This window comes from Paracoccus kondratievae (assembly GCF_009301415.1).
Taxonomy (GTDB): Bacteria; Pseudomonadota; Alphaproteobacteria; order Rhodobacterales; family Rhodobacteraceae; genus Paracoccus; species Paracoccus kondratievae.
Window position 1 is genome coordinate 111636 of sequence record NZ_CP045073.1, and the last position, 110034, is coordinate 221669.

The 110034-nt window shown below is 62.0% G+C and carries 125 protein-coding genes, 2 tRNA genes, 1 other RNA gene and 2 pseudogenes (2 of these 130 running past the window's edge); 86 read left to right on the forward strand and 44 right to left on the reverse strand.

The genetic code is table 11. From position 1 onward, the window contains the following. The 7 genes from F8A10_RS11800 to F8A10_RS11830 form a co-directional block, all read right to left on the reverse strand. Positions 1–502, reverse strand: partial view of an MFS transporter gene (locus F8A10_RS11800; RefSeq protein WP_010396260.1) — the 5' portion only. The gene continues 695 nt to the left of window position 1, outside the view; only the first 502 of its 1197 coding nucleotides appear in the window; its start codon is at positions 500–502; the stop codon falls past the left edge of the window. A 197-nt stretch (positions 503–699) separates the two neighbouring features. Next, positions 700–1485, reverse strand: coding sequence for a crotonase/enoyl-CoA hydratase family protein (locus F8A10_RS11805; protein ID WP_152367410.1), 786 nt, complete (start codon positions 1483–1485; stop codon positions 700–702). Continuing rightward, the gene (locus F8A10_RS11810; protein WP_152367411.1) at positions 1482–2336 is read right to left on the reverse strand and encodes a hydroxymethylglutaryl-CoA lyase; all 855 of its coding nucleotides are present in this window, start codon (positions 2334–2336) and stop codon (positions 1482–1484) included. Before F8A10_RS11810 ends, F8A10_RS11805 begins: the two co-directional genes overlap by 4 nt. Then, positions 2323–2976: a glutathione S-transferase family protein gene (locus tag F8A10_RS11815; protein WP_152367412.1), complete on the reverse strand. Its 654-nt coding sequence runs from the start codon at positions 2974–2976 to the stop codon at positions 2323–2325. The genes F8A10_RS11810 and F8A10_RS11815 overlap by 14 nt, the downstream gene beginning before the upstream one ends. Next, positions 2973–4901, reverse strand: a complete 1929-nt coding sequence (locus F8A10_RS11820) for an ATP-binding protein (RefSeq protein ID WP_152367413.1) — start codon at positions 4899–4901, stop codon at positions 2973–2975. The genes F8A10_RS11815 and F8A10_RS11820 overlap by 4 nt, the downstream gene beginning before the upstream one ends. A 67-nt stretch (positions 4902–4968) precedes the next feature. Then, positions 4969–5469 carry an O-acetyl-ADP-ribose deacetylase gene (locus tag F8A10_RS11825; protein ID WP_152367414.1) on the reverse strand — a complete coding sequence of 167 codons (501 nt, stop codon included), beginning with the start codon at positions 5467–5469 and terminating at the stop codon, positions 4969–4971. A 4-nt stretch (positions 5470–5473) separates the two neighbouring features. Next, a complete protein-coding gene (locus F8A10_RS11830; protein ID WP_152367415.1) occupies positions 5474–7078 on the reverse strand; it encodes a carboxyl transferase domain-containing protein in 1605 nt (534 codons plus the stop codon). Positions 7079–7220: 142 nt separating this feature from the next. On the opposite strand from F8A10_RS11830, the gene F8A10_RS11835 reads away from it, so the two are divergent. Beyond that, positions 7221–7832 (forward strand): OmpW/AlkL family protein, encoded by a 612-nt coding sequence (locus F8A10_RS11835; protein ID WP_010396271.1) that lies wholly within the window; start codon positions 7221–7223, stop codon positions 7830–7832. A 41-nt stretch (positions 7833–7873) separates the two neighbouring features. Here F8A10_RS11835 and F8A10_RS11840 read toward each other — a convergent pair whose 3' ends face one another. Genes F8A10_RS11840 through F8A10_RS11850 form a run of 3 tightly spaced genes read right to left on the reverse strand, consistent with a single transcriptional unit; the run spans position 7874 to position 10028 of the window. Next, positions 7874–8338, reverse strand: a complete 465-nt coding sequence (locus F8A10_RS11840) for a lysozyme inhibitor LprI family protein (protein ID WP_152367416.1) — start codon at positions 8336–8338, stop codon at positions 7874–7876. Further along, a complete protein-coding gene (locus tag F8A10_RS11845; RefSeq protein ID WP_152367417.1) occupies positions 8335–8868 on the reverse strand; it encodes a lysozyme inhibitor LprI family protein in 534 nt (177 codons plus the stop codon). Before F8A10_RS11845 ends, F8A10_RS11840 begins: the two co-directional genes overlap by 4 nt. Further along, positions 8868–10028, reverse strand: a complete 1161-nt coding sequence (locus F8A10_RS11850) for an isovaleryl-CoA dehydrogenase (RefSeq protein WP_152367418.1) — start codon at positions 10026–10028, stop codon at positions 8868–8870. The genes F8A10_RS11845 and F8A10_RS11850 overlap by 1 nt, the downstream gene beginning before the upstream one ends. A 175-nt stretch (positions 10029–10203) precedes the next feature. Here F8A10_RS11850 and F8A10_RS11855 point away from each other — a divergent pair, with 175 nt between their 5' ends. Both F8A10_RS11855 and cbiB read left to right on the forward strand, forming a co-directional pair. Beyond that, positions 10204–10758 carry a histidine phosphatase family protein gene (locus F8A10_RS11855; RefSeq protein ID WP_152367419.1) on the forward strand — a complete coding sequence of 185 codons (555 nt, stop codon included), beginning with the start codon at positions 10204–10206 and terminating at the stop codon, positions 10756–10758. After that, positions 10755–11696, forward strand: coding sequence for an adenosylcobinamide-phosphate synthase CbiB (cbiB, locus tag F8A10_RS11860; RefSeq protein ID WP_152367420.1), 942 nt, complete (start codon positions 10755–10757; stop codon positions 11694–11696). The genes F8A10_RS11855 and cbiB overlap by 4 nt, the downstream gene beginning before the upstream one ends. Here cbiB and hemC read toward each other — a convergent pair. Continuing rightward, positions 11693–12634 carry a hydroxymethylbilane synthase gene (hemC, locus tag F8A10_RS11865; RefSeq protein WP_152367421.1) on the reverse strand — a complete coding sequence of 314 codons (942 nt, stop codon included), beginning with the start codon at positions 12632–12634 and terminating at the stop codon, positions 11693–11695. The genes cbiB and hemC overlap by 4 nt on opposite strands. Before the next feature lie 77 nt (positions 12635–12711). Here hemC and hemE point away from each other — a divergent pair, with 77 nt between their 5' ends. Together hemE and F8A10_RS11875 are read left to right on the forward strand one after the other, a co-directional pair. Continuing rightward, positions 12712–13740, forward strand: a complete 1029-nt coding sequence (gene hemE, locus F8A10_RS11870) for a uroporphyrinogen decarboxylase (RefSeq protein ID WP_152367422.1) — start codon at positions 12712–12714, stop codon at positions 13738–13740. After that, positions 13740–14618, forward strand: a complete 879-nt coding sequence (locus F8A10_RS11875) for an EamA family transporter (RefSeq protein WP_152367423.1) — start codon at positions 13740–13742, stop codon at positions 14616–14618. The genes hemE and F8A10_RS11875 overlap by 1 nt, the downstream gene beginning before the upstream one ends. Here F8A10_RS11875 and F8A10_RS11880 read toward each other — a convergent pair. Continuing rightward, entirely contained in the window at positions 14605–15198 is a 594-nt protein-coding gene (locus tag F8A10_RS11880) for a LysE family translocator (protein WP_010396291.1), read from the reverse strand. The two genes, F8A10_RS11875 and F8A10_RS11880, sit on opposite strands and share 14 nt — an antisense overlap. Before the next feature lie 70 nt (positions 15199–15268). Here F8A10_RS11880 and F8A10_RS11885 point away from each other — a divergent pair, with 70 nt between their 5' ends. Beyond that, positions 15269–15742 (forward strand): Lrp/AsnC family transcriptional regulator, encoded by a 474-nt coding sequence (locus F8A10_RS11885; RefSeq protein ID WP_010396294.1) that lies wholly within the window; start codon positions 15269–15271, stop codon positions 15740–15742. 82 nt (positions 15743–15824) lie between these two features. After that, positions 15825–17360, forward strand: a complete 1536-nt coding sequence (locus tag F8A10_RS11890; protein ID WP_152367424.1) for an ATP-dependent DNA helicase — start codon at positions 15825–15827, stop codon at positions 17358–17360. A gap of 1 nt (position 17361) precedes the next feature. On the opposite strand, the gene F8A10_RS11895 is transcribed toward F8A10_RS11890, so the two are convergent. Next, positions 17362–18183, reverse strand: coding sequence for an EcsC family protein (locus F8A10_RS11895; RefSeq protein ID WP_152367425.1), 822 nt, complete (start codon positions 18181–18183; stop codon positions 17362–17364). Positions 18184–18314: 131 nt separating this feature from the next. On the opposite strand from F8A10_RS11895, the gene F8A10_RS11900 reads away from it, so the two are divergent. Continuing rightward, complete coding sequence (locus F8A10_RS11900; protein WP_152367426.1) at positions 18315–18842, forward strand: Ivy family c-type lysozyme inhibitor; 528 nt, start codon at positions 18315–18317, stop codon at positions 18840–18842. Here the strand turns inward: F8A10_RS11900 and F8A10_RS11905 are convergent. Next, positions 18830–19360: a GNAT family N-acetyltransferase gene (locus F8A10_RS11905; protein WP_152367427.1), complete on the reverse strand. Its 531-nt coding sequence runs from the start codon at positions 19358–19360 to the stop codon at positions 18830–18832. The genes F8A10_RS11900 and F8A10_RS11905 overlap by 13 nt on opposite strands. 208 nt (positions 19361–19568) lie before the next feature. Here F8A10_RS11905 and F8A10_RS11910 point away from each other — a divergent pair, with 208 nt between their 5' ends. The 6 genes from F8A10_RS11910 to F8A10_RS11935 all read left to right on the forward strand — a co-directional run bounded on the left by F8A10_RS11910 (position 19569) and on the right by F8A10_RS11935 (position 23510). Beyond that, positions 19569–20165, forward strand: coding sequence for a flavin reductase family protein (locus F8A10_RS11910; protein WP_010396303.1), 597 nt, complete (start codon positions 19569–19571; stop codon positions 20163–20165). Continuing rightward, the gene (locus F8A10_RS11915; RefSeq protein ID WP_010396306.1) at positions 20165–20728 is read left to right on the forward strand and encodes an adenine phosphoribosyltransferase; all 564 of its coding nucleotides are present in this window, start codon (positions 20165–20167) and stop codon (positions 20726–20728) included. Before F8A10_RS11910 ends, F8A10_RS11915 begins: the two co-directional genes overlap by 1 nt. Before the next feature lie 39 nt (positions 20729–20767). Then, positions 20768–21718 (forward strand): 4-hydroxy-3-methylbut-2-enyl diphosphate reductase, encoded by a 951-nt coding sequence (ispH, locus tag F8A10_RS11920; protein ID WP_152367428.1) that lies wholly within the window; start codon positions 20768–20770, stop codon positions 21716–21718. 93 nt (positions 21719–21811) lie between these two features. Further along, positions 21812–22417: a glutathione S-transferase family protein gene (locus tag F8A10_RS11925; RefSeq protein ID WP_152367429.1), complete on the forward strand. Its 606-nt coding sequence runs from the start codon at positions 21812–21814 to the stop codon at positions 22415–22417. Beyond that, entirely contained in the window at positions 22414–22881 is a 468-nt protein-coding gene (rnhA, locus tag F8A10_RS11930) for a ribonuclease HI (RefSeq protein ID WP_152367430.1), read from the forward strand. Before F8A10_RS11925 ends, rnhA begins: the two co-directional genes overlap by 4 nt. Further along, positions 22878–23510, forward strand: a complete 633-nt coding sequence (locus tag F8A10_RS11935; protein WP_010396316.1) for a trimeric intracellular cation channel family protein — start codon at positions 22878–22880, stop codon at positions 23508–23510. Before rnhA ends, F8A10_RS11935 begins: the two co-directional genes overlap by 4 nt. Positions 23511–23516: 6 nt before the next feature. Here the strand turns inward: F8A10_RS11935 and F8A10_RS11940 are convergent, their stop codons facing one another. Further along, on the reverse strand, positions 23517–23840 hold the full coding sequence (locus F8A10_RS11940) for a VOC family protein (RefSeq protein WP_152367431.1): 324 nt from the start codon (positions 23838–23840) through the stop codon (positions 23517–23519). 47 nt (positions 23841–23887) lie between these two features. Beyond that, the gene (locus F8A10_RS11945; RefSeq protein ID WP_152367432.1) at positions 23888–24289 is read right to left on the reverse strand and encodes a group III truncated hemoglobin; all 402 of its coding nucleotides are present in this window, start codon (positions 24287–24289) and stop codon (positions 23888–23890) included. 224 nt (positions 24290–24513) lie between these two features. Here F8A10_RS11945 and ileS point away from each other — a divergent pair, with 224 nt between their 5' ends. Then, positions 24514–27444 carry an isoleucine--tRNA ligase gene (ileS, locus tag F8A10_RS11950; protein WP_152367433.1) on the forward strand — a complete coding sequence of 977 codons (2931 nt, stop codon included), beginning with the start codon at positions 24514–24516 and terminating at the stop codon, positions 27442–27444. A 56-nt stretch (positions 27445–27500) separates the two neighbouring features. Here ileS and F8A10_RS11955 read toward each other — a convergent pair whose 3' ends face one another. Then, positions 27501–28853, reverse strand: coding sequence for a hypothetical protein (locus F8A10_RS11955; protein ID WP_010396322.1), 1353 nt, complete (start codon positions 28851–28853; stop codon positions 27501–27503). 487 nt (positions 28854–29340) lie between these two features. Between F8A10_RS11955 and lon the strand changes: the two genes are divergently transcribed. The 3 genes from lon (at position 29341) to F8A10_RS11970 (ending at position 32285) form a co-directional block, all read left to right on the forward strand. Beyond that, complete coding sequence (gene lon / locus F8A10_RS11960; RefSeq protein ID WP_010396324.1) at positions 29341–31758, forward strand: endopeptidase La; 2418 nt, start codon at positions 29341–29343, stop codon at positions 31756–31758. Positions 31759–31831: 73 nt separating this feature from the next. Continuing rightward, positions 31832–32152, forward strand: a complete 321-nt coding sequence (locus F8A10_RS11965) for an HU family DNA-binding protein (protein ID WP_085503041.1) — start codon at positions 31832–31834, stop codon at positions 32150–32152. 58 nt (positions 32153–32210) lie between these two features. Next, positions 32211–32285: transfer RNA gene (locus tag F8A10_RS11970), tRNA-Val, on the forward strand. 96 nt (positions 32286–32381) lie between these two features. Here F8A10_RS11970 and F8A10_RS11975 read toward each other — a convergent pair. The 6 genes from F8A10_RS11975 to F8A10_RS21430 all read right to left on the reverse strand — a co-directional run bounded on the left by F8A10_RS11975 (position 32382) and on the right by F8A10_RS21430 (position 38512). After that, complete coding sequence (locus F8A10_RS11975) at positions 32382–32579, reverse strand: hypothetical protein (RefSeq protein WP_152367434.1); 198 nt, start codon at positions 32577–32579, stop codon at positions 32382–32384. After that, the gene (locus tag F8A10_RS11980) at positions 32579–34786 is read right to left on the reverse strand and encodes a type VI secretion system Vgr family protein (RefSeq protein WP_152367435.1); all 2208 of its coding nucleotides are present in this window, start codon (positions 34784–34786) and stop codon (positions 32579–32581) included. Before F8A10_RS11980 ends, F8A10_RS11975 begins: the two co-directional genes overlap by 1 nt. A gap of 785 nt (positions 34787–35571) precedes the next feature. Further along, a complete protein-coding gene (locus F8A10_RS11985) occupies positions 35572–36378 on the reverse strand; it encodes a DNA adenine methylase (protein WP_152367436.1) in 807 nt (268 codons plus the stop codon). Positions 36379–36425: 47 nt separating this feature from the next. Further along, on the reverse strand, positions 36426–36905 hold the full coding sequence (locus tag F8A10_RS11990) for a hypothetical protein (RefSeq protein ID WP_193668262.1): 480 nt from the start codon (positions 36903–36905) through the stop codon (positions 36426–36428). A 116-nt stretch (positions 36906–37021) separates the two neighbouring features. After that, a complete protein-coding gene (locus F8A10_RS11995) occupies positions 37022–38089 on the reverse strand; it encodes a hypothetical protein (protein ID WP_152367438.1) in 1068 nt (355 codons plus the stop codon). Between the two features lie 3 nt (positions 38090–38092). Further along, positions 38093–38512, reverse strand: coding sequence for a S24 family peptidase (locus F8A10_RS21430; protein WP_227493490.1), 420 nt, complete (start codon positions 38510–38512; stop codon positions 38093–38095). 614 nt (positions 38513–39126) lie between these two features. Between F8A10_RS21430 and F8A10_RS12005 the strand changes: the two genes are divergently transcribed. Beyond that, positions 39127–39588 (forward strand): hypothetical protein, encoded by a 462-nt coding sequence (locus tag F8A10_RS12005; protein WP_152367440.1) that lies wholly within the window; start codon positions 39127–39129, stop codon positions 39586–39588. Between the two features lie 34 nt (positions 39589–39622). Here F8A10_RS12005 and F8A10_RS12010 read toward each other — a convergent pair whose 3' ends face one another. Beyond that, positions 39623–39883, reverse strand: coding sequence for a hypothetical protein (locus F8A10_RS12010; protein WP_152367441.1), 261 nt, complete (start codon positions 39881–39883; stop codon positions 39623–39625). 120 nt (positions 39884–40003) lie between these two features. Between F8A10_RS12010 and F8A10_RS12015 the strand changes: the two genes are divergently transcribed. From F8A10_RS12015 to F8A10_RS12240, 48 genes are all read left to right on the forward strand, one after another. Beyond that, positions 40004–40219: a hypothetical protein gene (locus tag F8A10_RS12015; protein WP_152367442.1), complete on the forward strand. Its 216-nt coding sequence runs from the start codon at positions 40004–40006 to the stop codon at positions 40217–40219. A gap of 1 nt (position 40220) precedes the next feature. Further along, the gene (locus F8A10_RS12020; protein ID WP_152367443.1) at positions 40221–41087 is read left to right on the forward strand and encodes a ParB/RepB/Spo0J family partition protein; all 867 of its coding nucleotides are present in this window, start codon (positions 40221–40223) and stop codon (positions 41085–41087) included. Beyond that, a complete protein-coding gene (locus F8A10_RS12025; protein WP_152367444.1) occupies positions 41084–43210 on the forward strand; it encodes a transposase domain-containing protein in 2127 nt (708 codons plus the stop codon). The genes F8A10_RS12020 and F8A10_RS12025 overlap by 4 nt, the downstream gene beginning before the upstream one ends. Then, positions 43207–44010, forward strand: a complete 804-nt coding sequence (locus F8A10_RS12030) for an AAA family ATPase (RefSeq protein ID WP_227493491.1) — start codon at positions 43207–43209, stop codon at positions 44008–44010. Before F8A10_RS12025 ends, F8A10_RS12030 begins: the two co-directional genes overlap by 4 nt. Beyond that, positions 44007–44585 carry a hypothetical protein gene (locus tag F8A10_RS12035; RefSeq protein ID WP_152367445.1) on the forward strand — a complete coding sequence of 193 codons (579 nt, stop codon included), beginning with the start codon at positions 44007–44009 and terminating at the stop codon, positions 44583–44585. Before F8A10_RS12030 ends, F8A10_RS12035 begins: the two co-directional genes overlap by 4 nt. Then, positions 44582–44950, forward strand: a complete 369-nt coding sequence (locus F8A10_RS12040; protein WP_152367446.1) for a helix-turn-helix domain-containing protein — start codon at positions 44582–44584, stop codon at positions 44948–44950. Before F8A10_RS12035 ends, F8A10_RS12040 begins: the two co-directional genes overlap by 4 nt. Continuing rightward, positions 44947–45225: a hypothetical protein gene (locus tag F8A10_RS12045; protein WP_152367447.1), complete on the forward strand. Its 279-nt coding sequence runs from the start codon at positions 44947–44949 to the stop codon at positions 45223–45225. Before F8A10_RS12040 ends, F8A10_RS12045 begins: the two co-directional genes overlap by 4 nt. A 4-nt stretch (positions 45226–45229) precedes the next feature. Continuing rightward, positions 45230–45511, forward strand: a complete 282-nt coding sequence (locus F8A10_RS21105; protein ID WP_193668264.1) for a hypothetical protein — start codon at positions 45230–45232, stop codon at positions 45509–45511. 1 nt (position 45512) lies between these two features. Further along, on the forward strand, positions 45513–46136 hold the full coding sequence (locus tag F8A10_RS12050) for a DUF3164 family protein (RefSeq protein WP_193668266.1): 624 nt from the start codon (positions 45513–45515) through the stop codon (positions 46134–46136). Between the two features lie 14 nt (positions 46137–46150). Further along, entirely contained in the window at positions 46151–46330 is a 180-nt protein-coding gene (locus F8A10_RS12055) for a hypothetical protein (RefSeq protein ID WP_152367449.1), read from the forward strand. A 26-nt stretch (positions 46331–46356) separates the two neighbouring features. Beyond that, the gene (locus tag F8A10_RS12060; RefSeq protein WP_152367450.1) at positions 46357–46542 is read left to right on the forward strand and encodes a hypothetical protein; all 186 of its coding nucleotides are present in this window, start codon (positions 46357–46359) and stop codon (positions 46540–46542) included. Positions 46543–46574: 32 nt separating this feature from the next. Then, positions 46575–46844 carry an HU family DNA-binding protein gene (locus tag F8A10_RS12065; RefSeq protein ID WP_152367451.1) on the forward strand — a complete coding sequence of 90 codons (270 nt, stop codon included), beginning with the start codon at positions 46575–46577 and terminating at the stop codon, positions 46842–46844. Then, positions 46844–46917, forward strand: an RNA gene (locus F8A10_RS12070) — hammerhead ribozyme type II. Before F8A10_RS12065 ends, F8A10_RS12070 begins: the two co-directional genes overlap by 1 nt. Positions 46918–46924: 7 nt before the next feature. Continuing rightward, a complete protein-coding gene (locus tag F8A10_RS12075; RefSeq protein WP_152367452.1) occupies positions 46925–47149 on the forward strand; it encodes a hypothetical protein in 225 nt (74 codons plus the stop codon). Then, the gene (locus tag F8A10_RS12080) at positions 47146–47619 is read left to right on the forward strand and encodes a gp16 family protein (RefSeq protein ID WP_152367453.1); all 474 of its coding nucleotides are present in this window, start codon (positions 47146–47148) and stop codon (positions 47617–47619) included. Before F8A10_RS12075 ends, F8A10_RS12080 begins: the two co-directional genes overlap by 4 nt. Next, positions 47616–47876 carry a hypothetical protein gene (locus F8A10_RS12085; RefSeq protein WP_193668268.1) on the forward strand — a complete coding sequence of 87 codons (261 nt, stop codon included), beginning with the start codon at positions 47616–47618 and terminating at the stop codon, positions 47874–47876. The genes F8A10_RS12080 and F8A10_RS12085 overlap by 4 nt, the downstream gene beginning before the upstream one ends. Then, positions 47876–48298, forward strand: a complete 423-nt coding sequence (locus F8A10_RS12090; protein WP_152367455.1) for a hypothetical protein — start codon at positions 47876–47878, stop codon at positions 48296–48298. The genes F8A10_RS12085 and F8A10_RS12090 overlap by 1 nt, the downstream gene beginning before the upstream one ends. A 98-nt stretch (positions 48299–48396) precedes the next feature. Further along, positions 48397–49257 carry an N-acetylmuramoyl-L-alanine amidase gene (locus tag F8A10_RS12095; protein ID WP_152367456.1) on the forward strand — a complete coding sequence of 287 codons (861 nt, stop codon included), beginning with the start codon at positions 48397–48399 and terminating at the stop codon, positions 49255–49257. A 10-nt stretch (positions 49258–49267) separates the two neighbouring features. Then, positions 49268–49618 (forward strand): hypothetical protein, encoded by a 351-nt coding sequence (locus F8A10_RS12100; RefSeq protein WP_152367457.1) that lies wholly within the window; start codon positions 49268–49270, stop codon positions 49616–49618. Beyond that, on the forward strand, positions 49615–49968 hold the full coding sequence (locus F8A10_RS12105; protein ID WP_152367458.1) for a DUF2730 family protein: 354 nt from the start codon (positions 49615–49617) through the stop codon (positions 49966–49968). Before F8A10_RS12100 ends, F8A10_RS12105 begins: the two co-directional genes overlap by 4 nt. Further along, a complete protein-coding gene (locus F8A10_RS12110) occupies positions 49965–50273 on the forward strand; it encodes a VpaChn25_0724 family phage protein (protein ID WP_227493492.1) in 309 nt (102 codons plus the stop codon). Before F8A10_RS12105 ends, F8A10_RS12110 begins: the two co-directional genes overlap by 4 nt. A gap of 1 nt (position 50274) precedes the next feature. Next, positions 50275–50814: a phage protein Gp27 family protein gene (locus F8A10_RS12115; RefSeq protein WP_152367460.1), complete on the forward strand. Its 540-nt coding sequence runs from the start codon at positions 50275–50277 to the stop codon at positions 50812–50814. Positions 50815–50819: 5 nt separating this feature from the next. Next, entirely contained in the window at positions 50820–50999 is a 180-nt protein-coding gene (locus F8A10_RS12120; RefSeq protein ID WP_152367461.1) for a hypothetical protein, read from the forward strand. Continuing rightward, positions 50996–52417 carry a terminase large subunit domain-containing protein gene (locus F8A10_RS12125; protein ID WP_152367462.1) on the forward strand — a complete coding sequence of 474 codons (1422 nt, stop codon included), beginning with the start codon at positions 50996–50998 and terminating at the stop codon, positions 52415–52417. Before F8A10_RS12120 ends, F8A10_RS12125 begins: the two co-directional genes overlap by 4 nt. Then, on the forward strand, positions 52417–54000 hold the full coding sequence (locus F8A10_RS12130) for a DUF935 domain-containing protein (RefSeq protein ID WP_152367463.1): 1584 nt from the start codon (positions 52417–52419) through the stop codon (positions 53998–54000). Before F8A10_RS12125 ends, F8A10_RS12130 begins: the two co-directional genes overlap by 1 nt. Positions 54001–54002: 2 nt before the next feature. Then, positions 54003–55313 (forward strand): phage head morphogenesis protein, encoded by a 1311-nt coding sequence (locus F8A10_RS12135; RefSeq protein WP_152367464.1) that lies wholly within the window; start codon positions 54003–54005, stop codon positions 55311–55313. Continuing rightward, positions 55294–55470: a hypothetical protein gene (locus F8A10_RS21110; RefSeq protein ID WP_193668270.1), complete on the forward strand. Its 177-nt coding sequence runs from the start codon at positions 55294–55296 to the stop codon at positions 55468–55470. The genes F8A10_RS12135 and F8A10_RS21110 overlap by 20 nt, the downstream gene beginning before the upstream one ends. 176 nt (positions 55471–55646) lie before the next feature. Then, the gene (locus F8A10_RS12140; RefSeq protein ID WP_152367465.1) at positions 55647–56666 is read left to right on the forward strand and encodes a phage protease; all 1020 of its coding nucleotides are present in this window, start codon (positions 55647–55649) and stop codon (positions 56664–56666) included. Positions 56667–56668: 2 nt separating this feature from the next. Then, complete coding sequence (locus tag F8A10_RS12145; RefSeq protein ID WP_152367466.1) at positions 56669–57058, forward strand: hypothetical protein; 390 nt, start codon at positions 56669–56671, stop codon at positions 57056–57058. Positions 57059–57071: 13 nt separating this feature from the next. Continuing rightward, entirely contained in the window at positions 57072–57971 is a 900-nt protein-coding gene (locus tag F8A10_RS12150) for a Mu-like prophage major head subunit gpT family protein (protein WP_152367467.1), read from the forward strand. Positions 57972–58035: 64 nt separating this feature from the next. Then, complete coding sequence (locus tag F8A10_RS12155; protein ID WP_152367468.1) at positions 58036–58551, forward strand: hypothetical protein; 516 nt, start codon at positions 58036–58038, stop codon at positions 58549–58551. Positions 58552–58554: 3 nt separating this feature from the next. Next, positions 58555–58986 carry a gp436 family protein gene (locus F8A10_RS12160; protein WP_152367469.1) on the forward strand — a complete coding sequence of 144 codons (432 nt, stop codon included), beginning with the start codon at positions 58555–58557 and terminating at the stop codon, positions 58984–58986. Between the two features lies 1 nt (position 58987). Then, entirely contained in the window at positions 58988–59497 is a 510-nt protein-coding gene (locus tag F8A10_RS12165; RefSeq protein ID WP_152367470.1) for a phage virion morphogenesis protein, read from the forward strand. Further along, entirely contained in the window at positions 59497–59943 is a 447-nt protein-coding gene (locus tag F8A10_RS12170) for a phage tail terminator protein (protein WP_152367471.1), read from the forward strand. Before F8A10_RS12165 ends, F8A10_RS12170 begins: the two co-directional genes overlap by 1 nt. Before the next feature lie 11 nt (positions 59944–59954). Further along, positions 59955–60884 carry a phage tail tube protein gene (locus tag F8A10_RS12175; protein WP_152367472.1) on the forward strand — a complete coding sequence of 310 codons (930 nt, stop codon included), beginning with the start codon at positions 59955–59957 and terminating at the stop codon, positions 60882–60884. Positions 60885–60918: 34 nt separating this feature from the next. Continuing rightward, a complete protein-coding gene (locus F8A10_RS12180) occupies positions 60919–61290 on the forward strand; it encodes a hypothetical protein (protein WP_152367473.1) in 372 nt (123 codons plus the stop codon). Positions 61291–61352: 62 nt separating this feature from the next. Further along, the gene (locus tag F8A10_RS12185; RefSeq protein WP_152367474.1) at positions 61353–61655 is read left to right on the forward strand and encodes a hypothetical protein; all 303 of its coding nucleotides are present in this window, start codon (positions 61353–61355) and stop codon (positions 61653–61655) included. Beyond that, positions 61652–65437: a phage tail tip lysozyme gene (locus tag F8A10_RS12190; protein WP_152367475.1), complete on the forward strand. Its 3786-nt coding sequence runs from the start codon at positions 61652–61654 to the stop codon at positions 65435–65437. The genes F8A10_RS12185 and F8A10_RS12190 overlap by 4 nt, the downstream gene beginning before the upstream one ends. Further along, the gene (locus F8A10_RS12195; protein ID WP_152367476.1) at positions 65434–65862 is read left to right on the forward strand and encodes a hypothetical protein; all 429 of its coding nucleotides are present in this window, start codon (positions 65434–65436) and stop codon (positions 65860–65862) included. The genes F8A10_RS12190 and F8A10_RS12195 overlap by 4 nt, the downstream gene beginning before the upstream one ends. Beyond that, positions 65859–66386 carry a hypothetical protein gene (locus F8A10_RS12200; RefSeq protein WP_152367477.1) on the forward strand — a complete coding sequence of 176 codons (528 nt, stop codon included), beginning with the start codon at positions 65859–65861 and terminating at the stop codon, positions 66384–66386. Before F8A10_RS12195 ends, F8A10_RS12200 begins: the two co-directional genes overlap by 4 nt. Continuing rightward, a complete protein-coding gene (locus tag F8A10_RS12205) occupies positions 66383–66583 on the forward strand; it encodes a hypothetical protein (RefSeq protein ID WP_152367478.1) in 201 nt (66 codons plus the stop codon). The genes F8A10_RS12200 and F8A10_RS12205 overlap by 4 nt, the downstream gene beginning before the upstream one ends. Next, complete coding sequence (locus F8A10_RS12210; protein ID WP_152367479.1) at positions 66580–67026, forward strand: C40 family peptidase; 447 nt, start codon at positions 66580–66582, stop codon at positions 67024–67026. Before F8A10_RS12205 ends, F8A10_RS12210 begins: the two co-directional genes overlap by 4 nt. Continuing rightward, on the forward strand, positions 67023–70415 hold the full coding sequence (locus tag F8A10_RS12215) for a host specificity factor TipJ family phage tail protein (RefSeq protein WP_227493493.1): 3393 nt from the start codon (positions 67023–67025) through the stop codon (positions 70413–70415). The genes F8A10_RS12210 and F8A10_RS12215 overlap by 4 nt, the downstream gene beginning before the upstream one ends. Further along, positions 70415–72505 (forward strand): SGNH/GDSL hydrolase family protein, encoded by a 2091-nt coding sequence (locus F8A10_RS12220; RefSeq protein ID WP_152367480.1) that lies wholly within the window; start codon positions 70415–70417, stop codon positions 72503–72505. The genes F8A10_RS12215 and F8A10_RS12220 overlap by 1 nt, the downstream gene beginning before the upstream one ends. A gap of 1 nt (position 72506) precedes the next feature. Beyond that, positions 72507–73223 (forward strand): hypothetical protein, encoded by a 717-nt coding sequence (locus tag F8A10_RS12225; RefSeq protein WP_152367481.1) that lies wholly within the window; start codon positions 72507–72509, stop codon positions 73221–73223. Positions 73224–73577: 354 nt separating this feature from the next. After that, positions 73578–75323, forward strand: coding sequence for a DNA methyltransferase (locus F8A10_RS12230; RefSeq protein ID WP_152367482.1), 1746 nt, complete (start codon positions 73578–73580; stop codon positions 75321–75323). 232 nt (positions 75324–75555) lie between these two features. Beyond that, a complete protein-coding gene (locus F8A10_RS12235; protein ID WP_152367483.1) occupies positions 75556–75825 on the forward strand; it encodes a hypothetical protein in 270 nt (89 codons plus the stop codon). Next, positions 75822–76055 (forward strand): hypothetical protein, encoded by a 234-nt coding sequence (locus F8A10_RS12240; RefSeq protein WP_010400171.1) that lies wholly within the window; start codon positions 75822–75824, stop codon positions 76053–76055. Before F8A10_RS12235 ends, F8A10_RS12240 begins: the two co-directional genes overlap by 4 nt. Positions 76056–76300: 245 nt before the next feature. Here the strand turns inward: F8A10_RS12240 and F8A10_RS12245 are convergent, their stop codons facing one another. From F8A10_RS12245 to F8A10_RS12255, 3 genes are all read right to left on the reverse strand, one after another. Then, positions 76301–77785, reverse strand: a complete 1485-nt coding sequence (locus F8A10_RS12245; protein WP_010400172.1) for an inorganic phosphate transporter — start codon at positions 77783–77785, stop codon at positions 76301–76303. Between the two features lie 336 nt (positions 77786–78121). Next, on the reverse strand, positions 78122–78409 hold the full coding sequence (locus F8A10_RS12250) for a hypothetical protein (RefSeq protein WP_010400173.1): 288 nt from the start codon (positions 78407–78409) through the stop codon (positions 78122–78124). A gap of 155 nt (positions 78410–78564) precedes the next feature. Beyond that, complete coding sequence (locus F8A10_RS12255; RefSeq protein WP_152367484.1) at positions 78565–79242, reverse strand: helix-turn-helix transcriptional regulator; 678 nt, start codon at positions 79240–79242, stop codon at positions 78565–78567. A gap of 93 nt (positions 79243–79335) precedes the next feature. Between F8A10_RS12255 and F8A10_RS12260 the strand changes: the two genes are divergently transcribed. After that, positions 79336–79932: a hypothetical protein gene (locus tag F8A10_RS12260; RefSeq protein WP_152367485.1), complete on the forward strand. Its 597-nt coding sequence runs from the start codon at positions 79336–79338 to the stop codon at positions 79930–79932. A gap of 18 nt (positions 79933–79950) precedes the next feature. On the opposite strand, the gene F8A10_RS12265 is transcribed toward F8A10_RS12260, so the two are convergent. After that, positions 79951–80724: an SDR family oxidoreductase gene (locus F8A10_RS12265; protein ID WP_152367486.1), complete on the reverse strand. Its 774-nt coding sequence runs from the start codon at positions 80722–80724 to the stop codon at positions 79951–79953. A gap of 109 nt (positions 80725–80833) precedes the next feature. On the opposite strand from F8A10_RS12265, the gene F8A10_RS12270 reads away from it, so the two are divergent. The 4 genes from F8A10_RS12270 (at position 80834) to F8A10_RS12285 (ending at position 84511) form a co-directional block, all read left to right on the forward strand. Continuing rightward, positions 80834–81736: a LysR family transcriptional regulator gene (locus F8A10_RS12270; protein WP_152367487.1), complete on the forward strand. Its 903-nt coding sequence runs from the start codon at positions 80834–80836 to the stop codon at positions 81734–81736. A 222-nt stretch (positions 81737–81958) separates the two neighbouring features. Continuing rightward, on the forward strand, positions 81959–82468 hold the full coding sequence (locus tag F8A10_RS12275; protein ID WP_085503195.1) for an ATP-binding cassette domain-containing protein: 510 nt from the start codon (positions 81959–81961) through the stop codon (positions 82466–82468). Continuing rightward, a complete protein-coding gene (locus F8A10_RS12280; protein ID WP_085503197.1) occupies positions 82468–83253 on the forward strand; it encodes a branched-chain amino acid ABC transporter permease in 786 nt (261 codons plus the stop codon). The genes F8A10_RS12275 and F8A10_RS12280 overlap by 1 nt, the downstream gene beginning before the upstream one ends. Positions 83254–83266: 13 nt before the next feature. After that, positions 83267–84511 carry an SfnB family sulfur acquisition oxidoreductase gene (locus F8A10_RS12285; RefSeq protein WP_152367488.1) on the forward strand — a complete coding sequence of 415 codons (1245 nt, stop codon included), beginning with the start codon at positions 83267–83269 and terminating at the stop codon, positions 84509–84511. 43 nt (positions 84512–84554) lie between these two features. On the opposite strand, the gene F8A10_RS12290 is transcribed toward F8A10_RS12285, so the two are convergent. Then, on the reverse strand, positions 84555–84920 hold the full coding sequence (locus F8A10_RS12290; RefSeq protein ID WP_085503013.1) for a YfeK family protein: 366 nt from the start codon (positions 84918–84920) through the stop codon (positions 84555–84557). A 209-nt stretch (positions 84921–85129) separates the two neighbouring features. On the opposite strand from F8A10_RS12290, the gene F8A10_RS12295 reads away from it, so the two are divergent. Then, the gene (locus tag F8A10_RS12295; RefSeq protein WP_010400184.1) at positions 85130–85696 is read left to right on the forward strand and encodes a DoxX family protein; all 567 of its coding nucleotides are present in this window, start codon (positions 85130–85132) and stop codon (positions 85694–85696) included. Between the two features lie 108 nt (positions 85697–85804). Here the strand turns inward: F8A10_RS12295 and F8A10_RS21435 are convergent, their stop codons facing one another. Both F8A10_RS21435 and F8A10_RS12305 read right to left on the reverse strand, forming a co-directional pair. Further along, a complete protein-coding gene (locus F8A10_RS21435; RefSeq protein WP_010400186.1) occupies positions 85805–86602 on the reverse strand; it encodes an acyltransferase in 798 nt (265 codons plus the stop codon). A 556-nt stretch (positions 86603–87158) separates the two neighbouring features. After that, on the reverse strand, positions 87159–88460 hold the full coding sequence (locus F8A10_RS12305; protein WP_010397286.1) for an NCS2 family permease: 1302 nt from the start codon (positions 88458–88460) through the stop codon (positions 87159–87161). Between the two features lie 281 nt (positions 88461–88741). Here F8A10_RS12305 and puuE point away from each other — a divergent pair, with 281 nt between their 5' ends. Next, positions 88742–90154: an allantoinase PuuE gene (gene puuE / locus F8A10_RS12310; RefSeq protein WP_085503011.1), complete on the forward strand. Its 1413-nt coding sequence runs from the start codon at positions 88742–88744 to the stop codon at positions 90152–90154. Between the two features lie 78 nt (positions 90155–90232). Continuing rightward, positions 90233–91060, forward strand: a complete 828-nt coding sequence (locus F8A10_RS12315; RefSeq protein WP_010397290.1) for a bifunctional allantoicase/(S)-ureidoglycine aminohydrolase — start codon at positions 90233–90235, stop codon at positions 91058–91060. Positions 91061–91152: 92 nt separating this feature from the next. Here the strand turns inward: F8A10_RS12315 and alkB are convergent, their stop codons facing one another. Beyond that, a complete protein-coding gene (alkB, locus tag F8A10_RS12320) occupies positions 91153–91785 on the reverse strand; it encodes a DNA oxidative demethylase AlkB (RefSeq protein ID WP_010397291.1) in 633 nt (210 codons plus the stop codon). Between the two features lie 89 nt (positions 91786–91874). On the opposite strand from alkB, the gene F8A10_RS12325 reads away from it, so the two are divergent. Then, positions 91875–92492, forward strand: coding sequence for a DsbA family protein (locus tag F8A10_RS12325; protein ID WP_152367489.1), 618 nt, complete (start codon positions 91875–91877; stop codon positions 92490–92492). A gap of 16 nt (positions 92493–92508) precedes the next feature. On the opposite strand, the gene trpB is transcribed toward F8A10_RS12325, so the two are convergent. From trpB to F8A10_RS12365, 8 genes are all read right to left on the reverse strand, one after another. Further along, entirely contained in the window at positions 92509–93741 is a 1233-nt protein-coding gene (gene trpB, locus F8A10_RS12330) for a tryptophan synthase subunit beta (RefSeq protein ID WP_085503006.1), read from the reverse strand. Between the two features lie 49 nt (positions 93742–93790). After that, the gene (locus F8A10_RS12335) at positions 93791–94243 is read right to left on the reverse strand and encodes a GNAT family N-acetyltransferase (RefSeq protein ID WP_152367490.1); all 453 of its coding nucleotides are present in this window, start codon (positions 94241–94243) and stop codon (positions 93791–93793) included. Next, entirely contained in the window at positions 94240–94887 is a 648-nt protein-coding gene (locus F8A10_RS12340) for a phosphoribosylanthranilate isomerase (protein ID WP_152367491.1), read from the reverse strand. Before F8A10_RS12340 ends, F8A10_RS12335 begins: the two co-directional genes overlap by 4 nt. Before the next feature lie 4 nt (positions 94888–94891). After that, positions 94892–95293 (reverse strand): LapA family protein, encoded by a 402-nt coding sequence (locus F8A10_RS12345; RefSeq protein ID WP_193668274.1) that lies wholly within the window; start codon positions 95291–95293, stop codon positions 94892–94894. Positions 95294–95332: 39 nt separating this feature from the next. Further along, on the reverse strand, positions 95333–95620 hold the full coding sequence (gene ihfB, locus F8A10_RS12350; protein WP_010397307.1) for an integration host factor subunit beta: 288 nt from the start codon (positions 95618–95620) through the stop codon (positions 95333–95335). A gap of 207 nt (positions 95621–95827) precedes the next feature. Next, positions 95828–97507, reverse strand: coding sequence for a 30S ribosomal protein S1 (gene rpsA, locus F8A10_RS12355; RefSeq protein WP_010397309.1), 1680 nt, complete (start codon positions 97505–97507; stop codon positions 95828–95830). A gap of 163 nt (positions 97508–97670) precedes the next feature. Continuing rightward, entirely contained in the window at positions 97671–98750 is a 1080-nt protein-coding gene (locus tag F8A10_RS12360) for an NAD(P)H-dependent flavin oxidoreductase (protein ID WP_152367493.1), read from the reverse strand. Then, on the reverse strand, positions 98747–99331 hold the full coding sequence (locus tag F8A10_RS12365) for a (d)CMP kinase (protein ID WP_152367494.1): 585 nt from the start codon (positions 99329–99331) through the stop codon (positions 98747–98749). Before F8A10_RS12365 ends, F8A10_RS12360 begins: the two co-directional genes overlap by 4 nt. A gap of 847 nt (positions 99332–100178) precedes the next feature. On the opposite strand from F8A10_RS12365, the gene F8A10_RS21440 reads away from it, so the two are divergent. The 6 genes and pseudogenes from F8A10_RS21440 to F8A10_RS22050 all read left to right on the forward strand — a co-directional run bounded on the left by F8A10_RS21440 (position 100179) and on the right by F8A10_RS22050 (position 102966). Continuing rightward, positions 100179–100442: an excinuclease ABC subunit A gene (locus tag F8A10_RS21440; RefSeq protein WP_227493494.1), complete on the forward strand. Its 264-nt coding sequence runs from the start codon at positions 100179–100181 to the stop codon at positions 100440–100442. Positions 100443–100718: 276 nt separating this feature from the next. Then, positions 100719–100964, forward strand: a pseudogene (locus F8A10_RS12375) (transposase); the annotation flags it as partial. A gap of 84 nt (positions 100965–101048) precedes the next feature. Next, positions 101049–101306 carry an IS66 family insertion sequence element accessory protein TnpB gene (gene tnpB / locus F8A10_RS12380; protein ID WP_152367496.1) on the forward strand — a complete coding sequence of 86 codons (258 nt, stop codon included), beginning with the start codon at positions 101049–101051 and terminating at the stop codon, positions 101304–101306. Positions 101307–101424: 118 nt separating this feature from the next. Beyond that, positions 101425–101748: a hypothetical protein gene (locus tag F8A10_RS21710; protein ID WP_264675565.1), complete on the forward strand. Its 324-nt coding sequence runs from the start codon at positions 101425–101427 to the stop codon at positions 101746–101748. A gap of 58 nt (positions 101749–101806) precedes the next feature. Then, a pseudogene (locus F8A10_RS22045) lies at positions 101807–101854 on the forward strand (hypothetical protein); the annotation flags it as partial. A 101-nt stretch (positions 101855–101955) separates the two neighbouring features. After that, positions 101956–102966, forward strand: coding sequence for an IS66 family transposase (locus F8A10_RS22050; protein WP_454557388.1), 1011 nt, complete (start codon positions 101956–101958; stop codon positions 102964–102966). Positions 102967–104259: 1293 nt separating this feature from the next. On the opposite strand, the gene F8A10_RS12390 is transcribed toward F8A10_RS22050, so the two are convergent. Next, positions 104260–104556 carry a hypothetical protein gene (locus F8A10_RS12390; RefSeq protein ID WP_152367497.1) on the reverse strand — a complete coding sequence of 99 codons (297 nt, stop codon included), beginning with the start codon at positions 104554–104556 and terminating at the stop codon, positions 104260–104262. Positions 104557–105011: 455 nt separating this feature from the next. Beyond that, positions 105012–105087 (reverse strand) — tRNA-Thr (locus tag F8A10_RS12395). Between the two features lie 462 nt (positions 105088–105549). On the opposite strand from F8A10_RS12395, the gene rpsB reads away from it, so the two are divergent. Both rpsB and tsf read left to right on the forward strand, forming a co-directional pair. Next, positions 105550–106335, forward strand: a complete 786-nt coding sequence (gene rpsB / locus F8A10_RS12400; RefSeq protein WP_085501895.1) for a 30S ribosomal protein S2 — start codon at positions 105550–105552, stop codon at positions 106333–106335. A gap of 112 nt (positions 106336–106447) precedes the next feature. Then, the gene (gene tsf / locus F8A10_RS12405) at positions 106448–107338 is read left to right on the forward strand and encodes a translation elongation factor Ts (protein WP_085501894.1); all 891 of its coding nucleotides are present in this window, start codon (positions 106448–106450) and stop codon (positions 107336–107338) included. 77 nt (positions 107339–107415) lie between these two features. Here tsf and F8A10_RS12410 read toward each other — a convergent pair whose 3' ends face one another. After that, the gene (locus F8A10_RS12410) at positions 107416–108300 is read right to left on the reverse strand and encodes a helix-turn-helix transcriptional regulator (RefSeq protein WP_085501893.1); all 885 of its coding nucleotides are present in this window, start codon (positions 108298–108300) and stop codon (positions 107416–107418) included. Positions 108301–108594: 294 nt separating this feature from the next. Here F8A10_RS12410 and F8A10_RS12415 point away from each other — a divergent pair, with 294 nt between their 5' ends. Next, positions 108595–109470 (forward strand): hypothetical protein, encoded by an 876-nt coding sequence (locus F8A10_RS12415; RefSeq protein WP_152367498.1) that lies wholly within the window; start codon positions 108595–108597, stop codon positions 109468–109470. A 40-nt stretch (positions 109471–109510) separates the two neighbouring features. Here F8A10_RS12415 and F8A10_RS12420 read toward each other — a convergent pair whose 3' ends face one another. Then, positions 109511–109762, reverse strand: coding sequence for a DUF2312 domain-containing protein (locus F8A10_RS12420; protein WP_010397340.1), 252 nt, complete (start codon positions 109760–109762; stop codon positions 109511–109513). Between the two features lie 93 nt (positions 109763–109855). Between F8A10_RS12420 and F8A10_RS12425 the strand changes: the two genes are divergently transcribed. Further along, positions 109856–110034: the 5' portion of a hypothetical protein gene (locus F8A10_RS12425; RefSeq protein WP_010397343.1), read on the forward strand. It continues 49 nt past the right edge of the window; only the first 179 of its 228 coding nucleotides appear in the window; its start codon is at positions 109856–109858; its stop codon lies off the right edge, out of view.

Below are 110034 nucleotides of genomic sequence, written 5' to 3' on the forward strand. Positions count from 1 at the left end.
GAGCAAAGCCCCAGCGCCAGCCCAGCCCCTGCCCCAGAATCCCGGCCAGCGGCACCCCGGCGATATTGGCGACCGTCAGGCCCAGCAGTACCTGCGTCACGCCTTTGGCCCGCTGTTCGCGCGGCAGAGCATCGGCGGCAAAAAGCATCGCCACGCCCAGAAAGCCACCATGTGGCAGACCGGCAAGGAAACGGGTGATGACCAGCGTGCCATAACCGGGCAGGATCGCCGCCAGCAGGTTCATCACCCCATAGATCGCGATCAGCGCCGCAAGATAGCGCCGTCGCGGCAGCCGCGCCCCAAGGATAGAGGTCACCGGTGCGCCAACGACCACCCCCAGAGCATAGGCCGAAACAACGTGACCCGCCTGCGGCTCAGAAATGGCAAGGTCGCTTGCATACCATGGCAACAGACCCATGGCGGCGAATTCCGAGGTGCCGATAGCAAATGCACCAAGGGCAAGAGAAAGAATCGCAAGTTTCAGGTTTGGCTGCGGCGGCATGACGGCATCTTCCGGGGCTGGCGGATATGGGGGGGATATGTTGATAGCGTTAACAGATGCGACCATATGCCGCCAAGCCGCCAACCGGGAAGTCCTGACATGCAAAGCACGCAAGGCTTACCCCTGCCTTTGCCGGATAGGGTGCTTTTGCCTCCTGCGGGGCCCGTCACGGACCGGCTACAAGGATGGGCCGCGACCTAGCCAACCTGCCAGCTTGGCTTGCGCTTTTCAAAAAAGGCGGCGATGCCTTCCGGTGCCTCGCTGCCCTCCCAGACCGCGACGAGGGCGTCGATGCTTGCCTCGATCTCGGCCTCGCCGATGGCGGGGCCAAGGCGGCGGGCCAGCTGCTTGGCCGCTGCGACCGCGCCGGGGGCGCAGGACAGATAGGGCGCGACCTCGGCCTCGATGGCAGCATCCAGCGTCGCGGCATCGGCAATATCCGCCAGCAGGTTCAGCCGCACCGCCTCATCAGCGCCAAATATCCGCGCCGACATGAAAACCCGACGCGCCTTATCTTCGCCCATTCGTGCCAGAACATAGGGGCCGATGGTGGCGGGGATCAGGCCAAGCCGTGTTTCGGTCAGACCAAAGCGCGCCCCGGGTACGGCAATCGCTACATCGCAGACCGAAATCATGCCGACCCCGCCGCCAAAGGCATTGCCCTGCACCCGCCCGATCAAAGGCTTTGGCAGGCTGTTCAACGCATGTAGCATCATTGCGAGTTCGCGCGCCCCGGCGCGGCGGGTCTGCGCATCGGCCCGCATCTGGTCCTGCATCCAGCCCAGATCGCCACCAGCGCAGAAGCTGCGCCCCTCGGCCGCCAGCACTACGACACGCACAGCGGGATCAGCACCAAGGATGCGCGCAGCCTCGGTCAGTTCGCGAATCATCTGCGCCGACAGGGCGTTATGTTTGTCCGGCCGGGCAAGCCACAGGTGGGTGACGCCCCGCTCGTCGGTGTCGATGCGGATCGTTTCCATCATACCTGTCCTCTCATGCCGCGAGCCATGGTTGCGGCCTGTTCGATCACGGCCATGTCCAGCCCGGTTTCATGGCCCCGCGCGGTCAGATGGGCGGCAACCTTTTCAGTCGCGACATTTCCGGCAGCCCCCGGCGCGTAGGGACAGCCGCCAAGCCCGCCCACAGCGGCGTCAAAGACCCGCAACCCACGTGCAAGGCTTGCGTCGATATTGTCGAGCGCCCGCCCGGCGGTGTCGTGAAAATGACCAGCCAGTCTTTCGGGCGGCAATTCATTCAGGACCGCGCCCAGCATGGCATCAACGGTTTCGGGGCGGCCCTGCCCGATGGTATCGCCAAGGCTGATCTCATAACAGCCCAGATCGCGCAAAGCGGCGGCAACGCGGGCGACATTGGCAGGCGGCACCGGCCCGTCAAATGGACAATCCGTCACCACCGAGACATAGCCGCGCACCGGCACGCCATCTGCTTGCGCCGCCTCGGCCACGGCGGCGAACCGCTCAAGGCTTTCGTCGATGCTGGCGTTCAGATTGGCGCGGGAAAACCCTTCCGAGGCCGAGGCAAAGATTGCCACCTCATCCGCGCCTGCTGCACGCGCCGCCTCATAGCCACGCAGGTTCGGGGTCAGCACCGCGTAGCGGATGCCGGCGTGGCGGGTAATGCCTGCCATGACCTCGGCAGCATCGGCCATCTGCGGCACCCATTTCGGCGGCACAAAGCTTGTCACCTCGATGCGCCGGAAGCCCGCCCCTGACAGAAGATCGACCAGTACAATCTTGTCCGCCGCCGGGATCTGACGTTTTTCGTTTTGCAGCCCGTCGCGGGGACCGACTTCGAAAATCTCAACCTGTGGCATCGGGCACCTCGTAAAAGTCATGATCATAGATCGCATCACCCCCGGCGCGGGCAAGCGCGCGGCGATAGGCAGGCCGTGCCGTCATGCGGTCGCGATAGGCGGCAAGCGCGGGGTAATCCGCGGCCGGCAGAAAGCGGAACACCGCCTCGATGTTGAAACCCTGCATACAATCAGCAGCCGAGAACGCGGAAAGCAGCGTCTGGCGCCCTGTCAGATGCTTATCCAGCGCGCGGGCGGTGACCGCCAACCGTTTGGTATCAAGCCGCATCAGCGGGATCGACCGGGCGCTTTCGGGCCGCAAAAAGATATGATGGATGTTCAGCGCCTGCAGGATACAGGCCTGCGTTTCGGAAAAATGCATCCATTCAAGGAAATCCGCGCGTTCGGGGTCGCCCGGAGGCGGGGCAAGCCTGCCTTCCCGCTCGGTCAGGTATTGCAGGATCGCACCGGATTCAAAGATCGCGCGACCGTCTGTCTCCAGCGCCGGAATACGCCCCGCCGGTGAAAGCGCACGAAACTCGGGGCTGCGCAGGCTTCCGTCGGTCAGGGACCACAGCCGCAGTTCGCAATCGAGCCCCAGTTCCTCGATCAGCCACAACACCCGCAGCGAACGCGAGCCGGGAACGTGGTGCAGGATCATGTCGGGACCTCTTCTTCAAGGCGGATCAGGGCGGCGCCTGCCTCGACCTGATCGCCAGCGCGGGCCAGCACCTCGGCCACCTTGCCGTCGCGGGCGGCGGTCAGCGTATGTTCCATCTTCATCGCCTCAAGGATTGCCAGCGGCGCGCCTGCCGCGACCTCTTGCCCTGCCTCGACGAAGATCGCCTTCACCAGCCCCGGCATCGGCGAAAGGGTCAGCCCGCCACCCGTCTCTTCGCCGCCACGTGCAAGCGGATCGAGCGGGACCAGCGTCAGCGAACGCCCGCCAAAGACGCTGGTGCCTGCTCCATGGTTCACAATGCGGTAGCGGCGGGGGCGGTCATCGACCCACCAGCGCCCGCCCTGCCATGCGATCTGATGCGTATTCCCGTCAAGCGTCACACGGGCCGCGCCGGGGCCCGGCACCTCGATCACCGCCTCACCCCCCTCCCAGGCGATGGTGCGGCGCAGCGGCTGCCACAGGGTGATGCCGCCCCGCCTTTGCGGATCGTCAAGCCCGGCCAGCCCCAGCACAGCCAGCGCCCGGCCGGCAGGATCAGGCTCGGCTGCCTCGATCAGCGGTTGCAGATCGCGGGCGATCAGGCCGGTATCGACCTTACCCTGCGCAAAGCCCTGATGCCGGGTCAGAGCGATCAGAAAGTCCAGGTTCGTGACCGACCCCGCGACCTCGGTATCGGTCAGCGCCGATTCCAGCGCCCGCAGTGCAATCGCGCGGGTTGCGCCATGGGTCACGACCTTGGCGATCATCGGGTCATACCAGGGCGAGATCGTGTCGCCTGCGCGCACCCCGGTTTCGATCCGGGCGTGGTCGGGGAAACGCAGATGCGCAAGCGTGCCGGTGGCGGGCAGAAAGCCTGCCGGGACATCCTCGGCGTAAAGCCGCGCTTCGAAGGCATGGCCGGTAATGCGCAGATCCTCTTGCCGTGCGGGCAAAGGTTCGCCACTGGCAACGCGCAATTGCCATTCAACCAGATCGACGCCGGTAACCGCCTCGGTCACCGGATGTTCGACCTGCAGGCGGGTGTTCATTTCCATGAACCAGAACCCGTCGGGGCGCAGGCCGTTGCTGGCATCGACGATGAATTCGACCGTCCCCGCGCCAGCATAGCCGATTGCCTCGGCGGCCCGGACGGCGGCGGCGCCCATGGCCGCACGCATCTCGGCGGTCATGCCGGGGGCCGGGGCCTCTTCGATCACCTTTTGATGACGACGCTGAAGAGAGCAGTCGCGTTCAAAAAGATGCACTGCCTGCTGACCGTCGCCAAAGACCTGCACCTCGATGTGACGAGGGCGCGAGATATATTTCTCGATCAGCACGGCGGGGTTGCCAAAGGCTGTGGCGGCCTCGCCCTGCGCCGATTGCAGGGCTGCGGGAAAGTCGCCGGCCCGCTCGACCAGCCGCATACCTTTGCCTCCACCACCCGCCACCGCCTTGATCAGTACCGGATAGCCGATGCGGTCCGCCTCGGCTGCAAGATGGGCGGGGTCCTGATTTTCGCCGTGATAGCCGGGGACGACGGGCACGCCTGCCTCGGCCATCAGCGCCTTGGCCGCGTCCTTAAGCCCCATCTTGCGGATCGCCTCGGCCGAGGGGCCGATAAAGACCAGCCCCGCCGCCGTCACTGCATCGACGAAATCGGGGTTTTCGCTGAGAAATCCATAGCCTGGATGGATCGCCTCGGCCCCGGTTTCAAGCGCGGCGCGAATGATCGCATCGCCGCGCAGATAGCTGTCTCGGGGCGCAGGACCACCGATATGGACGGCCTCGTCGGCCATGGCGACATGGCGCGCCTCGCGGTCGGCATCCGACCAGACCGCAACCGTGCGCACCCCCAGGCTGCGTGCGGTGTCGATGACCCGGCAGGCGATCTCGCCCCGGTTGGCAATCAGGATCTTGTGGAACATCCGGCACCTCCTCTTGCGGGCTGAGCTTTGCGCGCCCGGCACCCGGCGCATGGGCAAGACCGGGATTTCATCGACGGGCCTCATCCAAGGCCCGTTGCAGCGTCTCATGAGAGGCAGCGTCAAAACCGATCAGCGTCACTTGCAGATCGTCGCCATGTTCAAGGATGGTTTCCACGGCGATACGCGCGGCGCGTTCGGCGGGAAAGCCATAGACCCCGGTCGAGATTGCCGGAAAGGCGATGCTGACAACACCATGTTGATGCGCAAGGGCAAGGCTGTTGCGATAGGCACTGGCAAGCAGCGCGTCTTCGCCTGCCCCGCCGCCCTGCCAGACCGGACCGACAGTGTGGATCACATATCTTGCGGGCAGGTCATAGCCTTGGGTAATGCGCGCCTCGCCCGTCGGGCAACCACCAAGGCTGCGGCATTCCTCAAGCAATCGCGGGCCGGCTGCGCGGTGGATCGCCCCGTCCACACCTCCGCCGCCCAGCAGCGAGCTGTTGGCAGCGTTGACGATCGCATCGACGGCGAGCCGGGTGATATCGCCTTGCAGGGTCGAAATCGGCATGACCCTACATCCTGAAGATGCCGAAACGGGTCGGCTCGACCGGAGCGTTAAGGCTGGCCCGCAGGCTGAGCGCCAGCACCTCGCGTGTCTTGCGCGGGTCGATGATACCATCGTCCCAAAGCCGCGCCGAGGCGTATAGCGGATGGGACTGGCGTTCGAACATCTCGATGGTGGGGCGTTTGAACTCGGCCTCTTCCCCGGCGCTCCATGTACCGCCCTGACGCTCGATCCCCTCGCGGCGGACGGTGGCAAGGACGCCTGCCGCCTGTTCGCCGCCCATGACGGATATGCGCGAATTAGGCCAGGTCCACAGAAAGCGCGGGCTGTAGGCGCGTCCTGACATGCCGTAATTGCCTGCGCCGAAACTACCGCCGACCAGCATGGTGATCTTGGGCACGCTGGTCGTCGCCACCGCCGTCACCATCTTGGCACCGTGCCGGGCGATGCCCTCATTTTCATATTTGCGGCCGACCATGAAGCCGGTGACGTTTTGCAAAAAGACCAGCGGAATGCCCCGCATCGAACACAGTTCAATGAAATGTGCCCCCTTTTGCGCAGCCTCGGAAAAGATCACCCCGTTATTGGCGATGATACCGACCGGGCAGCCCTCAACATGGGCAAAGCCCGTCACCAGCGTCTCGCCAAAGCGGGCCTTGAATTCATCAAAGCGTGAGCCGTCGGCCACGCGCGCGATTACCTCGCGAATGTCATAGGGGATCTTCAGATCGGCGGGGACAATGCCAAGGATCTCATCAGGGTCATAAGCTGGCGGCTCGGACGATTGCCATTGCACCGAGACAGGCTGGGTGCGGTTCAGGTTTGCGATGCTGCGCCGGGCAATGGCCAGCGCATGGACGTCGTCCTCGGCCAGATAATCGGCGACGCCAGACAGGCGCGTGTGCACGTCGCCCCCGCCCAGATCCTCGGCCGAGACCACCTCTCCGGTCGCGGCTTTCACCAGCGGCGGGCCGGCCAGAAAGATCGTACCCTGATTGCGCACGATGATGGTCACATCCGACATGGCCGGTACATAGGCTCCACCCGCCGTGCATGAGCCCATGACAACGGCGATCTGGGCAATACCCTTGGCCGACATCCGCGCCTGATTGTAAAAAATGCGCCCGAAATGGTCGCGGTCGGGAAAGACCTCATCCTGATTGGGCAGGTTGGCGCCGCCTGAATCGACCAGATAGACGCAGGGCAGATGGCATTCCTCGGCGATCTCCTGCGCGCGCAGGTGTTTTTTCACCGTCATCGGGTAATAGGTCCCGCCTTTGACGGTTGCGTCATTGGCAACGACCATCACCTCTTGCCCGTGCACCCGGCCGATCCCCGCGATCACCCCGGCACAAGGCGCGGCCCCGTCATACATGCCGTGGGCCGCCGTCGCGCCGATCTCAAGAAACGGAGAGCCGGGATCAAGCAGGTTCGCCACACGCTCGCGCGGGGGCATCTTCCCGCGGGAGGTGTGACGCTCCATCGCCTTTGGGCCGCCCCCCGCTGCGGCAACCAGCGCTGCCTCGCGTACGGTTTCCAGCATGGCAAGATGCGCCTCGCGATTGGCCCGGAAATTGTCTGATGATGGCAGGACCGACGTGCCAAGCTTCATCGCATCATCCTTTTGCTGTGGGGGTAGGGGCGCGCCAGTTTGTCGCAGCCCGTCCGCAAACGGGGGAATGTTGATCCAGATCAACGTCGCAGTCCCCGCCCAGGCGCCATGAGCTGGGACGCGACAAGAAAAGAGGATCGTCATGAGAAACAAGCTTGCCATCGCTGCGGCACTTGCTGCGCTTGCTTCGCCCGCGCTTGCTCAATCGCAGGGGGAATGGACGCTTGGCTTTGGGATTGCCAACGTAAACCCCAAGTCGAACAACGGGACGCTGGCGGGGGGCACGGTGCCGACCAGCATCGACGACAATATCCGGCCCACGATCACCTTCGAATATTTCATCCGCGACAATATCGGCATCGAGGTGCTGGGCGCCCTGCCCTTCAAGCATTCGATCAAGTCGAACGGGACCGAGATCGGCACCGTCAAGCACCTGCCGCCGGTCGTCTCGCTGCAATATCACTTTGACGCCAGCCCGCAGTTCAAGCCCTTTGTCGGCGTCGGTGTGAACTTTACCGGCTTCTGGGACGGTGAGGCCAAGGGGCCGCTTGCCGGTTCCAAGCTGCGCGTCAAGAACAGCTGGGGGCTGGCAGCCCATGTCGGCGCCGACTACTGGATCAGCGACAAATCCGCGATCCGTGCCGATTTCCGCTGGATCGATATCAACGCCGATGTCGAACTGAACGGCGCCAATATCGGCGAGGTCGAGGTCGATCCGGTCGTTGCCGGCATCAGCTATGTGATGAAATTCTAAGCCGGGCCACAGATCGTTCCGGCAAGCGCACGGGGGCCGCATCATTCTTGCGGCCCCAATTCCATAAGCAACGCTGCCTGCCGTGCGGTTTCATTACGCAGGCAACGGGCATGGGCCAGATCGCCACCCTCTTTGCCCACACCTGCTGACGCGCAAAGCGCCTTGCGAAAGGCGATCCAGCTGCGCTCCATCTCACGCAGCCCTTCGGGGGTGCCGCTTGCAGCCAGCGCAGCCTCATAGAGCGTGGTCAGCTGGGCCTCCCACGCCTGATGAGAGGCATCAAGGCAGTTCGCCATCGGGAAATCCGGATCGTCGCCCGTGTATTTCCCACGCGTGTAGGTCAGGCAGGCCTCCATTCCCGCATCGGCGCAATCGGCCCGCGCACCTTGCGTCACGGCCCCCTCAAGGCATTGATCAATGGCAGCCGGATCAAAACCCGAGGCATCGCCCGCATGAACAGGAATGGCCAGCAGCGCGACCAGACCGGCTGCAGCCAGAGGCTTCATTCCTGCTCCTCCATCCCTTCGGTCAGCCTGCCCAGCCGCAGCGCCTGATCAGCGGTCAGTTCAAGCATGCAACTTTGTGCAGCCGGACCGCCAGCGGTCCCGCCCTGAAAGCGCAGGACCTCATACCGGCAGGTGGAATCGCGAAAGGCGATCCAGTTGCGCTGAGCCTTGCGCAACTCCGGTGCTGCCGGAGAGGCGGCAGAGCCAAGCTCGGCCAGTTCCTTGTCCGCTGCCTCTGCCACCTTCAGCGCGCGGGCGTAGTTGATGTTAAGCAGCTTATCCCAGTCCCTGGTTTCAGACTCGAGACATTGCGACATGCCGACGGTCGTGTCCCCGCCCGGCGTTGCCATACATTGCGTCGAGGCCCCGCCGATGCAGTTATTCAGCGCCGCGTCGATATCGGTACCGGCCTTGGCATCGGCGATGCAGCGGGCAAAGCCCCCGGCATCATAGCGGGGACCGTCCTCGGCCATCGTCGGGGCGGCGAAGGCGATCAGGGCAGCGACCAGAGGGGGGACAAGCTTGCACATCAGGCGATCTCCATGAGTTGACGCCCGATCAACATCCGACGGATCTCGGACGTTCCCGCGCCGATCTCCATAAGCTTGGCGTCGCGGAACAGACGGCTGACGGTCGAGTCGCTCAGGAAGCCCGCGCCCCCCAATGCCTGCACGGCCTGATGAGCCTGCACCATCGCCTGTTCGCTGGCGTAAAGCACCGCGCCCGCCGCATCCTGTCGCGTGACCTTGCCCGAGTCGCAGGCCCGCGCCACCTCGTAGACATAGGCCCGCGCCGTGTTCAGAGCGACATACATATCGGCAATCTTGCCCTGCATCAGCTGAAAGGAACCGATGGGCTGGCCGAACTGTTTGCGCTCTTTGACATAGGGCATGACCTCGTCAAGGCAGGCGGCCATGATGCCGGTGCCGATGCCCGACAGCACCAGACGTTCGTAATCAAGGCCCGACATCAGCACCCGGACGCCCTTACCCTCGGCCCCAAGCACATTCTCGAAGGGGACTTCGCAATCCTCGAAAATCAGCTCACCCGTGTTTGATCCCCGCATCCCCAGCTTGTCAAAATGCGGGCTGGTCGAGAAACCCTTCATCCCGCGTTCGACGATAAAGGCGGTGATCCCTTTGCTGCCCGCCTCGGGGTCGGTCTTGGCATAGACGACCAGAGTATGGGCTTCTGGCGCATTGGTGATCCAGTATTTGTTGCCATTGAGCACATAGCAGTCATTGCGCTTTTCGGCGCGCAGCTTCATGCTGACCACGTCGCTGCCAGCGCCCTCTTCGGACATGGCAAGCGCGCCCACATGCTCGCCCGAACACAGTTTCGGCAGGTATTTCTGCCTTTGTTCATCAGTGCCGTTCAGCCGGATCTGGTTCACACAGAGGTTCGAATGCGCACCATAGGACAGGCTGACCGAGGCCGAGGCGCGCGCAATCTCTTCCACCGCGATGACATGGGCCAGATATCCCATGCCGGTGCCGCCGAACTCCTCGGGCACGGTGATGCCAAGCAGGCCCAGATCGCCCATCTCGCGCCACAGCTCATTGGGGAATTCGTTCCTGCGGTCCACGTCGGCCGCCATTGGCTTCAGCCGCTCTTGCGACCAGCGATGGACGGTCTCGCGCAGCGCGTTCACATCCTCGCCCAGGTCGAACTGCATCCCCGAGGTGAACATCCTCCGTCTCCTCCATTATTGAACAGTTGTTCATTTAACTGATTTATGCCGCCACAGCGGGGCATGCGTCAAGTCTGTTCTGATGTCCTGGGAAACGATCCTGCGCGGCTCCGGGGTTCGTTGACAAGCCCGCGCCTGCACGGCATCCCTGCCGTCAATCTGCAAGGAAGGGCCGATGACCCCTGCCCCTGATATCGCCCTGCGGCTGCTTATTCTGCGCCATGCGCCGCTGGCCCGGCCGGGGCTTGCGGGCCGCCGTGACCTGCCCGCCGATTGCAGCGATCACGCGGCTTTGCAATGGGCGCGCGCAGTGTTGCAGGGCGCAGACCTGTATTGGTCCAGCCCCGCTCTGCGCTGTCGCCAGACCTGCAAGGCGCTGGGGCTGACACCCGAATTCCACCCTGACCTGTGGGAACAGGATTTCGGCAGTTGGGAAGAACCGGGCGCGCAGATCCCTGACCTTGGCCCGTTGCCACCCGCCGAGCTTGCGCGTCAGCGTCCACCGGGCGGCGAAAGTTTTCTGGATATGGCCGCCCGGGTTCAGCCACTTATCGAACGGGCAGCCGGGACGGTCGGCATCATCGCCCATGCCGGAACGGTGCGGGCTGCGCTGGCACTGGCGGTCGGCCCGGCTGCACTGTCATTCTCGGTCGCGCCCCTGTCGCTGACCATTCTGTCGCGCAGCGCTGCAGGATGGGCGGTCGAGGCCGTCAATCGGGTCGCGCCATGATCCTGTCGCAAGAGACGCTGGTGATTGCGCTGACAGCGCTGTTGATCGACGCGCTGATCGGTTGGCCGGACGCTTTTCATCGCCGCATTTCGCATCCGGTGGTGTGGATCGGACGGCTGATCTCAGCTTTGGATGCGCGCTGGAACAGGGGAGGCAGGCGCCTTGTGAGGGGCGCGCTGGCCGTGGCGGTGACGGTGGGTACGGCGGTGATCCCGGCGCTGCTGCTGACCTGGGCGCTGCTGTCTGTACCCTTTGGGCCGGTCATTCTGGGCGCGCTGGCATGGCCGCTGGTTGCCACCCGTTCGCTTTATGATCATGTCGCGGCAGTGGCGCGGCCGCTTGAGCGGGGCGATATGGCGGCAGCACGGGCAGCGGCGGCGATGATTGTCGGCCGTGATCTGGACGACCGGCCGGCACCCATCGCACGCGCTGCGCTTGAAAGCCTTGCCGAAAATACCTCGGATGGCGTGGTCGCACCGATTTTCTGGGCGGCGGTGGCAGGGCTGCCGGGAATTGCTGCCTATAAGGCGATCAATACGCTTGATTCGATGATCGGCCATATGAGCCCGCGCCATGTGCTGTTTGGCCGGGTGGCGGCACGTCTGGACGATCTGGTGAATCTGCCCGCTTCGCGCCTGACTGCGCTGCTGTTCCTGCTCGCCGCCCCGCCGCATAAGGGACGGGCGTTCGGGGTCATCCGCCGCGATGCCCGCCGACACCGTTCGCCCAATGCGGGCTGGCCCGAGGCGGCGATGGCCGGCGCGCTGAACGTGCGCCTCTCGGGTCCACGCAGCTATCACGGCATTGAAACGCCAGAGCCATGGCTGAACGAGGGCGCCCGCGACCCCGCCGCGCGGGACCTTATGGCCGGGCTGCGGCTTTATGTCCGCGCGATCACGATGCTGGGGCTGGGGCTTGCTGCGCTGCTGCTTGCCTAGCTCCAGTCAAAAAAGTCGGACGGCGCACGCCCGCGCAATTCCCCGGCCAGATCGGTGCCCATGGCCGCGCCGTCCGAGGACGGACCGATACGTTCGCCCGCGATGACTTCACTGCCATCCGGACGCAGGATCTCGCCCCGCAGCCGCAACTGGTCACCTGCAAGCTCGGCCAGCCCGGCGATCGGCGTCTGACACGACCCGTCAAGCCGGGCAAGAAAAGCGCGTTCGGCCGCCACCCGCAGCGTGCTGTCCCGGTCCGAGATCGCGGCAAGCAGTGCGGCGGTTTGCGCATCATCCGCGCGCCGCTCGACCCCGATGCAGCCCTGCGCGACGGCAGGCAGCATTTCGTCCGGCTCAACCGCGCCACGCGCCACATGCAGCATCCCCAGACGGGACAATCCTGCCATGGCAAGAAATGTTGCGACCGCAACACCTTCTTCCAGTTTTTTCAGACGGGTCTGAACGTTTCCTCGAAATTCGACAAGCTGCAGATCAGGCCGCCGCGCCGCAAGTTGCGCCCGCCTGCGCAAACTTGAAGAACCGACGACAGCACCTTGAGGAAGATCGGAAATTCCTGCGAAGCTGCTGCTCACAAAAGCGTCGCGTACGTCTTCGCGTGGCAGATAGCAATCGATCACCAGCCCATCAGGCTGGATCGTCGGCATATCCTTCATCGAGTGGACGGCAATGTCGATCTGGTGGGACAGCAGCGCGTCCTCGATCTCGCGGGTGAAAAGCCCCTTGCCGCCGATCTCTTTCAGCGGCCGGTCCAGAATCCGGTCGCCGGTGGTCTTGATGACCACGATCTCAAAGTCATCGGCGGAAAGGCCATGGGCGGCCATCAGCCGGTCGCGGGTCTCATGCGCCTGGGCCAACGCCAGGGCCGAGCCTCGGGTGCCGATACGCATGGGGTTCTGGGGATCAGGTCTGTGGGTCATGTCAAAGGGCTTAGCGCCCCCCCTTGGCCTTGACAACGGGGACGCGCACGCCATGAAGGGCCGGTACGAGGTGAGCCATGTCTGAAAAAACCATCCTGCGCGCGCTCAAGGGCGAGCGTCTGCCCGTCCCGCCCGTCTGGATGATGCGCCAGGCCGGCCGTTATCTGCCGGAATATCGCGCGACCCGCGCCAAGGCCGGCGACTTTTTGTCGCTGTGCTATACTCCTGATCTGGCGGCCGAGGTGACGCTGCAACCGATTAACCGCTATGGTTTCGATGCGGCGATTCTGTTTGCCGATATCCTGCTGCTGCCACAGGCGCTGGGGCTGGATCTGTGGTTTGTCACCGGCGAGGGGCCGCGCCTTTCGACTGTGACCACCGCCGCCGGGGTCAGGGCGCTGAAGCCCGCCTCGGCCATCCATGACACATTGTCGCCGGTCTATGAAACGGTGCGGATCCTGCGCCGTGAACTGCCGTCCGAGACGACGCTGATCGGCTTTGCTGGTGCGCCCTGGACGGTAGCGACCTATATGATCGCCGGGCGAGGCACGCCTGATCAGGGTCCTGCCCATGCGATGAAGGCTGAGAACCGCGAGGCATTTTCGACCCTTATTGACCGGATTACCGAGGCAACGATTGACTACCTTTCGGCTCAGATCGAGGCCGGGGCCGAGGTGATCAAGCTTTTCGACAGCTGGGCCGGTTCGCTCCGGGGACAGGATTTCGACGATTTCGCCATTGAGCCGACGCGGCAGATCATCGCCGCGCTGAAATCGCGACACCCGGGCATCCCGGTAATCGCCTTCCCGCGCGAGGCCGGTCCCCGTTATACCGGTTTTGCCCGGGCGACCGGTGCCGATTGCGTGGCGCTGGATAACTCGGTCAGCGCCGACTGGGCAGCGGCCGAGGTCCAAAAGGACGGCTGCGTGCAGGGCAACCTTGACCCGCGCCTGCTGGTCGAAGGCGGCGAGACATTGGAGACCGAGACCCGGCGCATTGTCCGCGCCTTCTCGAACGGGCCACACATCTTCAACCTCGGCCATGGCATCACGCCTGATGCCGACCCCGAGAATGTCCAGCGCATGCTGGCCGCAATCCGCGGCTGATGGGCTGGATCCTTGCCACGCTGATCGCCGCCGCCGCCCAGACCGGGCGCAATGCGGCGCAGCGTCGGCTGACCGCCGAACTGGGCACCATGGGGGCAACGGCGGTACGTTTCCTTTTTGGTCTGCCCTTTGCGGCGCTGCTTCTGGCGCTGGTCGCCATGGCCAGGCCGATTCCAGTGCCCGACAGTACGGTCCTGGGCTGGGCGGCGCTTGGCGCCTGCTCGCAGATCGCCGCCACCGCGCTGATGCTGCTGACGATGGAGAGCCGGGGTTTCGGCGTTACCACCGCCCTGATCAAGACAGAGCCGGTGACGCTGGCGTTGATCGGCGCGCTGCTGTTGGCCGAGCCGCTTGGCCCCGCGCGCATGGCTGCAATCGCGACCGCGACGCTGGGGGTCGTGCTGATGTCGGGCGCGGACTGGAGACGCGGCGGCTGGCGCGCGGCAAGTCTTGGCATCGTGGCAGGTGCGCTTTTCGGTCTGTCCGCGATTGGCTTTCGCGGTGCTATCCTTGCCCTGCCCTTTGGGTCCGAGCCGATCCGGGCCGCGACCATACTGGCGATCAGCCTTGCGATGCAAAGCATCATCATGATGGTCTGGCTGGCCGTACTGAATCGCCCGGCACTGGCCGGAATTGTCCGGCGCTGGCGGGGCTCTTTGGGTGCAGGTGCCTTGGGGGCGCTGGCATCGCTGTTCTGGTTTCTGGGCTTTGCGCTGACCGCAGCTGCCAATGTCCGCACCCTGGCGCTGGTCGAGGTGGTGATGGCGCAGCTTGTCTCGGGGCGGGTATTCCGCGAGGGCGCGAGCCCGCGTCAGATCGCGGGCATGGCGCTGATCGTCCTTGGCGTCGCCGCGCTGGTCGCGGTCAGTGCCCGGTGACGACCGGCAACATCGAGACGACCAGCAAAAGCGCCATCCCCCGGTTGAAAAGCCGCAGTCGCCCCGGGTCCTGCAACAGCCCGCGCAACCCCTGTCCCATGGCCGCCCAAAGCGTGACCGACGGCAGGTTCACCAGGGTAAAGACCATTGCCACCATCAGCGCGCCACCCGCACCCGCAGAATAGGCCGACAGCGCCCCCAGGGCCATCATCCACGCCTTGGGGTTCACCCATTGAAAGGCGCAGGCGGCAAGAAAGCTCATCGGACGCGCCGTCCTCGTGCCCTCACTTCCCGGTGCAGAGGCGTGAGCGATCTTCCACGCAAGCCACAGAACATAGGCCATGCTGACCCATTTGAGCGCCTCGGCCAGACGCGGCGCACCAGTGATCAGCCGGTCCACACCAAGACCCAACAACGCCACCATGGCCCCGAACCCCAAGGCTACGCCCAAAAGATGCGGAATGCTGCGACGGATGCCGAAATTCGCGCCCGAGGCCATCAGCATGACGTTATTCGGGCCCGGCGTGACCGAGGTGACAAAGGCAAAGGCGATGAGCGCCCAGAGGATCTGATGTGACATTGTGGACTTTCCTGTAAGTCCGGCAATAATATTGTGAAGTTTGTGCAATTTTTAATCTGTTTTTGGGATCATGACGGCGCCTGAGCAATCTGATTTTGAAATTGATCCAATATCCGCGCGGATATTGCGTATCCTGGCACGCAATGGACGCATTCCGAATCAACAGCTTGCGGCCGAAGTTGGGCTATCCCCCTCGGCCTGTTTGCGCCGGGTGCAGGAGCTTGAGCGGCGCGGGGCGATCCAGGGCTATCGCGCGGTCATTGCCCCTGCAGCACGGGCAGCGGGCTTTACTGCCTATGTGACCGTGGGGCTTGCGCGCCACTCGAACGAGGCGCAGCTGGCGTTTGAACGCGCCTGTCTGGCCGCGCCTCAGGTCCGGGAATGTCACAACATCACCGGCTCGGTCGAATATCTGCTGCGGGTCGAGGTCCGCGATCTGGACGCCTATCGCCGTTTTCATACCGAGGTGCTGGGCGCATTTCCGCAGATCGCGACCATCACCACCCATGTGGTGATGCGCTCGCCCAAGGATGAACGCGCCTGATCCCGCGCAGGTGCAGGGCAAAAAGCGCCCCATCCGGCGGAATGGCCTTTCCGCCCCCTGCCCGGGCAGCTAACAAGAGCCCATGACTTTGCCCGCCCTTTCCCCCGATCAGGCCGACGCATGGGATGCGCTTGCCGAAGTGCTGGAAGAATCCGGCATAGACCTTGTTTCGGAAGAGATCGCGCCGCCGAAACCTGGCAAGGCCCGGGTGATGGCGGTGATCGGCAAGGCAGGTTCGGGCAAGACCCTGCTTTTGGCCGAACTGACCAAGGCGCTGAAGGCAGCAGGGGTCGATATCGTCTCGGGCGATTATGAAGGCAAACGGCGCAAGGACCGCCGCACCGTCGCCATCCTTGCCCCGACCAACAAGGCGGCATTCGTCCTGCGCATGCGCGGCGTCCCCGCAACGACCATTCACCGCATTCTGTACACCCCGGTCTATGACCCGGAATATGAACGCATTGCCGACTGGCTGACCGGCGCGGGCGAACGGCCCTCGGTCGACGGGCTGATGGAGGGGTTGACCGAGGCGGCACTGGACCGCGCCAAGGCATTCTATGATCAGCACGCCTCGATCCCCGGCGCACTGGCGGCGGCAGGGCTGCGTGGTTCGGATTTCATTCGCGGCTGGAAGCGGCGCGAGGAAGGGCTGGACATAGGGCTGGTGGACGAGGCCTCGATGCTGGACGAGCGCCAGTTTGAGGACCTTCGCGAAATCTTTCCGGTGCTGGTCCTTTTTGGCGACCCGGCGCAGCTGGCGCCGGTCGGGCAATCGGGACAGATGGTCTTTGACCGGCTTGCGGCCTCGCAACGGCTGATCCTGAACCGCATCCACCGGCAGGAGGGCGACAGTCCGATCCTTGACTTGGCCCATGCGCTGGCCGATCCCGCGCTGGAATTCGATACCTTTGAACGGATGATCCGCGAAATCTCGGCCCGGGACCCGCGTGTGGTCTGGGCCGAGCGGGTGGAATCGAACCTGATGGCGCAAAGCCCGGTGCTGGTGTGGCGCAATGCGACCCGCATCAAGCTGATCCACGCCTTTCGCGCAGCCTATGGCGCGCCGGGGGATTCGCTTTTGCCGGGCGAGCCGCTGATTTGCGACGGGTTGGAGCTGCCGCTGAAGCATCGCAAAAAGCGTATCGACCTTGAGGCCCGGGGGCTGATCAAGGGCGCGCAGGTGATCTATCTGGGTCCGGGGCGCAAGCCCGGGTTTTCACGCCTGCACGTTGTTGGTGCCGAAGAGCCGCGCCTTTCGGCCGCCTCGATCGTCAAGATCGAAATGCCGGATGTCGAAGAGCCCTTCATCCCCTACGCCGCCCGCATGGGCGCGGCCTTTCTGCATGGCGCGGCGGTCACGATTCACAAGGCACAGGGCAGCCAATGGCCTGATGTGCAGGTCTTTGCCCCCGATATCGCCGCGGCTGCCTGGTCGGGCCGCAGCGAGGCGGGTGTCGCCCTGTGGAAGCGACTTGCCTATGTCGCGATAACCCGCGCGCAAGAGCGGCTTTACTGGGTGGTACGATCACGGCTGGCCCGGCCCTCGGCCCCGCTTGGCATCGACCATCTTGACGCCCCGGCCGCATCGCTGGAGCTGACGGCCGAAAGCGACGACTAGCCTAGCTGCGCCGCGACAGTTTGCGCGCCGTCGTGTTCGGGCGGATCTGGATCATGCGCAGCTCAAGCGCCTCAGCCAGCGCCTCACGCGGGATCCCGGTCTCTTGCGACAGGCGCAAAAGGCCGAAATGCACCCGCGCGAGCTCTTGATAGTAACGGGTGAAACTATAATTGACCGACGCTCCGGCCAGCGCCCCCATCAACGGCACCGCCTGCGCGGCAAGCTTTTGTGCCAGCGAGACCGAAAGCCGCGGCGCCACCCGCGCGATCAGCGCCTGCACGGTCTGACCGGTGATGGTCATACGCGCGGCCAGAAGGCCAAGGTCGGTGCCATCATCCTCGGACAGCGGCCCGGCCGAGGCAAAGACATGCAGCGCCTCGCGCCGCGCCTCATCCGAGGTCGGGTCGAACCCATGTTCAGCGGCAATATCCATGATGGCGCGCAAAAGCAGCGTCACCGTCACCGGCAGCTCAAGCATAGCCCCGCCGATACCTGCCAGACCGCCGACCGCGCCAGATGTCGTTGAAAGCAAGCGGTTGAACATGTCGCCCCGGTCCCGCATCAGCCCGCGCGAACGCGTGGCCGCGTCAAAGGCCCGGTTCAGCGCCGCAAACGTGATCCGGTCCACCCGGCCACGCAACGAGTCGGGCAGATGCTCAAGCAACCCCTCGGCCTTGCCGCCGATGGCGGTCATCAACTCCATCGCCACGCCACCGGCCTGCAGATAACGCCGCGCCAGCCGGTCGATCTCGACATGCACGGTCGGATCGTCGATCGGCGGCAGAACGGCCTGGCGGGCGGGAATCTGGGTCTGCTCGGTCATCCTGTGGCACCCCGTTTGTCGTAGCCTGCGCAAGAGTTGGGCATTGGCAAGGGAACCCGCAAGGCTTGCCCCGGGTTCCGAACGGGAAGGAAACGCCGCCGCATGGCACAGGCTGTACAAGGAATATCACGATGACCATTCGCCGCATGACGCCCGCCCTGACATTCGCAACCGTCCTGTCGATTACCCTTGGCTTACAGGCTTTCGCGCAAGAAACGCCCGAACAGCCCGCGCCGGAACCGGCACCGGCTGTCGCAGCGACTGAAAGTGCGGGGCCGACCCTTGCGGATCTGGGTAAGGACGAGGCCTTTACCGCCGCTTTTCAAAAGATGGCCGAGGGCAACCAGATCCCTGAATGGCTCAGCAAGGGCGCCGTCGTCACCCCGACCCAAAAGGTCAGCTTCGGCGGCAAGGAATATCTCGCCATGACCGGCTGCCAGCAGCATGACTGCGGGACGAACCGGATCGCGGTGCTTTACGCACCTGACAGCGGCACGGCCTATGGCGTACTCGCGGTGCGCGACGGTGAAAGCTCGGAACTGCTGACCTGGCTTGGCCTTGGCGGTGGACCCGAGACAATCGACGGGCGCACCATCCTGTATGCGGCCCTGACCGGCAGCCTTGCCAATCACCCCGAGGCGTTCAACTATCCCGAGTGACGGGGCGCATCGGGGCCGGATTGGGCCTGGGGATCAATGGCGCGTTCGACCGTGCCCCTGATCCCGGCCCATGCGCCGGGAACGAGCTCGATCCCCAGAACACGGTCGGGGTTTGTCGGCGGCGGCATCTCGACGTCTTCGAGCTTATTAAAGCCAAACCGCTGATAATAAGGCAGATCTCCGACAAGCATGACTCTGCTCCAACCCATGCCGGTCGCCCGGTTCAGGCTTTCGCGCATCAGCAGACCGCCCAGCCCCTCGCCCTGCGTTGTCGGATGAACCGCAACCGGGCCAAGCAGCAGCACCGGCTGGCCGCCGATCTGTACCGGCCAATAGCGGATCGCGCCGACCAGCACGCCAAATTCATTGCGCAGCGTCAGGCACAGCGGGCCGACCGGATCGACCCCCTCTCGCAGCCGGTAGGAGGACAGCGCCGTTCGCCCCGGCGCGAAACACAGGTCCAGAAGGGCCTCGACCTCGGGCATATCGGCGGGGGTTTCGGGGCGAAGATCGTACATCCTGACTCCGGGATTCGGTAGGGACCGGCGCGGTGAAATGCCCGCCTAACATGCAGGCGCAGCCACGAAAACCGCCTGCACGGCAGGCAGAAAGAAAATTCCCTTTTGCGCCCGGATCGCAACGGCCATGCGGCAAGATGCTTGACGCGCCCCGTGCATAAGGCCACTTCTGTGGGCCGTTACTGCAGTCAGATCAGCGAGGCCCGCCATGTTCTACCGACCCGAGAATGGTCACGGGCTGCCGCATAATCCGCTGAACGCCATCGTCGCGCCGCGCCCCATCGGCTGGATCTCGACGCGGGGACGGATGGGCGACAATCTTGCCCCCTATTCCTTCTTTAACCTGACCGCCTATGTACCGCCGCAGGTGATGTTTGCGTCAACCTCGACCAAATCCGACCGGCCAGGCACCAAGGACAGCGTGGCCCAGATCGCGGAAACCCGGGTCTTTTGCGTCAATATCGCCGACGGGCCGCTGAAGGATCAGGTCAACGCAAGCTCTGCCCCCCTTCCGGCCGGGGTAAATGAATTCGAGGCCGCCGGGATCGAGGCTGCCGGATGTCAGACCATCGACTGTCCGCGTGTGGCCGGGGCTGCGGCGGCGCTTGAATGTCGCGCGACCCGTATCCTGCGTCTGGCTGGCGAGGCGAATTTCATGGTTCTGGGCGTCGTCACCGGCATCCACCTGCGCGAGGACTGCCTGAAGGACGGCCGCTTTGACCTGCACGCCACAGGCTGGCTGTCGCGTATGGGCTACAAGGATTACACCATCACCAACGAGACTTTCGAGATGGAGCGCCCCTGATGGATAACCGCCCCGAAAAGCGCCGCCGCGACACACGCACGGTCCGCGATTATATCCGCACCATCGTGGATTTTCCCCATGAAGGGATTCTGTTTCGCGACGTGACGACGCTTTTTGCCGATGCCCGCGGCTTTCGTATGGCGGTGGACCAGCTGCTGAACCCCTATGCAGGCGATGATATCGACAAGGTCGTGGGGCTTGAGGCGCGCGGCTTTATCCTTGGCGGCGCGGTTGCACATCAATTGTCCGTGGGGTTCGTTCCGATCCGCAAAAAGGGCAAGCTGCCCGGCGCCGTTATCAGCGAAGCCTATACGCTGGAATATGGCGAGGCAGTGATTGAGGTTCATGACGATGCGCTGAAACCCGGTGAACGGGTATTGATCGTCGATGACCTGCTGGCGACCGGCGGGACTGCGGCCGCCGGAATCGCGCTTTGCGAACGGCTGGGGGCCGAGGTGGTCGGCTGCGCCTTTGTCATCGAGCTGCCCGAGCTGGGCGGCCGTGCTTTGCTGGAGGGGCTGGGACATGAAGTCCACGCCCTGACCGCCTTTGAAGGGGCCTGATCCCTTGCGGCAAGCCCGTGCCGGGGTTAGGTGACAGGCATGGACAAGAAACCGCCCCTGACCCTTTACCTTGCCGCGCCGCGCGGCTTTTGTGCTGGCGTCGACCGCGCAATCAAGATCGTCGAGATGGCGCTGCAGAAATGGGGCGCTCCGGTCTATGTGCGCCACGAGATTGTGCACAATAAATTCGTGGTCGACAGCCTGCGCGAAAAGGGCGCGGTCTTTGTCGAAGAGCTGGATGAATGCCCCGACGACCGGCCGGTGATCTTTTCCGCCCATGGTGTGCCTAAATCGGTTCCTGCCGAGGCACGGCAGCGCGAAATGGTCTTTGTCGATGCCACATGCCCCCTGGTCAGCAAGGTCCATGTCGAGGCCGAGCGTCACCATGCCGAGGGGTTGCAGATCATCATGATCGGTCATGCCGGTCACCCCGAAGTTCTGGGCACGATGGGCCAGTTGCCCGAGGGCGAGGTCCTGCTGGTCGAGACGGTCGATGATGTGGCGGGGCTTGCGCCGCGCGATCCGCAGCATCTGGCCTTTATCACGCAGACGACGCTGTCGGTCGATGACACCGCTGCAATCGTTGCGGCGTTGAAGGCGCGCTTTCCCTCGATCATCGGCCCGGCCAAGGAAGACATCTGCTATGCCACGACCAACCGTCAGGCGTCGGTCAAGGCGATTGCCGGGCAGATCGATGCGCTGTTGGTGATCGGTGCTCCGAACAGTTCGAACTCGCGCCGTCTGGTCGAGGTCGGCAGCGCCGCGGGCTGTGCCTATTCGCAGCTGGTCATGCGGGCTGATCAGATTGACTGGCGGGCCATCGAAGGCGCCCGGGCGGTAGGTGTGACCGCAGGTGCCTCGGCCCCAGAAGTGCTGGTCGATGAGGTGGTCGCGGCTTTTCGCGAACGCTATGATCTGACCGTCGAGATGGTCGAGACGGCGCGCGAGAATGTCGAGTTCAAGGTGCCGCGGGTCCTGCGCGAAGCCTGATGCATGGTCGCAGGTTGCGCGGGAGTGGGGGGCGCTGCCCCCGGCCCTGCGGGCCTCCCCCGGGATATTTTGGCACAGAAGAAGGACGGTGGGATGAAGCTCTGGTCGATGCCCTCATCGGGCAATAGCTACAAGGTGCGCTTGCTGCTGGCCCTTTTGGGCCGCGAATGCGAGATCATTGATGTCGAGGATTCTTCGCCCGAGCTTGCTGAAGCCAAGGCGGCGGGGCAGCTGCCTTTTGGCAAGGCCCCGGTGCTGAAGCTGGATGATGGGCGGCTGCTGCCTGAATCCAATGCCATCCTGTGCTGGCTTGGCGAAGGGACCTCTTTCGTACCCGCCGATCCTTTCCTGCGCAGCCGAATGCTGGCCTGGATGTTCTGGGAGCAGAACCAGCATGAAGCCGTCATCGCCGTGCGTGGGGCGTTGCGCAGCTATCCCTCGCGCAGGCATCTGGCTACGCCCGAGCGCATGGCCGAATTGCTGGAGCGGGGGCACGCATTGTTACAGGTGATGGAGGATCGGCTGGCCGGGCATGACTGGCTGGTGGGCGATGCGATCAGCCTCGCCGATATTTGTCTGTACGGCTATACACATACCGCCGGGAGCAAGGGCGGGTTCGACATGGCGCGTTTCCCCGGCATCATGCGCTGGCTTGACCGTATTGCCGCCCTGCCCGGCTATCGGGGCCTTACGGCATGACTGCGCTATTTGCCTGGACCGATGGTGCGTGCAGCGGCAACCCCGGCCCTGGCGGCTGGGGTGTCCTGATGCGCGCCATTGACGGCGAACAGATCCTGAAAGAGCGTGAACTGACCGGCGGCGAGGCTGACACCACCAATAACCGCATGGAACTGATGGCCGCGATCTCGGCCCTTGAGGCGCTGACGCGGCCGAGCGAGATCACCATCATCACCGACAGCGCCTATGTAAAAAACGGCGTCACGCAATGGATCCATGGCTGGAAGCGGAATGGCTGGCGTACCGCCGACCGTAAACCCGTGAAGAATGCCGAGTTGTGGCAGCGTTTGGACGAGGCGCAGGCACGTCACAATGTTCACTGGCAATGGATCAAAGGCCATGCCGGTCACCCCGAGAACGAACGCGCAGATGAGTTGGCGCGGGCGGGCATGTCGCCCTTTAAGCCGGCAAAGGTGACGGAGTGAGTGTCGCCGGGCTGATCCCGCTGCTGGACTATGCCAGTGTGCTGGTCTTTGCCCTGACAGGCGCATTGGTCGCGAGCCGGGAGCAGCTTGATATCGTCGGGTTTATCTTTTTTGCCACGCTGACCGGTATCGGTGGCGGCACGTTGCGGGATCTGGTTCTGGGCCACGCGCCGGTTTTCTGGATCGGCCGGCCCGAGTTGCTGCTGCTGACCACGATTGCAGCAGTTGTAGTGTTCTTTACTGCCCACCTTTTGGAAAGCCGTTATCGCGCGATTCTGTGGCTGGACGCCTGCGCTTTGGCCGTGGCGGTTCCTGCCGGGGTCGGCGTGGCACTGGAAGCCGGGGTCAGCCCGATTGTCACTGTGCTGATGGGGGTGATGACCGGCACATTCGGCGGGCTGATGCGCGATGTGGTCAGTAACGAGGTGCCGCTGGTCCTGAAACAGGGTGAGCTTTACGTCACCGCCGCTTTTGGCGGGGCGGTGACGGCGCTGCTGCTACTGTCGCTTGGCGCGGATCGCGGTTGGGCGCTGATCGGTTGCGCGGTGGTGGTCATACTGCTGCGCGCTGGCAGCATCCGTCTTGGCTGGCGGCTGCGGCCCTATAAGGCGCGGCCGCCGCGCAACTGAAAGCCCTTAGCTTTCGGACCAGACCGCCATCTCGGTGCCGCCGGGCTCACGGAACTGGAAGCGGCGGCCACCGGGGAAAGCAAAGATCGGCTTGGTAATTTCGGCCCCCGCTCCGGTCACGCGGGTAAGCGCACCCTCAAGATCGTCAGTCTTGAGGATCACCAGCGGCGGGGCCAGCGGGCCGGCTGCGATGCCGCCGGAAATGCCTGCATCGGCAAGTTCCTGATACTCGGGCCCGTAGTCGTTGAAACTCCAGCCGAAAGCATTGGCAAAGAACGATTTCGTCGCCGGCAGATCGGGTGAGGAAAATTCAAGATAGTCGATTTTCACGGAAGCTCTCCACTGATGTTCCCGTTTTGTTTACGCCTGCGCGAGTTCTAGCGCAAGACCGGAGGACCGGGACGACGCTCACGCAGATCCTCAACTCCCATACGCAGCCCTGCACCGATACGATGGGCAAGCGCGGACCAGGCACGCGCTGCCTCGGGGGGCAGCATCCGGCGCAGGGTTTCGTCAAACAGCATGAGCCAGGGCGCGAAATGCTGGGCCTTTACATCGCCTGCACGCATATGGACCTGCATCGGATTGCCGTCATAGCCGCGCTCATAAAGAATCGCATTGCGCCAGAACCGGGCGATTTTGGCCTCATGTTCAGGCCAGTCGGTGACATGAGCGGCAAAGATCGGGCCCAGTACCTCATGCCGGCGCACGGCGGCATAAAAGGTCGCAACGACCCGGTCGATCTGTTCAGGGGTGACATCAAAGCGCGGCGGGATCATGGCGCGGATATGGGCCGGTCCTGCAATCGGCGCAAGACCCGCCGTTTCGGCGCGCGCATATGCCGCAAGGCCGTGCGCGGGCGCTTGCAGGGGTGCAAGCGGTTATCTATAACCCCGGCATGTTCAGCAGGGCGTGGATTTTCCGAATTATTCGCCCGGCGGCGTAGGGAGTCCTCGCCGCCGGGTCATGCATGTCTGTCCTGCAAGCCAAGGATTCCCGCCAGATGAGCGATTCGACCACCGATACCCAGGCCGCGCCCGACTACCGCGACACCGTATTTCTGCCTCAGACCGATTTTCCCATGCGCGCAGGCCTGCCCCAGCGTGAGCCCGACTGGCTGAACCGTTGGGAAAACATCGGCATCTATGACCGCCTGCGCGAACGGGGTGCAGGGCGCGCACCCTTTATCCTGCATGACGGCCCCCCCTATGCGAATGGCAATCTGCACATTGGTCATGCGCTGAATAAGGTGCTGAAGGACTTTATCACCCGCAGCCAGCAGATGATGGGCCGCGACGCACGCTATGTGCCCGGCTGGGACTGCCACGGCCTGCCGATCGAGTGGAAGATCGAGGAAAAATACCGCAGCGAAGGCAAGGACAAGGACGCGGTCGATGTGATCGAGTTCCGGCAGGAATGCCGCCGCTTTGCCGAGCATTGGATCGGCGTCCAGCGCGAAGAGTTCAAGCGTCTGGGCATCACCGGAAAATGGGATCAGCCCTATCTGACCATGGACTATCACGCCGAGGCGGTGATCGCGGCCGAGTTCATGAAGCTTTTGATGAATGGCTCGCTTTATCAGGGATCAAAGCCGGTCATGTGGTCGCCGGTCGAAAAAACCGCGCTGGCCGAAGCCGAGGTCGAATACCACGATCACACCAGCCATACGATCTGGGTGCGCTTTGGGGTGGTGACGGCTGAAGGGCTGTGGGCAGAGCATACGGGTGCAAGCGTGGTGATCTGGACCACGACACCCTGGACCATCCCGCAAAACCGGGCCGTCGCCTATAACCCAACGATCGCCTATGGGCTTTACCGGGTCGAGGAAGTGGCCGAAAACGCCAGCGCCAAGACGGGCGAGCTGGTGGTGCTGGCCGATGCACTGGCTGAGGCAACATTGCGCGCAGCCAGGGCGGAAAGCTGGCAGCGCGTTCGGGATATCGCAGCCAGCGACCTAGAGGGGCTGGTGCTTGCCCACCCCTTCCGCGGGGTCGAGGGCGCGAATGGCGAATGGGACTATGACGTGCCCATGCTGCCCGGCGATCATGTGACCGACGAGGCCGGGACCGGCTTTGTCCATACCGCACCCAGCCACGGCGACGACGACTATCAGCTTGGCCTGAAATACGGGCTTGAGATGACCTACAACGTCGAGCCGGACGGCTCCTATCGGGCCGATCTGCCGCTTTTCGGCGGGCAGGAGATCCTGACCGCAGAGGGCAAAGAAGGCCCGGCCAATGTCAGCGTCATAAAGCAGCTGGCCTGGGCGGGTGCATTGCTGGCCAAGGGCAAGATCAAGCACTCGTATCCGCATAGCTGGCGCTCAAAGGCACCGCTGATCTATCGCAATACCCCGCAATGGTTCGCCGCCATCGACAAGCCGCTGGGTGATGGCATGGACGAATATGGCGCCACCATCCGCGAACGGGCGCTGGCCTCGATCGACCGGCTGGTGAACTGGACCCCCTCGACCGGGCGGAACCGGCTTTACTCGATGGTCGAGAACCGGCCCGACTGGGTGCTGTCGCGTCAACGCGCCTGGGGCGTGCCGCTGACCTGTTTCGTGAAAAAGGGCGCCCGGCCCGGGGATGCCGATTTCCTGCTGCGCGATCAGCGCGTCAACGACCGCATCATCGCCGCCTTTGAAAACGAAGGCGCGGATGTCTGGTATCGCCCCGGCTTCAAGGACGAGGTGCTGGCCGGCATCGTCGAACCCGGCGAGTACGAGCAGGTCATGGATGTGCTGGACGTGTGGTTCGATTCCGGTTCGACCCACGCCTTTGTGCTGCGTGATCGCCCGGACGGGACACCCGACGGGATCGCGGATGTCTACCTTGAAGGCACCGACCAGCATCGCGGCTGGTTCCAGTCCTCGCTCTTGCAGGCCTGCGCGACCAAGGGGCGGGCACCCTATCGCAACGTGGTGACGCACGGGTTCACGCTGGACGAAAAGGGCATGAAAATGTCCAAATCGCTTGGCAATACCGTCGCGCCGGCCGATGTGATCCGCAATTACGGCGCGGACATCCTGCGCCTGTGGGTGGCGCAATCGGATTACAGCGCGGACCTGCGCATCGGTCCCGAAATCCTTAAAGGTACCGCCGACGGCTATCGCCGACTGCGCAATACGCTGCGCTTCATCCTTGGCAACCTTGCCGAGTTCAGCGAGGCTGAGCGCGTCGACCCAGCGGATATGCCCGAGCTGGAGCGTTGGGTCCTGCATCGCCTTGCCCAGATCGACCGCGATCTGCGCAAAGGCTATGACCGCTTTGATTTCCAGGGCGTGTTCCAGTCGGTGTTCCAGTTCGCGACCGTCGATCTGTCGGCCTTCTACTTTGATATCCGCAAAGACGCGCTTTACTGCGACGCACCAGATGCGCTGCGGCGGCGGGCGGCGCGCTCGGTTCTGGACCTGCTCTTCCACCGGCTGGTGACTTGGCTTGCGCCCATCCTGCCCTTCACGATGGAAGACGTCTGGCTAAGCCGCTTCCCCTCGGAGGATGGCTCGGTCCACTTGCAGGACTTCCCGGTGACCCCCGCCGGATGGCTGGACGAGACGCTTTCCCGCAAATGGGAAGCGATCCGCCGCACCCGCCGCGTCGTCACTGCCGCGTTGGAAATCAAGCGTACCGACAAGGTGATCGGCGCCAGCCTGGAAGCCGCTCCGGTCGTGCATGTCGAGGATGCCGAGGCATTGAGCGCCCTGAAATCGGTGGATTTTGCCGAAATCTGCATCACCTCGGATCTGGCGCTGACCGCTGACCCCGCCCCGGGCGAGGCCTTCCGCCTGTCCGAAGTGCCGGGCATCGGCGTGGTGTTCGAGGCCGCAGAGGGCGAGAAATGCCAACGCTGCTGGAAAATTCTGCCCGACGTCGGCTTGCACGAGCATCCGGGCACCTGCGCCCGCTGTGACGCGGCTTTGCGCAGCGCCTGACAGACCATCGTATGGCGCGGGTTTTCATGCCCGCGCCATGCCCCCGACCAGTCGGGTCAGCGGAACCAGAGATCCGCGCGACGCAAGGTCTGACGAATTTTCTTTTCCGGCCATTCACTGCCGTTATCGCCAAACAGCGGCCTGACGCTGCTGCGCCCCTTGCCTTCGATGATAAGCTGCTTTGCCGCTTCGTCCTCGGCGAGGAAAGTCGAGATGCGGTAATCGGCGGCCAGATCCTCGATCAGTGCCACCACCTCATCGGATTCGCGGGCATAAAGCAGCGACAGGTTGCGGTAATGGCAGCTTGCCCAGCCGTCCAAGCCAGCCAGTTCGGGACCCGGGCGGCCTCCACCCAGCGAATGGATCACCAGCGGCAGAGTGATCTGATCAAGCCAGGGGTCAAGGCTTTGACAGGCCAGTGCGTCGCCCGGCTCATTCCGGATCGCCAGCGACCAATCAAGGAACCGGCGCCCGAACTCTTGCGGGTCGTTGCCAAAAAACCAGCCAGCGTTGAAGTAAAGATAACGTTCCCAATACTCGTCGGGCTGGCTTTTATCGAGCGAGCTTTCGTAATCCAGCCCAAAGCGGTCATAGAGCGATTTCCAGATATCGCCATAACCGGGACCGTAAAGCGGCGGCTCGGGCCATGTTCCGGTCCTGCGCATCGAGGCCGAGGGGCGAGAAAAGTCGATCTCCATCCGGTCCAGCGGCCCGGTAATCAGCGTATCGCTGTCAAAAAACATAAAGGGCTCACCGGCTGGCAACAGCGACAAGGCTTCGATCTTGTTGCCATAGGGGTAGCCTGCACCGAAATGCTGAGCAGTAAAGGGCAGGATCTCCGCCCCGAATGCCGCAATCGCGGCGCGTTGCAATGTGGGGATCTGGGTATCGGTGCCCGCCCATGGGCCCTCGGGTTTAGGTTCGGCCACGATCAGCCGTCCGCGCCAATCGGGTGCATTGCGACGCAGGCTTGCGGCGAACAACGCCGCCTCGGACCCCAATCGCCTGCCCTGCCCGATCACCAGGATGTTAAAGGGCGGGGTGCCGGATTTAGCCACCGGCTCCGCGGCCGACTCTGGGGATACGAGCAGCGGAGCGACCGAGGACGGCAGGGATGTCGCTGCCTTGGGTGCAGCACCTGCCACAGGCTGCGCGGGCAGTTTGCCAGAGGCTTTGGCAGCAGCCTTGCCCGTCGCTTTGCCGCGCGGCTTGTCCTGGGTTCTGTCGCCCGGTTTTTCAGGCGCTTGTTCTGATTGGGCGCGATGGGCGGCGCGTTCAGCCTGACGCGCAGCGCGCCTTGCCTCCCGTTCGGCCTTATTGGCCGCCTGACGCGCCGCACGCTCTGCGGCCCGCGCGGCGGCATCCCCTTTGGCCTTTTTGTCGTCCTTATCCTTGTCGTTACTCGTCATCGTTACCCCACATCAGGAATGCCTGCGTGACAGCTCATAGCAATAACCGGGAATGTTATTCCAGAGATGTGTTCAACCGGAAATCAGCAGCCAAAGCGGGATTCGTCTGTATCGTAACGAAAGAAATCCAAATGTGCAAAGCCGCCCGTGCCAGCTATATGGATAAGATAAGTTATAAATTCAATTGATTAGGCAGGGTCTATATCCTGTCATCCTGACCCGGGAACCCGCCAGGAAATTACCCCTGAGCATCCGGGTAATCTCTTGTCCTCTGCAAATCCGAAAACTCTGCGCGCCATGGTGATATTTGCCGAACCGGCACGTCCGCTTCTTGTCGCGCCTGGGTTCCTTTTTCACGGCATCAGGAACAAATTGCGAACAAATAGCCCATTGAACCTGCTGCACGGGCTTCCTATCTTGTCTGCCAGCAGGGGGCGCAGACTGCCTGCCTTAGGGGTTGCGTCTCTTGGCGAGAAAGGACTGATTCATGAACGAATTCGCTCAAACCACCCATCCGGTCCTGCCCTTGCGGGATATCGTGGTGTTCCCGCACATGATCGTGCCCCTGTTCGTCGGACGCGAAAAATCGGTGCGGGCGCTTGAGGCCGTGATGGAGCAGGATCTTCCCATCCTTCTCGCAGCCCAGAAGGATGCGGCCATCGATGAACCTGCCGCCGAGGGCATCTTTCGTACCGGGGTGCTGGCGAATGTGCTGCAGCTGCTGAAACTGCCTGACGGCACCGTAAAGGTGCTGGTCGAGGGGCGTGAACGGGTGCGGATCACCGATTTCGTGCCTAATGACGCTTATTTTGAGGCAACCTGCGAAGCTCTGACCGAAGAGCCCGGCGATGAGGATACTCTGATCGCCCTGACCCGCGCCGTCTCTGAAGAGTTCGAGCGTTATGTCAAGGTGCGCAAGAACATCCCCGAAGAGGTTGTTTCGGCCGTCGCTGAAACGCGCGACCCTGCGCGCCTTGCCGATCTCGTCAGCGGTCACCTGGGTATTGCGCTTGATCGCAAGCAGGATCTGCTTGAGACTCTGAACACTGCCGAGCGGCTTGAAAAGGTCTATGGGCTGATGCAGGGCGAGATGTCGGTCCTGCAGGTCGAGAAAAAGATCAAGTCCCGCGTCAAGACGCAGATGGAGAAAACCCAGCGCGAATACTACCTGAATGAGCAGATGAAAGCCATTCAGCGCGAGCTGGGCGATGGCGAGGACGGCTCGAACGAGCTCAACGAGCTGGAAGAAAAGATCAACCAGACCAAATTCAGCAAAGAAGCTCGTGAAAAGGCAGAGGCCGAGCTGAAAAAGCTGAAGTCGATGTCGCCGATGTCGGCCGAGGCTACGGTCAGCCGCAACTACCTCGACTGGCTGCTGTCGCTGCCTTGGGGCATCAAGTCGCGTATCCGCAAGGACCTGGGCAAGGCCGAAGAGGTTCTCGACGCCGATCACTATGGGCTTGAAAAGGTCAAAGAGCGGATCGTCGAGTATCTGGCCGTACAGAACCGCTCGACCAAGCTCAAGGGTCCGATCCTTTGCCTCGTCGGCCCTCCGGGTGTCGGTAAGACCTCGCTTGGCCGCAGCGTTGCCAAGGCAACTGGCCGCGAGTTCATCCGTATCTCGCTTGGTGGCGTGCGCGATGAATCCGAGATCCGCGGTCACCGCCGGACCTACATCGGTTCGATGCCGGGTAAGATCATCCAGGCCCTGAAAAAGGCCAAAACCACGAACCCGCTCATCCTGCTCGACGAGATCGACAAGATGGGTCAGGACTTCCGTGGTGATCCTGCCTCGGCCATGCTGGAGGTGCTGGATCCCGAACAGAACGCGACTTTCGTCGACCACTATCTTGAGGTGGAATACGACTTGTCAAACGTGATGTTCGTGACCACGGCCAACAGCTACAACATGCCGGGACCCCTGCTCGACCGGATGGAGATCATCTCTCTTGCCGGCTATACCGAGGACGAAAAGCGCGAGATTGCGCGCCAGCATCTGCTGCCCAAGCAGATCAAGGCGAACGGGCTCCGCAAAGGTGAATTCTCGGTCTCGGACGAGGCACTGACCCATGTGATCCGCTACTACACCCGCGAGGCCGGCGTGCGCTCACTCGAGCGCGAGATCGCCAAACTGGCGCGCAAGGCGGTGACCGACATCCTGAAAGGAAAGGTCAAATCTGTCGATGTGACGCCGGAAAAAGCCGAAGAGTATCTGGGTGTGCGCCGGTTCCGCTATGGTCTGGCCGAAAAGGATGACCAGATCGGCGTGGTGACGGGGCTTGCCTGGACGCAGGTCGGTGGTGATCTGCTGCAGATCGAGGCGCTGCGACTACCCGGCAAGGGTCGCATGAAGACGACCGGGAAACTGGGTGACGTGATGAAGGAATCGATCGACGCAGCATCGTCCTTTGTCCGTTCGATCAGCCCTGAATTGGGAGTGAAACCACCCAAGTTCGAGAGCATGGACATTCACGTCCACGTTCCCGAAGGCGCAACGCCCAAGGACGGCCCTTCTGCGGGGATCGCCATGGTGACCTCGATCGTCTCGGTGCTGACCCAGATTCCGGTGCGGAAGGATATCGCCATGACCGGCGAAGTCACTTTGCGCGGCAATGTGCTGGCCATCGGTGGGCTTAAGGAAAAGCTGCTGGCGGCACTGCGGGGTGGTATCAAGGTGGTGCTTATCCCGGCAGATAACGAAAAAGACCTGGCCGAGATTCCGGCCAATGTGAAGGAAGGGCTGAAGATCATCCCGGTCAGCCATGTGCGCGAAGTGTTGCAACATGCGCTGGTGCGGATGCCTGAGCCCATCGAATGGGATGAAGCTGCCGAAGAAGCCGCCGAGGCCAGTCGGCTTGCCGCCACTCGCGATCAAGGCAGTGGCGGCGCGGCAGTCGCCCATTAAAAGAACGGAACCGCGCGGAGTCTCTTCGCGCGGTTTTTTCTTGACCGAAACTCCGGGGGAAAGGAGTTCGCTGATGGCAAGATCGAAGAACCGGTCAGAAAAGGTTGGCCCTGCCGAACCTGAGACCGCAAAGGTTCTGCAAAAGCGCCAGCTCATGACGCAAGTGGCGCGCCGAACCGGCCTACGCAATAGCGACGTCAAGACCGTGGTCGAGGCGACGCTTGCCGAACTTGGCGATGCCATGGCTTTGGGTATGACGCTGGCCCTTCCACCCCTGGGCCGGGCCCGGGTCAGCCGGCGCAACGACAGCTCAGGAGGCGAGGTCATCACCCTGCGCCTTCGCCGTCGGCTGCAGGGCTCCGATAAAGACGGTGAGGACGTCAGCGGCGCATGAATTTTTCGCAGGAATCCTCTTGCAGCTTGCCCATGCTGCAGCTATCTAAGCGCGCATCGGGCGATTAGCTCAGCGGTAGAGCGCTTCGTTCACATCGAAGATGTCAGCGGTTCAAATCCGTTATCGCCCACCAGTATTCTGAAGGCGCTAGGCAAGGTTTAACAACCCCTTAGCGCCTTTTTTCATCCCCTTCCCGACATCTTGTCACCATTTCCGAAGATGTCCGCGGTCACCGCGCGGTCACTCGGAACCGCTGGGGATCAGGGTCCTGCCATTGCAACGGCATCTGCCGATCATACCATCGCGCCAGCCCGTCCTGGACATGCTCGAACGTACCGCGCAGCGTGACCACGCAATCCAGATCGCCGTTTTGATCAAACTGCCGGAAGGCGAGGCCGGGCAGCGGGGTCGGGTTGATCAGCTCCATCAGTTCATATCGATCGGCTTACCGCGCATCTGGAAATGATCCGAGGCAACGAAATTGAAGGTCTTGCCGAGGATAATTACCTCGCCGTTCGACTTCATGATGAACTTGCTGTCGCCGCATTCGATCACGAATTCCTCGCCGACGGCGATCTTCTTGTATTTGCCGACACTTTCCAGCGAGGTCGCGCCAACGTTCGTGACCTTGGACATCCCGATCTGCTCGGCCCGCGCGATGCCGATGGTGTCGGACTTGAAACTTCCCACGATGGTGTTCATCACCCCCGGCAGCGGGAAGAGGCCGCCTGCCGCCTCGCCCACGCCGCTGCCGGCATCGCCCAGGGCGCGGCCGGCATCGGGGCGGTCGCTCTCGCCGCCGACCACGCGGCCCCGACTGCCGAGTCCCCCGGCACCGAGGAAGCCGAGCGCCGAGGAGGCGACCGTCCCGGCAAAGAGATCAAGCCCCGGCCCGGCACCGCCCGCAGCCTCGCCCGCCTGCTTCAGCAGCCCGGCGGTATGGCCCGCCAGCCCGCTGACGGCCGCCATCAATGCAAAGGCCGAAATGCCGGTGCCGCCCACCACGGTATTCATCGACCCGCCGATCTCATGTTTCTGGTTGCCGCCCACTTCAATGGCGCGGTTCCTGCCGACAGCAGCAACCTCGTGTCGATCCACCCGCTTGATGCGATCGTTCAGAACCCGTGTCGTCTGGTCCTTCTGGGCGTGGAAGAACATGTTCTGGATGCCGTTCTGATCCTCGAAGGCGATCTCGTTGAAGCCCTGCCCCTGATGAGTGTTCGAGCGCCAGACGGCCTTTGTCTTATGCTCCGGCAACGGATAGGGCGTATCGTTCTTTCCATTGAAGACATTCCCCGTGACGATTGGCTTGTCCGGATCGCCTTCAAGGAACTCGACGACGACCTCCATGCCGATGCGGGGGATGACCATGCCGCCCCAGCCTGCTCCGGCCCAGTTCTGCGACACCCGGCAGCGCATCGAATGCGCGGCATCGAGGTCCCAGTGGAACCGCACCAGGATGCGGCCGTATTCGTCGCAGTCGATCTCGCCCTCACCCACCACCATCGCCGTCTGCGGGCCATGCACCACCGGCACCGCGGTGCGCCGCGGAGGTGCCATCGGAGCCGTGTCGGGCATCAGCACGTAGCTGCCCGTAAAGGCATAGCCGTCGCTGCCCTGACCACCCGAGCCATAGGCCTCAGACACGAAGTGGTGCGATGCTGACAGGCACAGGTAGCTCTCGCCCGTGCCGGGGATCCGGTCGCCCGACAGCGTCACCCGCTTGCCAGACCGCAGGCTCAGGCAATCGCCCACCGCCCGGTTGCGACGGTCCGCGCCACGTTCCTGCGACGTGCGCAGGCCCGCAACCAGCTTGCCCACGTCCTGCGCCAGATAATCGCCGGGCCAGTCGAAGCTCTCGATCTGGCCCTGCGCATGGGCGGCATCGCCCAGCCGGTCGACCTCCATCGCCTGGTCAGGATGCTTGAAGTTATAGTCGGTCAGCCGGATGGCCCCGGTGGTGATGTTGCGCTCGGGCGTCCAGTCCCAGAAATGCTCGCCCTCGGCCTGGTGGTGGCCGTCGTAGCTTTTATAGGGCCGCGCGCCGATCGTCTCATGCGCCAGAACGTCATCGGTCAGCACCAGCGTGTGGCTGCCCATGGCGTGGCGGAAATGAAAGCTGATCCCGTGCCGCTCCATCTGGCGGCGGGCGAAGTCGAGGTCGCTCTCGCGGTACTGCACCGTGTATTCCAGCACCGGATAGTCCTGCGACAGCTGCACATCCAGCGCCGGATCGCCGAGCTGGGCATAGTCCGACAGCAGCTCGCGCAGGATCTGCACCACGGTCCTGTTGTGAAAGATCCGCTGGTTGCGCCGCCGCCCCGCCAGCCAGAACCACGGGCGCAGCACCAGATCATAGCGGTGACCGTTCTCGCCCACCCCGGCCCATCGCGCCTGCGTGACGATGCCGTCAAAGGGCTGGGTGCCCTCACGGCCCTCGATCTCGACCGTGGCATGGGTACCGATGAGCGCGTCGAAGTCGAGATCATCGCGGGTGGCCAGCGCCTCGACGCGGTATTCGAACAGGTCGTTGAGATGGTCCGTGCCGTCAAAGCGCAGAAGCGCCAGCATGTCAGCGCCAAGCGCGGTCGTCAGACGGCCAAGACGCTCGGTCTGGCGAAGGGGGGCGTTCATAAACAAGCCTCGTCGGGAGGAAACAGGTCAAACTAAGTTGCTGAAAGTGTGCATGACCAAGCCGGAAATGCCAAGACTGCAATATTACCAAGCACGCGAGATGGGCGCGGTCACCATTCGGTCACCAGCCTCGGATTCGACCGGATTGCACGATCTTCGACGCCTTTGCACCTTCGCGCTACCCGGAGCCCCGCGTCCCCCGACGCCTCGGATCCCGCACTTTCGTGCCGTCTCGTGCCATCTGCTGCAATGGAGTGACAAAGCAATTTCTGGCTTCACATCGAAGATGTCAGCGGTTCAAATCCGTTATCTCCCACCATTATTTTCAACGACTTAGACCAGAACATGCGAAGTGCGCCTAAGTCGATTGAACCTTCCCTGCGGACGCAATCACTGTTGTTTGACACGAATATCTGCAGGGATATGCGAAGAGGCCCGAAGACCTGCGAAGACCTGCGAAAGGCCAGTAAAATAGGGCCGTGCGGGGACAACGAGGCCGGTGACGAGGCCCGGGCGGTTGTCATGCACTAAGGCTTGAAAAGAGCTTCAACAGGGGTGTGAAGGCCCGTGGCTGTGAAGTGCCGACAAGGCCAAAGATATCAGCATTTGCGAGGGGTTGAGAGGCCGAGCTGGCCTTGTGTGCGGGCTGCTGAAGCAGCCGAACATGGAAATCCGGCGGAAAGTTCGGCTTGGCGTTTCCATGTTCCGTTTTATTGTGCGCTCTCAATGAGATAGGCCGGGGCTATCAGGAGGCACCCGCCACAGAACATGGAAACGATTTTCGGTCAAACAGGCCGGTTGCTGATCAGCAACTCGGCCCGTCCACCGGTCGGGTCGTTGTGTTTGGCGCTGATGGTATAGGTGGTGCGAACCTCGGTAAGGTGAAAGGCTGCGAAGATCGCGCGCACTTCGGGTAGGTCGTTCAGAGACAGGATGAACCGCCCGCGAATCCCGGCCAGCAGCCGGGCCATGCGCTGGAAATCGGCGCGCTCGAACAGCGCCTTGCCGTAATCGTCCTCGCAGCCCCAATAGGGCGGATCGAGGTAGAACAGCGTCTCGGCGCTGTCATAGCGTGGGATAAAGTCCGACCAGTCCAGGCACTCGATCACGACGCCAGCGAGGCGGCTGTGCAGGTCTTCCAGCATCGGCTCCAGTGTCGTCAGATTGAACCGGCCGGGGCGATCCTTGCTGACCCCGAAGTTGCGGCCTGAAACCTTGCCGCCGAAGGCTGTGCGCTGAAGGTAGAGGAAGCGTGCAGCGCGTTCGAGGTCGGTCAGTGTTTCGGGATCGACCCGCACCAGACGCTCGAACTCGGCCCGGGTGGTCAATTGGAATCGGAGCGTGTCCAGGAATTGCGGATAGTGGCGCTGGAGGATGCGGAACAGGTTGGCGATGTCGCGCCCACGATCATTGATCACTTCGGCTCGAGGCTTGGTCGAGCGGCGCAGGAAAATGCCGCCCATGCCCACGAATGGCTCCGCATAGGTAAGGCAGGGCGTGGCGTCGATGATGGCACAGATGCGCTTGGCGAGGTTGCGCTTGCCGCCCAGCCAGGGGGCGACAGGGGCGGTGGGCGGAATGGTAGAGAGCACGGCGGGTCCTGTGGTTCGCAACGAAAATGGAACATAACAGGAACAATCTATTCGATCGAGCCGGATTTGTCACCTTTCCAATCGCTACGAACAGGAACACTTCCACCTTGTAGGTTTGAGTTCTTCATCGCCTTCTGAATATCTCGGCCACGCTCAACCTCCTCCAATGAGGGTGACGAAGAAGGCCCAACAACAAGTTCATCCACAATAGTTTTTTGCAGCATAACGATGTCAAGATCGCGCCACACCACATAGGCCATCCGAGTGGCGGTCAAGGTGAGCGAAAATCCTAACAATGCACCTACGGAATTTCGTACCCAAGCTGGCCATAGCATGAAGGTCTCAAGTCCTGATCCAATCATAACAAGCACGGTCGCAAGGCACACCCCGGCAAGAGCCAAAACACCAAGGTATTCTGCAGATACGTCATAGACCGCTTGAGAAAGACGCTTCCGCCTGTCGAGCGGAATGCTTTTCCAGTCGAGAGTTGGCAAGCCCCTGTTTAGCCGAACGAAAATTGCGGCCATCACTATCGACAATGTTGTGGTCAGGGAAGGAAGTACCGCGAAAATGCGACACCAAGGCCCCCACATCGCAATTGCGACGCCTATGACGCAAGCTGAAGCGATGTGGACAACCCGTATCATTTCGCCTTTATTTTCCCGTCTTCCAAGAACCTCAGGTACACCTTTTGAATCTGCTCTGCGACATTGTCGAAATCAAGGAGTGTTCCGCCTTCGTTCGATACGGCGAAAGGCATGCGCATACGCAAAATCGCATCGCCATCCTTGATTTTTCCAAATTTTCCTTCAATTTCCACATGCGCATCGGTTTCGTCGGCTATAGCAGAGGCAATCTCCTTGACGTTCTTTAGAGTGGCTTCCGTCCGCGCGCCTTTCACCCTGATCTCGGCCTCTGCTGCGATGTATTCCTCAGGACCCAGAGAACGCACCAGCCTGTTCACCTGATCAGGTCCGAGCACTGCCTCCACGATACGCATAGCAGCGGAATGAGTCTTATGCTCAGCGCGAACTCGCCTAGAGTAGCTCTTCCGCTGCGGAACTGCGGAAGCAGCCATCTCGCCAGTTTCGACGGGAACCTTAATACCCTTAGGTGAATTCCCTTTGATTTTTAAGGATCTAACTTGCCCAACGCTATCTTCTCCTAGCACGGCGGCATCAAGCTCAATCTTGAATAGATCCGAGGTTATGACTGTGCCAGGCGGGCCGAAAACACTGATCAACCAAGCGAGATACTCAATGATTTGCTTGGGCGTAACAGTCTGAAGGGTAATCAGAAAGAGATGATCACCTACTGCTAGCCAGTAACCAATTCCTCTGATGAAGTGAGTTCCGTTAGGTGCTTCAGCTTCGGATAGGTCGAAGAATGCGGTATCGGTCTCGTCCGTTAGAGCCTTAGTTTGCGCCTCCAACCTTAACAAGGCTTGCAGATCTTTCTCATGGACGCAACAAACCTCGCCGAAGATTGCAGTTTTAAGATCTGCGACGCGGTTCATCAGGAAGCGTCGGCCTGTGAAATCGCCGTTTGCAGAACTTTCTAACATAATGCGGTCTGCAGGCCTAAGCCAGAGCGGCTTAGCTTCACGATCTTTCCCACTTAACGCAAGTCTGCAACCCTCTTCTAAGCTCCCGATTTGCTGGCCTTTTGCTGCAAATGTTCGGTAGTGAACCATATGATAACTTACTGACAAAATTTACTCCTTTGCCGTGTGGCCCCACCAGACCACCTTGCCGATGATCTTGATGGCGGCGAGGTCTTTGCCCTGCCGCAGCTCGGGCGCGTAATCGGGATTGTCGGATATCAGCATCATCAAATCGGCCGAGGGGCGTTCGATGCGCTTCACGCGTGCCTCGCCATTATCGATCAGGGCGTAGACTGGTGACCGGCGCTGATCCTTTGCGTCTCTTGTACGAGTTAGAGGATCGTTGCGCTTGGTGTCGATCAGAATCATGTCACCGGGCCAGAGCGTCGGCTGCATGCTGTCGCCTTGGACGCGGGCAAGCCTGGCGCTGGAAGCCGCTACGCCGATCTTTTTCAGCCAGTCTCGGCGGAATGCAAGCTGGTCCACAACTTCTTCGGAACCGTTGTCGTAGCCAGCACCAGCTGCCAGCATCGCGTCGTGGAGTGGGATATGAGCATAGTCAGCACCGTCTAGGGTAACTTGCTCTATGGGACCAGATTCCCTAGGGGGGCCAAAGTAAAAATCCCATCCCAGCGCATCGCATATCTGCTTCATTTTGACGAGCGTGGGACCAGACTTTCCTCCTCCGCCACGGCTGACGTTTCGTATGGTGTCAGGTGCTAATCCATACGCGTTCTCCAACGCAAAGGCGTTGGTGCCCAGCTCAATGAGCCTTTCTCGTACTTTCGCAGCCAGTTCTGTCGGGTCATTCGGCATAATTCGGTAAAAAAACCGAAATTGTGGCGCTTGACAATCGGTAATGCTGCCGCTTATTTAATCGGTAATGATACCGAGGCAAAAATGAGCACAGATACCCTTATCCGCTTGGCGCAACTGTACACTGCGCATACAGGTCTGACGCTTTCGACGGTCTCGAGTTACTCGGCCAACGATGGGAAATGGCTTCCTCGGATTGAGAGTGGCGAAGCGGGATGCACCGTTCGTCGCCTTCAGCGCGTTACTCGCTGGTTCTCCGACAACTGGCCCGCCGATCTGGCGTGGCCCCGTGACATTCCCCGCCCATCTAAGTCGAAGGAGGCCGCCTGATGCCCGAGGCAGCTTACGACCTGCGCGAAATCGCCCGCTCGGCATTGAACGACATGCTCGAGGACAAGCGAGCAGCCTTCCTGGCCGAGATGCTGACCGAATTGCGCGGCCCGCAGGCCATTGAGCACCTGTCAACGGTGCGCGCAGCGGTCAGCCTGCGCATGCAGGAGCTGATCGACGAGAAGTTCCCGCTGGATGGTGTTGCTGCGGCAAGAGCCCGGTTTGCGGGCCTTCCTCCTAAGCCGGACGCGCACGAGGCGGCGCGGATGTCCGCCCAGGAGAAAAGCGATCTGGAGAACCGGATCTACTTTTCCCCGTCCCCATGGCGCGAGGCTTTGCGCTGGCTGAACGAAAGCTGGGAGGATGGATGGAATCTTCCCGACAATGGTGAGGCCTTCATCGGGGAGGTCCTCATCCGGGCCTCAGACCTGTCTGGAATGCGGGGGCGCAGCAAGAAATGACCTGCGCGCCCTTCCGCCCGTCGCGTGAAGTTATTCAGCCGTCCTCAGACGGATTGAACCACTCCTTCACGTATTTCTTGATGGTTTCGTTGTCGACCATCCCCTCCGCACGCGCCTTTACGCGTTCGACCTGCGTTTCGTCGAGCTCCTCGACCAGCGCCCCCATTACAACCGAGCGCGCAGCGATAAGGTCGAGCAGGCCGTATTTCGTCTTGGCGGTTTCGGAGATGATCTTTTCCGTCAGGCGCTCTTCCAGCGCTTTGATATCGCGCTCGAAGTCTCTGTTGTCCGTCATTCGAACAGTCCTTGATCTGTTGTGTAGGTCTTGGGCTCAGGTGCCGGGGGGCGCTGCGAACGCTCCTCGGTGCCGCCAGCCTATCATGTCGGGTTTCTCCTTCAAGCTCGGGGGTTTGGCATGATCGGCCCGCTGTTTTCCCATCTCCGCGCTCCGGCTGCCACCGTCGAGCGCCGTGAGCCCGCCAGCCCGCGTCGCCTCCCCATTTCCCTGCGCGCGGGCTGGCAGAGGCTCAAGGCCGGCCATGACCGGCTGAACGACAGCCGGATCGGCGATGCCCTCGGCCTTGCCAGCATCATCGTGACCTTCCTGATTTTCTACTTCGTGACGGCCTGACATGAGCGAACCGACCCTGATCCAGTCCAAAACCAGCCTTCCGGTCGATCAGATCGAGGTTTCCGGCCGCCTTCGCCCCGTGTCAGAGGCCGGCATTGCGACGCTGCGCGCGTCCATTGCCGAGATCGGGCAGATCACCAGCCCCATTGCGGTTCGCCAGCTGCGGCGGAACGGCGAGACGATCTATCGGATCATCGACGGCGCACATCGCCATGCCACGGCGGTCGAGCTGGGCTGGACCGAGGTTCCGGTGCGGGTCTTTGAATGCACCGACGATCAGGCCCGGATCATGGAAATCGACGGCAACCTGGCCGGCGCCGAGCTGAACCCGCTGGACAATGCTGTGTTTCTGGCAACCCGCAAGGTGGTTTATGAGCGGCTGCACCCTGAGACGAAGGCAGGCGTTGCGGGCGCACTGGCGAAGCACGGTTCTGCAAACGACATGATGTCGTTTGCAGAAACCACCGCTGAAAAGTTTGGCCTGTCGCGCCGTCAGGTTGAGCGTCTTGTCGCCGCTGGCTCACGCCTCGGCCCTGATGAAATCGCCGAACTGCGCCGTGCCCCGCGCCAGGTGACGCTCAAGGACCTGCAGGTCATCGCGAAGATCAAGAAAGCGCCGGATCGCTATCTGGTGGTAAAGGCCCTTGCTGCAGGCGAGGCCAGGAATGCGTCCGACGCTTTAAAGGCGATTAATGGCGCCGTTGAAGCCGCCCCGAAAAGCCCTGTCGACGAGCAGTATCTGGCGCTCCAGCGGGCGTGGAAGCGAGCTGGCGCAGCAGCACGGCGGCGCTTTGTCCAGGAGTGCAGCGCTGATCTGACCGACATGCTGAACGCAGCTGCAGATCGGATGGGGGTGGCAGCGGAATGACCACACTTACCCCGAAGCAGGAATGGTGGACCACGGGGGCGCTGGCCGCCAGCGGCCTGCCCGATGTCCCGGAAACTCGCCGGGGTGTCGATGACATGGTGCGTCGCGGCGATTGGCGCGCCCATCCCAAGTTCGCCCGGCGGCGCGAAGATCGCGGAGGCGGTTGGGAATACCATTGGAAACTGCTCCCCGTGAGGGCCCAGGCAGCGCTGATCAAGGAAGCCGCTGCGGATCACTCGCCGGCCGAAACGGCCATGGGCCGGGGAGAAGCCTGGGCATGGTTCGATGCCCTTCCGGAGACGGTGAAGGATGAGGCTCGCGACCGCCTGACTGTCATTCAGCAGGTCGAACAGCTGGCCCCGCTCATGGGAAAACACTCTGCTGTCAGCACGGTGGCGGGGCATGCCCGGAAAGCGCCTCGTACGATCTGGAACTGGTTTGCGCTGATCGAAGGCATCGACCCTGCCGACTGGCTGCCCTATCTCGCGCCCCGGCATCGCGCCGCAAAGGCGATACGTGCCCGGGCCGCGTGCAGCCGGGAGTTCCTGGACTGGCTTAAAGCCGGCTATCTGCGCCTTGGTGGGCCAAGCTTTGCGGCGGCATATGATGATGCGGTGAAGCTCTGCCGGGATCGGGGGCTGGCCTACCTGACTTCGCGCACCGCACGACGGTGGATGGATGATAACGTTCCCCGGGTGACCCAGGTGTTCGCTCGTGAGGGCGAGCGCGGGCTTGCTAAATGCTTCCCTCCGCAGATCCGCGATCGCAGTGGTCTGACTGCGCTCGAGGGCGTGAATGCCGACTGCCACAAGATCGACGTTTTCGTGCAATGGCCGGGCATTGATCGTCCTGTGCGGCCGCAGATCGTCGCCTTCCAGGACCTCTACAGCAACAAGATACTTGCGTGGCGGGTGGATCTCGATCCGAACAAGGTTGCCGTCATGTCTGCCTTTGGCGAGTTGATCGAGACCTGGGGCATTCCCCGGCACTGTCTCTTCGACAACGGCCATGAATTTGCCAACAAATGGTTGACTGGCGGCACCCCAACCCGGTTCCGGTTCAAGGTGCGCGAGGAGGATCCGCTGGGCGTGCTGCCCATGCTTGGCATTCAGGTCCATTGGGCCACCCCGGCCCATGGTCAGGCCAAACCGATCGAGCGCGGGTTCCGGGATTTTGCCAGCCGCATCGCCAAGGATCCACGCTTTGCCGGGGCCTATGTTGGCAACCGCCCGGATGCCAAGCCCGAAGATTATGGTTCACGCGCCGTAACGCTCGAGGAATTCCTGGTCGTTCTGGATGAACGGATCCGCGATCATAATGCCCGCCCGGGTCGCCTGACCGATACGGCCAAAGGCCGGTCGTTCGATGAGACCTTTGCCGAGAGCTATGCCCGTGCGCCGATCCGCAAGTCCACTCCCGAGCAACACCGGCTTTGGCTCATGGGTCAGGAAGTCCGGCGGTTGCATCGGACGCATGGCGAACTGACCCTGTTCAAGAACAAATACTGGGCTGACTGGATGAATGCCCATGCCGGAGCGGAGATTGTCGCCCGCTTCGACCCCGAGAACCTGCACGCCGGGACCCACATCTACACCCTGGCGGGCGAGTACCTTGGACAGGCGGAATGCCGTGAGAAAGTGGGCTTCTTCGACCTGGTCGGCGCGCGCTTGCATGCCAAGGCACAGCGCGCCCGGCGTAAGGTCGAAAAGCAGCTGCTGGACGCCATGCGCCCGGTGTCGGTGCACGATCTGGCCCGCGAGCTGGATGCGGCGCCCAAAACCACCGTGCCACTGGTCGAGGCTAAGGTGGTCGAGATCGCGCCTGCCCGTCGCACCAAGCCTGCGCCTCTCTTCGACCGCGAGATGCCTGTGCCCCAGAAGGACGCTGCAGTCGAGGCGCGCCGCGAGGCATTGGTGGTCGAGTTCAGACAGCGGAACGAAGAGGTTCAGGAAGAACGCCCGGCTGATCGCTTCCGTCGCGCTCTCGACATCGAGGCCCGATCCGAGGCCGGGCAACCGATCGGCTCGGCCGAGGCCGACTGGCTGAAAATCTACCGTGAAACCCCGGAATACACGCGCCAGCGCATGCTGTTCGACGATTTCGGGGAAGCGGGACTGGGATGAAACCGCCGCCGAGGTGTGCAGGCCCCGGCGACGCAGAAGAAGCGAATGAGGCAAGTATGATGGACGGAACACCCCTTTTCAACAGTGTAGCCCCCCTGCGGAATGTCGGCGCACTGGTAGAACTCGTCGACCGGGTGCAGAAACGCGGTCATGGCCTGCCGGGGATGGCGACGTTTTACGGCCCCTCGGGCTTTGGCAAGACCACGGCCGCGATTTATGCCGCCAACCGGTTCAAGGCCTATCAGGTGCAGGTAAAGAGCGCCTGGACCACCAGAAAATTGTGCACGGCAATCTTGCAGGACCTTGCGGTGCCAGCAGCACGCACCATCGCCGATATGGTTGACCAGATTGCGGAGGAAATAGCCAGGTCAGCGCGACCGCTGATCATAGACGAGGCCGATCATCTGGTCAGCCGCAACATGATCGAGATCGTGCGCGACATTTACGAAAGCTCGGGTGCCGCCATCATCCTGATTGGCGAAGAGCTGTTGCCGCAGAAGCTGCAGAAATGGGAGCGGGTGCACGGACGGATGCTGGACTGGGTCGCGGCCGAGCCCGGCGACCTGGCCGATGTCACGCATCTGGCACGGATCTATTGCCCGGGTGTCCAGCTTGATGACGATCTCAAACACCTGCTTCTGAAGGAATCGAACGCCTCAATCCGCAGGATCTGCGTCAACCTCGACCGGGTCCGTGAGTTCGCCCTGACCAAAGGTTTGCAGGCGGTTGGCCGTGCCGATTGGGGGAAAACCGGCTTTTTCACCGGTCATGCACCCACTCCGCGGAGGATCATGGCATGACCCCTCGGAAGGCAGGCCGTCGCCCGGCATCATCTTCGACCCCTGGCCGTCAGGAAATCTGGACTGCCATCCGCGCCATGCCGGATCTCTTCACTGTCACCGATCTGATCGACCGCTCGAGGGCCAATCGCAAGACCATCCAGGATTATCTGCGCTGTCTGCTGGCTGGTGGGGTGATCCAGCCCGAGGGTGATAGTGGTTACAGTCTGATCGATGATCGGGGCTATCATGCACCGCGCCTCAATCGCGCGGGTCAGCCGGTCACTCAGGGCACGGGTGTCGAGAATATGTGGCGCTCGATGCGCGGGCTTGTCGAGTTCAGCCCCCGCGACATCGCCGCGCACTCGACTACGCCTGACGCCCTGGTGTCAGAACCCACCGCCAAATCCTACTGCAGCATGTTGCTGCGCTGCGGATATCTGCGCGTCTTGAAAAAGGCTGAGCCGATTGCCGGTCGTCAGGCGATCTACCGGCTGATCCGCAACACCGGGCCGCGTCCGCCACAAGTCCAGCGCATCAAACGGATCTTTGACCCGAACACCGGTGCGGTGCACACCCCCGGAGACGCGCCATGAGCGGACCCGTTGAAATCGCCCGTGCCGCCTGGGGCGAAGATATCCCCGAATGGGTCGAGCGGCTCGCCGAGGAATGCGCAGCCACCAGTCAGAACAAGGTCGCCCGCCGTCTCAATCGGTCAGCTGCGCTGGTTTCGAACGTGCTGCGTCGGAAATACCTCGGAGACATGGCCGCCGTCGAGGAGGTCGTGCGCGGCGTGTTCATGTTCGCCACGGTCCAATGCCCGGCGCAGGGAGAAATCTCAACCGCCGCCTGCCGGGACTGGATGCGCAAGGCCGGTCGCTTCGTCAACGTCAATGCTCAGCGGGTGCGGATGTTCCGGGCCTGCAACTCCTGCCCCCGTTACAAAGGAGCCTCGAAATGACCCCGCACAGCAATGTTGTCACCTTCCCGGCGACTTTCGGTCCCATGGGTGAGCTTCCTGCCGAACAGCTGCAGGAAATCCGGGACATCGGATTTACGCATTACCGGCATGTCGAGGACGATCTGATGGGCAAGATGGCGATCCTGCGTGCGGCTTGCCTGATCCTGAGCGATCTGGCCCTGGCAGACCCGGACCCCGTGGCAGGCCTCGACGCATGCCTGGCGGATCTGCGCGCAGAGACTGCGAACCTGATCCGCGACATGCAGTCGGAGTGAGCCCATGAATTTCATCGTCCCGACACCGGCCAACAACGACACAGCCTCAGACGCTGAAATCCATGCCCGTGCCCTGTCGATCGTCGATAGCGTCATCGACAGCGACGCCGCCTGCCTGGTGCTCCGGCATGCATCAGCGATGCTGCTGGCGACACTGGCCTACAGTCAGCCTGACCCCGAGACCGCCCTTGAGGAACTGCTGGCCGTTCAGGCCGAGGCTGCAACGGGCATCCTTCAGGATGCGCTTGCTCTCGCCAGCTCTCCCCATCCATCGAAAGGAAACTGACATGACCGCAACCAAAACCTGGACGGATCGGCAGGGGCGCATGGTGCCTGACCATCTGGTCTCCGATGCCGAGCGTATGAAGGATGAGCTCGCACATAGACTGGTTTCAAACGCCGAGGGTGTTCAACGGGTCCAGCTGACTTTCAAAAAGTCTGCCATGGATGAGATGTATGCCGCCAAGGCGCTGCTCTTCGAGAAATACGGCGCCAGAATCGGCGGGCAGAAAGGCGGCTTCGGGATCAGTTCGTTCGATGGTTCGGCCGAAGTGCGCATCTGTGTCGCAGATCGCATTACCTTTGGACCGGAACTGCAAGCCGCGAAGGCCCTGATCGACGAATGCATCGAGTCCTGGGCGGAAGGGGCAGACCCCAACATCATCGTGCTGATCAACGACGCTTTTCAGGTCAACAAGGCGGGCCGCATCGACACAAAGCGGGTCTTGCGTTTGCAAAAGCTGCCCATTCGTCGGCCGGATGGCAGCCAGGACGAGCGTTGGGAGCAGGCGATGCAGGCGATCACCGATGCGCTGATCGTCGACGATACCGCCACTTATATCCGTTTCTATCGCCGCAACGACCGCACTGGCGCGATGGATCTGGTGAACCTCGATTTCAGTTCGCTGTGACCGTGATGATGTTGATGTCGTTCGTCGCGCCCTTCGCCCTGCTGCTGGTTGGCTTCGTGGTTGCGGTTTCGGCCGGAGTTGCCCGCGATACCGATCTGTTGTCGCCGACCACACCGCTCTCCGCGCTGCTGGTCGCTGCAGTCTTCCTTGTTCTCCAGGCGATCCTCTGGGTGCGCCTGGGAGCGCAGCTCTGACCCTCAAACCGAAACGGAGAACCGACATGGCGATGATCACCCTGACCGATGAAGAGGCCGTGGCGCTCGAAGCTTTCTGCGAGAGCTTCGATTTGCTGACCACCGGCGCATGGGCGCCGATTGAAGCGCATATGCGCGATGCTCATGCCATTCCCGATCCCGAAGCTGCCCTTGAAGCCGCACGCCGCGCTCTGCGCGGCGAAGTCGAGTGATCCCAATTCCACCTGCCAGAAAGGAAAAGACCATGGCAAATTTCAGCAAATCCGACCTGATTTCCGCCGTCGCATCGGCCACCGGCCAGAAGAAGGGACAGGTAGAGGAGGTCATCTCCGCTGCATTCTCGATTATTCGTGAGGAAGCGGAAGGTGGAAAGACCGTTGCAATCCACGGCTTCGGTCGCTTTTCGATCAAGGAGCGTGCGGCCCGGCTGGGTCGCAACCCGGGCACTGGCGAACCCATTGAGATCGCGGCCAGCCGGACCCTGTCCTTCAAACCAGCGAAGTCCTCGACCTGATGCGAAACCCGCCCCGGCAGCCGGGGCGTGGTCGGCCGGGTGTGGTGGCCCGGTCCTGATGATGCAGCCGAGGTAACAAAATGTCTGTTCGAACCTTCGCAGATGCCACGCTGTTTCAGCGGGTCCAGATGATCGAGGCCGCCCTTGAGATCGTGCTGAACCGGGGGCCGGAAATGTCGGTTGAGAGCTTCGGGAACGGTGAGCCGATGCATGTCTTCGTTATGAACCAGAGCTTTTCCCCGTTTGAACGCACCGCCTACGATCTGCACCAAATCGCCCGCGAGTTGGAGGCGCTGTTGCCATGACTGCCGCCCTGACCCTGAAGCGCATGATCCATGTCGGCTGCAAGCAGCTTGGCCTTGATGATGACACCCGTCGCGATCTGCAACTGGTCGCAACTGGCAAGACCAGCATGGCGGACATGACCGAGGCCGAATTGCGCCAAGTTGTTGAAGCCCTGAAAAACAGGGGCTTCAAGCCTTATGGAAATACCTATTTTACCAGCGCGAAAGGCAATGGTCGGCCCAAGGGCCATGCCATGGCACCGCGCGCGGATCTGCGCTTTGTCCATGTACTGTGGAAACTGCTCGGCGAGGCAGGGGTTCTGAAGCGTCCTGGCCGGGCCGGGCTCAATGCGTTTATCCGGTCGCGCTTCGAGGGCAAATGGCGATCAGTACCGATTGATGTGGATGCTCTGCGCAATGCCGGGCAGATCAACGATGTCATCCAGGCATTGAGGGATATGTGCCACCGGGCTGGGGTATCGGTCCAGTGAAACAGCGCGTCCACGTCAGCGATCATGCCCTGTTGCGCTACCTCGAACGGGTCGGCGGGTTCGAGATCGAGCGGCTGCGCAAGGAAATCTCCGCTCGGCTCCAGCCCTGGTCTGGCATCGGCTATGGCGCGGTCGTCATCGACGGCCACGCCTATGTCATCGACAACAATCCCATGAAGGGCGCGATTCTGGTCACAGTGCTGCCATCGGGCAGCGCATATCGCGGCATCCTCAAGGCGCGGCGCGGGGAAGCCTGATGAACGCCCGCGCCGATCTTCCGAAGGATGCCTGGATAGACGAGCTGGAACGCGACCTTGGCCGCGCGGCCGCACTGCGGCTGCTGGCCAATGCCGGCGGTCAGCGTCGGGATATCCCCAAGCGCGCCGAGGGTTCGGTGCTGGCTGCGGAAGTCGGAACCGATGTGGTGACGTGGCTGGCCTGTCGTTTCGCAGGCACGACACTTGACATTCCCAGCCCGTGGGGCCGCGAAAGGCAGGACCGGGCCAATGCGCTTCGCGCGGCTATCCTTGATGCAGGATTGACCGATCCGAGACGCTCGGCCAATGTCATCGCCACCGAGTTTGGCGTCTCGGCAAAACACGTCCACAATTTGCGCGCAAAGATGCGCAAGGAATACGGAATGGTACCGTATCTGCCGCTGTTCGATCAGCGGGACTGACACCCCGGCACATACCTCCCGGGGGACTAATTCAGACCCCCGTGTCAATCCCGATCATGGATCGGGACCGCAGCGGATCCCCGACACGGAGATTTCGCATGCGCCTTGAGGACCACAGGATCATCGACATTCCTTTCAACGCCGCTCAGCATATGGGTGGTGCCATCACGCCTGAAGTGCTGATCCTGCATGATACGGCCGGCAGGCTGACCAGGGGAAACAGCGCTGCCTATCTGCGCCGCAACGATGTCGGCGTGTCGGTACATTTTGTGGTCGAACGTGATGGCAGCTGCGAACAGCAGGTGCCGACTAACCGCCGAGCAAACCACGCGGGGAAATCAACGTATCACGGGCGGTCCGGCTGTAACGAGTTTTCGATCGGCATTGAAATCGTCAATCCCGGCAAGATGGAGCCCATCGACGGAGTTCCGCTGCGAGGATTGGCTTGGTGGGGGCAGATCCTGACGGATGGGCTTGAGGGTGATCTGGCAGTCAAAGCCACGCCTGAACACGGCTCTGGCGTCTGGATGGCCTATACCGAGGCACAGATCGAGACTGTTACTGCGCTGGCCCGTGCCTTGTTCTCGGGCATACCCACGCTGCGTGATATCCGCACTCACTGGTATGTCTCTCCGGGTCGGAAAGTGGACACGAACCCGCTTTTCCCGCTTGAACAGGTCCGAAACCGGGTACTGGGTCGCGATGATCCTGCCGATCTGGTGGCCGAGAGCGGTTCCATTCCCATGCCTGCGGTCACCCTGGCGCGGGTGGCAACCGCCGGTTCGCGGCTGAACATGCGCCGCTGGCCGTCGTTCAATCCCAATGTCATCGCAGGCATTCCGAACGGCACGGTCGTACCGGTTCTTCGCAGCGGACTGTTCGACGGCCGGGGCTGGCTCTGTGTCCAATATGACGGCCTCGAAGGCTGGATCTCCGAAACTTACGCACAGCTGCTTTGAGGTTGTCCAAATGAACTCATTCTGGTCTGAAATTTCTGTCGCTCTCGTACCTGGGCTCGTTACCCTGTTTGGCACGCTGCTGACGATTATCCTCGATCGTGCTGCTGCGGTCGCGCGGTCGCGCTGGGGGATCGAAATCGAAGCCCGGCATCGGGAAGCTCTTCATTCTGCCATCATGTCAGGTGTCCGGTCGGCACTGGCGAGGGGATTGTCTGGCGATGCTGCGGTTCGTGCCGCAATCAGTCATGCTTCCAACAGCGTACCCGACGCGATCACCGCCCTGAACCCTGCATCCGGCGTTCTTCGGTCGATTGCGGAGGCTAAGCTGCGTGAGGCTGCAGGTCAGGTGATCGGACAATGAATGCCGCGCCTGCCGAACTCGGCCCGATGCTCGCGGTGGTGCTGACGGTGCTGAGCATCGTCAACATCATTTACACTTGGTGGCGCACCCGCGACCAGAACGTGGAAACCCGCTTTAAGGCAGGCAGTGAACGTATGGACCGGCTGGACGCCCGTTTGGCGAGCGTTGAGCAGACACTGCGGGCACAGCCCAGCAAGGAAGATCTCCACCAGCTGCATCTGACGATCAAAGAAATGCAGGGTGAAATGAAAACGATGAATGCGATCATGGAAGGCAACAACAAGATCATGGCGAGGCTTGAGACCATCGTCGCCCGTCATGAGGATCATCTGCTCGACGGTGTAAAATGATGAATGACTACGCCCAGACCCTCCGCCGCCACCGTCGCCTGGCAATCCTGCGCTTCCTGGAAGCGAGCCCGACCTATACGTCGAACGTTTCCATTCTGACTGACGTGCTGAACAGCGATGGTATCGGGATCGACACATCCCGCGACCAGACAGCCACTGAACTGGCGTGGCTGGCAGAAACGGGCTTCGTTACCCTTACCGGTCAGCCGGACTTCCTGGTCGTGACGGCGACGTCGCGGGGCGTCGATATTGCGCTCGGCCGGGCAACGCATCCCGATATCCAGCGTCCCAGCCCGAGGCGCTGACATGCCACCGCCCCGGAAGATCGATCAGCTGCCACCGGAAACCCGGCAATGGCTTGAGGATACCCTGCGTGAGCGCGGCTTTGCGGATTATGTCCAGATCACCGATGAACTGAACAGCCGGCTGGCCGAATCCGGCAAGGTTGTCAGCTTTCACCATGCCACAGTGCATCGGTTCGGGCAGGAATATCGCGCCTTCATCGAGACACAGGAAAAGGCGAGTGCATGGGCGCAGGGCTGGATGCAGGAGAACGGCCTCGAAGAGGAGGCCAAGCGCCATAACGTCCTGTTCCAGATGGTGACAGCGCTGGCCTTCAAGGCAATGGAATCGCAGATGCAGCGGGACGGCGACGAGATCGATCCGAAGGAGCTGCATTTCATCGGCCGGATGCTGAAGGACATCATGGCCTCGTCCGGTATCCGCCAGCAGATGATCGCAGCCGAACGCAAGATGCAGGCCGAGAAGCTGGAGGCGGCAGTTGCATCGGGTGATATCGACGCCGAGGCCGCCGCCAAGGCGCGTCGGATCATGGGGTTCGGGTGATATCCGTGAGCGCCCGCAGCACCATTATCGACCTGCGCCGCGATGCGCGCGCCGTCGCTGGCCTCGGCCTCACGGGCGTTCCGATCCGCGAGACCATGCAGCGCGCTGCTGACGTCCTGGAACGTGTTCTCGACGAATACCAGCTGCTGCGCGCATACGCCGACCTCCCGCAGGAGGATGCATGAGCGCGCCCTTCGCCCCCGTTGTCAATTTCCTGCCCTATCAGCGTAAATGGATTGAGGATCAGTCGCGCTTCAAAATCGGCATGTTCAGCCGTCAGACCGGCAAGACCTTCACCACCGGGGGCGAATGCGCCGACGATTGCTTCCAGGGCTGGATCGAGGACCGCCGCGCCCGCTGGGTGATCCTGTCGCGCGGCGAGCGTCAGGCTGCCGAGATGATGACCGAGGTGATCAAGCCGTTCACCAAGGCGTTTTACGAGGTTTACAACACCCTGTTAAAGGGGGGTGAGCCGGTCTTCTCCGAAGGCGAATTTCGTGCCCCGCAGAACAAGGGGCCGGACGCGGTTTACAAGGCGCTGGAGGTCGGTTTTCCGAATGGCAGCCGGATCACCGCCCTGCCGGCCAACCCGGACACGGCGCGGGGGTTTTCAGCCAATGTGATCCTTGACGAATTCGCGTTTCACGCCAAGTCCCGCGATATCTGGGCGGCGCTCTTCCCGGTCATCTCCAAGGGCCAGCAGAAGCTGCGGGTGATTTCCACCCCGAACGGCAAGGGCAACAAGTTCTACGAGCTGATGACGGCCGAGGATTCGGTGTGGTCGCGCCATGTCGTCGACATCTACGAGGCGGTGCGTCAGGGGCTGGTGCGCGACATCGACATGTTACGCAAGGGCATGGCCGACGAGGATGCCTGGGCGCAGGAATACGAGTTGAAATGGCTGGACGAGGCGTCGAGCTGGCTGGATTACGACCTGATCAGCAGCGTCGAGCACCCGGCTGCCGGTTTGCCGGGCCTGTATCAAGGTGGGCCGTGTTTCGTTGGCGTCGACATCGCGGCCCGCAACGACCTTTTCGTCATCTGGGTGCTGGAGCTGGTCGGCGACGTGCTCTGGACGCGCGAGATCATCGCCCGGCGGCGTATAAGCTTTGCTGAACAGGATGATTTGCTGGCGCAGGTGATGCGCCGCTACCGGGTGGTACGGCTGCGCATGGACCAGACCGGCATGGGCGAAAAGCCGGTCGAGGACGCCAGGCGCCGACATGGCGAGGATCGTGTCGAAGGGGTGCTGTTCTCGGCCGCGATCAAGCTCGACATGGCGACCTCCATGAAAGAGCGGTTCCAGGACCGCCGTGTGCGCATCCCGGCCGGTGATCCGGTGCTGCGGGCTGACCTGCATTCTATCAAGTCTCAGGTCGGCGTCACCGGCACCAGGCGGCTGATCGCGGACGGCGACAGCGACGGTCACGCCGACCGTTTCTGGGCCGGCGCCCTGGGCATCAGCGCGGCCGAGCTGGGCGAGTCGGTTTACGAATATGAGGGCCTGCCCGGCGCACGCTCGCGCTACGCGGCCCCCGACCAGGACGATGACGACGAAGAGGCCACCGGCGGACGCTGGGGCCATGGCGGAGGGACGTGGTGATGCTGCTCGATCAATTTGGCCGGCCGATGCAAACGGTGCCGGAGGCGGAACTGCTGGAACGGCAAGCGATTGCCGCCCTCGGATCGGTGCGCCAGATCCAGTCCGGCCATCCCGCCGATGGGCTCACGCCGGTTCGGCTGGCCTCAATCCTGCGCGAAGCAGAGACAGGCGATGCGGCTGCCTATCTCGAGCTTGCCGAACAGATGGAGGAGAAGGACCTCCATTATGCCGCCGTGCTGGGGGTCAGAAAGCGTGCAATCCGCTCGCTGGAACTGCATGTCGATCCCGGCGACGAGAGCGAACCGGCCCGCAAACTGGCCGAAATGACACGCGACATTCTGATGGCGCCCGCTATCCGAACCTCACTGATCGACATGATGGACGCGATCGGCAAAGGCTTCTCCGTTTGCGAAATTGTCTGGGAGCGTGACGGTAAAGGGTTGCGGATTGCTGATGTCGATCATGTTGATCCGCGCTGGTTCGAATTTGATCGCGAAAACGGGCGGCACCTCTATCTGCGCGACAATGCAGGCCCGCAGCCGCTGCGGCCCGACAGTTATGTTATCCATCTGTCCAGGGCCAAGAGCGGCTTGCCGATCAGGGGCGGCCTCGCCCGGCTCGCCGCCTGGGCATACATGTTCAAGAATTACACGGTTAAGGACTGGGCAATCTTTTGCGAGGCCTACGGCCATCCCCTTCGCCTCGGAAAATATGACAGTTCGGCCACCCCGGCCGACCGCCAGACGCTTTTGCGTGCCGTGCGCCAGATCGGGGTGGACATGGCGGCGATCATCCCGAAGTCGATGGAGGTCGATGTCGTCAACGGCGCGACCACGGGGGCGGAAAAGCTCTATGAGGGCAAGGCGCGCTGGTGGGACGAACAGATCTCCAAAGGGGTGCTGGGTCAGGTTGCCACCACAGACGCGATTGCAGGTGGTCACGCGGTTGGCAAAATCCACGAGAACGTGCGCGACGATATCCGCGATGCCGATGCCGAGCAGCTGGCCGCGACATTGCAGCGCGATATTGCCGGTGCCCTGCGGCGGTTGCATTTCCCGGCCAATACCCGCGTCCCGCTGCCGAATGTCCGGTTCGCAGCCAAGGAGGCGGTGGACCCTCGCCTGCTCCTGGAGCTGGCGAAGGAGTCTGGCAACCTCGATCTCCCCATCGCCAAGGCCGATATCTACCGGGCCTTCGCCATCAGCGAGCCGGATGCGGACGAAGAGGTGATCCGTGTCAGACGGCCGGAACCGCCGGAGGTGGTGCCGTTGCCCACGCAGGTACCGCCGCCTGATCCCGAGGCTGAACGGCAGGCAGCGTCCCTGCTTACCGAGACCCGTTCCCGCGACAGCATTGACGCCCTGGTCGATCAGTTGATCGCCGAGGGCGACATGCAACGCGTGGCCGAGGCCGATCTCGGGCCGCTGATCGAGGCGATCCGCCGCGCGGCCGACATGGACGAGGTGCGCGACGTGCTTGTCGCGTTCCTGGACCGTGATCCTGCCGCCCTGGTCGATCTGCTGACCCGCTCAACCTTCGCCGCCCGACTGGCCGGCGAGGTCGGCGCAACGATCCGGGGCTGATCATGGCCCAGACAGTCCTGGAGCCGCTGCCGCACCGCGAAGCCATCGAATATCTCCGCTCCAAGGGCTTCGCGCACGAGCTCCAGCGGTTCCATCATCTTGATCATTTCCGCGAGGATCATGCGCGCAACTGGGTCGTCGCCAAGGCGATGCAGGACGATGTCAGCCGGGCGATCCGTGAGGCGGTGGAATCGGCGCTGGCAGATGGCCGGCCGCTTGGCGAATTCCAACAGGATCTGGCGCCGCGCCTGCAGCGCATGGGCTGGTGGGGCAAGACCGAGATGGAGGACCCGGTCACCGGCGAGACCGAACTGGTCCGGCTCGGCTCGATGCACCGGCTGCGGGTGATCTTCGACACCAATATGCGCACCGCCCATGCCGCCGGGCACTGGGCAGCGATCCAGCGCACGAAGACGGCTTTCCCGTATCTGCACTACATCCAGATTCAACGGCCGACGAAGCGGCATGACCACGCCCGGTTTCATGACAGGATCTGGCGGGTCGACGATCCGATCTGGCTGAAGATCTATCCGCCGAACGGGTATTTCTGCGGTTGCGTTGTCATTCAGCGCACCGAAGGCTGGATGCGGCGCAATGGCCGGACGGTCGACCCGCCTCTTGATCTGGAAGAAGAGGAATGGACCCACAAGCGATCCGGCGAGGTTCACATGATCGCGCGCGGCATCCAGCCCGGGTTCGACACCAACCCCGGTGCGGTCTGGCTCGACATCGGGGCGGACTGGGAGCGGATGACGCCGGACCTGACACCTGCACGGCGCGTCACCGAAAAGGGCCTGATCGAGGGGCTGCGGCTGCGCCGGTTGTCGGACGGACGCGAGACGCTGATCATCACCGATGCGGATTCGCGGCCCGTGGCCATGAGGACGGCGGACCCGGAGAGGCCCAATGCGGTGTCTCTGGATGGCCTGGACGTGCCGGAGCGATCGAGCCTCCTGCACAGCCATATCACCGATGCCGCGCTTTCGACCGAGGACCTGCTGACCTTCGATGACTATGTCGCCCATGCCATCACGGCGATTTCGCCGGGCGGGTCCATGTGGCGTGTGACCCGAGTGCCCGGCAGCAGCCTTCGGGGGTTATTGGGGCATTACGCCACTGATCTGCCCAGCTTCGCTGATGAACTCCGGCAGAATGAACACGCCGCCCAGATCTTCTTTCACGCCCGGTTGCTCTGGCTTGAGAAAATGGGGGCCGTGACCTATCATTGGCGTATGTCGGAGCGCGTCCGGCAGATCATGGACGCGAATGCCGATCTGGTTCGAAGGTTGTCCGATGTCCGCCCTGCGCCCTGATCCCGACCTCTTCGACGTTGCCGCCTGGCAGCAGCGACTGGACGAGCTGCGCGCCGAGCAGCCGAGCAGCCTTCGCGATGCCAAGATCGAATACGCCGAGGCCCATATCCGGGCCATCGGAGGCATCCCCGAAAAATCGGCCCCAGAGGCGGCCTGACGCCCCGGACGGCCCACGCTCCCCGAAAGGTGGAGATGGGCCTTTTTGAACGCGCTGCGGCGGATTTGAATACCATCCCGTTCCGACCCTGACCCGTCCGGCGCGACCGGGGCAGGCAACATCCCGGGAACTGCATCCCGGGGCATTTATTTTTCCGGTCGTGGCAAGTGGTCGCCATGACCAACCTGACCCGAAATATCTGCGCCGCTGTGGCGGTGCCTGCCGACCCGGCCGAGTGGATCGAGCTGATGCCGGTGGGTGAATTTCGTCTGGGTGACGGGCGCGCAAGGCTCGCCCTGCGCCTGGATGATCCAGAGACCGTTATCCGCACCAGTCTCGCGTCGGCTGCGGGTGGCATTCTGCCCATCGATTTCGATCACCGCTCATTTGCGAAACAGGGCGAACAGGACAGCCGCGCGGCAGGCTGGATCACCGGCATGAAGGCCGAGGGCGGCCGCATCATGGCCTCCGTCGAATGGACGGCGGAAGGACGCGCGGCGCTGGAAGGTCGGTCTTACCGCTTCCTCTCGCCGGTCTTCAAAAACAGGAAGGACGGCCAGGTGGTGCTGATCGAGGGCGCCGGCCTCGTAAACATCCCGGCACTGCCCCAACTCCGTCAACTTGCTTCAAAGGAAATCTCCATGGACCCGATCGAGCAGATCGCGGGTGTCCTCGGCCTTGCGGCCGACAAGCCCGAAGACATCGTGGCGCGCGTCACCGCGCTCGCCACGGCCGAGACCCAGCTTGCCTCCATCACCAAGGCAGCCGGCGTAGAGGGCGAGGACGCCGTCACCCAGATCTGCGCAAAGCTGGCCGAGAAAGCGCCCGATCCGGGGGCCTTCGTGCCGATGGCCACTTTCCAGGAGGTCCAGACCCAGCTTGCCTCGCTGCAAAAAGACGTCAGCAAGGACAAAGCCGATGCCGCGCTGGAACGTGCCCGTGAGGCCGGCAAGCTCACCCCGGCGATGGAGGAATGGGCGACCCAGCTTGCCTCGAAGGATCTCGCTTCTTTCGAAAGCTGGGCTGCCTCGGCCCCGGTCATGGTCGAACTCGGCACGCGCAAGCTGGCCGGAAAGCAGCCCCCGGCACCGAGCCCCGACAAGCTCACCGACATCGAACTTCAGATGGCCTCGGCCATGGGCGTCTCCGAGGAGGACTTCCTCGCCACCCGTAACGCTGAACAGAAAGGCGCCTGATCATGGCTGCACTTGAGAAGAATGCCGGCCGCACCCGTGTCGGCGAAGGCCGCCGTTTTCGCAATCCGGTTGCCGCCGACACCCATATCTTTAGCGGTGCTTTGGTCGCGCTCGATGCCGCTGGCAACGCCATCCCGGCAGCCCCTGCCGCCCCGGTCATGCGCGGCGTGGCGCTCCATGAGGCCGACAACACCCAGGGCGCAGCCGGCGAAACCTCGGTCGAAACAGATCGCGGCCCCTTCCTCGTCGCCAGCGACGGCTCGATCGGCCGCACCCATATCGGCGCCGATGTCTTTGTTGTCGATGACAACACGGTCGGCGCGGCCGGGACGCTGGTTGCGGGCAAATGCCTGGATGTGACGCCCGAGGGCGTCACCGTCGAAATCCTCTGATCGGAGATCCGCAATGGATATTACCAAAGCCTCCCTTGCGGCGCTGAATACGGCGTTCACCACCGCCTTCAACGCCCGCCTGACCGGCACTGAAACGACCTATGGGCGCATCGCCATGACGGTGCCGTCCTCGACCCGGCATCAGGCGTATCCCAAGCTCTCCGAGCTCGGCCCCATGCGCGAATGGGTCGGCGAGCGCTTTGTCGAGCGTCTCGAAAAAGACGGCTTCACCATCACGAACCGGAAATTCGAAAAGACCATCGCCGTTCCTGCCGACGACATCAGCGACAACCAGATCGGCCTTTTCACCCCGATCATCAACGATATGGGACAGGTCGCGGCGGAGCTGCCCGACGATCTCGTGTGGGATCAGCTGGAGAAGGGGTTTACCACCGAGCATTATGACGGGCAGATGTTCTTCGACGCTGATCACCCGGTTGTTGGCGAAGATGGCTCGGAAACCTCGGTCTCGAACTTCCAGGGGGGCACCGGCGCGGCCTGGTATCTGGTTGATACCACCCGTGCGATCAAGCCGCTGATCTTTCAGGACCGCGAAGCGCCCAGGATTACCGCCAAGACCAACCTCAACGACGACAACGTGTTTTGGCAGGACGAGTTTGTCTGGGGCGCGAAACGTCGCTGTGCTGCTGGCTTCGGGGCCTGGCAGTTGATTTTTGCCTCGCGCCAGCCACTGACGGCGGAGAATTACAAGGCGGCGCGCGCAGCCATGAACGGCATGCGCGGTCACAAGGGCCGCAAGCTGAATCTGCGCCCGAAACTGCTGGTGGTTCCCTCGACGCTGGAAGGTGCCGCACGCGAGTTGCTGATCGCCGAGCGCAATGCCGCTGGCGCGACCAACGTCTGGCGCGGCAGCGCCGAGCTGCATGTCGAAAACCGGCTTACGCTGATCTGACGGCGGTCATCTTCCCGTGGGGGCGTTACGCGCGCCCCCATCGATAAGCTGACAGGAGGCCATCATGGCGCGCAAACCCGCACAGACCAAGGCTGAAGACAAGGCCAGGGACGCGACCGACGCGACCGAGGACAGGATCACGGCTGCGGCCGGAGACGATCAAGGCGCCGTCGATACCGGTGCGGCCGGGAACACGGATACCGAGGGGGGTAACGGCGCCGCATCTGCGGCCGACACCCCCGATCATGCCCAGGGCGCGGATGTCCCTGGGCAAACCGGCGGGGAGGAAGGGTCTGACCTTCCCGCCGGACACTACAAGGGTTCGGAACGCCCGTTCACTATCAAAAGCTTCGACGGGCTATCGGCCGAGGCGCAGCCGATCGTCCCGGCGGGAACCGACATCAACGTTGCAAATCCGGCATGGATCGTCACCTGCCATCGCGAGGGCGGTCGCCGTCGCGCCGGCCGGCGCTGGCCCAAGGGAGAAACCCATGTCCCGGCCGGCGAGCTGGCAGCCTACGACCTTGCCATCCTCAACGGCGACCCGCGGTTTTCCGTCCGCCCGGCTGATCGGAACTGACCGATGCCCTATGCGTCCCTCGACCAGCTGAAGGAGGTGATCCCGGCCCGCGATCTTGAGCTCCTCACGGATTTCGAGCGCACCGGGACACCGTCCGACGACCGCCTCGTGCGGGCGCTGAACGATGCCACCTCCGAGATCAACAGCTATATCGGTAAGGTGGTCACGTCGCTGCCGCTGGCCGAACCGCCGCACCTCCTGACTGTGCTGTGCCGCGATCTGGCCATGCATCGGCTTTACGTCAATCTCGGCCACGACATGACCACCTATCAGCGGTTGCGCAAGGATGCGATCGAGACGCTGAAGGCCATCCGGGACGGCGAGACCGCCATCGGCGACGACGGCGACGGGCCGAGCGAGCTGACTTCGCCGGGCGTGGCGATGACGGATGGTCCCGAGCGGCTGATTACCCGTGACAGCCTGAAAGGCTACTGACATGACCGGTGTCAGCATCACCTTCGATCTCGACGACCTCGGGGCGCTGTCGGATCTCGATCAGATTGCGGCGGCCGGCGAGGACCTGTTCGAGCTGATGGATGCTATCGGCCGCGTCCTGGTCAACGGCGCGGTCGAGCGCATCACGGTCACCAACATCGATCCCGACGGCATCGCCTGGCCGCAGAGCTTTCGCGCCGAGGTCTTTGGCGGGCCGACACTGCATTCCACCGGCCATCTGGCGCGGTCGATCACCTCCGCGCCAGAAGCGCGTGAAGTCACAGTTGGGTCAAATCTCATTTACGCCGGCGTCCACCAGGAGGGCGCGATCATCCGCGCCAAGACGGCGGGCGGGCTGCATTTCATGCTGGCCGATGGCGAGGAGGTCGTTGTGGGCGAGGTAACGATCCCGCGCCGGACTTATCTCGGCATCTCGACCGGCGAGCGTGAGGACATCGCCGATCTGACCGTCGCTTACTTTTCGGGCCTGCTCGGCGGGGGGATGCAGTGATGCTTCAGATTGATCCTATCGCCGTCGCCGCTTTCCTGCGCGCTGCTGTGCCGGCCTTCGTCTCGGTCGGGCAGGCGCGCGACCTTGCGGCCGTGCGCCGGGAGACCATCCGCTGGCCGTCCGCGTGGATCGTGCAACTGGCCGAGACCGCTGCTGACAACCGCTATGCCAGCGACGACATGATCGAGCAGCCGGTCACCGGCCGGATCGCGGTGATCATGGCGGTGCGCGATATCGCCGATCGCACCGGCACCCGGGCCGCGACCGATCTTCAGCCACTGCGCGAGGCCGTCATGCTTGGCCTCGGCCGCTTCATACCCGCCGGTGCCGATCAGGCTTTCCGCTTTTCGCGGGGCCAGCTCGTCAGCGGTGTCGACGCCCAGGGCGGCATGTTCTGGCAGGACGAATTCACGCTGCGCTTTGACCGGCGCATTCCACTGAGTTGAAGGAGAAAAACATGGCACGCTTTGCGCAGCGCCTCATCCGAGAGAAGCTGGAAACTGTACCCGGCACCGCCATCGCCACGCTGGCAACGGATGCCATCCTTGCCCGCAATGTCACTCTCTACAATCTCGAAGCCGATTACCAGGCGATGGATTTTGTGACCGGAACGGAAGGCGCGCAAGGCGATGACGTGACCAACGTCCGGTCAGGTGCCGATTACGAGATCGAGGCCGCGCCGCCGGCTGTCGCCGGCCAGCCGCCGCATTATGCGCACCTGCTGCAATCCAGCGGCTGGGCCGTGGCCGATGATGATGGCGATGCCGTCTTTACGCCGCTGGCGCTGGAACTGCCAATCCCGTCCTGCACCATGCAGCTGCGCAACGGTGCCCTGATGCAGAACGTCGCCGGGGTGCGCGGTTCGGTGAGTTTCACGGCCGAGACCGGTAAGAAGCCATTCTTCCGTTTCTCGCGCCGGGGAAAGTATGTCGCACCGATCGCCTTCGATCCGGTCGCCCATGATTTCGCGGGTTGGCCGCGCGCCCTGACCTGCACCCCGGAAAACATGTTCGCGTTCACCCTCGGTGGCCAGAAGCTCTGCTGCACCGCCTTCAGCTTCAACGATGGTCGCCAGCCGCAGGCTGAGACCTACATGAACTGCGAGGACACCACTCTGACGCCGCGCAACTGCACCGGCTCGATGACAGTGAAATGGCCGGCGCTGGCGACCAAGGACCTGCTGACCCAGATCCGCAACGGCGTGACCGAGCCATTGGTCTGGACGCTGGGCAACACCCCCGGGCAGATCATCTCGATCACCGCACCGCAGGTGCAGATCAAGATGTCGGGTGAGCAGAACCTGAATGGCGATCTCGGCATCTCCCTCGATCTGGTCTTCCGCCCGACAGGCGCTGGCAATGACGAGATCGAAATCCGCTTCTCGTAATCCCCCTTCAACACCCCTTCAAGGACAGAGCCGCATGTTCACCTTTACCGACCGCTATACCTTCGAATGGCCCGTCCGGGTCAGGCTGCCGACTGCTGACGGCGAGATCGTTCAGGAATTCACCGGTATGTTTCTCATGCCCGATGACGAGCTCGAGATCTTTGCCCCGGTCGAAGCCGAGACAGCGACAGCAATGGTTGAGGTGACGCGCGAGCGTCTGGCGAAATGGTGGGTCGGCTGGAAGGGCATTGCGGTGGAGGGCGGGGGTGAACTGCCCTTCAGCGCCGAGAACCGTGACAAGCTGTTGCGCCAGCGTGCCGTGCGCATCGCGGTCGATGTCGCGCTTTCCGAGGCGGTGCTGGGCATCCCGTCGCAATCCGTCCCCGGGATCCGCGAAAAAAACTGATCCGCGCCGCGCAGGCCATCTGGGGCGGCGCGGCGATCTCGGAAGACCTGGTTGCGGATCTGATGGCCGAGGGCATGACCCGGCCCGAGGCCATGACCATGGCGCGGACAATGGTTGGCGAGGGTGAGGTAAGCAATGTCCTGTTGCCTGCATCGGATCACGATCTGATCCGTCTCATCCTCGCCAGCAACAACCGCTGGCTCCGCGCATCGGCAGGTCTCGGCCCATCTATCCCGATCGGGCTCGATTTGCCCGCCGTGGATGTGACGGCGCGTTGGCTGGGCATCAATCCCGATGCCCGGCTGCTGGACGGCCTCATGATCCTTGAACGTGAGGCGCTGAAACTCATGAGGACCGAGCGGTGAGCAATACGGACATGCGCGCATCCCTGACGGTGACAGCCGATGCCAGCGCCCTGGTCGCAGAGATGCGCAAGGGCAGTGAGGGCCTGCGCGAGATCCGCCGCGAGGCCGAAGCTGCGGCCAGATCTGCCGCAGTCGCCGCCTCCGAGCAGGGGCGCATGGCCGAAAAGCTCAACCGCACCTTCAGCGGTTTTGGTGCCAGCCAGAAATCGGCGCGCGACAGTGCCAGTGTGTTCGAAGCCAGCCGCGAATACGAGGCGTTCCAGCGTGAACGGGCCGAACAGGCGGCGCGGGCCTATCGTTCGATCGAGGAAAGCCTCAATCCGCTGATCCGGGCGGAACGGGAACTGGCCGAGGCGCAGGCAGTGGTGAACCGTGCCCTTGCCGAGGGCCAGACCAGTCAGGCCGCCGCCAACCGGACACTTGCTCAGCTGCAGGCGCGCTACGAAGGGTTTGTGCGGGCACAAAGCCCGGCCGCGCAGAGCGCCCGGGCATTTGAGGCCGCAATCGAAGCCGAGGCGACGGAGATCCGGCAGCTGACGCTGGCGCTTGATCCGGCGGCGCGCGCCCAGGCCGAGTTCGCCCGGGTGCAGAACCTGACCACCAGCGCGGTGCGCAACGGCACCATCACCCAGGACGAAGCCAACCGGGTGATGCAGCTGTTTGAGGCCCGGCAGAAGGCCATCGGCAAAGGTGGCTTTGCCATGGCGGGCGGGTTGCAGAACGCCAGCTACCAGATGACCGACATCATCGTTCAGATGCAGGGTGGTCAGGCGCTGGGGCTTATCCTCGCGCAGCAGCTGCCGCAGTTGCTTGGCGGGTTCGGCGCTCTCGGCGCGGCACTGGGCGTAGTGGTCGCCCTCGGCGCGCCGCTGGTGACCTCATGGCTGACCTCGGGCGATGCGGCCGGATCGCTTGATGACCGGCTGCAAAAGCTTGAAGCGCGCATGGCATCGGTAAAGGACCACATGGAGCTGCTGGGCAACCATAAGCTGGATGAAACCTTCGGCAGCATGACGGGTGATATTCGGGAACTCACCGAGGTGCTGTTAGCGCTGGATCGCGCTGCTGAACTGAAACAGCTTGGCCTTTCTCTGGATAAGATACTGTCGGATCCGATTGATCTGAGCTTCTGGCAGAAACTGAACCGGCCACTCTGGGGCGAGGGTCGTCGGGAATTCACCGAGAACATCAATCGCGGTAGGTATGCGGATATCACCGAAGGGCGTGGTCCATCCTACGACGACTACCGTGCCCGGCAGGGTGAAATCATCGATCTGGCGAAGGCTGGAAAGGCAGAGGAAGCCGTCAAGCGTGTCAAGGATCTGGTCGAGGAATTCACAGGCGGCGGTCCTGTTACCGACCTGAATGATGAATTGGTCACAATGCTGATTAATCTGGGCGCAACAACCCAGCAGATGGCCGAACTCGAAGCCTTCTTGAATGGGACAGCGAAGGCCAACGCCATCACCCGCCAGATTGATGAGATGGTGCGCGCCTCCGAACAGCAGGCCGAGCTGTCACGTGCTGCCCTGAAATTTGGCGAGGACAGCGCCGAGGTCGAGGCTGTTCGTGCCCGGCAGGCCAGGGAAAATCTGGCGATCCAGCTGCGCGAGATGAAAGTGGTCGAAGGCAGCGCCGAGGAACTGCGCGCCATGGCCGCGCTCGATGCCGATCTCGCCGCCTCGGCCGATCTGCGCGCCCAGGCGCGCAAGAAGGAATCCGACGCGCTCTTTGCGGACCTCACCCGGCAGGGCGAGCTTTCCGCCGCGATCCTGAAATTCGGCAAGGACAGCGCCGAGGTCGAGGCCCTGCGTGCCCGCCATGCACGCGAGGTCAACGACGAACGCCTGAAGGAAATGGGGCTCGCCCCGGGCCTGCTGGCGCTGGCGCAGAAGCTGTTTGCGGTGGAACAGCAGCGTGCCCAGCAGATCAAGGACAGCGAGGCCGGCCGGAAGGCCGACCAGATGTCGGCCAGCCTGCGCGAGCAGGCCGAGATCAACCGGGCCATCGCCCTGCACGGCCGGGACAGCCTGCAGGTGAAGGAGCTGCAGATCGCGGCCGAGCGGCGCGCTTATGCCGAGTCCCTGAAAACCCTCCAGGTCTCCGAGGAGCGCAAGCGCCAGCTTATGGCGGAATGGGAACAGGCCCGGGGCCTGGCCTCGGCCGATCCCTTCGGTCAGATCGCCGCCGCACGAGGAATGGCCCGCAGCCAGCAGGAACGCATCCAGCAACTGAAGCTGGAACAGGCGCTCCTCGGCCAGTCCGAGGCGGTGCGGTCGCGCATTCTTGCACTCTGGAAGGCCGAACAGGAAATCCGCCGCCAGGGGATCGACGCGACCAGCGAGCGGGCACGCCAGCTGCGCGAGACCGCCGTCGAGGAAGATGCGCTGGCCCGTAGCATCGAACGCCAGAAAACCGCCTGGGAGGATGTCGAAGCCGCAGCCGAAAGCGCCTTCGACAGTATTCTCGACAAGCTGATGGACGGCGACTGGGAGGAGGCGCTGGAGGAAGCCGCCAAGGCCGTCGCCGGGACGCTCTTTGACCTCTCGGTACGCAACCCGGGCAAGAATGCGCTGTTCGGGAAGGATCTGCCCACCATGAACGATGTTGGCGGTCTGCAGGGCATCTGGGCGCGCCTGACCGGCCGGGGCGACGGCTCCGATATCGCCATCCCGGCGCCCGCCACCAATGTCGGCGCCATGAATGTCCAGGCCGCGAACGTGGTGATCGGAGGCCCCGGCGTCATGTCGCTCCTGGCGGGCATGTCCGGCGCCGCGAACGGCGCGGCTGCGCCCGGGTCGTTTTCGGGCTTGGGCGGGGCGGATTCGGTTCAGGCGCAAGCCTGGCAGTTCTTTGCCTCAAAGGGCCTGAAGCCGCATCAGATCGCCGGCATCATGGGCAACATTTCCGCCGAGAGCGGTTTCGATCCCTTCGCACGGGGCGATAACGGTCAGGCATTCGGCCTGTTCCAGCACAACGACCGCAAGGGCAAGCTCTTCGATTTTATCGGCGGGGCAGGCAATCTCGGCGATGTGAACCGCCAGCTGGAATTCGCCTGGCAGGAACTGATGACTTCGGAAAACCCGGCCTATCGGCGCTTGCTGGCCTCGACAGATGCCCGCAGCGCCACCGAGGCTTTCCTCGGTTTCGAGCGGCCGAGGGGGTTTTCGATGGCCGACCCGACCGGATCGGAGGCCTATGCCAAGCGTGTCGCGGCTGCCGAAGCTGCGCTTGCCAAGTTTGGCACCACCACCCAGACCACGACTGCGGATCTCGGCACCCTCGGCAATGGCATGGGTGTCTTCGGTCAGGCGCTTCAGGGCTTTGCGCAAGGTGGCACTCAAGGCGGTCTTAATGCACTGCTCGGCGGGTTGGGCCAAGTGGTGGCTGGAGCGTTGGGTATTCCCGGATTTGCGTTTGGTGGGGATTTCGGCGGTGGCCTGCGGATCGTTGGGGAAAACGGCCCGGAGCTGGAATTCACTGGCCCGTCCCGGATCATGAACGCGGAACTGACCCGCCAGCTACTGTCGTCACGCAGCTCGGGCGGTGCCGCCAATATCCCGGTTGCGCCGGTCGATACCCGGCCAGTGATCAATGTCGTGAACAACAGCTCGGCCGAGGTGGGCGAGATCCACGAAAGCACCGATGCGCGGGGCCAGCGTCAATATGACCTGATCGTGTCCGACATGGTGGCGCGCGGTGTCAACAAACGCGGCGGCGCAGCTGCCAAGGCATTCCGCAACATGGGCATGACCCCTGCGGTGCGGAGGCGCAACGCATGATCGCCACATGGCCTGCAACGCTCCCGCCCCCGCAACGTGACAGTTGGCAGCTTCAGCCGCAGGATGCGCGGCGCAAGCGTCAGAACGATGCCGGCCCGCCGGGCTATCGGCGGCGGTTTTCCTCGGTCGCCAGATCCGTCTCCATGGTGGTGAAGCTCACTCATGACCAGCGCGCGATCTTCGATCGCTTCTTTTGCGAAACCTGTCAGCAAGGGTCGCTGCGGTTCTGGATGCCAGACCCCAGCACCGATGGCTGGCCGCTGACCACGGGATCGGGCGAACCGCTCTGGGTCAATGCCCAGACCAGAGAGCCGCTGACGCTAAGCGAGCGCTGGCTCTGTGCCTGGGGCGATCAGCCACCGGCAGAGACTGTCGTCGATCAGGTCAAATTCCTGAAGTCCTTTCAAATCTGGGTGTTGCCATGAGCCGTCGCCTGTCCCTTAACGCGCGCCTTGCCCATGAGTCGGAATATTCGGGCGAGATCGAGGTGGTGCTGTTTCTGATCGAGCATCCCGATCTTGAAGCACCGATCCGGCTCTCGACTGACAATGCGGTGCGGTTCTCGGTCGATCCCGAGATCTATTGCACGCTTTCGACCTGGAAGGGTGCAAGCCATGCCAACGACCCGTGGCTCTGGATCATCGCCTCGGCCGTATTGCCGGGCGATGCCGAGGACGCCCCGGCCCAGGCGACGCTGGTGCTGGAAAACCTCGACGCCGGAATGGTCGAGATCATCCGGTCCTTCACCACGCCCGCCACCGTCAGCATGGCGGTGGTGATGGCCGACAGCCCGGACCACGTCGAGGCCGAATGGTCCGGGCTGCAAATCGTCTCGGCCGAGATCACCGGCGGCGAGATCGTTCTCGCGCTCTCGCGCGACGAGATCGAGCTGGAACCCTTCCCGTCCGGCCGCCTGATCAAAAACCGATTTCCGGGGCTGCACCTATGACCGCCATGCATTCGATCCTGTCACCCGCCGCCCGCGCCCTGCTTGCCGAGGCTTATCGTGAAGGCAAGGCATCGACAAAAGGGCGTCGTGCAGCAGTCGCTGAGCTCGCGGAACGCGGGCGACTCATCAGCAAACGTGGAAAGGGCATCCTCACGCCGGCCGGGCGCTTTGATGCTGGCAAGGAAGGTGCAGCATGAGCTGGTCTGATCGGTTCATAGGCATTCCCTATCTGGACCTCGGCCGGACCCGTGCCGGCTGCGATTGCTGGGGCCTGGCCTGCGTCATCTATCGCGAGGAACTGGGCATCAGCCTGCCTGAATACCTGGGCGATTATGCCTCTCCGGACGAACTGGCCGAGGTGGCGGCACTGATCGACCGTGACCGGGCCTCGCTGCTCTGGGTGCCGGTCTCGGGACCCGCCATGGCCTTTGACATTGCCCTGTTCCGGCGCGGCCGCTGGTCCAGCCATGTCGGTATTGTCATCCGCCACGGGCTGATGATCCACATGGTCGCTGATGATCACGCCAAGGTACAGACCTATCGCGACGGTCCCTACAAGCACCGTTTTCAAGGCCATTACAGGCACGTTTCAAGAGCGGTTGAACGCCCCGTGCAAATCCTGTCGGAGGCCCGTCGATGATCAGGACCGCCGGCATTCCCGTACTTGCCGCTTCACAGTTCGATCTACGCATGGACCGCGTCGAACTGACCCTGCCAGAAGGGCTGACGCTCATGCAGATCGTGTGCCAGACACTGCCGGGCGTCTCCGCCGAGGAACTGAAGCTGGTGCGCGTGGCGCTGGTCGGCGCCAACGGCTCCAGCGTCATCGGTTTCGACCTCTGGCATGCGGTGCGTCCGAAACCCGGCATCCGCGTCGTCATCCGGGTGCTGCCCGGCAAGGGCGCGCTGCGGGCCGTTCTTTCGGTTGTCGTCGCCATCGCCGCCGTGGCGATCGGTACCATGTTCGGCCCGACGCTGGCCGGTGCCCTCGGCTGGGGCACCAGCGCCACCGCCATCGGCGCGGCCTCGGCCCTGATCGGCATGGGCGTCAACCTGATTGGCTCGCTCCTGATCAACGCTCTGGTGCCACCGGTCCAGCCAGATCAGGAAAAAAACCGCAGCTCCTATTCCATCAGCGGCTGGAAGAACCGGCTCGATCCCGACGGCGCCGTGCCCTTCGTCCTCGGCAGCATCCGCTATGCGCCGCCATTTGCCGCGCGGCCCTATACCGAGATCGTCGGCGACTGGCAGTACATCCGCTCGATATTCCTCTTCGGCGAAGGCCATACCATCCCGACCGACTTCCGCATCGGCGACACCTCGGTCGGCGAATTCGACGAAATCCAGATGGAAGTGCGCCAGGGGCTGGCTTCGGATCTGCCCTGCAGCCTGTTTCCGCAGCAAGTCATCGAAGAGGGGATCGGTGTCGATCTGACCCGGCCACTGCCGCGCGACGATAGCGGCGAAGTGGCCAAGATCATCGAAGAAGTTCCCAACCCGACGAACCCGGAAGGGCCACCGCTGCTCGTCATTCGCGATCCGGTCGGCATTGAGACCCCGGTGATCCGCACCACCGGAGCGGATGCGAAGCGTGGCTCGATCATCCTCGCGTTCCCGGCTGGCCTGATCAAATTCACCGACGAGGGTAAGAAGCGTACCGTCACCGTGCGGATCAGGGTCGAACAGCGTCTGGCCGGCGCCGAGGAATGGCAGGCGGTGACCACGCTGAATATCTCGGGCAAGAAAACCGAGGCATTTTATCGTCAGCATACCTGGAGTTTCCCGACACGCGGTCGCTGGGAGGTCCGGCTGACCATGCTCACTGACGAAAGCGACAACAGCCAGATCCAGCAACGTACGGTCTGGGCCGCGCTGCAAACCATCCGGCCCGAATATCCGATTGCGATGGATCGCCCGTTGTCGCTGGTGGCCGTGCGGGTCAAGGCCACCCATCAGCTATCGGGTGCCCTCGACAACTTCAGCGCCCTGGTGTCCCGCATCTGTCTGGACTGGGATCATCAGACCCGGACCTGGGTGACCCGTGCAACCTCCAACCCGGCCAGCCTCTACCGGCTGGTGCTGCAGCATCCCGCCAACCCCAAAGCAGTCACGGATGCCGGCATCGATCTGGAGCAGCTTCAGGACTGGCATAACTTCTGCCGGCTGAAGGGTCTCTCCTATAACAGGGTGCTGGATCAGGCCGGTACTTCGCTGCGCGACGTGCTGACCGAGATCGCTGCCGCCGGCCGCGCCACACCACGCCATGACGGATTGCGCTGGGGTGTCGTCATCGACCGGCCGTCCGACCTCATCGTCGATCACATCACCCCGCGCAACTCCTTCAACTTCTCCTGCCGCCGTGCCTATGCTGAACATCCGCACGGCTTGATCATCCGCTTTCAGGACGAAACCAACGACTTCAAGGAGAACCAGCGCATCGTGCCGTGGCCGGGCCACACCGGCCCGATCGATCTGACCGAGGCGCTGGATATGCCCGGCATCACAGACCCGGATCTGATCTTCCGCGAAGCCCGCCGGCGCATGCACGAAGCAGAGCTGCGGCCGGATGTTTACGAGGTCACCCAGGACGGCGCCGCCCGGGTCGCGACCCGGGGCGACACCGTAGTCATCAGCCATGACGTGCTGTCGCAGGTCCAGAAGGCCGCGCGGGTCAGGGACGTGGTCGGCAACAGAATCCTGCTCGACGACGATGTCACCATGATCGCCGGGCGCGACTATGCCATCCGATTTCGCAAGATAACCGAAGAGGACACCATCGGCGTCTCGCATGTCAGAGCTATCGTTAACGCGCCCGGCACCGCAAAGCTCCTGACAGTCACCGGTTCCGGGCCGATGCCGGTCGCCGATGATCTGATCCTCTTCGGCATTGCAGGGCAGGAAAGCATCCGCGCGGTCGTGACCCAGACAGAGGCGACAGAGGATATGTGCACGCTGCTGCGCTGTGTCGACGCTGCACCCGAGATCGACATCCTGACCGACGCGACCCCGATCCCGGCCTGGTCGGGGCGGGTCGGTGCCGAGATCGACGAGAACCTGCTGCAGCCCTCGGCACCGCGCTTCGTCCAGATCACCACCAGCCCGACCGATGCCGGCGCGCTGGCAATCGAATATCTGATTGAGCCTGGCAGTGGCGTCGTCAGTTCGGCGCGGTTCCAGATAGACCATCGTGCGCAAGGCGCGCCCAGCTGGACCGGCACCATCATTCCCGCTGCGAACGGCGGCGGGCGCATCACCGGCTACGACGACGCCCAGGACATCGAGATACGCGCCCGCGCCATATCGGATACCGACATCGCAGGCCCCTGGGGTCCGACCATCACCTATACGATCGGCACCGGCGGTGCAGGCATTCCGTCCGCGCTCGATGACGGTGATGTCAGCGTCACCGCACTGCTCGGTGGCGGCCGGATCGAATTCGTCACCGGCACCGATGCCAATCTCGCCCAGATACAGCTCTACCGCTCGACCTCGGCCGTGCTTGATCGTGAAACTGATGCCGTCGGCGCACCTCTCGAGGTCGCCGCCTCGCGCAGCTATTCCATGACCGTCGGTGACACCACGCGGACCAATCTGCTCACGGCCAATGCCTGGGAGGCCGGCGACGGCTGGACCATCCTGGGCGCCGGGGCTGGCCATGCAGCGGGTGCAGCCGGGGATCTGTCGCATGGGGTCACTACCACGACCGGGCGCTGGTATCGTTATGGCCTGACCGTTGCCGGCCGCACAGCCGGCACCCTGACCCCGCGCCTGACGGGCGGTTCCACCGTCCCCGGCGATATGATTGTCGGCAACGGCCAATATCGCGGCTTGCTTCAAGCGGTCTCGGGCAACAACCGCTGGCGCCTCGCCGCTGATGCTGATTTTGACGGCAGTATCTCGGCGGCGGCGCTTTTCATGCAAACCACTGCCTGCCTCGCGCAGGGCACCCATTACCTGTGGCTTGAGCCGCAGTCGGGAGATGGCGTGCCCGGCCCGGTCGCCGGCCCCTTTATCCTTGAGGTGATCTGATGACCGCCACCAACAACCTGCCCACGACCCAACTCGCTGACAGTGTCGTCGTGAACCATCAGGGCAATACAAGGAAAATGCTGATCACGACGCTGGGCGAGTTGCTCGGCAATGGCGGCAGTGGTACGAACTCCCCCCTCGCGGCCGAGGTGCAGGAACGCATGGCTGCTGACGACGCGATTCGTGCCGATCTTGGCAACGGCCGTGTCTGGCATACCTCGAACAGCGATATCACGTCCCAAACGCCGCCTGACGGCACCGACCAGATCAGTGTGGCGAATACCGCTGGGGTCGTGACCTGGCGGCGTCTGTCGTCCCCGCCGGGCACGGTGCTGCCCGATATCCACGCACAGACGCAGGATGGAACCTGGTGGCAGCGAGCAGAGGATACGCCAGCCCTGAAGGCACGATTGACCGCGGAGACCGAAGCGCGCAACCGCCAGATGCAGGCAGGCAGCATCATCAAGCTGACCGATATCGCGGGCACAGCGAACGCGATCTCCGCGTCGTCTGGTATCTCCGATTTGGACTTCCCGGTCATCGGTGCCTACACGGCCGCCATCAAACCTGTTGCGGATGCGGATGGAGAAATCCTGCTTGATGTTGACGGCATCGGCGGGCGGCGCGTTGTCGATATGGATGGCGCTGCTCTGCCAGCTGGCTACTGGCGGGCGGAACGGGTCTATTTCCTCCGCTACACGGGAACGGTGGCCGCAGGCGAATGGCGTGTCATCGCGGGTGGCTTCACAGCGTCCGACCTGCAGGTTGCGATCAGGTCGCTGACCAGAATCCAGTCTGAACCACCTCTGGTCCCTGTCGTGACCACCGACGAAGGGAAGGTCGCTGTCTGGCTGAAGGATGGGGACCTCGACGCCAAAGGCATGGCCCGGCATCTGCGTCAGGAGGCCGTCAAGGATATCGTCTCCCGCGTCCCTCATGGCGCGGTTGTGCCGCTCATTACGGCTGGGGACCGGGTTGTTTCCTGGCTGGACGCGAAGGGCCGGTTTCGAGCCTTTGGCTTGCCTGCGCCTGTTGATGACACGGGACTCCCTTCAACCGTTGTTCCGGTTGCAAGCGATGGCCGGACGCTGCACCGGATGCGGCGCAAGCTGAGCCTGGCCCGCGCCGGGGTTGCGGGCACAAAGCTGCGCATCGCCATGACAGGGGACAGCTGGTCGGAAATGACCAATATCCCGTCCATGCTGGCTGATCTGATATCCGTCAAAACCTCCAGTGCTACGGGATCGTTCATCCAGGCCAATAATGGGTCGCTATGGGCGGGCGGAAGTCTGACCGCATCAGCGGGATGGACGCGGCAGGACGCCTCGACCAACAGCGACTGGCCATACGGAACCGGCCCTGACGGACAGAATTACCACACCACGGGCGATGGCGAGACGATCACAATCACCCCATTAGACGCGGTATCGGCGCGCATCTACACGCGGAAGTGGGGGGCCTCCTGGACCTATAGCGTGAATGGCGGGGCTCCTGTCAGCGTCACGGAAGCCGATGCAGATGGCGAGCTCACGGCGACCGAGATCGTTGGCTTGAGCACAGGGTTCAACAGCCTCACGATCACCAAGACGGGCGGTGATGGCAGGCTGGTCTTCTGCGGGGTGATGAATGTCCGCCACACCCCGATCGAGATTGCCAAACTCGGCAACGGCGGGCTGACCGGCTACAGGATGCGCGACTATGCCCCTCTCGTGGGCGATGTCTGGGCCGACATCGATCCCGATCTGGTCATCATCAACCTCGGGACCAACGACTATCGCAACGCCTATTCAACGGTTGCGACCTACATTGAGGGGCTGACTGCGTTCATCACCATGATCCGCGCCTGGGTGCCCGATGTGGGCATTCTGATCGTCGTGCCGCCGCAGTCGGACGGGGCAGCGGTCACGCCGCTCAGCGCCTACCGCGATGCGGCTTACAGGCTGGCCATCGAAAACGGCTGCGAGTTCCTGAACCTGCTCGACAGCTGGGGTCCCTATGGCGGCGGTCTGTGGGCCGATGCGCTGCATCTCAACGAGGCCGGATCGCTGGCCTATGCCGATCAAATCTATTCGCATTTCATTGGAGTCTGAAATGGCTATCGTTCACGCTCATAACTTGGGTAACGTGTCCCTGCCGGGCAGCGGATATCCGCCCCTCGGGGCATTCTCGATCCCCTATGCGGATCGTCTCGGTGGGGCCTTCTTTCTTGGCTATGGTCGTGAGGTGGCGGCGGTCAACTGGGGTGCTGACACCGAGGTCAGTATCATCGGCAATCCCAACTTCCAGAACGGATACGCTGCACTGGACGGCGCGAATTACATCGAGACGGGCGTCGAGGAAACTATCGCCTCGACGCTCTTCCTCGTCTTCCGAGAGACCAGTGATAGCGCGGTCGGGGCGTTCGGGAACTATGGCGGCCCCAGCACAATTGGCACGAGTCTGTATGTCTCGGCCGGCAGCACGGTAATGAGCGTCAACACCGGACGGATCGGCGGCACGGGCGGCTCGGCCTCGGTGACCTCTGACACCAGCGGCTGGGGCATCTATTCCGCCAGTATCCCCGCGACCGGACAGGCAAGGCTGCGCAACCATGTCACGGGCAACGTGTCGGTGGCCGGTGCCGCGACAGATCGTGAGTTGAACGGGGCCGGCCCGCTGCGCATCGGTGCGCTCTATTCCGCATCGTTCCCCGGTGCATCGCGCGTGTTCGCGGCGCTGCAGTATCGCACCAATCTGAGCGACGAAGAGACGCTGGTTGTCGGCATCCACCTGCGCCAGATGGCAGAGGCTGCTGGGCTGACGTTCTGAGGTGGGTACCAACAACTCCAAATCACCCGCCACTCTGGCGGGCTTTTATGTGCAAAGGAGGCGGGATGGCCGATTCCCGGCCCGATCCCGCAATTGCGGCAGTAGGTCAGCGCCGTGACCGCGCTGCCTGCGGCGATCGGAATTTAGATGCAAAAGGCAAATCACACCGTTGCATAATTGCCCCTGTCGAGCTCTCCCGTCTGCACACAGCCACGGGCGAATGCGGTCATGCCGCCGTATCTTGCGATGCAAATGGGCTCGGGCACATTTTTTAGGGGATAGGCTAGGGTCAAGGTTTTCTTTGGCATTTCATGCCTTTTGCACGAAAATCAGTTAAAAATTTGAGGCAGTGCAATGGGAAAAGACTCTCGCAATGCGTTCTACTTTGGCGACAATCTTCACGTGTTACGTGAGTATGTCTCAGACGAAAGCATCGATCTGATTTATCTCGATCCGCCGTTCAACTCGAACGCAAACTACAACCTGCTCTTCAAATCTCCTGACAAGAAGCGCTGGTCCGACGCGCAGATCACCACATTCGAGGACACCTGGAGATGGGGGGATCTGGCGGATGCCCAGTTCCGCGAAACCGTTCACGCCGGCGGTAAGGTCGGGGAGGTTCTGAGCGCCTTGCGCCGGATACTCGGTGAGAACGACATGCTGGCCTATCTGACGATGATGACTGCGCGGCTGGTGGAACTGCATCGTGTGCTGAAGCCGGCGGGCAGCCTGTTTTTACACTGCGACCAGACCGCGAGCCATTACCTCAAGGTGGTTCTCGACGCGGTGTTCGGTTTCGACTGTTTCCGGAGTGAGGTGACCTGGAAACGCACGCATGCGCATGGAAATGCCAGACGGACGTTCGGTTGCATAACCGACGAGATTTTCTTCTATGCGAAGTCGCGCGGGCATGTGTGGAACCAGCCATTCCGTACGCTGAGCCGGGAGGAACTGGATCGGAAATACCCCTGCCAGGACCCTGACGGCAGACGGTGGCAGTCAGTCACGTTGCGCAACCCAAGTGACAGGCCCAATCTCAAATACAGCTATACAGCGAGTAACGGCATCACTTATCAGCCGCACAGGAATGGCTGGTCTTGCAATGAAGACAGAATGCGCCGTTACGACCGGGAGGGGCGCCTGCATTTTCCGTCCCGCCCCGATGGTGCGCTCAGACTGAAGATGTATGAGGATGACAGCCCGGGTGAGCGCATACAGAACCTTTGGGATGATATCGGGCCGTTGAGCTCGCATGCGCGTGAGCGCCTCGGCTATCCGACGCAGAAACCTGTCGCACTTCTGGAACGGATTATTGCGGCGGCGTCGAACGAAGGCGATCTGGTTCTCGATCCCTTCTGCGGGTGTGGCACGACGCTTCACGCGGCGCAGAACCTCGGCCGGCACTGGATCGGGATCGATGTCGCGGTTCAGGCGATGCAGGTGGTTGGCGACCGGCTCCGGCATGCCTTCCCGTCTGTCGCCTATGATGTCTTCGGCCTGCCGGCTGACGCTGACAGCGCGATGTGGCTGGCCGCCCGGGATCCGTTCAAATTCGAGGAATGGGCCTGCCTGCGCATCGGCGCCATGCATTCCGGGCGCTTTCGTAATGACGGCGGGATCGACGGTTCGTTCTATTTCCTGCATGGCCGGGATGAGGCGAGCCGGGGCATCGTCTCGGTGAAAGCGGGGCGAAACCTCAACCCGGGCATGGTACGCGACCTTGTCGGCACGCTCCAGCGCGAGCGGCAGATGACGGGCGATCCTTCGACCATTGCAGTGCTGATCACTGCCCACCCTCCGACCTCGGGGATGGTCGATGAGGCCCGGCGTGTGGGCAGGGTCGAAACAATGGCCGGGGATATTCCGGCTGTGCAGATCCTCTCGGTCGCGGATCTTTTTGGCGGCCGGACCATTCAGGTGCCGCTGATGCTCAATACCGTGACAGCCGCCGCCATCGGACGGAAGAAGGATCGTTCTGCCGCTTACACCGACCCGCGAGAGATATTCCGTCAGCGGGAGATTCTCTTCACGTTCAGCGGTACGCCGGCCGGGCTTCGTCATCAGCAGGTCTTGCCGGAGCGGCGGAGCCTGAGAGCCTGACTCACAGAACCCGACCAGGGGCAGCGAGCGGGCACCCGCTCGCCGCACGAGGGGCCAGTATCGAGGCGGGTGCTTAGCGACCCAATAGGTGGGGCTGTGACGTAGATCGACCGAACTGATCTGCTGCAAACTTAGCTGTCACGCACTGCAAAAATTCGCGTCACGCTACAATCACCGAACTCGCGCAATTAAGCGAGCGACTCTGCGCGCCCCACCACAGGGGGCTGACAGCATGAGCGGTACCACTGATAAAATCGCCAAAGCCCGGATCGATACGCTGATCCTGACCGCTCGCACAAACGCTATAAAAACCGGGGGCGATCCAGCAGACGCCGTGTTCGAGCTGCCAGTTGCGGCGGCAGAAATTTGCGATCAGCATCAGATTCGAAATGGCGTGGCAGAGGCGTTTAGCCGCGTCGTCCCCAGCGCTATCGCTTGTGCAGCCAACTCAACCTGCCAAGCGCCACTGACCCACCCCCGCGACGAGAAGGAGAGGACATGAGCGAGCTACGCTGGGGCGATGTTTTATGCGCCGCGATCGATGCCTGGCTGCGCAGCATGGCCGAACAAACCGGTCTCGGCCAGAGATCTGCCGACGTTGATTTCATAAATACTGTCGTTACGGGGCGATATGGAATCTGCGTATTCACCCCTGCCCTCGCCACCGGAGAACGCGCGATGAGTGACGATCTGATTGACCGATTGCGGCACCATTACAAGCAGCGGATATAATCCATACTCGGCGTGCCACGAAGCCGCTTCGGAACAGCATGCGTTTTTCGGACAGGTTCGACTGCCCGAAAATCCGGATGATCTCAAGCTTTTCGGATGCGGGATATCCGCCCGGGAAACCAAATTATCCGTGGCTTTCTGCGCGAAAACGGATCTCTCCCTGCGATCTTGCGTGCAAAGGGGCTCTGTCAGGCAAATCACCCGAGTGCCCCAGCAGGCGGAGGCACAGCCCGCGCTCCTTGCGGTCAGACCGGAATCTGCCGCAAGATCAGGAACAGAAGCGCCGACAGAAGCGCCGCGGCTGGAACAGTGACGACCCAAGCCGCCCCGATGGTCAGCACATGCAGCCTGCGGACCAATTTACGGCGACGGCGCTCTTCGGCGGGGATGCTGTCTTCGCCTGGGATGGCCATGCGGGCCTGTTTCAGGCGTCGCTCGGCGTCCCATTCGCGGAAAAAACCCACACCAAAGATCGCGCCAACCGCGATATGGGTCGAGCTGACCGGCAGCCCCAGCGCACTGGCGAGGATCACCGTGACCGCTGCCGACAGCGCGACACAATAGGCGCGCATCGGGTTCAGCTTGGTGATCTCACTCCCGACCATGCGGATCAGTTTGGGTCCGAACAGGCTAAGGCCAAAGGAAATCCCAAAGGCACCGATCAGCATCACCCACAGCGGGATGGTCACATCGTCGTTCAGATTGCCGGTCTGCACGGTCTGCACGATAGCTGCCAGCGGACCGACCGCATTGGCAACGTCGTTCGCGCCATGGGCAAAGCTCAGCAGAGCTGCCGACGCGACCAGAGGAATGCCGAACAGCACCTTCAGGGATTTGTTGCGATTCTCCAGTCCCTCGGACTGACGACGGGTGACCGGGATCATCAGCAGCCAGCTTGCGGCGCCCACAATGAGGCCAAGCAGCAAAGCCGGCCCCATCGAGATGTGGATGATCTGCTTAAGCCCCTTCATCACCAGATAGGCGGCGAAAGTGCCCGACATGACGCCGACCAGAACCGGAACCCAGACCCGGGCGGCCGCGATCTTGTCATCGCGATAGATGATGCGGCTCTTGATGAACCACAGAACGCCTGCTGCCACCAACCCACCCAGCAGTGGCGACACCACCCAGCTTGCCGCGATTGCAGCCATCTGATTCCATTGCACCGCACCGATACCGGCACCGACAAGGCCCGCGCCGACGACCCCGCCGACCACGGCATGGGTGGTCGATACCGGCGCCCCGATCCAGGTCGCCAGGTTGACCCACAGAGCCGAGGAAAGCAGTGCTGCCATCATCGCCCAGACAAAGGTTGCAGGTGTGTCCAGCGCCTCGGGCGCGACGATGCCCCTTGAGATGGTCGAGACGACGTCGGCACCGGCGATCAGCGCGCCCGCGCTTTCAAAGATCACCGCAATGACGATGGCCCCGCCCATGCTAAGCGCATTGGCCCCCACCGCCGGCCCCATGTTGTTTGCGACATCGTTGGCACCGATGTTCAGAGCCATATAGGCGCCAAACACGGCGGCGGTGACAACGACCAGCATCCTGCTGCTCTGTCCCAGCATCATTACCGCAGCCAACCCGGCCAGAATGATGAAGACAAGCGCGATGCCGGGCGCCACCAGAGGCCGCGAGACATAGGCGGCTGCCGCCTCCAGATTTGCGAAACGACCCAGATCGCGGTCCAGTGTTTCCAGGTGCCGAGGCTCAAGATCCTTGTCAGACATGTTCCGCCTTTCTTTTCGCCGGGTGCTAGGCAGGATTCATCAATCTGGCAAGGCGGATCAGATAAAAGAAGCTGCATAGTTGCCTTACCCGCATCACGCCATCGGCGGTCGCTGGTGAAATCGCCGCGATCATGCCGGTCAGTGGGAGTCGAGCCGTCCCGTATGTTATCATCTCACCGGAGCCGGCCTTTGACGCCCGTCGGCATATCTTGAGTTATGAGGATTTACCTTCCCCCTGGTAGCCAGACCCCTGGAAACGAGAAGGCAAGGATATCCGCCCTGACCGCTTGGTCATGGCAAGTGCCTGGAGGTTGGTGATTGGTCCGTTAGCGCAGCTCACCCGCCCCGACGCGAAAACAGTCTGCGCCCCACGGCAAGGATCAGCTCTGCGCAAAGCCCAAGCAGCCCCGCGATCACCAGCAAGCCCGAGATCAGCCCCAGCCAGCCGATGACCGTCATCGTGTAAAGCACCCCGCCGATATCACGCCCCCACACCATGCAGACATGGGCTGAACCTTCATCCAGCCTGCACCCGTTTATCGAGGCAATGAGACCCGCCAGCAGGACCGAGAGCACAGGCAAGGCCCCGATGAAAATCATCGCGAGATATTGCCAGATCCGCATTCTTAGCCTGCTCAATTTCCCGGTCTCCGGCTTGCGCACTCTATCCCGGCAGAATGGCTTGCGTCAGAGGTGCAGGACAAGGCCCGACAACGGCGCTGAAAAACGCTCGCAACTCATACCGGTGAAAGCGTGTGCCCCAACCGGATCCGCGCACCTTATAGCTGGACGAGATAGTCCCTGAACCTTCGACCGGGCTGCAACGGAAATGTCTCGCCCGTCTCAATGGCGCTGGTAGTGCGATCCAGCCGGAAATTACGAAAATCCTCGCGCAGTTCGCACCAGCCGGTCAAAAGCCAGGCCTCGTCAAAGATCGTCAAGCCCAGCGGATGGACCCGGCGCAAGCTCTCACGCTCATCAAGGTTACGGTAATTCAGTTGGATGATCCGCCGCTGCCGTATCGCACGGCGCAAAAGGTCAGCCCATCTTGCCGCCAGTTCATCACCGGCGCGCTGGCGGGTGACCGCAAGCATTGGCAAAGCACGAAACAGCTCACCCCGATCCGCGCCCATAGTCCCGGCCAGTTTGCCCGAAACACGTTCGGCCGCGTCCTTTAGCCCTGCCCCGTCGCGCGCGCTGATAAGACGCAGGCCTAACATGATCGCCTCCATCTCATCTGGGTCGAATTGAAGGGGCGGCAGGAAATAACCCTTTTCAAGCTGATAGCCCATGCCAGACTCGCCCCGGATCGGCGCCCCCATAGCCAAAAGGCTGGCGATGTCGCGATAGATGGTGCGCTGGGACACGCCAAGACGCCCGGCCAGCACCTCAGATGAGACCGGGCGATGCGCCAGGCGCAACTGATCAAGCAGCGCAAAGAGCCGGAGCGTTTTCATCTCGCCGTCTCTAACACCCCTGACAACAGGTGTCAGGGGGGATCGCTAGAAACGGTCGGGATGACAACTGATAGTAAAAGGAGCCAAAGGCCCATGACCGGACAATGTATCGAGATCGTCACCTACAAGGTCAGCAATCCCGATGAGGCAGACCATCAGCGCGACGGCGCGCAGGAAAAGGCGGCGCGCCTGCCGGGATTTTCTGGGTGGCTCGCCCTCAGCGGCTGCAAAGACCGGGGCATGCGGACCGATCTGGTGATCTGGGAAAATGCGCAATTCGCCGAGGCCGCAGCAGAAGTGGTGGGCAAGGGCAAAGATTTTTCCGGATTCCGTGCCTCGATCACCGAATTTGGCGGCATCGGCCATTACGCACCTCCACGCGGAGGGCTGGCCCTGCTGCAACCGGGAAGCGGCATCGAGATCGGCCAGTTTCGCCTGCGCCCCGGCGTAAACGAAGCGGATCTGCGCATGGCTCATGACAGGATGATCGCGGATCATCTTTGTCGTCAGCCGGGGTGGCGCGGACAGCGGCTGATCCGGCTGCAGGACGGGACCTACATGGACATCGCCTTTGCCGGAACGCAAGCGCAGGCACAGGCCATCTGCGCCAGCTGGACAGGAATCCCGGCCTGCGAAGCCTTCCTTGCCCTGATCGAGCCGATCAGCATGGAGTTCGGCTCGATCCTTTGAAGCAGGCTGAAGCCCGGGTTACTTGGTGGTATAGCCGCCGTTGACCAGAATGGTCTGGCCGGTCATCCACCAGCCTTCCGAAACCATGAAACGGATGTAGGGCACGATATCCTCGATATCCGTCAGCCCGGTTTTCGAGAATTTCGACAGCGCCGCCGCCGTCCGGTGATAGGCGACGGCGTCCTCACCCTCAGCCGGATAGAAGAAGGGCGTGTCCATCGGTCCCGGACCGATCGCAGTCACCGAAATGCCGCGTTCACCAAACTCTTTGGCGGCTGCGCGGGTGAAGTGCTCAACCGGGGCCTTGGTGCCCGCATAGCTGGCGTAGAAGGGCGTAAAGGCCCCCAGCAGCGAGGTGACCAGCGTGCAGATCTTGCCATTGTCATTCAGGTGCCGGCCCGCCTCTTTGATAAAGAAAAAGGCCGATTTGGCGTTGACCGCGCTCATCTCATCATATTCGGCCTCAGTGATTTCCAGGATAGGCTTTTTCAGCACTTTGCCGACGGTGTTGATGGCAATGTCAGGCCTGCCGATAGCAGCAGTGACATCAGAGAACAGTTTTTCCATCGCCGCGGCGGTGGACAGATCGGCCTGAAACGCGACGGCTTCGGCCCCGGTCGCCTTGATCGCGGCAACCGTCGCCTCGGCGTCTGCTTTGGTCGAGGCACTGTTGTAATGAATGGCCACCGCCCCTGCCTCATGCGCGGCCAGATCGCGTGCGATCAGCCCGCCCAGGTTTTTGGCCCCGCCCGCAATAACGACAGTCTTACCCTTGATGCTGTGATCAGTCATATCTCGGCTCCGCTTTTGATATGCGGAAAACCTATCGTCTGGATTTTGATGATAAAGGCGGCCATTCTGACATCACTTGTCAGTATACCAGAACAATTGGGCAAACTATTTGGATCGTATAGACCTGTTTCGGGTTTTTACCCGCGTTGTCGATTGCGCAAGCTTTACCCGCGCGGCGGACCTGCTTGGTATGCCACGATCCTCGGTCTCGGCCGCAGTGCAAGAACTTGAACAAAGGGTCGGGGCGCGGTTGTTGCATCGCACCACGCGCAAGGTCGCGCCGACGCAGGATGGCTTGGCGTTTTATGAGCGATGCCAGCGCCTGATTGCGGATGTCGATGAGGCCGAGAACCTGTTCAGGCAATCCCTGATCCAACCTTCGGGGCGGCTGCGGATCGACGTTCCGGGCCGGATCGGGCGGTTGATCATTGCCCCTGCCCTGCCTGAATTTCTGGATCGCTACCCGGGCATTGATGTCGATCTGGGCGTCACCGACCGGGCGGTCGATCTGGTCGAGGCCGGAGTTGATTGTGCCCTGCGGGTCGGAGAGCTGGAGGATTCCAGCCTGATCGCCCGGCCAATCGGGAAACTTGCCCTGATCAACGTCGCAAGCCCCGCCTATCTTGAACGATATGGCGTACCGGAAACACCTGCCGATCTGACCCACCATTACGCGGTCAACTATGCCTCGCCCTCAAGCGGACGGATCGAGGATTGGGAATGGATCGAAACCGGCACGACGCACCGGCTTGCCATGCGTGGCCGGGTCACGGTCAACAATGCCGAGGCCTATATCGCCTGTTGCCTTGCTGGTCTGGGCCTGATCCAGATCCCGGCCTATGACGTCAGACCGCATCTTGAGGCAGGCGAGCTGATCGAGGTGATGCCGGCGTATCGGGCCGCGCCCATGCCGATGACGCTGCTTTATCCTCACCGTCAGCATCTCTCGCGTCGGATGCAGATTTTTGCCGACTGGCTGGACAGTATTTTACAGGCGCAGATTATATTCTAAGACCTTGGAATGATGGGCCTTTGATATTGCTGCGCAATCAGGATGCGGCCCGTTTCAGCCTGGGATGATCTTACCAGTCAGGGCTGGGCGAGCGGATTTTCTTTGCTGTGGCCTTCCCGAATTTAGAATGGCCTCGGGATCAGGCGCCCTCTTAATGTCGACCAAACATGCCGTGTTTCCTGCGGGCGGGAAGCAAATGGCGATTGGTGTGACAGGACGGCGATGACAGAGGAAAGATCGGGTCATGGACCGCCGCATGGCGCCGCCTTGGCCGTGGAAAAGATCAGGTTGCAATCCGGCGGCCTTACCGTGCTGGATAAGGTCAGCTTTCAGGTCCAGCCAGAAGAGGTCCGCTCGGTCATCGGGCCGAACGGGGCGGGGAAATCCTCGCGCGTGAACGTGATCTGCGGGCTCTGTCGCCCGCAATCCGGCCATGTGATCATCGACGGGCAGCGCCTGCGCCATGTCAGGCCGCGTGTGCTGTTGCTGGATGAGCCGATGGCCGGGCTGACCAGCACGGAAAAAGCCACCATGGCCCAGCAGATCGAGCGGGCCCGCGCGCATCTGCGTCTGGCCATCGTGTTGGTCGAACATGACATCTGCGTCGTTATGCGGCTGTCGGACCGGATTGCGGTGCTGGATCATGGGGTGCTGATCGCGGACGGCACACCGGCCGAGGTCCGGCACGACCCCGAGGTCATCCGCGCCTGTCTGGGGGCGGAGGCCGCGTGATGGGGTACGCTTTCCCCTTTTTCCTCGAAGTCACCATCGGCGGCCTGCTGTCTGGCGTCATGTATGCCATGGCCGCCATAGGTTTCGTGCTGATCTGCAAAACCTCGGGTGTGCTGAATTTTGCCCAGGGCGCGATGGTGCTGTTCGCGGCGCTGACCTTTGTCAGCCCTGTCGAACATGGATTTCCCTTTCCCCTCGCCATCGCGGCAACGCTGATCGTGATGACGGTGCTGGGTTTTGTGATCGATCGCACGGCGCTACGCCCGCTTGCCAACCGCTCGCCCATGGTGCTGTTCATGGCGGCATCGGGGCTTTCTTACGTGATCGAGGGGCTTGCCCAGCCGATCTGGGGCACGCAGGTCCACCGGCTGGCCCTTGGCATCTCAAACACATCTTTTGAGATCGGCGGCATCTTTATCCCGACCTTCGACCTGGTCGCGGCGGCGATGTTTGCGGTGCTGACGATTTTCTTTCGCTTCACCCGCACGGGCCCTGGATTTCGCGCAGTTGCCGACGACCAGTTCGCCGGGCTCGCTGTCGGTCTAAGGCTTGACCGCACCTGGGCGACGGTCTGGACAGCGGCCGGATTTGTCGCGCTGGCCGCCGGGCTTTTGTGGGGCGCACGGCTGGGCGCGCAGTTCAGCCTGTCGCTGATCGTGCTGAAGGCCCTGCCCGTTCTGGTTCTGGGCGGCTTTGGCTCCATCCTCGCCGGCCTGCCGGTCGGCACCCCAAAGAAACTTGCAGAGCCCTATCTGGGCGGCACGCAAGAGATTCACCCCAGTTGATACGGAGAAGACAATGACTGTTCATCAACGTAGCGGCGCCGAGCGCAATCCTGTTCCTCCGGTTTCCCGTCCCGCAACCCCGGCCAATATCATCCGGACCGCCGATGAGGCGATCGAGGTCGCCAAAACCCTTGCCGCCGAGTTCGAAAAGGGCGCGTCCGAGCGCGACCGTGACCGCATCTGGCCGGTCTCCGAGCTTGACGCATTCTCTCAGTCCGGGCTGTGGGCAATCAATGTGCCAAAGGAGTTCGGCGGTGCCGACCTGTCCTGGGTCGTGATCAACCGGGTTATTACGATCATATCCGAGGCCGATCCCTCGCTTGGTCAGATCCCTCAGAACCACCTGGGCGTCGTCTCTGCGATACGGACCGTCTCGGAACGCCCCCAGCAAGAACTGCTTTTTAGCGAGGTGCTGAAGGGCGCGCGTTTTGGCAATGCTTTTTCCGAGTTCGGCACCAAACGAGCTGCCGAGTTCAATACCAAATTCACTGACAAAGGCGACCATGTGCTGGTCAACGGGCGCAAGTTCTATGCCTCGGGCGCGCTGCTTGCCCATTTCGTGCCTATCGTTGCGCTGGATGATGAGGGCCGCGCCTGGTACGCGATTGCCGAGCGTGGGGCCGAGGGGCTGTCCGTCATCGACGACTGGTCGGCCATGGGTCAGCGCACGACACTGTCGGGCACGGTAACGCTGGAAAACGTCAAAGTGCCCAAAACCCATCTGGTTCCCGGCTACAAAGGCTATGAACGTCCAACTGCGGATGGCGCAATCTTTCAGGTCATTCAGGCTGCTGTCGACCTTGGCATTGCCCGGGCCGCGATCAAGGACACGATTGATTTCGTGCGCAACCGATCGCGCCCGTGGGTGGATAGCGGCCTTGAGCATGCCTATGAGGACCCCTATAGCATTCAGGCCGTCGGGGATCTGGTCCTGCGCGCCAATGCTGCCGAGGCAGTGCTGGATCGGGCCGGTCTGACCATAGACGCAGCCGTCGCCGCACCCGATGCCACGAGCGTGGCGAAAGCCCAGATTGCGACCGCCGAGGCCAAGGTGCTGACGACCGAAATCGCCATTCAGGCCACGAACAAGTTGTTCGAACTGGCCGGGACGCGCTCGACCCTGGCCGAGCACAATCTGGATCGCCACTGGCGCAATGCCCGCACCCATACATTGCATGATCCGGTGCGCTGGAAATACGCGATTCTTGGCAATTACTACCTGAACGGCATCAATCCGCCCCTGCACGCCTGGAGCTGACCGGCAAGACCCGCAAGGATGGCCCTTGCGGGGCTTTCACATCCTAGCTTCGCAACGCTTTGAGCTTTTGCAACAACCACGCCCGGCTTGCCTGCTCGGGGTCGCTGCCGCATTGGATCAGATAGGGCTTGCCCGACACGCTGCTTTTGCTGGCCGCAAGATCGATGAACTGCTCGGTCGAGGTCAGCTTGCCGCGCTTGGCGATGTAATCGAGCTTGGTCTGCAAATGGGGCCGCACCTTCTCGGCCGCATACCATGTTCCATTGCGATTAAAACGGCAGCCCGAGCTTTCGATACTGTCCAGCAGCGCCTCGATCTCTTGCGCAACCACCGGGGGCGGGGCTTCTGCCTGCGCGGGATGTGCAAGGGCGACAAGCAGGGCAAGGGCGGCAGGTTTCATTGCGGACATGACACTGGTACCTCGGTATCACCCCACGCATGAGGCGGAAAACTGCAGCAGTCATTGCGTAAACGACCGGGAAACTCAACCCTTGACCTTCACGATCCTGTTCCTTCAACTCTGGCAAGACAAGGTATTCATTTGAGTTTATGCAGGGTCGTGCAGATAGGTCGGACGATCCGGCATCAGTATCAGGAAAGGGTATCCACGTGGAAGAAATGACCTCAAGCCCGCGCGAGCGGTTGATCCTGCCGTTCATGGCCCCGTTCTACCACAAGGTAGCCCAGCCGATCGGATGGCTTTTGTTCCGCATCATCATCGGCGGTCTGCTGATGGTCGAAGGCTGGCCCAAGATCCTGGACCCCATGGGACAGATCGGCTTTCTCGAGAACGTCGCAGGCATACCGGCGGGCTGGTTCTTTTCGCCGCTTCTCGCGGTCATGCAATTCGTTGGCGGCTTCATGATCGCTGTCGGTCTGTTGACCCGCCCGGCCGCTCTGGCCAATGCAGTGATGCTGGCGATGACATTAAGATTCCACATCGAAAACCCTTATGGGAACGCCCTGCTCACGCCCGAAGGGATCGAGTTTCTGAAAGCCAACCTGCAATACCTGACCGAAAACGGCCAAGCCCGCCTCCTTTCTGACGGCGGGACCGCATTCCTGCATCAAGTGCAGGCCAAGGCCGAGTTCAACTCGACCTTCTGGTGTGCGGGTGCCGCCATCATCGCAGCTTTCGGAGGCGGCAAGCTGTCAATCGACCGCGTATTGGGCAAAGAGTTCTGAGGCGATTCGTCAGCCAGGTCACGATCTGGCAGAGATGTTTCAGATGCCGAGTTGCGTGCACCTCGGCATCTGAATACGGAGCATGAGGAAAGCTCCGCAGCGCCGGGGCTACTCTGTGTTCTTACGCAGTCGGTTGAAAAAAATACGCTCTCCGCGCGAAATCTCACTCAGACTCTGCGACCAGGATACACGTGTCCGAACGACTTTTGCCGGAACACCCGCAGCGATACAGGCAGGTGGGACATCCTTGGTCACAATAGCTCCAGAAGCGACCACGGAACCCTGCCCGATCGTGACATTTTTCATGACAGAACTGCGCCGCCCCAGCCAAACCCGACGACCGATATCGATCTTGGCCGGGCCCCAGTTGATGATCGACATCGTGTCGAGGTCGACAATCCCGTGGCTGTCCGAGCCTTGCAGCAAGACCTCGTCCGACCACAGCCCACCGGCAGCAACAGTGGCGGTTGTCTCCAGCAGCACGACCCTGGCCCCTCCAATGTAGGTGTTCTCGCCGATGATCAGGCTGCAATCCTTGTGAACCATCTTTACAGTGATGTTCATTCGCCGCCGTGAGAAAAATATGCCTTTATGCCCCTGCCCCTTTAAAGACATCAGAATATTCGATCTCTTATCAGGCAGGTGAAAGAATATCAGCTGGCAATCTTTCAAATCTTCATAGACTGCCAGCCGCACGACCTTTTTCAACAGGTTCAAGCTACCTTTTGGCGCCCAGATATAGCACCCATCAGTTCTATGTGTCTCAGCGATTTTCGGATTTAGAAGAGACAGGCTGACGCGCTCATATTCTCCTTCAGGAAGAGACGTAAGCAGGAATTTGTTTTTGGCGGATTCAGCATCGGGGAAATGCCGCTCAAAGAGTTGAGCCGCTGTTGCATGTTCCATTTCCCGATTCCCTCTCCATCAACGTTGCAGAGATTGCTACACCGGTCGAGGATTGGCCTCAAGGAGCGGGCGTAAGACCTGACCACCATTCGCCCGCTCACGCTGATCGACAGCCTTCGGGATGGGCTTGTCAGGTTGCCGGGCCGCGTCGCAAGATGATGGGCCGATGTAGCTGCGACACCCTTACACCTCTGGCGTGTTTTCATCAAAATTCATTGCAGAAAAAATATTAAGGGAAAGTAAAAGCAGCTCTGTCATAGTTACCCGGTGGAAAAGCGTGATCCCTGCCGGGGGTAAGATACACGAAACAGCGCCATTCACTTCACTAAACCCTGAGGCGAATTACACCAAGGTGTCTGCTCTCTTCAAAAGAAAATCCCTCATGATCTTAGCAGGGACTTCAGCTGAATTAAGCTTAGAATGCAGAGTTATAAATACTGCACAGTTCTTGATGAGCATCCGTCTGCGCGCAGTGCAAGTCAGACTGGACTACACTCTCAACAAAAAAAGGCCCGTCCAAGGGCGGGCCTTTTGCTGAAATTACCGCAATCCTGCCTTATTCCATGAAGAAGGCAAAGCGGATCACGAACAGCGCCGCCACGATCCAGGTTGCGGCATGCACCTCACGCGCGCGACCGGTCGCCAGCTTGATCGCAGCATAGCTGACAAAGCCGAAAGCCAGACCGTTGGCGATCGAGTAGGTAAAGGGCATCATCAGCGCCGTCAGCACCGCAGGTGCGCTTTCGGTGACATCGCTCCACTGGATTTCCTCGAACTCGCGCACCATCAGACAGGCGACATACAGCAGCGCAGGGGCCGTGGCATAGGCCGGAACCGACCCGGCGAGCGGTGCAAAGAACACCGCAAGCAGGAACAGTACCGCAACGACCAGAGCGGTCAGCCCGGTGCGCCCGCCCGCCTGCACGCCCGAGGCGCTTTCGACATAGGCGGTGGTCGAGCTGGTGCCCAGCATCGAGCCGGCAAGGATCGCGGTCGAATCCGCCATCAGCGCCCGGCTGAGGCCCTTGTTTGTATGGGCTGGTCCCTCGGTCAGCAGGCCAGCGCGCTTGGCGACGCCGATCAGGGTACCGGTCGCGTCAAAGACCTCGACCAGAACCATGACAAGAATGACGTGAAAAATCCCTACGGTCAGCGCGCCTGCAATGTCGAGTTGCAGGAAGGTCGGCATGATCGACGGCGGCATCGACACTACCCCGCCAAAGGTGCTGGCACCCAATGCAATCGACGCAACGGTGATGACCAGAATGCCGATCAGGATCGCCCCGCGCACCTTCAGGGTGTCAAGCGCCGCGATAATGAAAAACCCGGCGATGGCAAGCAGCGTCCCGGTCTGGGTCAAATCGCCCAGACTGACCAGCGTCACAGAGTTGCCAACCACAACACCCGAGCTTTTAAGCGCGATGAGCCCCAGAAACATCCCGATCCCGGCAGCAATGGCACTGCGCATCGAACTGGGGATACCGGCGATCAGCCAGCGCCGGATGCCGGTCACCGACAAGAACAGAAAGACGATGCCCGAGATAAAAACGGCACCCAAAGCCTGCTGCCATGTGAACCCAAGGGTCCCGGCGACGGTAAAGGCGAAAAACGCGTTCAGCCCCATCCCCGGGGCCATACCGATGGGCCAGTTTGCCCAAAGCGCCATGATGGCCGAGCCAAGCGCCGCCGCGAGGCAGGTTGCGACAAAGACCGCATTCCGATCCATGCCGGTCGAAGACAGGATCTCAGGATTGACGAAAATGATATAGGCCATCGTCAGGAAGGTGGTGATCCCCGCGATCACCTCTGTCCTTACGCTGGTGCCATTGGCCGTAAGGCCGAACTGCTTGTCTAGCACGCTACCTTCCCCTGGACTGATACTGGCGCCACTGGCCGTCAGGCCGGATTGCTTGTCTGGCATGGTTCCTCCCATTCGGCGGTTGGCCCGCCGTGCTGGCCAGATTATGCCCCGGCATCTTCAACGAGAATACTGGGTATAGCGACAGAGTTTCAATGGGATGTTGATAAACCCAGATTTTCAAGAAATAATTGGTTCTGTTTTTAGAAAATTAGGGTTGCCTGAAAGGCCGGCAGGGTGATCAGTGCCAAGCAGCCAGAAAACAGGAAAGGAAGCAAGCGATGCGTTACAGCCGCGACATGATCGGTTATGGCGAGCACACGCCTGATGCGAAGTGGCCCGGGAATGCACGGATCGCAGTGCAGATCGTCATCAACTACGAAGAAGGCGGCGAAAACAGCATCGAGCACGGCGACGCGGCCTCTGAAGCTTTCCTGTCCGAAATCATCGGCGCCCAGCCCTGGCCGGGCAAGCGCCACTGGAACATGGAATCCATCTATGACTATGGCGCGCGAGCAGGTTTCTGGCGCCTTCACCGCCTGCTCAAGGACGTGCCGGTAACGGTCTACGGCGTGGCGACCGCGCTGGAGCGCGCCCCCGAGCAGGTCGCGGCCATGCAGGATGCCGGCTGGGAGATCGCGACCCACGGTTACAAATGGATCGATTACAAGGACATCCCGCGCGAGATCGAGGCCGAGCATATCGCCAAGGCGATCGAGCTGCACACCCAGGTAACGGGTGAACGTCCGCGCGGCTTCTATCAGGGTCGGACCTCGATGAACACGGTCGGGCTGGGCTGTGAGGAAGGCGGTTTCGAATACCTTGCCGATACCATAGCCGACGATCTGCCCTATTGGCATGTGCACAAGGGCAAGCCGCAGCTCATGGTGCCCTATACGATGGACGCCAATGACATGCGCTTCTCGTCCGGTCAGGGCTTTGGCACCGGAGTCGAGTTCTTTGACTATCTGCGCGACAGCTTTGACATCCTCTATGCCGAGGGCGTGGCCGGCGCGCCCAAGATGATGTCGATCGGGCTGCATTGCCGTCTGGCGGGCCGGCCGGGCCGCGCCATGGCGATCAAGCAGTTCCTTGAACATGCGCGAGGCCATGAGGGCGTGTGGTTCGCAACCCGGCTCGACATCGCACGCCATTGGGCCAAAACCCATCCTTATCGGGCCAAACTGCGCCCCTCGCAAATGGGCCGTGAAGAATTCATCGAGCAGTTCGGCGGCGTCTATGAACATTCGCCCTGGATCGCCGAACGGGTGTGGGACGCCGAGATGGGCGCGATCCATGACACCCCCGCAGGCCTTGCCGCGCGTATGGCGCAGATCTTTCGTGCCGCAAGCGACGAAGAGCGGCTGGGCGTACTGCTGGCGCACCCGGATCTTGCCGGCAAGCTGGCCGCGGCCAGGCGTCTGACCGAGAGCAGCACCGCCGAACAGGCCAGTGCCGGTCTGGACAGCCTGACCGACGAAGAACGTGCCGAATTCGACCGGCTGAACAGCGCCTATATGGAGAAGCACAGGTTCCCCTTTATCATTGCCGTGCGCGATCATGACAAGCCGGGGATCATGGCCGCAATGCGCCAGCGCATTGACAATGACACGGCGACCGAGCGCGGCGAGGCCGAGCGCCAGGTCTCTCGCATCGCCACGTTGCGCTTGCAGCAGCTGCTGGGCGACAACTGAGTCCATGCCGCCCGCGGGTCAGCCGCGGGCGATCACCGACCCCAACGGGACACGATCCCCGGCGCAACGGAGAGCCATATGACCGCCAAGACCCCGACCTATGCCGGGCCCTTTGCCGGCCTGCCGCCGCAGACCGATCTGACCACCGATACCGCCGTCTTTACCGATGCCTATGCCGTCATTCCGGCAAGCACGATGCGCGATATTGTCACCAGCTTTCTGCCGGGCTGGACTGGCATGCGGATGTGGATGATCGCCCGGCCGCTTTCGGGCTTTGCCGAGACCTTCAGCCAATATATCGTCGAATTGCAGCCGCAAGGCGGCTCAGACCGCCCCGAAGATGACGAAGGGGTTCAGTCCGCGATTTTTGTCACCGATGGCACCATTACCCTGACCATCGACGGCAAGACGCATGAACTGACCCCGGGCGGTTTTGCCTATATTCCCGCCGGCATGGCCTGGTCGGTAAAAAGCGGTGCCGGGACCTCGCGCTTTCACTGGTGGCGCAAGCGCTGGCAGGTGGTCGAGGGCCTCTCGAAACCCGATGCGATCATCGCCAATGAGCGCGACATCGCCCCGATCCCGATGCCCGACACCGGCGGCAGCTGGGCGACCACCCGGTTTATGGACCCCGAGGATATGCGTCACGATATGCATATCACCATCGTGACCTTCAAACCCGGCGGCTCGATCCCCTTTGCCGAAACCCATGTCATGGAACATGGTCTGTTTGTGATTGAAGGGAAAGCTGTCTATCGCCTGAACCGCGATTGGGTCGAGGTCGGGCCCGGGGACTTTATGTGGTTACGCGCCTTCTGCCCGCAATGCTGCTATGCCGGGGGGCCGGGAAATTTCCGCTATCTGCTTTATAAAGACGTAAACCGTCACGCGCCGATCTGGAAGTAAGGGGGGCTCTGCCCCCACGCCTTGCCTGCCCTCAACGGGCCGGCAAGGCGTTCCCCCGGGATATTTGGGACACGAAAGAATCTGGCATCAGCTTAGCCAGCGCGCCGGAAAGTCAGGTTGATGCGGGCCGCGCCGGTCAGCGGGTGACTGCCCGGGCGCAAGGTCAGGATACCGTGCCAGTTCAGCCGCGCCACACCACCCCAGACAACGACATCACCGTGATGAAGAGTATGTCTTGCCACCGGATCGCGACGCTCAGGCCCACCGAATTGGAATATCGCGGGCAGACCTAATGAGACCGAGACGATAGGGGCGGTCAGATCCGCTTCATCCCGGTCCTGGTGCAAGCCCATCTTGATCCCCGGAACATAGCGGTTGATCAGGCAGGCATCAGGGTGAAAGTCTGGAAAGCCGGCTTCGGCGGCGGCGGTTTCTGCCAGATTTTGCAGGCTCGGCGGCATTGGAGGCCAAGGTTTTCCGGTCAGCGGGTCCTCGGGTTCATAACGATAGCCACGCCGGTCACTGATCCACCCCAGAGCACCACAGTTCGTCATCTCGACCCCGATCTGCTTGCCACCTGGGGTCTGCATGTGGCGGAAGGGTGAGATTTCGGCGATCCGCAGCACCTCATGATGAATAGCAGGATCAGCCGCGATGCCGCGCAAAATCATCGCATCAGGCGCGATTGGTTCGTTGCGGCGGGTTCCGAACAGATCTGGCTGCATCTCACGCTTTCACGGGGTTGTGGCTTGGCGCTTGACCTGCTCCCCTTGCGGTGGCTTTCAGATAAGGGTCACTGATAGGACTTATTACCATGTTGCGCCCCATTGCCGCAATCGCACTTGCACTGTTCTGCGCCCTGCCCCTGACGCCCGTGCAGGCGCAGGACCATGATGCAGCCGAAGTCGCGCAGATCAAGGACGCCGTGTTCAACGGCCCGGGACTGCCGATGATGGGAAATCCGCAAGGCGATGCGGTGCTTGTCGAGTTTTCGGATTACAATTGCGGTTTCTGCCGCAAGAACGCCCCACAGGTAGCAGCGTTGCTGAAGGCCGAACCCAAGCTGAAACTGGTGGTGCATGAGATCCCGATCTTTGGCGAGGGTTCGCGTTTTGCGGCCAAGGCCGCGCTGGCCGCGCAAGCCCAGGGCAAATACCCCGAGTTTCACCGCGCACTAATGGCGATGCGTGGACGGGCCGAAATCGCCTCGGTTCTGCGTGTGGCGCGCGAGGTCGGGCTGGATGTCGAGAGGTTGCAGCGCGACATGCGCGCACCCGAGATCACCGAGAGAATCGAGCGTTCGCTGGCGCTGGCCGATGAGATCGGATTAGTCGGCACGCCCAGCTTTATCGCCGGTGACCGGGCAATCTTTGGTTATCTGTCCAAGGACGAACTGGCCGGGCTGGTCGCCGAGGCGCGCGCCGGGAAATAGCGCGCGCCCTTTGGCCTTAGGTGCGGATATCGACGCCAAGATGTTTGGCGACGGTAAAGATATCCTTGTCGCCCCGCCCCGAGAGGTTCACCACCATGATGTGATCCTTGGGCAGGCCGGGCGCAATCTTGATGGCATGGGCGAGCGCATGGCTGGGCTCAAGCGCCGGGATGATACCTTCGAGCCGGCACATGGTCTGGAACGCCTCAAGCGCCTCGTCATCAGTGACGCTGACATATTCGGCACGGCCCTTTTCCTTGAGCCAGGCGTGCTCGGGCCCGATGCCAGGATAGTCGAGACCGGCGCTGATCGAATGACCTTCGAGGATCTGGCCTTCGTCGTCCTGCAAAAGATAAGTCCGGTTGCCATGCAGCACGCCAGGGCGACCACCGGTCAGGCTGGCGCAATGCTGCATGCGCTCGTCAACGCCCTTGCCGCCGGCCTCGACGCCGATGATGCGGACCGAATCGTCGTCGAGGAACGGGTGAAACAGCCCCATCGCGTTCGAACCGCCGCCGATTGCCGCCACGAGACTGTCTGGCAAGCGCCCCTCGCCCTCTTGCTCGGCAAGCTGCCAGCGGGTTTCGCGGCCGATGATGCATTGGAAGTCGCGCACCATGCCCGGATAGGGATGCGGACCGGCAACCGTGCCAATGCAATAGAACGTGTCGCGCACATTGGTCACCCAATCGCGCAGCGCATCGTTCATTGCGTCCTTGAGCGTCCCGCGTCCCGAGGTCACCGGCACCACCTCTGCTCCGAGAAGTCTCATCCGGAATACGTTCGGCGCCTGACGCTCAACGTCATGCGCCCCCATGTAAACGATACACTTCAGGCCAAAGCGCGCGCAGACCGTCGCGGTCGCAACACCGTGCTGGCCCGCTCCGGTTTCGGCAATGATCCGGGTCTTGCCCATACGACGCGCAAGCAGGATCTGACCCAGAACGTTGTTGATCTTGTGGCTGCCGGTGTGGTTCAGTTCTTCGCGCTTGAGATAGATCCTGGCACCACCCAGCTCTTCGGTCAGCCGGGGGGCGAAGTAAAGCGGGCTCGGGCGACCGACATAATGCTTCCACAGATCGTCCATCTCGGCCCAAAAGGCGGGATCATCCTTGGCACGCTTGTATTCGGCCTCAAGGTCGAGGATCAGCGGCATCAGGGTTTCGCTGACGAAGCGGCCGCCGAAGATGCCAAAGCGGCCCTGTTCGTCCGGGCCGTTCATGAAGCTGTTGATGAGATCTTCGGCCATGGCTCTCCTCGGGCGTGGTCGGTGAATAGGCGGGCAAAAGAAAATCCCGTCAAAGGGATTTCTTATATCCGATATGAGAGGGGGTAAAGCCGAGCCCGTCATAGAAGCGATGAGCATCGCTGCGGCGGCGGTTCGTGGTGAACTGCAAAAGCGTACAGCCCGCCACCCGCGCGCGGCTTTCGGCATCGCCGATCAGGGCCGCGCCGATTCCCTGCCCACGCAGAGCCGAACTCACCCGCACACCCTCGATCTGAGCGCGGCGGGCAGCGGAAAGCGATAGACCCGAGATATAGGTAATCTGGTAGCAGGCGACCACCTCGCCGCCATACACCCCGACGATCAGTTGATTCGCGCCCTCGGCCCGCATCGCCTCCCATGCTGTGAAATAGGGGGTAAGATCGGCGCTTTCACGGTCCCTGCCCAGCATGTCATCGCGCAAAAGCGCGACCACTGCGGGAACATCTTCGCGGTGTGCCTCACGGAAGGTGACTCCGCCGCTCATAGGATCGGCGCTGTGGCGCGGGCGATAAAGCGGCGAATGCGATCGGGGTCCTTGACGCCCGGCGCGCTTTCAACGCCTGAAGAAACATCGACACCCTGGGCGCGGGTCAGCCTGATCGCCTCGGTCACATTCTCGGGCGTCAGGCCGCCAGCAAGCAGCCAGGGCTTAAGCATCTGGCGTCCGACCAGCAACCGCCAATCAAAAGCAAGACCATTCCCGCCCGGCAGCACCGCATCCTTGGGCGCCTTGGCGTCGATCAGCAGCATGTCCGAAACCAGACCATAGTCCCAGATCCGGTCAAGGTCCTGCGGCCCCGAAACACCAATCGCCTTCATCACTGGCAGACCGGTGCGGGACCTGACCCCGGCCACACGGTCGGGGGATTCGCTACCATGCAACTGGATCAGGTCCAGCGGCACATGAGCAAGCACCCGATCAAGCGCCGCATCATCGGGATCGACGAACAGTCCGACTTTGGCCACCCCCATCGGCACCTGTACGGCCAAAGCGGCGGCCGCCTCGGGCGTTACATGGCGCGGGGATTTCTCAAAAAAGACAAAGCCGACATAGCGCGCGCCAGCCTCAATGGCGGCGGCGAGTCCCTCGGCTTCGGTCAGGCCGCAGATCTTGACGGATACGCCCATCGGATCAGCGCGGCGCGGGCAGGGTCGTTGCGGCTGCGGCCGGTGTGGCGGGCTGGTGCGACGGCTCATCAAGGATCGCCAGCACCTCATCGCGCGGCGCGGCATGGGTGCGACGCAGATCGCCTACCTCACGCTGCAACTGCGCCAGATTCTGCGCGCGGCGGTTCGATTCGGCCCGCAAACGCGCCTCGCGCAGCCACTCCCAGACAAGGCCAACCAGCACGCCAAAGACCATCGCAAGGAACAGCGCCACAAAGGCCGGCATGGTCAACGACCAGGTGCCACCGGTAAAGCGGGCGAATTGCGCGGGCAGCAGGCTGACAGTCACCGGCTCACGGTTGGCTGCAGCAAGCAGCATCAACACGAGGGCCAGTACGACGAAAAAGGAAATCCGGATCACGCGCATGCCTTGAACCCCCGAAAAGATTGTCGCCGGCAATCTGGCCTATTCGGAGGAGCCGTTCAACCGTTCGCGCAGCAGTTTGCCAGTCTTGAAGAAGGGGACATGCTTTTCATCGACGCTGACCGCCTCTCCGGTACGGGGGTTACGGCCCTGACGCGCCTCGCGTTTTTTCACGGAGAATGCGCCAAACCCACGCAGTTCGACCCGGTCGCCACGCGCCATCGCCTCGATGATCTCCTCGAAGACCGTGTTGACGATCCGTTCAACGTCGCGCTGGAACAGATGGGGGTTTTCTTCTGAGATTTTCTGGATCAGTTCGGATCGGATCATTGCGGTTCCTGAATCTGGTGTTCCAACAGCTTCCTGCCGCCTGTGCCTGGATCAGACATCACGGCATTCAATCTCAGAACGCCTGGCGGCCGGTTTGGTTGCGTCCTTTCAAGACTTTATCGTTCATTCGGCAGATATGCGCAATGAAAAGCGCCCCCGGAGCGATCCGGGGGCGCAATGAATGGCCATCTATGGCCTGTATCGGTCTTAGTTGCGGCCTTTGAGGGCGGCACCCAGGATATCGCCCAGCGAAGCGCCCGAATCCGAGCTGCCATACTGTTCGACGGCTTCTTTTTCTTCGGCGATTTCGCGCGCCTTGATCGACAGGCCCAGACGGCGGGTCTTGGTGTCGATGTTGGTGACGCGGACATCAACCTTGTCGCCAACCTGGAAGCGTTCGGGGCGCTGGTCCTGACGGTCGCGGGCGAGGTCCGAACGACGGATGAAGGACTTCATGCCGTTGTATTCGACCTCGATGCCGCCATCTTCGATCGCCGTCACGGCGACGGTGATGACCGAGCCACGCTTGACGCCTTCGACAGCCTCGGCCATCGCGTCGTTTTCAAGCGCTTTGATCGAGAGCGAGATGCGCTCTTTCTCGATGTCAACTTCCTGAACGACGGCTTTCACCACATCGCCCTTGCGGAAGTCCTGGATGGCTTCCTCGCCGCGGGTATCCCAGCTGATGTCCGAAAGGTGGACCATGCCGTCGATATCGCCTTCGAGGCCAACGAACAGACCGAATTCGGTGATGTTCTTGACTTCGCCTTCGATGACGGTGCCGACCGGATGGGTTTCGGCAAAGACTTCCCACGGGTTGCGCATGGTCTGCTTGAGACCCAGGCTGACGCGACGCTTGGCTTCGTCGATCTCCAGCACCATGACGTCGACTTCTTGCGAGGTCGAGACGATCTTGCCGGGATGGACGTTTTTCTTGGTCCAGCTCATTTCCGAAACGTGGACCAGGCCCTCGACACCGGCTTCCAGCTCGACGAAGGCGCCGTAGTCGGTGATATTGGTCACACGGCCAGTGTGAACCGAACCGATCGGGAATTTGTCGGCAACGGTATCCCACGGGTCGGCCTGAAGCTGTTTCATGCCCAGGCTGATGCGGTGGGTTTCCTTGTTGATCTTGACGACCTGAACCTTGACGGTCTCGCCGATCGACAGGATCTCGGACGGGTGGTTGACGCGGCGCCAGGCCATGTCGGTAACATGCAGCAGGCCGTCAACACCGCCCAGATCAACAAAGGCACCATATTCGGTGATGTTCTTGACAACACCCTCGACGGTCTGACCTTCGCTGAGGTTGGCGATGACCTCGGCGCGCTGTTCGGCGCGGCTTTCTTCCAGAATGGCGCGGCGCGACACGACGATGTTGCCACGGCGGCGATCCATTTTCAGGATCTGGAAGGGCTGCTTCAGACCCATCAGCGGGCCGGCGTCACGCACCGGGCGCACATCGACCTGGCTGCCCGGCAGGAAGGCCACGGCACCGCCCAGATCAACAGTGAAGCCACCCTTGACGCGACCAAAGATAGCGCCTTCGACGCGCTCTTCCGCAGCATAGGCTTTTTCCAGACGATCCCAGGCTTCTTCGCGGCGAGCTTTCTCGCGGCTGATGCTGGCTTCGCCACGGGCGTTCTCGACGCGATCCAGATAGACCTCGACTTCGTCGCCGACGGCAATGCTCGGCGCTTCGCCGGGATTTGCAAATTCTTTCAGATCGACGCGGCCTTCCATCTTGTAGCCGACATCGATGATGGCCTGGCCCGCCTCGATGGCGATGACCTTGCCTTTGACGACCGAGCCCTCTTCGGGCGTGTCGATGGTGAGGCTTTCGTTCAGGAGGGCCTCGAATTCCTCCATGGTCGCTTTAGCGCACATATATGATACAGTTTCCTTTACGATCATTGCTGGCCATGCGGTTGGCTCCGCCGGTCTTTTTGTAGACGCCGGGATAAGCGCAAAGGGTCGCGGCATACGCCCGACCCTGTTGAAGCAGCCTGTTCTGGCCCCATCACTTATCCTGACGGGCGCGATATAGCCTTCATTCGGCTTTGTGGCAAGCGTCGAGGCCCTTAAAACTCGCGCGAATTTCCCTATCAAGCAGCGCAACCAGCTCTGCTGCAGGCATCGCACGGGCACGGAAAGCGCCCGTCCCGGCCCATTGAGCGGCATAATCCGACCCGCCCGCCAGCGCATGCAACCGCTTTGACGCGTCATAGACGATCGGATAGTCAGGCAGCGTCGGCGCCGCTGCCTTGCGCCCCAATTCGGTCAGCCGGTTGGCAATCCCGCGCGCCGGACGGCCTGAAATCGCCCGTGTCATTACCGTATCGCCGGGTTTCGCCGAACCCAGCCGGGCACGATAGGCGTCATTCGCGGCCGCTTCCGGACAGGCCACGAAAGCCGTGCCCATCTGCACTGCAGCTGCCCCGGCTGCTAGGAAACGCGCAGCCTCATGCCCGTCCATGATCCCGCCTGCGGCAATGACCGGCAAGCCAAGGTCTAGCAGGTCATGCAGTAATGCCTGGGTGGTCTGCTGCGCGTCAGGCCCATCAGGGTCAAAGATACCGCGGTGGCCCCCTGCCTCATATCCCTGAGCGACGATCAGATCGAGCCCGGCTGTACGGATCGCCAGCGCCTCGGCACGCGAGGTTGCGGTCGCGGCAAGCGTCGCGCCGCTGTCGCGCAATGCGGTGATGCGGTCGGCCGAGGGCAGACCAAAATGAAAGCTGACTACAGCCGGACGCGCCTCAAGCACCGCGCCCAGCATCTCATCATCCTCAAGAAAGCTGCGATAGATCTCTTCGATCCGGGCCGGTGGCTCCGCCCCGAAACGGCGAAACTCGGGCGCAAGATAGTCAAGCCATGCTGTCTCTCGTGCCGGATCGGCCTTGGCGGGACGGTGGCAAAACAGATTGACACCGTACCGGTTCGAGCCCAGCCGTTCACACGTTTCAGCCATCATCGCAGCAGCCTGCCCGGCATTCGAGGCCCCCAGCCCCAGCGAACCCAGCCCCCCTGCCCGGCTGACCTCAGCGGCAAGGTGCGGCGTGGCAGTGCCCGCCATCGGTGCCTGAATGACCGGAACGGTCAGATCAGGCAGCTGAAAACGCGCGCTCACGCGCCAGCCTCTTTCGCGCAGGTGATGGCGCGGGTCACGGCGTCGTCAATGCTCATTTCGCTGGTATCCAGCAACACCGCATCTGGTGCCGGGCGCATTGGCGCCACGGCGCGGGCGGCATCGCGGGCGTCACGTTCGCGCAGCTCACGCAGCATCTGCTCCTCATCCGCGCCCAGCTCCATTGCCCGGCGGCGGGCACGGATCTCATCATTTGCGGTTACGTACAGCTTTAGCTCGGCATCCGGGCAAATCACCGTGCCAATATCGCGGCCATCCAGCACCGCGCCGGGCTCACTGCGGGCAAAGCGGCGCTGGAATTCCACCAACGCGGCGCGCACCTCGGGGATCGCAGCAACACGGCTTGCAGCCTGCCCGGCCCTGGCACTGCGCAGATCATCGCGCGCCAGATCATCGGGCGTCAGACTGCGGGCGGCAGCGACCGGATCGCCACCTTTCGCCCCAACCGCGCGATAAAGCAGCCCGGTATCAAGATGGGCAAAGCCGAAATGATGCGCAAGAGCGCGCGCAATAGTCCCCTTGCCCGAGGCGGCAGGTCCGTCAATGGCGATGGTAAAGGGCATCTGTCCTCGGCGTCTGACAGCGGAAGAGGTGACCCGGCCCTGCCTCGCACCCGGCCCTATAAGGCCAGAGAACCGCCGCTCCATACCGTCGCGACCGAAGCAACCGCCGGACGGCTGCCCGTCCGCAACTGGATCTTGGTGCCGGTTACGAGATCGAACAGGCGGCCTTCTGACCAGAGAACCAGCAGACAGGACGCTAACTCGGCGCAACCGGCAGGTTTTTCCTGCAGACGAAACGTAAACGAATCGTGAGCTCGGAGCGGCAGATTATCACCCCGGACTATCCCCGCAAGATCGCGCCGGGACGTGTCCGCCCGAGAGGCAGTCTCGATCCCAGGGAATGTCGCTGTTTTCAGCGCAGGATCCCGGCTGGCTGCGCCTGTTCAGGTCAGGAAAGAAAATAACGGCAGCGCGAGGGTTAAGATTTGCAGTCACCGCCCAGGCACATCATCCTAAAGTATGAGTTGTATAAATTGTGCAAAACTGACCAAATGCAATCTGTAGTTAAATGGTAGTATGTTATTCCCTTGCACGGGCGGTCCTTCGGGACCGCCCGTTACGGTTTCGGGCAGATCCCTTTCCATTTGAAAGGAGCGGTCACTGGCAGCTTTCCGCCATCGCCCGGATTCGTGATGCAACCGATCGCGACTTTGAAAGTATATCCTCCACAAGCTCCCATGGAGGACCAAGATGAAGCTGGCACCTATCCTTATCAGCGCCCTGACTATTGCCGTGTTCAGCACCCCCCCCGTCACTGCAGACCCCGGCCGCGGGCACGGTAAAGGCCGGCACACCCATCATCACAAGCATGACGAGCATAAGGGCGGACACCGCACGCATGCCCGCTATGTTGCCGACTGCCCCCCCCGGTCTGGCCAAGAAAAGCCCGGCCTGCATTCCTCCGGGGCAGGTTGGCAAACGCTATGGTACCCGCATTGGCGATACGCTGCGTGTCCGTGATTACATGCTGATCCGCGACCTTGATCGCTACGGTTTGGAGCAGCGCAGAGGCTGGAACTACTACCGCGACGATGGCCGGATCTATCGCGTCGACAGCGGCACGCGGAAAATCCTCGCAGTGCTGAATCTGATCGACGCCTTTGCGAACTGATCCGGAGCGCCACGCCCTGCAACCGACATCGCCCCGCCGCAAACGCGGGGCATGAAAACAACATATGGCGACACCATCTTCACCATAAGCGGCGAGGAAACCCTTTGGGTCAGCGACGTGACTGGCGTGGGACAGGCTGGTGGCGTCGGTCTGCCGCCGAGGTTCCATGCCTGCGACTAGTTCTGCGCCTGTGTCCGGGGCTGATAGCTTACAGTTGGTGAAGGCTGCGATCGAACGTTTCGACGGTGCGCCGATAGTGAGCACCACCGGTGGTCGGATGAGTTCAAGGCGCAAGCAGGCGCGGCGACACTGGGGCCGGGTATGAACGTTTCGGCGCTGGCGCGCCGTCTGGGAATTTCGCCGCCGCAGCTGTTCGGCTGGCGCAAGACCTTTCTGAAGAAGCAGGAAGCAGACATCACGGCGGGCACACCAACACCGATGGTGGAGATCGTGGTGGGCGAGGTGTTGACCCGAGTCGGTGCCGAGCTTCGCCGTATCCTGCTTGCGTTACGCTCGACATGACGCTGTCGGGCGTGCAGGTCTATCTGGCCAGCGGACCTGTGAACTTTCGGAGGGGACCGGACAGCCTGCTGTCGCTGGTGCGCGATGAAGGGCCGCGACCCGTTCAGTCGCGCACTTTACGTGTTCCGTACGAAGCGGGCGGGCCGGGTCAAGATCGGCTGGTGGGATGGCAGCGGCCTGTGCCTGTTTGCGAAGCGGCTGGAGAAGTCCCCGTTCCGCTGGCCGCGGACAGGGCCTGTCCGGGGGCGGCTCAACCGCGCCCGGCTGATGGCACTGCTCGACGGGCTGGACAGGAAGAGGATGCGGCCCGTGGCGGTGAAAACGCCTGTATTTGCTGGCTGATCAGTCCGCGGCAAAGTGAATCACGCCGACCGGGAAGGTCTATCAACAGAGGCATGGCGCGGCGGGGTGTGCTATCCTCTGCGGCATGCGCGCTGATGATCTTTCCCTGCCCGATAACATGGACCTTCTCAAGGCCATGGTCCGCACCATGGCGGAGAAGACGTCCGTGCCGGAGAAAGAGAATGCGGCGCTTAAAGCGCGCAGCCTCGATGCCGACGCGCGGATCACGCGGTTGATGCAGATCCTGAAGGCCTATACCCGGTCCCGGTTCGGGCGCCGTTCAGAGAAGCTGGGCGCTGCGGGCGACGGAGCCGGCGAGGAGGCGCCGCAATCCGTCGTCTTCCAGGAGACCGAAACCGGCATCGCCGCCCCGCAGGCGCAGACGGGGCACGGGCGAGAAGCGGGCACCGCGACCGCGCAAGGGCTTCCCGCCCCATCTTGAGCGGATCGAAGTGGTGATCGAGCCCGAGGACCTGCCCGAACATGTAAACCGAGAGAAGGTGCTGATCGGCAAAGACATCTCGGAGCGGCTGGATATTATCCCGGCAAAGTTCCGTGTCATCGTGACCCGCCGCCTGAAATATGCGTTCAAGGGGTGGGACGGTGTCATCCAGGCGCGCTTGCGCCGGCCCACATCATCGAAAGCGGCTTGCCGACCGAGGTGCTGCTGGCCAAGATCGCAATCTCCAAATATGCCGACGACCTGCCGCTGTTCCTGCAGGAGGGGATTTATGCCCGCGACCGGGTGGAGATCGACAGGCGGCAAATGGCGCAGTGGATGGGCCGGGTCAGCTTCGAACTGGAGATCCTTGCCGCGCATGTGATGGGCGAGGCTCTGAAGGGCCCGCGCGTCTTTTCCGATGAGACGAGCCTTCCGACCCTTGCACCCGGAACAGGTGCCGTGAAGAAGGCTGGCTCTGGGCCTATGCCCGCGACGACAGCACCTTTGGCGGTAGCGGGCCGCCCATGGTTGCCCACCGCTTCGAGGACAGCCGATCCGGAGAATGCGTTCGCCGACATCTCGGCGGTTACGGCGGCATTCTGCAGGTGGACGGATATGCTGCCTGCAATCAGCTCGTCCGCAAGGATGGATGGGGGCAATGATGGCCCGCGCCTCGCTGGATGTTGGGCCGGCGCTTCTATAAGCTCCACACCGCCGGGGACAGCCAGGTCGCCACCACCACGATCGGATGCATGGCTGATCTGTGGAAGCTCGAGGCCGAAGTGCGCGGCCAACGTACCAAAGCGCGTGCGGCGTCGCGGCCAGGCCATATCCGCTCCCATCGTCACCGGGCTGTTCACCCTCTGGCAGCAGACCCTGCCGCGTATCTCGGGCAAGTCGAAGCTGGCCGAGCCCATCCGCTACGCAATTGCAAGGCGTGAGATCTTCAATCGCTTCCTGACCGACAGCCTCATCGAACCCGACTCCAACATAGTCGAGCGCGCAATCAGGCCACAGACCATCATCCACAAGAACATCCTCTTCGCCGGATCGGACGGCGACGGCCGGACATGGGCCATCATCGCCACCCTTCTGCAGACGAGCAGGATGAACAATGTCGACCCAGCGGCGTGGCTCACCCAGACCCTTGGGCGCATCGCCAACCAATGGTCAAGCGCCGAAATCGACGCCCTCATGCCGTGGAACCATAGGCCCTGAACGGCCTCAACTCCCCGCTTACCAGAAAGGAATCGGCGAGATCTGATCCAGCACCTACCCGCCAGAAGCCCTCCCCAGATAGATGAGCTGGTATCGCAGCCGCAAAGTGTGATTCCCCGGCACCGGGAACGACTGCGATGCCACAATTGCGGCGCCGAAGGCCCTGGCGGCCGAGTTGGAGGTTGAGGCTTCCGAGAAGTGACGGGCACGGCCTCATTGCTGACCAACCAGTCCAGAATCACTCGCCGACCAAGGTCAGCACAGCACGAAAAATCAATCCCTGGGTGATCAAACGCCGCACACCTCATCCTTGAGGATACTGAACTTTGGCAGGAAACTAACTATTTTATATACAAATCAGACTTGGGAGCCCCTTGGAATTTCCAATTCTATCCGCATAAAATTACATTATATTCCTTTAAAATCATATTACTATTTTGGGTTCTAAGAAAAATTGGCGTGAGTATTGCGAGCACCGCCCACCAGCAAGAACAGCCCGATACCTATACTTGTACAGGTCTATGGAACGGTCTATTGTAGTATTGCCTACTGTGGTGGTTAGGCATCTGTGGCGGTGGTCTCATGATTGGGACTGCCGCCCATTTTTTTACCGTAGCCGGCGCTCCCGCAAACCGGCTTTCGTTTCCCAAAACGGGACCATACGCACCCCGGAGTCGGCGAGTTGCGCGGGCCCATGCTCTTGCCAATCCAATAACATGTCAGGGGCAGTGTTGAGCGGATTAAGCAAGACAGGCGACTCTGCCCAGCCAAAACGCCCGTCGGCCTCACTCGCCTGCAGACGCATGGCCCAACTTATTCCAGATCGGCAAAGCAGTAATACTGCCGTGCCGATTCGGGCTCAAATGGCGAAATATGCACCGGGGTGAACCGGGCCTGCGCCGCCAGGAGTTCAGCACATCTTTCAGCGCGATCCGACCTAGCCCAGACTCTATAATCATGCCAAGAAACCTTCCTTGTCTGACGCTTGAAGCTGGGTGATCGGCGAAACTGACTTCGCAATGCGGCTTTGTGCGGGGATAAAGATCTCCGTACTGCGTGAACGATGTATCAGAACTTTCAAATTTGGCCGAATGTTCGGCGTTGCACTTGAGAGTTCGGTATTCTGATAACATTACAATGAGTTAAACATCAGAAGATCCGTGCCCACCATTCGTAGAACTTTCAAGCGATTCCTTTGGCTGGCTCCGCGGCTATTCAGATTGGCTTGCGGAACCGCGCGGCCGCCGCCCTTGCGGATCATCTGACTGTTCAGGACCCGAGTACCGCCCAATATCAACTAGGCGCTGCTTCCTGCTTTTCGCGCGCGCCTGCAACTTCAGCCAAGCAGAAGAGGCGCATGTCTGCCAAAGACTGGAGGGCTTCCGACACCTCCCTTCCACCATCTGCAACCAAAGCAGAGAACTCTTCTTTCTGTTCGCATATCCGTAATACCGCCTTTGCCTGGTCGTCCGTTGAAGCAATTTTTTCTGCTTGGGCTGTCCGTATGCCAGCGAGCGCATCATTGGCGATATATGCCACAAACGGCGCTGGCTTGGTGTATCCGCTGGAGCCATTCTTGCCCTCGATCATGCCACAAATATAGGCGTTATCTTGGGATAAGGGGGCATCAATGGTCAGGACATCGGATAACCGCGCCGCAGATCAAACACTGTGGCGGCGGGTCAGCTTTGGCAGAGAAAATTTTTCCTGTTCTACCGGACTCCCCCTGGCGGCTGCGGCGGTTGTGGTCGCTGCAACACCATTTGATTTGCTGCCAAAATCCGTGTCAAACACTGCAAAAATTTGTGTCCCGCTACAGCGCAAGCTATCAATCATCAGGCTGGCCGAGGCTGGATGCACGGACGCCGAAATTCAGGCGATCACCAACCAGTCTGCGCAGACCGTCTGCCTATTATCGCAAGCGCGGCAATCGAAAGAAGCTGTCACGGGCAGCGATGGAACGGGGGCAGAACATGACTGTGGGAATCGATTGTGGGAAACATTTTCCCGAGGCATCAACATTCCCACGCAACCCATTGATTTTATGGTGCCGGTTGCAGGAATCGAACCCGCGACCTTCTGATTACAAATCAGCTGCTCTACCTGCTGAGCTAAACCGGCATCCTGCCTGACGAGATAGCGCCAGACGAGCATGGGTGCAAGCATGCCTGTCTATATCATGTCTTTATAACCCGCGCGCCCGCTTCACCTACCGCTCTACCCTCCACACATGCTCACACCTAAAGCAGCCGAGTCCAGACCATTCGTAACAAACATCACCCGGCGACGTTCCGCAGCAGCAAACGCAGTCCAGCAAAGTCGTGTTCACAACAGCCCTCATATTTCTGACCAGCAAACATATCGCATGCAAATCCCAATTTTCGGTTAACAAGCTCGGTCGATCGCCGATTTTCTGATCCATCCCGCCGTCTTCTCATCACGTGGGGCTTGCATTTGCAACGCAAACAGACTATCTCGCGCGCACTTCACAGGCGGGGTCGGGCCTCAGGGGGAGACATCCCCTGGCGGTCCACCGGTTGGGGAAACCCTTGATACCCCGCCAAGGCGCAAACCGGAAAGGACATGGACATGGCGCTGCCCGATTTCTCCATGCGTCAGCTGCTGGAAGCTGGCGTTCACTACGGCCACCAAACTCAGCGGTGGAACCCCCGCATGGCCCCCTATATCTATGGGGACCGTAACGGTATTCACATCATCGACCTGACCCAGACCGTCCCGATGCTGGACGCGGCGCTGCAGGTCGTGCGCGACACCGTTGCCAAAGGCGGCCGGGTTCTCTTTGTCGGGACCAAGCGGCAGGCCCAGAAAGCCGTTGCCGAAGCTGCCGAAAAATCGGCGCAATACTATATGAACCACCGCTGGCTGGGCGGCACCCTGACCAACTGGAAGACCGTCTCGCAGTCGATCCAGCGCCTGAAAGCTCTGGACGAGACGCTGTCCTCGGGCGCCGAAGGCCTGACCAAGAAAGAGCGTCTGCAGATGGAGCGCGAGCAGGCCAAGCTGCAAGCCTCGCTGGGCGGCATTCGCGAAATGGGCGGCCTGCCCGATCTGCTGTTCGTCATCGACGTGAACAAGGAAGACCTGGCCATCGCCGAAGCGAAAAAGCTGGGCATCCCGGTCGTTGCCGTTGTCGATACCAACTGCTCGCCCGTTGGCGTGGACTATATCATCCCGGGTAACGACGACGCTTCGCGCGCTATCGCTCTGTACTGCGATCTGGTGAGCCGTGCGGCTCTCGACGGCATGACCGCCCAGATGGGTGCGGCGGGCGTGGACCTTGGCGCTCTGGAGGCCTCGATCGAAGAAGATCTGGCCGGCGAAAGCACCGAGGAAGCTGCCGAAGCCTGATCGGCCCGCCCGGCGGCCTGCCGCCGGAAATCCCCGAAAAGGGGTTCACGGAACATTCATCAGGCGGGGATAAGCCCCGCCTGACGCATTGAAAAAGCAAGGAGACACCCCGATGGCTATCACCGCTGCGATGGTGAAAGAGCTGCGCGAAACGACCGGCGCGGGCATGATGGACGCCAAGAAGGCGCTGACCGAAACCAATGGCGACATGGAAGCCGCTGTCGACTGGCTGCGCACCAAAGGTCTGGCCAAAGCCGCCAAGAAATCGGGCCGCGTCGCTGCCGAAGGTCTGGTTGGCGTTGCCGTTCGCGACGGCCGCGGTGTCGCTGTTGAGCTGAACTCGGAAACCGACTTTGTTGCCAAAAACGCCGAGTTCCAGCAACTCGTACGCGAAATCGCCAACGTCGCTCTGGACACTGCGACCGATGTCGAGGTGTTGAAAGCCACGCATCTGAACGGTCGCCCGGTCGAAGAGGTTCTGACCGATGCCATCGCCCGCATCGGCGAGAACATGACCCTGCGCCGGCTGCACGTTCTGGAAGGCGACACCATCGTGTCCTATGTTCATAACGCTGCTGCCGAAGGCATGGGCAAAATCGGCGTGCTGGTCGCGCTGAAAGGCGACAAGGCCAAGGCGCAGGAAGTCGGCAAACAGATCGCGATGCACATCGCGGCGACCAACCCGGCCTCGCTGTCCGAGGCCGATCTGGACGCCTCGCTGGTCGAGCGTGAAAAGGCCGTCCTGTCCGAGCAAGCTCGCGAATCGGGCAAGCCCGAAGCGGTGATCGAGAAAATGATCGAAGGCCGGATGAAGAAATTCTTTGAGGAAGTGACCCTCCTCGGCCAGAAATTCGTCATCAACCCCGACGTGACCGTTGCTGAAGCCGCCAAAGAGGCCGGACTGGAAGTGACCGGTTTTGCCCGCGTCGTGGTCGGCGAAGGCATCGAGAAGAAAGAAGAGGATTTCGCCGCCGAGGTCGCCAAGACCCGCGCTGGCGCCTGATCCCACCCCTTCGACCCAAAAGGAACGCCGGCCCTTGTGGCCGGCGTTTTTCTATCTCTTAGCCCGCCCCTTCCCCTCTAGTTACCCCGGCTGGGTGCCCGGGTCAGCCGCATGGGCGGCAGGCGAGAGGAAAGGCTCCACGGGTGTAACTGGCCCGGCTCATCATTGCTGGCCTTTGCCTTTTCGTTGCCTTTTGTCATGCAGGGCTCGCGCCGTTCTGAAAATATCTGCCTGCGCCGCATCGCCAGCAGAACTGCCTGAGCAGTTGTTCTTGCACCCAGCGCCTTGCGTGTCAGACGCAAATGCTTTTCGACCGTGGCCGGGGCGACCTCCAGCAAGTCGGCGATTTCTTGTGTGGTCCGCCCGCTCGAGATGCATTCAAGCACCTCGCGTTGGCGCAATGTCAGGACATCCTGGGGTTCTGCATAAGGCAGCGTCGACAAGCGCAGATGGACAAGCCCGGTCAGCGCCTGGATCAGCCTGCCCCGCTGGGTCCAGAGCTGATCCAGCTCATGCTGCGACATCCCCGGCTTTCCGCTGAGAAGAACACCCCCGCGACGGCGCTTGACCCCATCGCCCAGACCAAGGCCATAACCTGCGACATGGCCATGCCGCGCAAAAAGATCCAGCGCGCGCTCTTCCCGGGGGCTGAGCAAGCCCTCAAGCCGCCGCCGATGGATCCAGTCCCAGCTATCGCAGCCCGGGTTTTCAACCAGCCATAGATACATGGGCATACTGTCAAACAGCCCAAGGTCGACCAGTTCTTCCAGCAAGGACCCGTCATAACTGGACAGCAGGACACTGTCGTCGATCATCCGCCGGGACGTGCTGTCGAGGATCCGCGTCCCGTAATACAAGACATTGGGAAAGCCCAGGTCGGTCAAGCGCGCGACATAGTATTCCCAGACGACTTGCGCTGAGCGGGCCTCGAGCATCTCCTCGACATCTTGCAGTATTTCCATCGTGCGATGTTCTTCCTGAAAAGCTTCTCGAACAAATTGCAGCAAGGCGGATGGTTTAAAATAGTATTGCTAAAATCCCGCATTGTTCAATGCATGACGCACAACCGGAAAGATTGACGGCGGGTAAAACCAATGAGTTCAGATTGAACGCGATGCGTATTTCGTTAACCAAACATGAAAACCGCGCCGCGCTACAGGAAGCTCTCATCCTCCGGCTGAAACCTGCGACCAGAGGTTTTCCACAGCAGTTTTGGGGGCTACTGTGCTCCGAAACGATTGAGGAGTTCCAGGCAGATGCAGATCGCGTTTCATTGCGGGGTTCACGGCACAGACCACGACCGCATGATCAAGACACTTTCACAAAACCGTGATTGGCTTTTGCGCAACGGAATCGAACCGGTAACTCCGAACAGGCATCGTGAAGTATTCAGGGATGTCCTGTTCTCGCTGCGTGGTCAGGCGGCGACACCTGAAATGGAACAGGTGATGCTGGATGCTTTGCTTGAATCAGATGAGCCAGAGCGGATCATCTTCAGTACCGCCCATTTTCTAGGCAAGGCGATCCGGGCGCTTTCCCCGCAGGGACTTTATGTATCAGCGGGGGAAAAGATGGTGGCGCTGGCCAATCTGTTCCCCAGTGCCGAGGTCGAATTCTTTATTGCAATCAAGAACCCGGCGACGCTGATTCCCTTTGTCCTGTCGCGGGAACCAGGCAGCACCTACGCAGATCTGATGAATGGAATCGATCCCGAGGCGATGCGTTGGGCTCCGGCCATTCAGCGCATTCAGGCCGAGCTTGGCGGGCGGCGACTGGTCGTCTGGTGCCACGAGGATACGTCGCTGATCTGGCCCGAGGTGGTGCGCTGTATTTCGACCATGCCGGCAGATGTGCCGCTGCGGGCCGGGTTGCAGATCCTGGGCGATATCATGCACGCTGACGGCATCCGGATGGTCAAAGAGGCACTGGCTCAGGAAACCGATCTGACCGTTGAAAGCCGCCGCCGCATCTTTAGCGCCGCGCTTGAAAAACATGCCCTGCCCGATCAGATTCATGTCGAGGTGAGCCTGCCCGGCTGGACGCAAGAGATGGTGGACCGCATCACCGCCGCGTATGATCAGGACATCGCTGAAATCGCGGCCATGCCCGGTATCGAATTCATCACGCCATAATGAAAAAGGCGCCGGAGATCCGGCGCCCTGCCCTTTGCGCTCAGACCATGCCAAGCGCGGCTTTGTACATTTCCAGGATCGCTTCCTCTTCGGCGATGTCGTCCTTGTCGCGTTTGCGCAGCGCGATCACCTTACGCATCACCTTGGTGTCGTAACCGCGGGCCTTGGCCTCGGCCATCAACTCTTTTTGCTGTTCGGTCACGTCCTTCTTTTCCGCCTCGAGCTGCTCGTACTGCTCGATGAACTGGCGCAGTTCGCCGGCGGCGATGCCATAGGCGTTGTCGTCCTGCATGTTCCGCTCCTTGAGGTTTTGGCGCGGGTCTAGGCGGTCTTGCGGGCGGGTGCAATCGCCGCTACGCCATCGCCGGCAGACGGAGGCGAAAACATGACGATCTGGGACGGGCTGATCTGGAGCGGAACCGCATTGACCGTGGTCGGGCTGATCGCGCTGGCATGGTGTATCATAACCGCCGCACGGGCCAAGGCGCGGATCACGGACGATGCCGAGATGCGGGCCGCCATGCGCAAGGTCGTAGCCGTCAACATGGCGGCGCTTGCCGCCTC

Bases quoted from the DNA above. Each gene is read 5' to 3' on its own strand.
- F8A10_RS11805 (WP_152367410.1), bottom strand. From the start codon at position 1,485: ATGATGGAAACGATCCGCATCGACACCGACGAGCGGGGCGTCACCCAC.
- F8A10_RS11810 (WP_152367411.1), bottom strand. From the start codon at position 2,336: ATGCCACAGGTTGAGATTTTCGAAGTCGGTCCCCGCGACGGGCTGCAA.
- F8A10_RS11815 (WP_152367412.1), bottom strand. From the start codon at position 2,976: ATGATCCTGCACCACGTTCCCGGCTCGCGTTCGCTGCGGGTGTTGTGG.
- F8A10_RS11820 (WP_152367413.1), bottom strand. From the start codon at position 4,901: ATGTTCCACAAGATCCTGATTGCCAACCGGGGCGAGATCGCCTGCCGG.
- F8A10_RS11825 (WP_152367414.1), bottom strand. From the start codon at position 5,469: ATGCCGATTTCGACCCTGCAAGGCGATATCACCCGGCTCGCCGTCGAT.
- F8A10_RS11830 (WP_152367415.1), bottom strand. From the start codon at position 7,078: ATGAAGCTTGGCACGTCGGTCCTGCCATCATCAGACAATTTCCGGGCC.
- F8A10_RS11835 (WP_010396271.1), top strand. From the start codon at position 7,221: ATGAGAAACAAGCTTGCCATCGCTGCGGCACTTGCTGCGCTTGCTTCG.
- F8A10_RS11840 (WP_152367416.1), bottom strand. From the start codon at position 8,338: ATGAAGCCTCTGGCTGCAGCCGGTCTGGTCGCGCTGCTGGCCATTCCT.
- F8A10_RS11845 (WP_152367417.1), bottom strand. From the start codon at position 8,868: ATGTGCAAGCTTGTCCCCCCTCTGGTCGCTGCCCTGATCGCCTTCGCC.
- F8A10_RS11850 (WP_152367418.1), bottom strand. From the start codon at position 10,028: ATGTTCACCTCGGGGATGCAGTTCGACCTGGGCGAGGATGTGAACGCG.
- F8A10_RS11855 (WP_152367419.1), top strand. From the start codon at position 10,204: ATGACCCCTGCCCCTGATATCGCCCTGCGGCTGCTTATTCTGCGCCAT.
- cbiB (WP_152367420.1), top strand. From the start codon at position 10,755: ATGATCCTGTCGCAAGAGACGCTGGTGATTGCGCTGACAGCGCTGTTG.
- hemC (WP_152367421.1), bottom strand. From the start codon at position 12,634: ATGACCCACAGACCTGATCCCCAGAACCCCATGCGTATCGGCACCCGA.
- hemE (WP_152367422.1), top strand. From the start codon at position 12,712: ATGTCTGAAAAAACCATCCTGCGCGCGCTCAAGGGCGAGCGTCTGCCC.
- F8A10_RS11875 (WP_152367423.1), top strand. From the start codon at position 13,740: ATGGGCTGGATCCTTGCCACGCTGATCGCCGCCGCCGCCCAGACCGGG.
- F8A10_RS11880 (WP_010396291.1), bottom strand. From the start codon at position 15,198: ATGTCACATCAGATCCTCTGGGCGCTCATCGCCTTTGCCTTTGTCACC.
- F8A10_RS11885 (WP_010396294.1), top strand. From the start codon at position 15,269: ATGACGGCGCCTGAGCAATCTGATTTTGAAATTGATCCAATATCCGCG.
- F8A10_RS11890 (WP_152367424.1), top strand. From the start codon at position 15,825: ATGACTTTGCCCGCCCTTTCCCCCGATCAGGCCGACGCATGGGATGCG.
- F8A10_RS11895 (WP_152367425.1), bottom strand. From the start codon at position 18,183: ATGACCGAGCAGACCCAGATTCCCGCCCGCCAGGCCGTTCTGCCGCCG.
- F8A10_RS11900 (WP_152367426.1), top strand. From the start codon at position 18,315: ATGACCATTCGCCGCATGACGCCCGCCCTGACATTCGCAACCGTCCTG.
- F8A10_RS11905 (WP_152367427.1), bottom strand. From the start codon at position 19,360: ATGTACGATCTTCGCCCCGAAACCCCCGCCGATATGCCCGAGGTCGAG.
- F8A10_RS11910 (WP_010396303.1), top strand. From the start codon at position 19,569: ATGTTCTACCGACCCGAGAATGGTCACGGGCTGCCGCATAATCCGCTG.
- F8A10_RS11915 (WP_010396306.1), top strand. From the start codon at position 20,165: ATGGATAACCGCCCCGAAAAGCGCCGCCGCGACACACGCACGGTCCGC.
- ispH (WP_152367428.1), top strand. From the start codon at position 20,768: ATGGACAAGAAACCGCCCCTGACCCTTTACCTTGCCGCGCCGCGCGGC.
- F8A10_RS11925 (WP_152367429.1), top strand. From the start codon at position 21,812: ATGAAGCTCTGGTCGATGCCCTCATCGGGCAATAGCTACAAGGTGCGC.
- rnhA (WP_152367430.1), top strand. From the start codon at position 22,414: ATGACTGCGCTATTTGCCTGGACCGATGGTGCGTGCAGCGGCAACCCC.
- F8A10_RS11945 (WP_152367432.1), bottom strand. From the start codon at position 24,289: ATGATCCCGCCGCGCTTTGATGTCACCCCTGAACAGATCGACCGGGTC.
- ileS (WP_152367433.1), top strand. From the start codon at position 24,514: ATGAGCGATTCGACCACCGATACCCAGGCCGCGCCCGACTACCGCGAC.
- F8A10_RS11955 (WP_010396322.1), bottom strand. From the start codon at position 28,853: ATGACGAGTAACGACAAGGATAAGGACGACAAAAAGGCCAAAGGGGAT.
- lon (WP_010396324.1), top strand. From the start codon at position 29,341: ATGAACGAATTCGCTCAAACCACCCATCCGGTCCTGCCCTTGCGGGAT.
- F8A10_RS11965 (WP_085503041.1), top strand. From the start codon at position 31,832: ATGGCAAGATCGAAGAACCGGTCAGAAAAGGTTGGCCCTGCCGAACCT.
- F8A10_RS11975 (WP_152367434.1), bottom strand. From the start codon at position 32,579: ATGGAGCTGATCAACCCGACCCCGCTGCCCGGCCTCGCCTTCCGGCAG.
- F8A10_RS11980 (WP_152367435.1), bottom strand. From the start codon at position 34,786: ATGAACGCCCCCCTTCGCCAGACCGAGCGTCTTGGCCGTCTGACGACC.
- F8A10_RS11990 (WP_193668262.1), bottom strand. From the start codon at position 36,905: ATGGCCGCAATTTTCGTTCGGCTAAACAGGGGCTTGCCAACTCTCGAC.
- F8A10_RS21430 (WP_227493490.1), bottom strand. From the start codon at position 38,512: ATGCTGGCAGCTGGTGCTGGCTACGACAACGGTTCCGAAGAAGTTGTG.
- F8A10_RS12005 (WP_152367440.1), top strand. From the start codon at position 39,127: ATGCCCGAGGCAGCTTACGACCTGCGCGAAATCGCCCGCTCGGCATTG.
- F8A10_RS12010 (WP_152367441.1), bottom strand. From the start codon at position 39,883: ATGACGGACAACAGAGACTTCGAGCGCGATATCAAAGCGCTGGAAGAG.
- F8A10_RS12015 (WP_152367442.1), top strand. From the start codon at position 40,004: ATGATCGGCCCGCTGTTTTCCCATCTCCGCGCTCCGGCTGCCACCGTC.
- F8A10_RS12020 (WP_152367443.1), top strand. From the start codon at position 40,221: ATGAGCGAACCGACCCTGATCCAGTCCAAAACCAGCCTTCCGGTCGAT.
- F8A10_RS12025 (WP_152367444.1), top strand. From the start codon at position 41,084: ATGACCACACTTACCCCGAAGCAGGAATGGTGGACCACGGGGGCGCTG.
- F8A10_RS12030 (WP_227493491.1), top strand. From the start codon at position 43,207: ATGAAACCGCCGCCGAGGTGTGCAGGCCCCGGCGACGCAGAAGAAGCG.
- F8A10_RS12035 (WP_152367445.1), top strand. From the start codon at position 44,007: ATGACCCCTCGGAAGGCAGGCCGTCGCCCGGCATCATCTTCGACCCCT.
- F8A10_RS12040 (WP_152367446.1), top strand. From the start codon at position 44,582: ATGAGCGGACCCGTTGAAATCGCCCGTGCCGCCTGGGGCGAAGATATC.
- F8A10_RS12045 (WP_152367447.1), top strand. From the start codon at position 44,947: ATGACCCCGCACAGCAATGTTGTCACCTTCCCGGCGACTTTCGGTCCC.
- F8A10_RS21105 (WP_193668264.1), top strand. From the start codon at position 45,230: ATGAATTTCATCGTCCCGACACCGGCCAACAACGACACAGCCTCAGAC.
- F8A10_RS12050 (WP_193668266.1), top strand. From the start codon at position 45,513: ATGACCGCAACCAAAACCTGGACGGATCGGCAGGGGCGCATGGTGCCT.
- F8A10_RS12055 (WP_152367449.1), top strand. From the start codon at position 46,151: ATGTCGTTCGTCGCGCCCTTCGCCCTGCTGCTGGTTGGCTTCGTGGTT.
- F8A10_RS12060 (WP_152367450.1), top strand. From the start codon at position 46,357: ATGGCGATGATCACCCTGACCGATGAAGAGGCCGTGGCGCTCGAAGCT.
- F8A10_RS12065 (WP_152367451.1), top strand. From the start codon at position 46,575: ATGGCAAATTTCAGCAAATCCGACCTGATTTCCGCCGTCGCATCGGCC.
- F8A10_RS12075 (WP_152367452.1), top strand. From the start codon at position 46,925: ATGTCTGTTCGAACCTTCGCAGATGCCACGCTGTTTCAGCGGGTCCAG.
- F8A10_RS12080 (WP_152367453.1), top strand. From the start codon at position 47,146: ATGACTGCCGCCCTGACCCTGAAGCGCATGATCCATGTCGGCTGCAAG.
- F8A10_RS12090 (WP_152367455.1), top strand. From the start codon at position 47,876: ATGAACGCCCGCGCCGATCTTCCGAAGGATGCCTGGATAGACGAGCTG.
- F8A10_RS12095 (WP_152367456.1), top strand. From the start codon at position 48,397: ATGCGCCTTGAGGACCACAGGATCATCGACATTCCTTTCAACGCCGCT.
- F8A10_RS12100 (WP_152367457.1), top strand. From the start codon at position 49,268: ATGAACTCATTCTGGTCTGAAATTTCTGTCGCTCTCGTACCTGGGCTC.
- F8A10_RS12105 (WP_152367458.1), top strand. From the start codon at position 49,615: ATGAATGCCGCGCCTGCCGAACTCGGCCCGATGCTCGCGGTGGTGCTG.
- F8A10_RS12110 (WP_227493492.1), top strand. From the start codon at position 49,965: ATGATGAATGACTACGCCCAGACCCTCCGCCGCCACCGTCGCCTGGCA.
- F8A10_RS12115 (WP_152367460.1), top strand. From the start codon at position 50,275: ATGCCACCGCCCCGGAAGATCGATCAGCTGCCACCGGAAACCCGGCAA.
- F8A10_RS12125 (WP_152367462.1), top strand. From the start codon at position 50,996: ATGAGCGCGCCCTTCGCCCCCGTTGTCAATTTCCTGCCCTATCAGCGT.
- F8A10_RS12130 (WP_152367463.1), top strand. From the start codon at position 52,417: ATGCTGCTCGATCAATTTGGCCGGCCGATGCAAACGGTGCCGGAGGCG.
- F8A10_RS12135 (WP_152367464.1), top strand. From the start codon at position 54,003: ATGGCCCAGACAGTCCTGGAGCCGCTGCCGCACCGCGAAGCCATCGAA.
- F8A10_RS21110 (WP_193668270.1), top strand. From the start codon at position 55,294: ATGTCCGCCCTGCGCCCTGATCCCGACCTCTTCGACGTTGCCGCCTGG.
- F8A10_RS12140 (WP_152367465.1), top strand. From the start codon at position 55,647: ATGACCAACCTGACCCGAAATATCTGCGCCGCTGTGGCGGTGCCTGCC.
- F8A10_RS12145 (WP_152367466.1), top strand. From the start codon at position 56,669: ATGGCTGCACTTGAGAAGAATGCCGGCCGCACCCGTGTCGGCGAAGGC.
- F8A10_RS12150 (WP_152367467.1), top strand. From the start codon at position 57,072: ATGGATATTACCAAAGCCTCCCTTGCGGCGCTGAATACGGCGTTCACC.
- F8A10_RS12155 (WP_152367468.1), top strand. From the start codon at position 58,036: ATGGCGCGCAAACCCGCACAGACCAAGGCTGAAGACAAGGCCAGGGAC.
- F8A10_RS12160 (WP_152367469.1), top strand. From the start codon at position 58,555: ATGCCCTATGCGTCCCTCGACCAGCTGAAGGAGGTGATCCCGGCCCGC.
- F8A10_RS12165 (WP_152367470.1), top strand. From the start codon at position 58,988: ATGACCGGTGTCAGCATCACCTTCGATCTCGACGACCTCGGGGCGCTG.
- F8A10_RS12170 (WP_152367471.1), top strand. From the start codon at position 59,497: ATGCTTCAGATTGATCCTATCGCCGTCGCCGCTTTCCTGCGCGCTGCT.
- F8A10_RS12175 (WP_152367472.1), top strand. From the start codon at position 59,955: ATGGCACGCTTTGCGCAGCGCCTCATCCGAGAGAAGCTGGAAACTGTA.
- F8A10_RS12180 (WP_152367473.1), top strand. From the start codon at position 60,919: ATGTTCACCTTTACCGACCGCTATACCTTCGAATGGCCCGTCCGGGTC.
- F8A10_RS12185 (WP_152367474.1), top strand. From the start codon at position 61,353: ATGGCCGAGGGCATGACCCGGCCCGAGGCCATGACCATGGCGCGGACA.
- F8A10_RS12195 (WP_152367476.1), top strand. From the start codon at position 65,434: ATGATCGCCACATGGCCTGCAACGCTCCCGCCCCCGCAACGTGACAGT.
- F8A10_RS12200 (WP_152367477.1), top strand. From the start codon at position 65,859: ATGAGCCGTCGCCTGTCCCTTAACGCGCGCCTTGCCCATGAGTCGGAA.
- F8A10_RS12205 (WP_152367478.1), top strand. From the start codon at position 66,383: ATGACCGCCATGCATTCGATCCTGTCACCCGCCGCCCGCGCCCTGCTT.
- F8A10_RS12210 (WP_152367479.1), top strand. From the start codon at position 66,580: ATGAGCTGGTCTGATCGGTTCATAGGCATTCCCTATCTGGACCTCGGC.
- F8A10_RS12215 (WP_227493493.1), top strand. From the start codon at position 67,023: ATGATCAGGACCGCCGGCATTCCCGTACTTGCCGCTTCACAGTTCGAT.
- F8A10_RS12220 (WP_152367480.1), top strand. From the start codon at position 70,415: ATGACCGCCACCAACAACCTGCCCACGACCCAACTCGCTGACAGTGTC.
- F8A10_RS12225 (WP_152367481.1), top strand. From the start codon at position 72,507: ATGGCTATCGTTCACGCTCATAACTTGGGTAACGTGTCCCTGCCGGGC.
- F8A10_RS12230 (WP_152367482.1), top strand. From the start codon at position 73,578: ATGGGAAAAGACTCTCGCAATGCGTTCTACTTTGGCGACAATCTTCAC.
- F8A10_RS12235 (WP_152367483.1), top strand. From the start codon at position 75,556: ATGAGCGGTACCACTGATAAAATCGCCAAAGCCCGGATCGATACGCTG.
- F8A10_RS12240 (WP_010400171.1), top strand. From the start codon at position 75,822: ATGAGCGAGCTACGCTGGGGCGATGTTTTATGCGCCGCGATCGATGCC.
- F8A10_RS12245 (WP_010400172.1), bottom strand. From the start codon at position 77,785: ATGTCTGACAAGGATCTTGAGCCTCGGCACCTGGAAACACTGGACCGC.
- F8A10_RS12250 (WP_010400173.1), bottom strand. From the start codon at position 78,409: ATGCGGATCTGGCAATATCTCGCGATGATTTTCATCGGGGCCTTGCCT.
- F8A10_RS12255 (WP_152367484.1), bottom strand. From the start codon at position 79,242: ATGAAAACGCTCCGGCTCTTTGCGCTGCTTGATCAGTTGCGCCTGGCG.
- F8A10_RS12260 (WP_152367485.1), top strand. From the start codon at position 79,336: ATGACCGGACAATGTATCGAGATCGTCACCTACAAGGTCAGCAATCCC.
- F8A10_RS12265 (WP_152367486.1), bottom strand. From the start codon at position 80,724: ATGACTGATCACAGCATCAAGGGTAAGACTGTCGTTATTGCGGGCGGG.
- F8A10_RS12275 (WP_085503195.1), top strand. From the start codon at position 81,959: ATGACAGAGGAAAGATCGGGTCATGGACCGCCGCATGGCGCCGCCTTG.
- F8A10_RS12280 (WP_085503197.1), top strand. From the start codon at position 82,468: ATGGGGTACGCTTTCCCCTTTTTCCTCGAAGTCACCATCGGCGGCCTG.
- F8A10_RS12285 (WP_152367488.1), top strand. From the start codon at position 83,267: ATGACTGTTCATCAACGTAGCGGCGCCGAGCGCAATCCTGTTCCTCCG.
- F8A10_RS12290 (WP_085503013.1), bottom strand. From the start codon at position 84,920: ATGTCCGCAATGAAACCTGCCGCCCTTGCCCTGCTTGTCGCCCTTGCA.
- F8A10_RS12295 (WP_010400184.1), top strand. From the start codon at position 85,130: ATGACCTCAAGCCCGCGCGAGCGGTTGATCCTGCCGTTCATGGCCCCG.
- F8A10_RS21435 (WP_010400186.1), bottom strand. From the start codon at position 86,602: ATGGAACATGCAACAGCGGCTCAACTCTTTGAGCGGCATTTCCCCGAT.
- puuE (WP_085503011.1), top strand. From the start codon at position 88,742: ATGCGTTACAGCCGCGACATGATCGGTTATGGCGAGCACACGCCTGAT.
- F8A10_RS12315 (WP_010397290.1), top strand. From the start codon at position 90,233: ATGACCGCCAAGACCCCGACCTATGCCGGGCCCTTTGCCGGCCTGCCG.
- alkB (WP_010397291.1), bottom strand. From the start codon at position 91,785: ATGCAGCCAGATCTGTTCGGAACCCGCCGCAACGAACCAATCGCGCCT.
- F8A10_RS12325 (WP_152367489.1), top strand. From the start codon at position 91,875: ATGTTGCGCCCCATTGCCGCAATCGCACTTGCACTGTTCTGCGCCCTG.
- trpB (WP_085503006.1), bottom strand. From the start codon at position 93,741: ATGGCCGAAGATCTCATCAACAGCTTCATGAACGGCCCGGACGAACAG.
- F8A10_RS12335 (WP_152367490.1), bottom strand. From the start codon at position 94,243: ATGAGCGGCGGAGTCACCTTCCGTGAGGCACACCGCGAAGATGTTCCC.
- F8A10_RS12340 (WP_152367491.1), bottom strand. From the start codon at position 94,887: ATGGGCGTATCCGTCAAGATCTGCGGCCTGACCGAAGCCGAGGGACTC.
- F8A10_RS12345 (WP_193668274.1), bottom strand. From the start codon at position 95,293: ATGCGCGTGATCCGGATTTCCTTTTTCGTCGTACTGGCCCTCGTGTTG.
- ihfB (WP_010397307.1), bottom strand. From the start codon at position 95,620: ATGATCCGATCCGAACTGATCCAGAAAATCTCAGAAGAAAACCCCCAT.
- rpsA (WP_010397309.1), bottom strand. From the start codon at position 97,507: ATGTGCGCTAAAGCGACCATGGAGGAATTCGAGGCCCTCCTGAACGAA.
- F8A10_RS12365 (WP_152367494.1), bottom strand. From the start codon at position 99,331: ATGCCCTTTACCATCGCCATTGACGGACCTGCCGCCTCGGGCAAGGGG.
- F8A10_RS21440 (WP_227493494.1), top strand. From the start codon at position 100,179: ATGTTGCCGACTGCCCCCCCCGGTCTGGCCAAGAAAAGCCCGGCCTGC.
- tnpB (WP_152367496.1), top strand. From the start codon at position 101,049: ATGAAGGGCCGCGACCCGTTCAGTCGCGCACTTTACGTGTTCCGTACG.
- F8A10_RS21710 (WP_264675565.1), top strand. From the start codon at position 101,425: ATGGACCTTCTCAAGGCCATGGTCCGCACCATGGCGGAGAAGACGTCC.
- F8A10_RS12390 (WP_152367497.1), bottom strand. From the start codon at position 104,556: ATGATCGAGGGCAAGAATGGCTCCAGCGGATACACCAAGCCAGCGCCG.
- rpsB (WP_085501895.1), top strand. From the start codon at position 105,550: ATGGACATGGCGCTGCCCGATTTCTCCATGCGTCAGCTGCTGGAAGCT.
- tsf (WP_085501894.1), top strand. From the start codon at position 106,448: ATGGCTATCACCGCTGCGATGGTGAAAGAGCTGCGCGAAACGACCGGC.
- F8A10_RS12410 (WP_085501893.1), bottom strand. From the start codon at position 108,300: ATGGAAATACTGCAAGATGTCGAGGAGATGCTCGAGGCCCGCTCAGCG.
- F8A10_RS12415 (WP_152367498.1), top strand. From the start codon at position 108,595: ATGCAGATCGCGTTTCATTGCGGGGTTCACGGCACAGACCACGACCGC.
- F8A10_RS12420 (WP_010397340.1), bottom strand. From the start codon at position 109,762: ATGCAGGACGACAACGCCTATGGCATCGCCGCCGGCGAACTGCGCCAG.